This is a genomic window from Alistipes provencensis, from assembly GCF_900083545.1.
GTDB classification, from domain to species: Bacteria; Bacteroidota; Bacteroidia; order Bacteroidales; family Rikenellaceae; genus Alistipes; species Alistipes provencensis.
The window spans coordinates 1-115,343 of the sequence record NZ_LT559262.1; the positions used below are offsets into that span (position 1 = coordinate 1).

The window sequence follows — 115,343 nt, forward strand, 5'->3', positions numbered from 1 at the left end:
CTCCAGAAAGGAGGTGTTCCAGCCGCACCTTCCGGTACGGCTACCTTGTTACGACTTAGCCCCAGTCACCGGTTTTGCCCTAGGTCGCTCCTTGCGGTCACGAACTTCAGGCACCCCCAGCTTCCATGGCTTGACGGGCGGTGTGTACAAGGCCCGGGAACGTATTCACCGCGCCATGGCTGATGCGCGATTACTAGCGAATCCAACTTCACGGAGGCGGGTTTCAGCCTCCGATCCGAACTGAGATAGGCTTTCGAGATTCGCATCCCTTCGCAGGGTAGCTGCCCTCTGTACCTACCATTGTAACACGTGTGTAGCCCCGGACGTAAGGGCCGTGCTGATTTGACGTCATCCCCACCTTCCTCTCGGCTTACACCGGCAGTCCCGTCAGAGTGCCCAGCTTGACCTGATGGCAACTAACGGTAGGGGTTGCGCTCGTTATGGGACTTAACCCGACACCTCACGGCACGAGCTGACGACAACCATGCAGCACCTAGTTTCCTGCCCCGAAGGGAAATCCTGTTTCCAGAATCGTCAGTAACTTTCAAGCCCGGGTAAGGTTCCTCGCGTATCATCGAATTAAACCACATGTTCCTCCGCTTGTGCGGGCCCCCGTCAATTCCTTTGAGTTTCATTCTTGCGAACGTACTCCCCAGGTGGATAACTTATCGCTTTCGCTTAGCCGCCGACTGTGTATCGCCGACAGCGAGTTATCATCGTTTACTGCGTGGACTACCAGGGTATCTAATCCTGTTTGCTCCCCACGCTTTCGTGCCTCAACGTCAGAAATAGCTTGGTAAGCTGCCTTCGCAATCGGTGTTCTGTATGATCTCTAAGCATTTCACCGCTACACCATACATTCCGCCTACCGCAACTATTCTCTAGCTAAACAGTATTAGAGGCAGTTCCGGTGTTAAGCACCGGTATTTCACCTCTAACTTATCTAACCGCCTACGCACCCTTTAAACCCAATAAATCCGGATAACGCTTGGACCCTCCGTATTACCGCGGCTGCTGGCACGGAGTTAGCCGGTCCTTATTCGTACTATACTTTCAGTCAGATACGCGTATCTGAGTTTACCCTAGTACAAAAGCAGTTTACAACTCATAGAGCCGTCTTCCTGCACGCGGCATGGCTGGTTCAGACTTGCGTCCATTGACCAATATTCCTCACTGCTGCCTCCCGTAGGAGTTTGGTCCGTGTCTCAGTACCAATGTGGGGGGTTAACCTCTCAGTCCCCCTATGTATCGTTGCCTTGGTGAGCCGTTACCTCACCAACCAGCTAATACAACGCATGCCCATCCAGAACCACCGGAGTTTTCAACCAAAAGGGATGCCCCTTATGATGTTATGGGATATTAGTACCAATTTCTCAGTGTTATCCCCCTGTTCTGGGTAGGTTGCATACGCGTTACGCACCCGTGCGCCGGTCGCCGGCGATTGAAGCAAGCTTCAATCCCGCTGCCCCTCGACTTGCATGTGTTAGGCCTGCCGCTAGCGTTCATCCTGAGCCAGGATCAAACTCTCCATTGTATAAAATGTTTTTGTTTTAAATCTTTAGCTCTAATCTCAAAGGTATTGTTTGAAATCACTCTCTTGCGAGAGTGGAAAAAACTTTTAGCTGCTCAAATACTTCAAAGAACGCTGTTCAATATATTACTATAAGAACAATTTCTCTTATTTCTCAGGGAGTCGGATCTTGCGATCTTTTCCCTTGTTCCGACCGCTTAATTTTTCAGCGGAAAGTGGTGCAAAGATAAGTGTTATTTTTTGAACCACCAAAACTTTTCGAAAGAATTTTTCAGAAAATTTTCAGAACCTTTTTGCTTATCGCTCCTCATCGAAGCGGGTGCAAAGGTAAGTCATTTTTCTGAATCTCCAAAAGATTTAGGAACTTTTTTCAAAATTTTTCAGAACGTGTTTTTTGCCGCTTTCGAGGTGTGTTTCTCTCTCGAAGCGGGTGCAAAGATAAGGGCATTTCCCGGCAATTTCCAAATAATTCGGGGACTTTTTTTCGACAATTTCGACAATTAATCCTCACCCGATTATGGATCAGCGAGTTAGTTCCAAAAGTTTTTTAATAACTTCCGGACAGTGATCCCAAAACGGAAGACAAGATGTCCTTATTATATATAGGTATGTATTTTCAGCCGGTTTTCAGCGCCCGGAACGATCCGGGAAACGGCCGAACGGATCATCACTCCCAACGATAGGGTTCTCCGGGATTCCATGTCGCACTGACCCCGCCATAGGTGATCTCCGCGGCTCCGCCTTTGAGATAACGGGCCGTCGCAACTTCATGCACGCCGCTCCCTTCGGCTCCATTGAAAGCCGAAATATCGAGTTTGCCACCCGGCTGAGGGAAGGGCTCGGACCAAAGGAAGACCACCGGTTCGACGATCGAATAGTCAATATCCAACCGGGGCTTATCCTTTCCCCGCAAAGTTCCGCACCCGGAAAAGAACTCCAGCGAGAGTCCTCCCTCCGCATCCTGCCGCATCCGGAACTTCATTTCTGCCGTCGTTGCGAATTGCATCGTTTCGGATTCCGACGCCATCGAAAGCGTCTGATCGGCCCCGGACCGGATCACGGCCTTCTCTTCGGGTTCGTAGCCATATAAAGTTTCACAGGTAACATGCAGTTCGGTTCCCGTCTCGCCGAGATATTGCCCGATCCTGAATTCGAACCGCCATGTGTATCCCGTCGAGAGCACCCGCCAGACATTTCCATCGTTCACGATGCGCTCCCGGAGGAAATAACGGTCCTGCACCTCCCGCCGGCCTTCGTCCGTCGTCTGACGGCGGTATTCATCCAGTTGGGCAGCCCGCATGGCAGCCTCGCAGTGATTGCCGAACGCCGTATTGACATAACCGAAAAGCACCCACCCCGCCTGCGTGGGTGCGGGAGCATTATCAATCGACGTGCAGGCGCACCCGCAGCCGATCAGCAACAGCAAGAGAAACCGTTTCATCGTTTTGAGTTTTTAGCATCGAACCTCCACCCCATTCCCACGACAAGTATGCCTCGGCAGCCGACCCCGAACTCGCAGCAGAAAAAGAAATCCCGCCCCACGGTGATACCCGCCAAGGTCAACTGCCCCGTAGCGCGCACCTCCGTCCGGTAATCGTCCTCGAAAAAACCGCGACGCATGGCCAACTGGGCCCCCGCTTCTCCGGCCGAATAGAGCCGGAACCGCCGGTGGCAAATCCACGAATAGCGCACCCCGGGCATCACGCTCAGGTAATATTCCCGGAGTTTCCATGTCCTCAGGCCATCCGGAGCGGGATTGAGCCGGTCGGAATAGCGCGCATAGGAGAGCGCCGCCCCGATCTCCCACTTCTCCCCTACCCGGTAGGCATAGGAGGCGGAAAGCGCCCCGAGGCAATGCCGTCCGAAGAAGGAGTTGGAATATTTGCTGTGAAGTACGTCGTAGGCAGGGTTGCCCATGTTTTGATCGTCCCAATCGTCGACGCCCCAGCCGTCGAACATGGGGGCCAAGCCGAACATCAGGCGCAGGTCGTGCCGGGGATTGCGGGACACCGAGCCGTGGAGCAGCATTTCGACCCGCTCATGGACGGGAATTCGTATCTCCGCAGAAGCGGGAACAACCGCCCTTCCGCTGCCTGCCGCCGACCCCCCTGTAAACGACGAATCCGCCTGCTGGGCCGCGGCCGGAAGGCCGGAAAACAACAGTGCGGACAGAATCAATTCGCTGAACTTTCGCATTTCCTCCGAATTTTTGTTCAATATAGCGAATTTCCAGCGAACTCCAAGCGATTTAATGGATTAATTCATAGAGAAGTCGCAGCGTCAGACGATCCGCTCGACGGTAATGTCGGGATTTTCGCGCAGCAGATCGATATATCCCTCCTCGCTGGCCTGCCCCTTGGCCCGGATGACGATCGTGGCGCGGTGTACCACCCCATCGGAGGTGCGCTGCGACTCGACTTCGTAGGAGATGACCGAATAGTCCTTGCTCTCGAGGCGGTCGAACATCGCGTCGATAAGTTCCTTCTTCTGCGCCGAGAAGACGATCATCGTACGACGGCGTCCCAGCCCGCCGAAGAAGAGCGTCAGCACTTCGAGCCCGAACAGCGTCAGCACGGTGGCCGCCCCGGCCACAATATACATGTGCCCTCCGGCCGCAAGCCCGATGCCGGCCGTGGCCCAGAGACTCGCCGCCGTGGTCAGCCCGCGCACCAACTGACGGTGAATGATGATCGTACCGGCACCGATGAATCCGATGCCGCTGACCACCTGCGCCGCAATGCGGCTGGGGTCGAGGCGCAGCCCGTCGTGGGTCGCCAGAAAGTCCTCGAACCCGTATTGCGAGACAATCATCATCAGCGCACTGCCCAACGCCACCAAGAAATGGGTGCGGAAACCCGCATCCTTCACCCGGTATTCGCGGTCGAGCCCGATGACCGTTCCGCAAAGTCCCGCCACGCACAGGCGCACGATAAGATTCCACTCCATCTCCATACGTCGCTCCTTTCCAAATTATTGTTCGGTTTTCTCCTCTTCGACCTTATCCAGCTCCGACCGGATAAATTCGTTCAGCAGCCGGTCGAACTCATCGTCGTCTTCGGAACCGGTATCCGAAACCGCTTCGGCCTGCGGTTCTTCCGCCGCCGTCGGGGTAAGTTCCAGTTCGATACCCAATTCCGCCAACTGCTTCCGGTACCCGGTCCACCACTCCTCCGCCGCTTTCGGATTCAGAACTCCGCCCGGATACGTCCTGTTGTACCAGAGGAACACCCCATCGACTTCGATCCGGGATTCTACATACTCGATCAGCAACAATTGCACCGCGTCGTCCGTACACTGTTCCGCCACGTTCAGGATATCTTCATCGGAGACCGGCTGCCGGCATTTCAGAATGTCCTCCTGCCCCGTCGCATACAGCGAAACCATACACCGGGCCACGTCGCGGCCGAACTGCCGGGCGGTGCGGCTCGTGATGAACGGCGGCGACAGCAGCTCCCGCTCGATGCGCGTAAACGGCTGCGGTATTATCGAATAACGCTTGCACAACTCCACATAGCTATCGAAGAACTGGTTGGGATTGTCCCAGAAAGCATACTCCCCAGAGACTTCCCCGGCCTTCCGCATCCGCGTCGCGGCATACGCCTCGCTGTCCCGCAGAACCTCCCAGAATTCCGGGTCCGGCGCGTCCGCACGGCGCATATCCATGTCGAAGACCCAATAGTAGTCGTGGTATTTCTCGAACAACGGCCCTTCGGTAATACACCCGTCCTCTACCGCGCGGGGGTCGAACTCCGGATCGAGCCTGCCGGCGATGCGGCGCAAAGGCTGTGCATCGTTGCCGCCGTGCGCCAGTTGCCTGCGCGCCTGAACGGCATATTTCTCGAACTCCGCGGCCGGCAGTTCCGCCGTACCGTCGAAATGCTCATCGAGAACGATCCTCAGGGCCGCCGAAAGCCGGTCGCCGGAAAGCAGTTCCTCATCCAATCCGTAGCGACACCACTCCCTGCGCTTCTCCTTATCCGCATAGCGGCCCTTCTCGTAAATTTTTATCAGAAACTCGACCGCCGGGAGATATTTCTTGTGCGCGGCGCGCTCGATCAGGTCCAGCCCCTTGTAGGGATTGAACGAAGTCTCGTCGCCACCCATCATCTTCACTCCGCAGTCGTACATCTGGTCGGCCATCTCCACGCTCACGCCGAGCTGTCGGTACTCCTCGACCTTCGCAGGGTCCTTGCAGCCGAACTCGTCGCCCGAATAGATCTCGATCAGCCGGTTGACGGCCTCCTCGTTGCGGCCCCGCGCCGCAATGTCGAGCATCCGGATGATCTCCCCGACGGGCATCTTCTCCGGACGGAACTTGTTCTCGACATAGAGGCGCGCCAAGTCTTCGGAGCCCGTTCCGGCCCATTCGTAACGGCAGAAATAACAGTCCCACGCCTTTTCGTACTCCTCGTCCTGCTCGTAAAAGAACCCCAGCAGGTAGGCGGCGAACTGATCCTTGCGCAGATACCCGCCTTTGGCCCAGCGATAGGCGTCCTCCTTCTCTCCCTCGTTCCAGCAGATTCCCGCCATGCTCGAAAAAGCATCTGCAACGTCGTGAAGGGCCGCCTTCTTGTAATATTTCACGGCCGTCTCCATATCGCCGTCGAGGTGGTGGAACAATCCCATCTGCGAATAGCCCCGGCAGTCGCCCAAGTCGATCATCTTCTGAAAGTATTCGAACGCCTTTTCCCGGTCCTTCTCCACGATGTCGCCCGACGCATAGAGGTTGCCGAGTTTCATCAGGGCCCGCGTATCGTTCGCCTGCGCCCCCTTGCGGTAACATTCGAGCGTTTTCTCCGGGTCGGCAGGATACTTGTCGGACCCGAATTCATACTGCTGTCCGAGGTAGGAATAGGCCTCGACGCAACCCAGTTTGATCGCCCGTTCGTAGTAGTGCACGGCCAGCGTGTAGTTCAGCTTCACGCCCATTCCCCATGCGTAATGGATGCCCAGCCGCAGGAAAGCGTGCCCGAGGTTCTGCTCCCGGACCGCTTTTTTGAGGTAGTCGAACGAAATATAGTAATTGCGGTAGTCGCGGTAATATTTGGTGTGCATGGCGAAGCAGGCATAACAATGCCCGGCCTTGGACTGCCGTTCGAGCATGTCCCAGATCTCGGGCGACACCTCGTCGCTGCGTTTGTCCAGATCGTAGAAGAGCTTGCAGATCAACTTCTGGGCCTTGGAGTTGCTCCGCTCGGCCGAGGCGGCCAGCGCGACGATGGCCTCGTTGTACTCCTTGGCCCGGTAGAGCGCCTCGCCCTCCTCGTAATCGAAATCGAAGTCATTGTCCGCCCCGGCGGGTGCGACCGTGTAGAGCGGGCGGCTCCCCTCCTGCCCCGGCTCCTCTTTCAGGGTCTCGTTCAACAGGATTTTGACGTTGTTGACCAGCAGCGAGAACTTGCGCTCGGGATTGGGATAGGCATCTATCCAGTGCTTCTGCTGGAGACGCATCAGCAGCCCGTTCTCGCATGTGATCTTGCCCACGACATAGGGAATGATCAGTTTGCGCTTGTTCTGGGCCTGCGCGATCTCGGTCTTGACCCACTCCGACTCCAGAGCCTCGTCGGTCAGCACCACGACCACGACCCGGCAGGCGGATATCGCCCGGTAGATCGCATCGTCGTAATCGACCCCGGCGCTGCGGCTGTCCAAGTCGCGGGGTGCGTACCAACAGCGGATATTCTCCTCTTCGAGCACATGCGAGATGGCTTTTACGATATCTACATACTGGCTTTTGTAGCTGATAAAAACGTCATGGCAAATCATCGGGCGGTAGTTTGCAGGGTGGAAAGAACTTTTGTCATCCAAATATACGATTTTTTCAGCGATTCGATTGCAGTGTGGGAAATATTTCGTACTTTTGCAGGCTAAGTTTAACTAATTAACTATTTACGACAATGCCGAAAATGAAAACCAATGCCGCTGCGAAGAAGCGTTTTACCTTCACCGGCACAGGAAAGATCAAGCGCAAACACGCTTATCACAGTCACATCCTGACCAAAAAGACGACGAAACAGAAGCGTAACCTCTGCTATTCGGGTATCGTTTCTGCGGCCGACGAGGCCAAAATCAAGAACCTGCTCGTTAAATAATTAACCCGCAGCATTTTATTAATCGGAGCAGAACAGCCCCAAAGAATACGGGAGAACCGTATCGCTGTGAGCTCTCAAAAAACTTTACAGTATGCCACGTTCAGTAAACGCAGTTGCGTCACGCGCACGTCGAAAGAAAGTTTTGAAACTTGCCAAAGGCAACTTTGGTTCAAGGGGAAACGTTTGGACCGTTGCGAAAAATACGGTCGAAAAGGGTCTGTGCTATGCTTATGCACACCGCGCCCTCAAGAAGCGGACATTCCGTTCGCTGTGGATCACGCGTATCAACGCCGCCGTCCGCGCTCAGGGAATGACCTATTCACAATTTATCGGCAAACTCAACGCCAAGGGCATCGTCCTCAACCGCAAGGTGATGGCCGATCTGGCAATGAACGAGCCGAAAGCATTCGAGGCAATAGTTAAAGCAGTTAAATAGCCCTTCCCCGGAGGGGTTTTAGCGGCGGACACCACCTCGGTGTCCGCCTTTTTTGGCATAAAACCGATTTACGATGGAGACATGGAAAAAGACATTCGCCGTCATCTGGAGCGGACAGTTGGCATCGATCCTCAGCAGCGAGGTCGTGGCCTACTCGATCATCTTCTGGATGAGCCTCGAAACCGGCTCGGCCGAGGTGCTGGCGCTGGCGGCCATCGCCGGCATGCTGCCCCAGTCGCTGCTGGGCCTCTTCGTCGGGGTCTATGTCGACCGCTGGGACCGCAAGCGCACGATGATCTGCGCCGACAGCTTCATCGCCCTCTGCACGCTGGCGCTGGCCATGCTGTTCTGGGCCGGGGTGGCGGAGATGTGGCACATCTACATCCTGCTGGCCTGCCGCTCGGCAGGCTCGGCGTTCCACATGCCCGCCATGCAGGCTTCGGTGCCGCTGCTGGCCCCCGAATCGCAGCTCACGCGCATCGCCGGAATCAACCAGATCATCTCCTCGCTGTCGAGCATCGCGGGCCCGGCCCTCGGAGCGCTGCTGATCAACCTCACCTCGATCGGCAACATCCTGCTGCTGGACGTTGCGGGAGCCATCATCGCCTGCACCTCGCTGCTCTTCGTCCGCATCCCCAACCCGGAACGCGACACGACGCGCAAACCCAACCTGTGGCGCGAGTTCCGCGAAGGTTTCTCGGCTATGCACGCCATTCCGGGCATGGGTTGGTTCTTCACGCTCTCCATCGTCGTCTGGTTCTTCATCATGCCCGTCGGGGTGATGTTCCCGCTGATGACGCTCCAGCACTTCGGGGGCGGCACCTATGAAATGAGCCTGATCGAAATCGTCTGGGGCGGAGGGGCTCTTCTGGGCGGCGCCATCATGGGCGCCCGCACCTATCGGGTCAACCGCATCGTGCTGGTCAACCTGATGTACCTGATCGTCGGCCTCTCGTTCGCCCTGTCCGGGCTCCTGCCACCTTCGGGATTCCTCTGGTTCGCGCTCTTCACGATGACATCAGGGATATCCAGCAGCGTCTTCAACGCCTCGTTCGTCTCCGTGATTCAGACCCGCATCGAAGCGGGCGTACTGGGGCGCGTCATGTCGCTCTACCGCAGTTTCGGCCTGCTCCCCGCAGCCCTCGGACTGCTCGGCACGGGATTTCTCGCCGAGCACATCGGACTCACCACGACCTTCGTCATCGCCGGAACGGTCATCGTTCTGGTCGGCATGACGGGTTTCTTCATCCCTTCGGTCATGCGCCTCGACCGCAAGGCATAAAAAAACGGCGGCCCTTCTTTTGCAGGGCCGCCGCTGTTTTTACGTCGGGATATCAATCCTTCGGATAGACGTAACCGTTGTAATAAATTTTCTGATACAAGCCCAAAGGATTGGCACCGTTGTTCGACCAAACGTATTTCACATCGGGCGAAGGATAAGCCGACAAATCGTAATTATAGGATTCGAAACTGCACTCCTGCGTTCCCTCGATGATCTGTCCGCTCCGGAAAAGACTGCCGGAACTGAGGTAATAACTCAGTCTGAGGTTCGAATTATCGGAGCCGACATAAATCGACGCCCCCGATGCATCTCCGCTGACCTCGAAATCCTTCCCCTTGCACGCCGAATAAGCAAGTCCCGCATCTTCTCCGCTCAACGAGAAATCGCCTCTCCAACTCGAGGAGACAGAAGAGTTCTCGAAACTGGCGCTGATTCCGCTCAGAGAGATGGCATATGAAGAACCGTCATAATAAAGCCTCGTCGAACCGCCCTCCATATTCACTACGGTCGGGGAACCGATGTCCGATCTGGCGGACAGCGTCAGGCCCTCCTGTATCTCCACCTCCCACATTTTGCCGCCCTGAGCATCTTTCAACTGCTCGGCGCCGTTGGTCTTGACCAGCATCGAACCTTTCAGGAAGAAACCGTCGTACTGCTGGTAATCTCCGTTATAAGTGATTTTATAATCGCCGTCCGGCAGTCGCTCGATCTTCGTTCCGGCCGTGAACAGCAGGCTAAGGACAGAATTGGAATTACCTTCGATCTTCAGTTCGGTCAGGTCCACATCCTCGAGCTTTTCATCGGGATACTGCTTCGCGGCCTCGGCCAGCAGCATGGCCAGCCGGATGCCCGCATTGGCCGGCTGCATGGCGACAGCACTCTGTGTCATCGTCATACTGTAGATATTCATACCCGGTCGCAAGGGCAGTAACTCCTTGTAGCTGTCATCCTCCTTGATACAGCTCGACAGCGCGAAGGCCGCCAATACAATCGTTGCAAAAATTTTATTCATGCTTATGTGCTTGGTTAATTTCTCTTAATAAACGGTCCGTCCGGCAATATACTGCGTCGGGACCGAAAAAAATTGCATTAATTTATGCAAAGATAACAAATCGTGCCGGTCCGGCAGAACTTTCCGACAAATAAAAGTGTCGTTACGACGCCAAAGGTAAAAAAAATTCACATGCGGAGCCTCCGATTTGGCTGTTTCGCCGCAAATTTGTATCTTTATCCTTGAGGCGACACCCAAACGGCCTCGCTGCCCGACCGCCGAAATACAGGCCGAACGCCGGCATTAACCCTGAGAAACCATGAAAAACAGCCATTTAACAGCAATTACGCTTATGTCAATCCTGTCACTCTTCGGATGCGGCCGCGCGAAGGCCCCCGAATATCCGTCCGACCAGCTTACGGCCCGCGACGGTACTGAATTTACGATCACCTTTTTCAAACACGCCTCGCTGTCGATCGCCGTGGGCGGCAAATACATCTATGTCGATCCCGTAAGCGCCAACGCCGACTACGCCGCACTGCCGAAGGCCGACATCGTGCTCATCACCCACTCCCACTACGACCACCTCGACGTGGCGGCGGTCGAAAAACTGCTCACGCCCGACACGGAAATCCTCTGCGACCGCACCTCGGCCGAAGCCTTCGAGATGAACTGCTACACGATGCGTCCGGGCAGTGTCGCCACACCGCGCGACTATGTGAAGGTCGAGGCCGTGGCGGCCTACAACACCACCCCGGGACACCTGCAATTCCACCCCAAGGAGCGCGAGGACTGCGGCTATATCCTCACCGTCGGCGGCACGCGCATCTACATCGCGGGCGACACGGAACCGACGCCCGAACTGCGTGCCCTGCGCGACATCGACATCGCCTTCCTGCCGGTCAACCAGCCCTACACCATGACCGTGGATCAGGCCGTCGAAGCCGTGAAAGCCATCCGCCCGGCGATCTTCTACCCCTACCACTACGGCGAGGTGGACGAAAAGACCGACATCGGCCGGCTGATGCGCGAGACCGAAGGGCTGACCGACACCCGGGTCCGTCCGATGGAATAGCGGGCGCAAAACGCTCATTATAAAACAAAGAGTGCCCCGGAAAGGGCACTCTTCATTTATGCGGGGCCACCGGCCCTACTTCCTGCGGGAGAGGATCCGCTCCACGATGAACGACACGATCAGCCCCAGTCCGCCGAAGACCAGCACCGAACCGCCGTAGATAATGCTTTGCGTTTCATAGGAGCGGACTTCGGCCAGACGGATCAGCATGAAACCGAACAGCAGTCCAAGCCCCAGCCCCAGCAGCAGGCTGCCGATCTTCAGCGCTCCCGCCGGAATACCCGGCGCGGTTTCGGGCACAATCCGTACCGGCCCCCCTGTCCGCAACCCCATCGGCACCAGCTTCAGATAGTCGATCAACTGCTCGCCTTCGAGTCTGGAGATGAGTTCACGCCGTTCGCGGCGGCAGATAAGCAGTTCGAAGAACTTGTAAATTCCCAACGTGACGATTCCTGTCACCAGCGGGATCATTATAAAATCCATAGCTTATAAAAATTTAAAGGTTAATAAATTCAATTTTAAAACCGGCCGGCTTTTGCTACCTTTGTCCTGTTAGACGCCGAAACCGCAAAAAGGTTACAACCGACGAAAAATGATGGCCCGCGTGTAACCTTTTCCGCCGCCGAGCGTCTAACGGAATAGCGATGCAAACCGAAGAACAGGAACTGATACGACGAATCGCGGGCGGCGAAACCGAACTCTGCTCCCGACTGGCCGACCGCTACGGAAAAGCGGTTTACACGCTGGCCGCACGCATCGTCGGATGCACGGAGGACGCCGAGGAGCTGACTCAGGATATTTTCCTCCGGGCGTTCGCCCGGCTGGACCGCTTCGGCGGACGGAGCAGTTTTTCGACATGGCTCTACCGCATCGCCTACAACATGGCCGTGTCGCATGCGCGGCGCATGCGCCCGAAGTTCTGCGACATGGACGAACGGCGGTTGGCGGCCCTGCCCGACAGCGAGGCCGACCGGTTGGAGGAGTGGACCGAAAAACAGGAACGCCTCGACGCACTGAACCGCGCCGTCGAACGGCTCGCCCCCGAGGAGCGGGCGCTGGTGACGCTTTTCTATTACGAGGAGCGCTCCGTCGGCGAATGTGCCGCGATCACGGAACTCTCGGAGGGCAACGTCAAGGTGCGGTTGCACCGGATCCGGAAAAAACTGTATGTACTGGTAAACGACGAGATAGATGGAAAAGAGTGATGCAATACGCCGCGCAGTCCGGCAGGCCCCGGCCCCGGAACTGCCCGCAGGGTTCACCCCGCGGCTGATGGAGCGGATGCGGAACGACGCCATACGGCGCGAACGGCGCGAGATGTGGCTGCTGACCGCCGGGGGCATCGGCTGCTTCGCGGCGCTGATCGTCGTCTGCGCGAGGGCTCTGTGGCCGGAACTCGAATGGCAAATCCCCGGCATCGCGCTCTCCCGCCCCGAACTGCCGCACTTTGCACTGCCGGAGACGGACAAACCGCTGGTCACGATGTGCGTCTGCATCGCCGTGGCCTTCCTCGTACTGCTCCTCGCCGACCTGCTGATCCGCCGCCGCATCGCGGCCTCCCGGAACTGAAAAACGGGGAAACCGTCCTAAAGAGGTCTCCCCGTTCCGATAACAAATCCCGCCGCGGCTATTTCTTGGCTGCGGCTTTTTTCGGCTCGGCCTTCACCTTGAGCGAGGCCAGCCCCTTCACAATATTCGCATCGTTGTTCTTCGAGCTGTCGTAAACCACCGTGACCTCCTTTTTGGGCAGGTCCACCTTCACGTCCTTGATGCCCTTGCCGAGCGACGGAACGTTGTTCATGATCTTCTTCACACAGTGATCGCAGTCGATGTCCGTAACAAACACCGTGGTCACGGTTTTCTTTGCAGCAGGCTTCTCGGCAGCCGCGCACATGCCGGCGCCCATCAGCAGGGCCAGACATACCATCAGCAGTTTTTTCATCTTTTCTTTCTATTTTAAGGTTTTACATGGCGTTTGTCACGCGGATCAATAGAGGTTGAACCGCAATCCGACATAGAATTTGCGGCCCATCAGCGGCCCCCAGACATTCATCGAGTTGAACCGATAGTCGTAAGGGTTCTGCGCATGGAGTATGGGGTCCTCCTGCCGGTAGTCGGCGATGTTCTCGCAGCCCGCATAGATGTCGAACTTACCCACCTTGCGGCTCACCTGCGCATAGAACATCGGGTAACGCGGCGAATAATAGCTGTCGTCGAGATTCCCCGTCTGCGTCGGGATGCGCGCGGGACCGTTCAACTGCGCCGTGGCGTCGAACACCCAGCGGCGGAATTTCGTGGCATACTGAATGTTCAGCAGCGTCTTGTATTGGCTCACCAGCGGACGCTCCACGCGGGCCGACCCTCCGTCGGGACGCTCGATCGTCATTTCGCTGTTCGTATAACGGAACGTGGCGAAGATGTCCAGCCGCTCGACGGGCGTCCACGAGAGATCGACCTGATAGGTGTCGGTGAACGAACGTCCGTCCGTAGCGTAGAAAACGATCGCCTCCGGGTCGTACTCCTGATCGGCCACGACCGAGTTGTAGAACTGCGTGCGGAAATAGTCGAAGCTCAGCGTGGCGTTGTCGCTCCCGGCCAGCGAGAATACCTGCGTCAGGCTTCCGCCCACCGTGAGGGCCTTCTCCATGCGGTCGAAACGCTTGAAATCGACCGCTCCGGATTCGCTCCCGAGGAACTCGATCGTGCGCCCCGTGGCCAGAATGCCGATATTGTCCGTGATGACGTTCGTCGAACGGTAACCCAGACCCGCCGAGGCGCGCAGCGTCGTCGAGGGGGTGATGTTCCATTTCAGGTGCCCGCGGGGCGTTGCGAAGAAACGGTCGTAATAGGCATTGTAGTCGCCGCGGATTCCCGCCACCACCGAAAGTTTGTCCTTGATGGCGTAAGTGTACTCGGCATAGACGCCCGCCTCCTGCTCGTCACGGTCGAAATCGTACTCGTTTCGGACGCCGAGCCACGGCGTGTCGTTGCCGAGCGACTCACGGTAGTAGTCCAGATGCGCCTGCACCCCGACGTTCAGCGACGAACGGCTGGTGAAATAGTGGTTGTACATCAGGTTCAGCGCCAGCGAATTCTGATTGCCCTCGTAGGTGTTGAGCCCGAAATAGGCATCCTCGTTGAAATGGTCGAAATCGGCCACGAACGCCAGATTCGAACGCAGCTCGTCCTGCTCGTCGGGATCGTAGACCGACGGGCCGACGGGCATACCTATTTTAAAATAGCCGTTGGCGTTGCGGTTGCGGATGTGCGACCCGTAAAGCGGCATCGGCTTGCCGGTCGTCTCCCAGTCCCAGTTCTCCGCCATGTCCTTGCGCATGGCGTCGGTGTTCTTAAAATCGAGCATGCCGCCCAGACGGTTCTCCTGCACGAACTTCCAGCCCCAGCGAACCTGCGTGCCGTTGTCCGCCGAGTAGAGCCACTTGTTGGCCACGTTGATCTGGTCGGACTTCGGCAGGTCGCGGAAATGGTCGTGGTTGTGGTCCATCTTCCGCACATCGGTGTCCATCGAACCGTGGAGCAGGATGACGCTCGACAGCTTCTTGTCTTTGGTCACGGGAAACGCCGTCGAGATATTGGCTTCGGGACGCAGTTCGTCGTCGAGGTAGAGGTTCACGAACAGGCGTTCTTCGTCCGTGGGCTTGCGGTGTTCGAGGTTGATCTGCCCCGTGATGGCCTCGTGGCCCGCCGTGACGGAGGCCACGCCCTTCGACACCTGAATCGAGTTAAGCCACATGCCGGGCGTATAGCTCAGCCCGTAGGGGGCGCTCAGGCCGCGCATGATCGGACGGTTTTCGTCGAGTATCTGGGTGTAGGTCCCGGCCAGCCCCAGCATCTTGATCTGCCGGGCGCCCGAAATGGCGTCGCTGTACCCGACGGTCACCGACGCCGAGTTCTCGAACGACTCGGCCAGATTGCAGCAGGCCATCTTGCAGAGACCCGCAAACGAGATCATCTCGCCCTTGACGATGCCGTCGCGCTTGACGAAATTGCCGCTGAGGTTGCCCTCGACCACGACATCCTCGAGTGCCACGCCCTCCGAGCGGAGCGTGAACTCCACCCGCCCGACGCCGCTTTCGACGCGGATCGTATCGTTGATATAGCCCAGATAGGAGGCCACGAGCTTGTCGTAACCTTTTACCCGGTGTAACTGGAAGGCCCCCTGAGCATCGGTACCGGCGCCGATCGTCGTCCCGGCCCAGTAGACCGAGGCCCCGACGAGAGGCTGTTTGTCGGCATCGCGGACCACGCCCCGCAAATCTTGGGCGTTCAGCGTACTGCATGCGGCGAATGCCGAAAGTGTAAAAAATGAGATTTTGTATAAATTCATGGAATTTCCGTTATCGGTTAAAACTGATTGCGGACCGGTGCGCGCAGCACGGGTCCCGAAGGAGTTTTAAGCCGATACGGGAGGGGCCCGGAAGCCCACGGGAAGGATCGAAGCCTCCTGCACGAAAGGCGAACGCCTTTCGGCGCTCTTTTCCCGCAGGGCGGGGGCGTGCTCTGGGCACGGGCACTCCGCGGCAATGGCGGGAGGCAGGTCGGTGACCATGCACCGGATATGGCGTTCGTTGTTATCGGAGGCCGGATAAAGGTAGAGCTCGACCTCGGTCGAATGGAGTTCGCAGCCGCAGCAGGAACGCACGAGCCCGTCGGCCGGCATGTCGTGCTGGCATCCCGAAAGGCATACATGCTCCGCATGCACCCGCTGCTCCACACACCCGCAGGTCAGGGAGACCACGGCCGCGCCGACCGTCGCCAGCAGGTAGACGGTCATCAGCAACAGCGATATGCCTTTCTTCGTTTTCATTTTACTCCACGATTCCGCACTCCGCGAGCCGGGCTATCCACTGCCCGGCATCCTGCAGGGCGGTTTCGGCGTCGACCTCATAACGTTCGGTGAGCAGGCCGGCGGCATCTTCGGCCGTGAAATCCCGGCCGCGCAGCGACTCCCAGAGGTACATCGACGAAGGGTTCAGCGACACGATGCGTGTCATATCCGCCGCTCCGCCGCCGCCCGGCATGACGATTACATGCTCGCCAGCCATCTCGCGTATCTTGTATTCTTCGCGTATCTTCATTTATCGAACGTTCTGATCTTCGCAAAAGTATAAAAAATTCCCCAAACGGCCTAATTTTTTGTACCTTTGGTGTCACAACGGCACATTATTCAGATGGAACCCACACCGGACAAAATATACGACACGCTGCGCCGCTACTGGGGCTTCACCGAGTTCCGTCCCGTGCAGGAGGAGATTATCCGCTCGGCGATGGAGGGACGCGACACGCTGGCGCTGATGCCCACGGGCGGCGGCAAGTCGCTCACCTATCAGGTTCCGACCCTCGCCCGCGAGGGGCTTTGCATCGTCGTCACACCGCTCATCGCCCTGATGAAAGATCAGGTCGACCGCCTCCGGGCGCGGCGCATCGCGGCCGTGGCCATCCATTCGGGGCTCTCTCCCCGGCAAATCGACATCGCGCTGGACAACTGTGTCTACGGCGACGTGAAATTCCTCTACGTCGCCCCCGAGCGGCTGGCCACCGAGTCCTTCCGCCTGCGCGTCGTGCGGATGAACGTCTCGCTCGTGGCCGTCGACGAAGCCCACTGCATCTCGCAGTGGGGCTACGACTTCCGCCCCTCGTACCTGCGCATCGCCGAACTGCGCGAACGACTCCCCGGCGTCCCCGTGCTGGCGCTCACGGCCTCGGCCACCCGCCTGGTGGCCGACGACATCATGCGCCACCTCAAATTCGCCGAACCGCATATCCTGCGCAGCAGTTTCGCACGTCCCAACCTTTCGTACAGCGTCCGCCGCACCGACGACAAGAACGGCCAACTGCTGCGGCTGGTGCACAACGTCCCCGGCTCGGGCATCGTCTACACACGCACCCGCGAGGGCACCGAACAGACCGCCGACTTTCTGCGGCAGGAGGGCGTCCCGGCCGCGGCCTACCACGGCGGGCTGGGCCATACCGAGCGTGCGCTGCGGCAGGAGGAGTGGCTCTCGGGCAAGGTCCGCGTGATGGTCGCCACCAACGCCTTCGGCATGGGCATCGACAAACCCGACGTGCGGTTCGTGGTCCACTACGCCATGTGCGACTCGCTCGAAAGCTATTACCAGGAGGCCGGACGCGCAGGCCGCGACGGCGCGCGGGCCTATGCCCTGCTGCTCGTGGCTTCGGACGACAGCGACCGCATCGCACGGCGCTTCGAACAGGAGTTCCCCCCGCTGGAAAAGGTCAAGGACATCTATGAATCGGTCTGCTCCTACCTGCAGGTGGGCGTCGGCGACGGAGGCGAAGCGTCGTTCCTGTTCAACATCCACGACTTCTGCGCCCGCGAACACCTCTACTCGGGGACGGTCCTGAGCGCCCTGAAACTGCTTCAGCAGAACGGCTACATGACCCTCACCGACGCGCAGGACAACCCTGCGCGGGTGATGTTCTGCGTCAGCCGCGACGAACTGTACAAACTCCGCGTGCAGCGCGACGAACTCGACCACTTCATCCGCACCCTGCTGCGGCTCTACAACGGGGTCTTCACCGAATTCCGGCCCATCGACGAGGGCGAACTGGCCACATGGAGCGGTTACACCGTCCAGCGGGTCAAAGAACTGCTGAAACGGCTCTGGCAACTGCGCGTCATCCGCTACATCCCGTCGAACCGCTCGCCGATCCTCTTCCTGAACGAAGAGCGCCTTCCGCGCGCCGACCTCTACATCGCCCCCGAAACCTACCAGCGGCGACAGCAACTGATGCGCGAACGCTTCGAACAGATGGTCGCCTACGCCGCCAACGACGACGAGTGCCGCGGCGCCGTGCTGGAAAAATACTTCGGCGAGGGCGATCCCGCCCCGTGCGGGGTGTGCGACGTGTGTCTCGCCCGCAAACGGGCCGCCAAGGCCGCCGGAACGCCCGATGCCGCCGCGCTGCGCAAAAGCATCCTGCAACGCCTGGCCGAATCCCCCGCCGACCCGCGTCAACTGGCCGCCGACATCTCCTGCACCCCCGAACGGCTGGCCGGGGCCGTGCGCGAACTGCTCGAAAAAGGCGAGGTCCGGACCGCCCCGGACGGCCGCATCGCGCTTTTCAATGCGCCCGACAGCCCGGACCCGGTAAAATAGCGCCCCGACGAGCCGCTTTTCTGAAAATAATTCTGTAAATTTGTGGGAATTTTCACCGCATGACCACAGTAAACAATTTCATCGATAAAATCAGCAACGAGCAGACCGCCCTGCTCCCGGCCGTCGAGTTCCGGGGGAAGATTCTCCTCGTCGAGCAGGAGCGCGACATCGCCGAGGCCTGCAAACAGCTCGCCCGGCAGCCGCTGATCGGCTTCGACACCGAGACGCGCCCCTCGTTCCGCCCGGGCGTGACGTTCCGCGTGTCGCTGCTGCAACTCTCCACGCCGACGGTCTGCTACCTTTTCCGGCTCAACAAGATTCCGCTGGCCAAGCCCATCCTGCAACTGCTCGAGAACAGGGAGGTGCTCAAGATCGGCGCCGACGTGGCGGGCGACCTGCGCTCGCTGCGCCAGATCCGCCACTTCCGCGACGGGGGTTTCGTCGACCTGCAAACCATCGCGCCCCAGTGGGGCATCGAAGAGAAGAGCCTGCGCAAACTCTCGGCCATCGTGCTGGGACAGCGCGTCTCGAAGGCCCAGCGGCTGAGCAACTGGGAGGCCGCGACCCTCACCGACAAACAGCAGCTTTACGCCGCCACCGATGCGTGGGTCTGCACCCGCATCTACGAACAACTGCTGCGCACACCGAAAAAACCGATCCGCAAATGATACCGCAAATCTACCTGCGCCGCGGCAAGGAGGAGTCGCTCCTGCGCCGCCACCCGTGGATTTTCTCGGGGGCCATCGACCACATCGAAGCCGAAGAGGAGTCCGATTTCGCCGAAGGGGCCCTCGTCGAGGTCTACACCCGCCCGGGCGAGTTCATCGCCCAAGGGCACTATCAGGTGGGCTCGATCGCCGTGCGCGTGCTCTCGTTCGAGCGCGAACCGATCGATCAGGCGTGGTGGAACCGGCGCATCGCCGTGGCCCACGACGTGCGCCGCACGCTCTCGCTCACGGACAACCCCGCGACGACCTGCTACCGCCTCGTCCACGGCGAGGGAGACTCCCTGCCGGGGCTGGTGGTGGACATCTACGGCACGACGGCCGTCATCCAGTGCCACTCGGCGGGCATGTACCACGCCCGGCAGCAGATCGCCGAGGCGCTGCGCACGGTCTACGGCGACCGTCTGACGGCCATCTACGACAAATCGTCGCAGACGCTCCCCTTCAAGGCCGACCTCGGGGCCGTCGACGGCTACCTGTGGGGCCGCGCGGAACACACTCCGCAGATCGTCATGGAGAACGGCGAACGGTTCCTCGTCAACTGGGAGAAGGGGCAGAAAACAGGCTTTTTCCTCGACCAGCGCGAGAACCGCGAACTGGTGAAACGCTATGCGAAGGGCCGCACGGTGCTCAACACGTTCTGCTATACGGGCGGCTTTTCGGTCTACGCCCTCTCGGGCGGCGCGAAGGAGGTCTGCTCGGTCGACTCCTCGGAACGCGCCGTGGCACTTGCCACCGAGAACATGCGGCTCAACTTCGGCGACAGCGCGGCCCACTCGGAGGTCGCCGCCGACGCCGTGGAGTATCTGAAGGACATCGGTGACCGGTACGACCTCATCATCCTCGACCCGCCGGCCTTCGCCAAGCACCACAAGGTGCTGGGCAACGCCATGCAGGGCTACAAGCGGCTCAACGCCCGGGCGCTGTCGCAAATCCGCCCCGGCGGCATCCTCTTTACGTTCTCCTGCTCGCAGGCGGTTTCCAAGGAGCTGTTCCGCACGACGGTCTTTTCGGCCGCGGCCATCGCGGGCCGCAAGGTGCGCATCCTGCACCAACTGACCCAGCCCGCCGACCATCCGATCAACATCTACCACCCCGAGGGCGAATACCTCAAAGGGCTGGTACTTTATGTGGAATAAACCATGAAAAAACTGCTCACCACCACCCTGCTTGCGCTCACCGCGGCCCTGACGGCCGGGGCCCAGAGCCGCACCGAAGTCTACACCGTCCCGAGCAAGATCCTCGGCGTCGAAAAGAGTTGCACGGTCTACCTGCCCGACGGTTACGACCGTTCCGGGGAGAGTTATCCGGTGCTCTACCTGCTGCACGGCGCCAGCGGCTGCCACACCGACTGGACCCGGAAAGGCTACATGCGCCGCATCACCGACGAAACCGTCGCCTCGGGCATGGCCCGTCCGATGATCGTCGTCATGCCCGACGCCGCGGGCGAGGGCGAGAACTACACCGGCCGACACATGGGCTACTTCGACGTCCCGGGCTGGAACTACGAACAGTTCTTTTTCGAGGAGTTCATCCCCGCCGTCGAGAAACACTACCGCATCGCCGGCGACAAGGCCCACCGCGCCATTTCGGGGCTCTCGATGGGCGGCGGCGGCACGGCGGTCTACGCCCTGCGCCACCCCGAGGTCTTCGGCTCGGCCTGCCCGATGAGCGGCCTGCTGGACGTCCTGCCCGGCCCGCGCAACTACGACGACGCATTCCAGCAATCCGTCGCCGACAACTCGCCCGTGGCGATGCTGCGCCAGATGCCCGACGACCGGCTCGACGGCGTGCGCTCGGTCCGCTGGTGGGTGGACTGCGGCGACGACGACTTCCTCTGGAAATCCAATGTCGACTTCTATTCGCTCATGCGCGAGCGGAACATCCCCCTGCAATACCGCATGCGCGACGGCGGCCACACATGGCGCTACTGGGAAACCGTACTGCCCGACGTGCTGGTCTTCGTCTCGGCGGGATTCGGCAAATAGCCCGCAACGAAAAAAAGGTCCCTTTCCGGGACCTTTTTCTATTTCACTTTTTCGTAGACGTAAACCTCGTGGATTTCCCGGTCGTAACCCGGATAGAATCCCCGCGGCATCCCGAGCACGATCCGCGCGCCCCGGTTGGCCAATACCAACAGGTCGTCCGTCGCGGGATCGACGGCCAGCCCCTCGATCTCACCGGCCCGCCGGAAATCGTCCATCGAACGGAACGGCAGCACCGTGGCACAGGACTTTCCGTCGCGCAGGTCGGCGATGTAGAGATTATCCGGCTCGCCGAGATCGGCATCCCCGTCGTCGGCCGAGATCAGCATCCGCCCGCCGGACATGAAGATGCCCTGCTGCCACTGCGGCACGGGACGCAAATGGACCTTGCGGACGTATTTCCCCGACGCGAGGTCATAGCCGTAGACATAGCGTCCGTCGACCCAGTCGGCCATCCAGACCATGCCGCCGTCGCGGTCCACGGCCAACCCGCACACCTCGACCTGCCCCGACTCGGGCTCCCAGTCGATCGAACGTTTCCATTGCAGCGTGTTGGCGTCGTACACCGCCACCTGAATATTCTCTCCGCGGCCGTCGTCGAAGGTCTCGATCCCGGCATAAATCTCCCCGTTCCAGACGTCGATGTCGCCGATGTGGTTCGCCGCGAGCGGCAGCCCCTCGAAAGGCCGCTCGTTCTCGGCCACCAGCCGCCCCTGCTTGTCGTACTTGTAGAGCGCCGTGCTGCCCGAGACATAATAATACGTCGAATCGGCGGCGATTCCCTGCCGTCCTTCGACCGGAATCACCCGCGCCAGACGGTATTCCGCCCCCAACTCCTGCGCCGCAAGCGGCATCGCAGCCGCCAGCAGCAGCCCGAAAATCAATAATCGTTTCATCTTCATTTCCATTTTACGTCCTCTCCGGCAAAAACAGGGCCGGAGCCGCATTCCCCGTCGAGGAATCCGCTCCGGCCCGGATCGAAAGCGGATTCCCGCCTATTTTTTCTTCGCGCGCTGCTGGGCCTCCTGCTGACGCATCAGCTCCTCGTAACGCTGCTGGAATTTCGATTTCTTACCCTTCGACTTCTTCGCGGCATTGGCCTGCATGATGGCGTGTATCTTCTGGTCGTCGACCATGCGGCGGATGACGAGCGTCTGCCCGATGGTGAAGAGGTTCGAAAGCAGGTAGTAGTAGCACAGACCGCTCGAATAGCTGTTGAACCAGAAGAGCATCATGATCGGCATCATGTAGACCATCATGAACTTCATGCCGGCCATCTGGGGCTGCGACGAAGCGGTCTGCTGGTAGCTGAAATAGGAGTATCCGAACAGCGACACGGCCATCAGCAGGGCGAACAGCGACACATGATCGCCATAGAACGGAATCGAGAACGGCAGGTTCAGCACGCTGTCGAACGACGAAAGGTCGTCGGCCCACAGGAACGGCTGCTCGCGCAGCTCGATCGAGGCGGGGAAGAAGCGGAACATGGCGATCAGGATCGGCATCTGGATCAGCATCGGAATACAGCCGCCCATGGGATTGATGCCCGCCTTTTTATAGAGTTCCATCATCGCCTGCTGCTTCTTGGCGGCGTCCTCGCGCTTGGGGAATTTCTTGTTCAGCTCGTCGACCTGCGGCTTTATCAGGCGCATCTTGGCCATCGAGACGTAGCTCTTGTAGGTGAGCGGCGAAATCACCAGCTTCACGAGCAGCACCAAGATCAGGATGATGATACCGAAGCTGGCGATGTAGTTGCGCAGGAAATCGAAGACCGGGATCACGCACCAGCGGTTGACCCACCCGAAGATGCCCCAGCCCAGCGGCACCAGACGCTCGAGGTGAATCTCGGCGCCCTTCGGATCGTCGACTTTCTTGAGAATCGAATACTTGTTGGGACCGAAATAGAAGGCGAAATCATACCCTTCGGTCTGCGCCGTATAGGGCACGCCCATCTGCGCCGTGAAGGTCTTGAGCAGCGACGACTCGGGAGCCGCCGTGTCGAACGACAGGTTGGCATAGGAGACGTTCTCCGGAGCGATGAACACCGACGAGAAGAACTGCTGCTTGAAGGCCACCCACGACACCTGCGTCGTGATGTTCTTCGACTTGGCGCCGTCGCTCATGCCCAGCTCCTCGATCGACGATTCGCCCGGGAAGCGGTAAGCCAGCGTGGTGTACATGTTCTCGTTCTGAAATCCCTTCTCGTTCTGGTAGGTGGTGTTTGCCCAGTCGATCTGAATCTGGGTCTGGTTGGCCATCTCGCGGGCCATGTTCACCAGCCGCACATCGAAATTCACGAGGTAGTCGCGCTCGGGCGACTCCGTGTTATAGATGGTGTAGCGATATTCCAGATACGACTCCTCGGCGACCGGCAGCCGCATCACGATGCACTTCGCACCGTCGGCCGTCGTCGTCTCCGGCTCGGCCGTGAAGACATAGTCCAGCGTGTTTACGGGGATGTTCCTCAGCCCGTTCTTCACATAGAACGACAAACCGAAACGGGACGTCGCCGGGTCCATCAGCTCGATCGGCTGGTTGCGCTCGCCGCGCGGGGCGTACTTGGTGTAGTCTTTCAGCGTGACGCCCTTGATCTGGCCGCCTTGGGTCGAGAAACGCACCGACATCACGTCGTTCTCGACGGTGAACTCCTCGGCTTCCGCCTCGCGGGCCGTCGTCAGCGACTCGCCCAGCGTCTCCACCTGACGTTCGCGCACCGCTGCCGCAAGCTCCTCGGCCGTCGCCCCGGAGGGCGCTTCGCCTACCGCCGTCGAATCGGCTGCGGGAACTGCCGCGGGCCGCGTCGCGCGGGCCACCGAGTCCATATAGGCTTCGTACGCCTCTTTCTTTTCGAGATATTCCTTTTGCTGCTTGCTGTTGAAATAGGCGAATCCCAGAAAGAGGACCGCCACGACGGCAATGCCGATAATTGATTTCTTATCCATTCAAACTTTAATTATTTGCACCGACAGTTCAAAACTCCGATTTTGCCGTGAAACGGCATTAAGCCCCCGCCTAAGGCGGGGGTTTGGGGGTGGGTCAAATTTGTAAACGACGCCGCAGGCGGCGAAAAAACGAGAGTCGATTGCAAGAAATGGTACATCCTATTATCTTTCTTCCTTACTTCTTTGCCGCATATTCCAGCGCGGCCTTCACGAAGGCCACGAACAGCGGCGAGGGGCTCAGCACGGTGCTCTTGTATTCGGGATGGTACTGCACGCCGACGAACCACGGATGGTTCTCGATCTCGACGGCCTCCACCAGATTGGTATCGGGATTGACGCCCACGGCCTTCATGCCGGCGGCCTCGAACTGCTCCAGATAGTCGTTGTTGAACTCGTAGCGGTGGCGGTGGCGCTCCGAAATATTGAGCTTGCCGTAAGCCGCAGCCGCCTTCGAACCCTTCTTCAACGTGCAGGGATAGGCGCCCAGACGCATCGTGCCGCCCTTGGCCGTCACGCCCTTCTGCTCCTCCATCAGGTCGATCACCGGATGGGCCGTCGCCTGCTCCATTTCGCTCGAATTGGCGTCGGACAGCCCCAGTACGTTGCGGGCGAACTCGATCACGGCGCACTGCATACCCAAACAGATGCCAAGGAACGGAATGCCGTTCTCACGGGCGAAGCGCACAGCCTCGATCTTGCCTTCGATGCCGCGGTTGCCGAATCCCGGAGCCACCAGAATACCCGACATCTTGCCCAGCAGCGAAGCGGCCGTATCGCGGGTGACCTTCTCCGAATTGATATAGCGGAGCTTCACCTTGCAGTCGTTGACGGCTCCGGCGTGGATGAACGACTCGCAGATCGACTTGTAGGCGTCGGGCAGCTCGGTGTACTTGCCCACCAGCGCGATCTCGATCTTCTTCGACGGATGCTTGATCTTGCCGACGAAAGCGCTCCATGCGGCCATGTCGGGCTCCTTGTCGGCCGGGAGGTTGAGCTTGTCCAGCACCACCTCGTCCAGATGCTGCTCGTGCATCTTGATCGGCACCTCGTAGATCGTCGGCACGTCGATCGACTCCATCACGGCGTTGGCGTCGACGTTGCAGAACAACGCCACCTTGCGTTTGAGCGCCGTGGTCAGCGTATGCTCGGCGCGCAGCACGAGGATATCGGGCTGGAGACCGTTCTCCAGCAGCGCCTTCACCGAGTGCTGCGTGGGTTTGGTCTTCATCTCGCCCGAAGCGGCCATGTAGGGGATCAGCGTCAGGTGTACCAGCGCCGTGTTCTTGTACCCCAGCGAGTAGCGCAACTGGCGCACCGACTCGATGAACGGCTGCGACTCGATGTCGCCGACCGTACCGCCGATCTCGGTGATGATGACGTCGTATTTCTTGGTCTGCGCCAGCAACTGGATGCGGCGCTTGATCTCGTCGGTGATGTGGGGGATGACCTGCACGGTCTTGCCCAGGTACTCGCCCTTGCGCTCCTTCTCGATGACGCTCTTGTAGATGCGGCCCGTCGTGACGTTGTTGGCCTTCGACGTGGGCTGGTTCGTGAAGCGTTCGTAGTGTCCCAGATCGAGGTCGGTCTCGGCGCCGTCCTCGGTGACATAACACTCGCCGTGCTCATAGGGGTTGAGCGTTCCGGGATCGACGTTGATGTAGGGGTCGAGCTTCTGAATGGTCACCGAATAACCGCGGGCTTGGAGCAGCCGTGCGATCGAGGCCGAAATAATACCCTTTCCGAGCGACGACGCAACACCGCCCGTTACGAATATGTACTTGGGTTTGGAAAGTTTCATTACTGTATTGACTATTTATTTTCGTTGTTCTGTTCTTCCTGCTCCTGTCTGTCGATCAGCTTCACCTTCTCGACGGCCGCGGCCATCTCCTCGCGGGCCCGGTCGATCTTCGCACGCACGTCGGCCACCAGCGCTTCGGCGTTCTTCGACTTGGCGAAGAACCCGATGTTGTTCTCCAGCAGCGCGATCTCCTGCTCCAACTGGCGCACCTTGTTGTAGAGACGCTCGCGCTCCGTGCGCAAGCGACGGTCGCCCGACGCCTTGAGCGACGACACCTTCTCGCGGAAGCGTCCCATCGAACGGTCGCGCTCCGAACCGCGCAGCGTGTTGAACAGCTCGTCGACGGCGGCCTTGTATTTCTTCTGGATGGAGTCCTTCTGCTTGATGGGCACGAATCCGATCTCGCCCCAGCGGCGCTGGAACTCGCGGATTACCTCGTAACCGCCGGCCTTCACGTCGGCCTCGGCCATTTCGGCCAGCAGGGCGAGTTTCTTCTGCAAATTCTCCTCGTGCTCGCCGTCGACGCTTGCGAAGTGCGACGCCTTGCGCTCGAAGAACTTGTCGCAGGCGGCGCGGAAACGCTTCCAGATGGCATCCGAATGACGCCGCGACACGGCCCCGATCTGCTTCCAGCGGGCCTGCAGGGCGATCAGTTCGTCGGTGGTCTTCTTCCACTCCTCGCTGTTCATCAGCGACTCGGCGGCCTCGCATATCTCGGTCTTCTGCTGGAGGTTGTGCTCCATCTCGGTTTTCATCCCGGCGTAGAACTGCCGCTTGGCCTCGAAGAAGCGGTCGCACGCCGTGCGGAAACGCTCGTAGATGCGGTTGTTATCCTTCTTGGGCGCGAAGCCGATGGTCTTCCAAGTCTTCTGAATCTCCAGCAGACGGTCGCTCGCCTTGTTCCACTCCTTGCGGGTGGTCAGCGGCTGCGCCGAAAGCTCCTCGGTCGCGGCGCAAAGCTCGGTCTTGAGTTCGAGGTTTCGGACCTGCTCGCCCTTCAACGTCTCGAAATGCTCCTGATGCTGTTTGTTGATGCGGCTCGATGCGGCCTTGAAACGCTCCCAAAGCATCTCCTTATATTCGTTGGCCACGGGGCCCGTCTCGCGCCACTCGTCGTGGAGCTTCTGCAGCTTGTGGAACGCCTCGACCACCGACGGCTCGAGGATCAGCGCCTCGGCCTGCTCGCAGAGGGCGATCTTCTGCTCGTAATTCTTCTTCAGGTCGAGGTCGCGCAGCTCCTTGTTGATCTTGATGAAGCTGTAGAAATTCTCGACATGGAGGTTATAGGTCTCCCACAGGTCCTTGATGTACTGCTGGGGGACGACGCCCGTATCCCGCCAGCGCTGCTGGAGTTCGCGGAACTTGTTGAACGTATGGTTGAGCGTCTCGTCCGAGTTGACCAGTTCCTTCAGCTCCTCGATGATCGTCTGCTTGACCTTGAGATTGGCCTCTTTCTCGGCCTCGAGGTTGGCGATGAAGGCGTCGCGGCGCTGGCGGTATATCTTGAACTGCTCCTTGAGCTGGACCTCGGCACCGTCCACCGACGGGGCGAAATCCTCTTCGGCGCCGCCCTCCTCGACGAAGCGGCGGCGTGCGGCCTCGACCTCGGCGCGGCGGATGCGGTAGAAGGCGATCTTCAGCGCCTCGACATCCCGGCGGATCGACTGCACGGGCTGCTCTTCGAGCATCCGGGCGAACAGCGCCACCAACTCCTCCTTACCTTTGCCGGCGAACTTGTCCGCGGCGTCGGGCGTCTCCTCCGCAAGCTGGTCGGCCGCGGCCTCCTCGGGCGTCTCGCCCTCGATATCCAGCCCGGCGTTCTGCGCGGCGAGCGCAGCCTCCTCATCGGCGAAATCCACTTGTGCGTCACCCGGAGCAGCCTCTTCCTCGACCGCTTCGGCCACAGGTTCGGCCGCCGGCTGGATGCGGGCGCGCTTGGCCCGCGGAGCGGTCTCTTCGGCAGGGACCTCCTCGACGGGAGCGGCCTTTTCCGCAGGAGCTTCCTCCTCGACAGGGGCCTCCTCAACGGGAACAGCCTCTTCCGCAGGAGCCTCCTCGGCAGGGGCCTCCTCGACGGGAACAGCCTCTTCCGCAGGAGCTTTCTCCTCGGCAGGGGCAGTCTCGGCGGGCGTCCCGACGACTTCCGCGGCGGGAACAGCCTCCGCTTCGGCAGACGCCTCGGCGACGGGATTTTGGGTTTCGGGGACTTCGGCAGTCACGGCAGGATTCGCTTGCACATCTTCAGCCGCAGGGCTGACATACTCCTCGGGAGCAGGAAGTGTCGGTTTTTCAGTAGCCATCTCAGTACGCATTTTTGATTCCCGTATATATACGGGGGTATATAAATCTTGCAAATGTAACCATTTTATGCGGAATCCGGAAATGATTTCGCCAAAAGATGCAACAACGCCGCCATCCGGACGAGAGAAACCCCTGCATCCCGGCACGGCAGCGTGATTTTCCGGACGTTTCCGGCCCGTCGTCAGCGCTTGCGCCCCTTGGCGGCAAGACGCTTGGGCGCGGCCTGACGGCCCGTCGTGACGGGACGCGCCCCGCGGCGCACGCTCTTGGTTCCGGCTCCGCCGCGCTTGGGTTTCTCCCATGCCGCAGCGTCGTCGTAACGCTGAAAAGCCTCCCAGTCGAACGCTTCGTTACCGCCCGTCGGGGGCGCGCTCCAGTCGTTCGCGGCCTTTTTCCGGCTCCGCGTCTCCGGGCGGGGCTCCTCCGCCGGAGCCTCGGCCTTCCGGCCCCGTTTCACGGGACGCTCCGCGGCCTCGGCCTGCGGCGCGGCGTCGGCATCCCGGCGGCGGCTCCGCCTTTCGGGACCGGGCCCTGCTCTTCCTCCGTCGGAGTAGTCCCAGACCGCCTTGTTGACGGGCCACAGGTCCTTCTCGTCCATCATTTCGCGCAGGCACTCGACCGTCGGCAGACACGGGGCGCCTCAACAGCATCGCCCTGCCCCTGCTTGGCTCCTCCGGCCGCATCCTCGCGGTCGATCCGGGCGATGCGGCGGCGTCCTCCCGAGGCGTTGAGCCGGCTCACGACACTCTCGGCGTCGCTGAACGGCACGCTCACCAGCGAATAGTTCTCGAAGACGCGCACGTCGTCGATATTCTTGTCCCTCAGCCCGCATTTGCGTTTGAGCATGTCGACCAGCTTGCGGCCCGTATAGCCGTCGCGCGACCCGAGGGTCAGGAACAGCCGGGTCTTGCCCTTGCGGTCGACCGAGAACGAACGGATTTCGGGGTAGTTGCTCTGGTCGAGTTCGCTGCGGAACGCCAGCCGGAGCAAGGCTCCCAGCGCCACGTCGGGTGCATAGGCTTCGAGCAGTTCGGCGGCGATGTCGGCATAGTCGCCGTAAGCCTCGCACTCGACGATCTCCTGCAGATCGTCCTTGATCTTGGCGCGCTTCATCGCCACGATATCCTGCGGCGAGGGCAGCGTTTCGCGCTTGATGTCGGCCTTGATATCGCGCATCATCCAGTTGAAACGCCGCAGTTCGGCGTTCGAAATAAAGGTGATGGCCGTACCCTGACGCCCGGCACGCCCCGTGCGGCCGATGCGGTGAACGTAGCTCTCCGAATCCTGCGGCAGCGAATAGTTGATGACATGCGAGAGGTTCGACACGTCGATGCCGCGCGCGGCGACGTCGGTGGCTACCAGTATGTTGACCGCCTTGTCGCGGAACTTGCGCAGAATCTTTTCGCGCTGGGCCTGCGACACGTCGCCGTGCAACCCTTCGGCCGAATAGCCCTGCGCCACCAGTCGCGTCGCCACCTCGTCCACGCCGATTTTCGTGCGGCAGAAGACGATGCCGTAAAAGTCCGGTTCGATGTCGATGATGCGCGTCATGGCGTCGAACTTGTCGGCCTCGCGCACTTCGAAATAGATCTGGTTCGTGAGGTCGGTCATCAGGTGCTGCGACTCCACGCGCAGGACCTCCGTATTACGCATGTAAGCCTCCGAAAGACGGATGATCCGCTCGGGCATCGTGGCCGAAAAGAGCAGCACGCGGCGCTCTTCGCCCGTATGGCTCATGATCTCCTCGACATCCTCGACGAAACCCATGTTGAGCATCTCGTCGGCCTCGTCCAGAACGAGGAAACGGACCTTGTCCAATTTGAGCGTGCCGCGGCGGATGTGGTCCAGCACACGGCCGGGGGTTCCGACGACGATGTCGACGCCCCGCGACAGGCGGCGCAACTGTTCGCTCATCGCGGCGCCTCCGTAGATGGCCGTGATCGAGAGCCGCCGTTCACGGTTGTAGCTCAGCAGCTCTTCGGCTGCCTGCACGGCCAGTTCGCGCGTCGGGACGAGGATGATGGACTGCACTCCCTCCGTCGAATGTTCGATCTGCTGGAGTATCGGCAGCCCGAAAGCCGCCGTCTTGCCCGTACCGGTCTGGGATTGTGCGATGATGTCGTTTTCTCCGGAGAGCAGACGGGGAATCGTAAGTCGTTGAATGGAAGTAGGGCTTTCGAACCCTTTTGCTTGGACGGCCGCGAGCATTTCGTCGCTAAGGCCTAAGGTGCTGAAATCAGCTTCGTTGATCATATATGAATAGTTGAAGGGCCAAAGGTACGATAATTTATTGGATTATTCGCCGGAAAATCACTATCTTCGCAAAGTTATCCGCATGACGGCCCCGCGCGACGGGCGCCGCCGCCTAAAACCGCAACCATGAGTCATCGCATCCTGCTGGTCGACGACGAGGTCGACATCCTCGAATTCGTCCGTTACAACCTCGTCCGCGAGGGTTACGAAGTTTTCACGGCCCAGAACGGCGCCGAGGCGCTCAAGGTGGCCGCCGAATGCCGCCCGCACCTGATCCTGCTCGACATGATGATGCCGGTGATGGACGGGGCGCAGACCTGCCGGGCCATCCGCGAGAACCCCGTGCTGAAGGATACGATGGTGGTTTTCCTCTCGGCGCTGGGCGAGGAACAGCAGCAGTTGGCGGGGTTCGGCGTGGGTGCCGACGACTATTTGACCAAGCCGATCAAGATGAAGCTGCTGGTGAGCCGCGTGCAGGCGATCCTCAAGCGCATCGACGCCGACGCGGCCCCCGCTGCGCCCCCGGCCCCGGGCATCACGGTCGACCGCGACCGTTACACGGTGATCCGCGACGGGCAGGAGATCGCCCTTCCGCGCAAGGAGTTCGCGCTGTTGGACCTGCTCTGCTCGTCGCCGGGACGACTGATTCCCCGCGAGGAGATCTACGCCAAGATCTGGGGCACGGAGGTGGTCGTGGGCGACCGCACGATCGACGTCCACATCCGCAAACTGCGCCAGAAGATCGGCGACGAACGCATCGTCACGGTCAAAGGCGTCGGCTATAAATACATACCCGTTTAAAAAGCGGGTTTTAGGGGCGGAGAACGGGCACGCCGTTTTCGTCCGGTTCCGCGCCGCCATCCTCCGGTATGGAATACATGACAGGTTAGTTAGGAAAATATATGGACAAATTGCGAAAATACCGCCGCATCGTCATCAAGATCGGCAGCAACGTGCTGACCCGCGAAGACGGACGGCCCGACACCACGCGCATCTCGGCGCTCGTGGACCAGATCGCGGGGCTCTACCGCGCGGGGGTCGAGGTGATCCTCGTCTCGTCGGGGGCCGTGGCCTCGGGCCGCAGCATCCTCGAACCCAAGGTCGGGCGCATCGACACCGTTTCGGCCCGCCAGCTCTTTTCGGCCGTCGGACAGGTGAAACTCCTGAACCGCTATTACGACCTTTTCCACGAATACGGCATCGCCTGCGGGCAGGTGCTGACCACCAAGGAGAGCCTCTCCACGCGGCGCCAGTACCTCAACCAGCGCAACTGCATGGAGGCGATGCTCGCCGCCGGCGTGGTGCCTATCGTCAACGAGAACGACACCATCTCGGTCACCGAGCTGATGTTCACCGACAACGACGAACTCTCGGGCCTCGTGGCCGCGATGATGGACGCCGAGGCGCTCATCATCCTGAGCAACATCGACGGCATCTACGACGGTCCGCCCGCCGACCCCGCGTCGCAGGTCATCCGCAGCGTGGCTCCGGGCCGCGACCTCTCGCAGTACATCGACACGGCTCGCTCCTCGCGCGGCCGCGGGGGCATGACGACCAAAAGCCGCATCTCGTCGCGCGTCGCGGGCGAGGGCATCGAGGTCGTGATCGCCAACGGCCGCCGCGACGGTATTCTGACCGATCTGGCCCTCACAGACCGCGACGTCGTATGCACCCGCTTCGAAGCGGCGCCCCGCCCCGCCTCGGGGGTCAAGAAATGGATCGCCAGCAGCGAGGGCTTCGCCAAGGGAGCCCTGCACCTCGACGCCGGAGCCGCCGCGGCCATTTCGCAGAGCAAGGCCGCGAGCATCCTCGCCGTGGGGGTCACCGCCGTCGAGGGAGAGTTCGAACGCGACGACATCGTGCGCATCCTCTCGCCCGAAGGCACGCCGCTGGGCGTGGGCCGCATCTCGTGCGACAGCGACACGGCACGCCGCAATCTGGGCCGCAAAGGTCTCAAACCCCTGATCCACTGCGATTACTTATATTTGGAATAAGATGGACACGCAATACGAAACCCGGTTCGCCGCCGCCCGCCGCGCCGGGACCGAACTGGCCCGGACCGACGACGCCACCCTGAGCCGCGCCGTGGTGAGAGCCGCCGCCCTGCTGCGGGAAAACACCGAAAAACTCCTCGCGGCCAACGCCCTCGACCTCGCGGCCATGGCCGCCGACTCGCCCATGCGCGACCGACTGCGGCTAACGCCCGAGCGCATCGCAGGCATCGCCTCCGACATGGAATCCGTCGCCGGGCTCCCCGCGCCGCAGGGCGCGACGATCGACGAATGGAGCCGTCCCAACGGCATGACCGTCCGCAAGATCCGCGTGCCGTTCGGCGTCGTGGGCATGGTCTGCGAGGCGCGCCCCAACGTCACGGCCGACATCTTCTCGTTATGCCTGAAAACCGGCAATGCCTGCGTGCTGAAAGGCGGCAGCGATGCCCGCCACTCCAACGAAGCCATCGCCGCCCTGCTCCACGAAGCGCTCCGCAGCGAAGACATCGACCCGGCAGCCTTCACCCTGCTGCCCTCCGGCCACGAAGCCGTGGCGGCCCTGCTCGGGGCCGTGGGCTATGTCGATGTGGTGATTCCCCGCGGCGGTGCGGGGCTGATCCGCTTCGTGCGCGAGAACGCCCGCATCCCCGTCATCGAGACCGGCGCCGGCATCGTCCACACCTATTTCGACGCAGAGGGCGACCTCGCCAAAGGCCGCGCCATCGTCTGCAACGCCAAGACGCGCCGCGTGAGCGTCTGCAACGCCCTCGACTGCCTCATCGTCCACCGCGACCGCCTCGGCGACCTCGCCAAACTGTGCGACCCGATGGCTGCCCGACGGGTCACGATCTATGCCGATGCGGAGGCTTACGCCGCCCTCGCGGGCCGCTACCCCGCCTGCCAGCTCCGTCCCGCCGAAGAGGAGCATTTCGGCACCGAGTTCCTCGACTACAAACTGGCCGTCAAGACCGTCGGTTCGTTGGACGAGACCCTCGCCCACATCGAACGCTTCTCCTCGCGCCACAGCGAGGCGATCATCACCGAGAATGCGGAGACGGCGCGGCAGTTCTCGCAGCGGGTCGACGCCGCATGCGTCTACGTCAACGTCTCGACGGCCTTCACCGACGGGGGACAGTTCGGCTTCGGCGCCGAAGTCGGCATCTCAACCCAGAAGCTCCACGCCCGGGGCCCGATGGGACTTCCCGAACTCACGACCTACAAATATGTCGTTTCGGGAGACGGGCAGACCCGGGAACCGTAACGACGACAGCTCCGAATGCGGATTTAACAATTTTTCCACCTATTCGGGCAAAAAATAAAACAGATCGTTATCATTTTTTGCTTAAATTTGCACATCCGTAAAATAATGCCTATATTTAACTTATGATTCGTGAACTTTTAGCCGTGGGCCTCGGAGGCGCCGCCGGTAGCGTCGTCCGCTATATGCTCTCGGCCTGGCTGCTGGCAGGGCACACGCTGCTGGGATTTCCGGCCGGAACGTTCGCGGTCAACGCCCTCGGATCGCTGCTGATCGGCATTCTGCTGGAAGCGACGTCATCGGCTGCGGCAGGATGGTTGCTTATCGTAGGATTTTGCGGCGGCTTCACCACGTTCTCGACCTTTTCGGCCGATGCCGTGCGGTTGCTGCGTGCCGGGGATTACGGACCCGCGGCGGCCTACATTGCGCTGAGCGCCGGGGTCTGCATCGCTTTCGCAGCGCTGGGCATGTGGGCAGGAGCACAATTGAAGAATTAAAAACGGGAAATTGAAAGTTTTAAGACATATCAACCCGCATTTAGGCTGTAATTCCGGTTGACAACCCGGACGAAATCCCGGTCGCGCCGCGACTAAGCCCCCGCCAAGGCGGGGGTTGGGGGTGGGTCCAACTTGCAAACGCGGCTGAAAGCCGCGACAACGCCGGTCGAAAGCGGCCAAACGTACAAAATAAAGTAAAACTTAAAATAGAAGTAAATGGTAATTCTGGTTTTAAACTGCGGTTCGTCGTCGATCAAATATCAGGTGATCGACATGGAGCCGTCGTCGAGCAAGCTGCTCGCAAAAGGCATCGTAGAGCGCATCGGCCTCCCGGAGGGCGATCTGGTACATAAACCCGTAGGCAAGGAGAATTTCGAGCTGCACCAACCGATCCCCGACCACACGACGGGTATCAAACTCGTGCTCGATGCCCTGACGGACCCCGCACACGGCGTGATCGCGTCGCTCGACGAAGTGAAGGCCGTCGGTCACCGCGTGGCCCACGGCGGCGAATTTTTCCCTGAAAGCTGCATCGTCACCGAAGATGCCAAAGAGAAGATCCGCTCGCTGTTCGAGATCGCCCCGCTGCACAACCCCGCCAACCTCGAAGGCGTGCTTTCGATCGAAAAGGTCCTGCCGGGCGTTCCCCAGGTCACGGTTTTCGACACCTCGTTCCACCAGACGATCCCCGCGGTGAACTACCTCTACGCCCTGCCCCACGCCTACTATGACAAGTACCGCGTGCGCAAATACGGCTTCCACGGCACCAGCCACAAATATGTGGCCCAAGTGGGCGCCGAACTCGCCGGACTGGATTTCCACAACTCGAAGATCATCACCTGTCACATCGGCAACGGCGCTTCGGTGACGGCCATCCTCAACGGCAAGTCGTTCGACACGTCGATGGGCTTCTCGCCGCTCGACGGACTGGTGATGGGTACGCGCTGCGGCTCGGTGGACGCCAGCGCCATCACGTTCATCGGCGAGAAGGAGGGCATGACCTACGCCCAGCTCAACGAGATGATGAACAAGAAATCGGGCGTACTGGGCATCTCAGACATTTCGAGCGACATGCGCGACATCGACCGGGCCTACGACGAGGGCAATCCCCGTGCGATACTGGCCCGCGACATGCACTACGGACGCATCCGGAAGTTCATCGGCGAATACGCAGCCGAAATGGGCGGCGTGGACATGATTATCTTCACGGGCGGCGTGGGCGAGAATTCGTGCGAGATGCGCGAGGAGGTCTGCCGCGGACTGGAGTTCATGGGCGTCAGGTTCGATCCCGCCGCCAACAAGGGCGCCCGCGGGGTGAACAAGATCCTCTCGGCCGCCGATTCGAGGGTCAAGGTCGCCACCATCGCCACCAACGAGGAGCTGGTGATCGCCACGGACACCTACAATCTGGTCAAATAAACATTCTTCATTAACACATTAATACCGTCAATACCATGATTCAGCATCTTACCGAAATCGTCGAGGAGGCGAGAAAACGGGGTAAAAAACGTCTTGTCGTTGCCTACGGACAGGATTCACATACGCTGGAAGCCGTTTACGAGGCTTACAAGGAGGGGCTCGTCGAGCCCACGCTCTTCGGCGACAAGGAAGTTATCAAACAGGTCTGCGAGGAGAACGACATCGACATCAAGGCATTCAACATCGTCGACGAGTCCAACGACGTGAAGTGCGTCCAGCAGGCCGTCGCCTCGGTCGTCTCGGGCAATGCCGACGTCCTGATGAAGGGCCTCGTCTCGACCGACAAATACATGCGCGGCATTCTCAACAAGGAGGCCGGGCTGTTCCCCCCGAAAGGTGTCCTGAGCCACGTCTCGATCGTCGAGATGCCCTGCTACCACAAACTGCTCATCATCTCCGACGTGGCCGTGATTCCGCTGCCGGACTTCAAGCAGAAGATGGTGCAGATCGGCTATCTGGCCCGCACGGCCAACCTGCTGGGCATCGAGACCCCGAAGATCGCCTGCATCGCCCCCTCGGAGCAACTGCTCCCCAACGTGATCTCCTCGACCGAAGGCGCGTTGCTTGCCAAGATGGCCGACCGCGGTCAGTTGGGCAAGGTCGTCGTCGACGGCCCGCTGTCGCTCGACGTGGCGCTCTACAAGGACGTCGCCGAGCACAAGAAGGTCAAGGGCTCGGCTGTCGCCGGCGACCCGGACTGCCTGCTGTTCCCCAACCTCGAGTCGGCCAACGTCTTCTTCAAGTCGGTGACCCACCTCTGCGGCGGCGAACTGGCGGCGATGGTCATGGGTACGAAAGTCCCCTGCGTACTCACCTCGCGCGGCGACACGAGCAAGACCAAGCTCTATTCGATCGCTTTGGCCTGTCTGGCGGTGAAAAACTAAAAACCCGGATACGGGGCTAACCTAACCTTAAACCAGTTCGACAAAAAGAGCAACGCGTCCCGACTGAAAGTCTCCCTTTGACAAAGGGAGATTTAGAGGGAATGTCAACATGAAATCCGGCATCTTGCGGATGCCGCAACGAAAATTCGACGGATTTCAGATTGACGGGGATTTTCGATTCATCAACCGTTACGAATCCGTCGAACTCACGTTAAAAACGAACCGAGAACTTATGGGCTACAAAGTTTTAGCAATAAATCCCGGCTCAACATCCACAAAGGTCGCCCTCTACGACGAGGAGCGGCCTTTGTTGGATTTGACCCTGCGTCACTCCACCGAAGAGATTTCCCGATTTACGGACGTCATCGACCAGCTCGACTGGCGCCGGGGGCTGATCCTCTCGGCCCTGCGCGAACAGTCGTTCAACATCAAGGACTTGTCGGTCGTAATCGGCCGCGGAGGCCTGATACGGCCCATCCCGGCGGGAGTTTACGAGGTCAACTCGCGGATGCGCTACGATTTGCGCAACGCCCAGATGAAACACGCCTGCAACCTCGGGGGACTCCTTGCGGCGCAGATAGCCCACATGGCGGGCGTGAAAGCCTACATCGCCGACCCGCCCGTGGTCGACGAGATGGACGACGTGGCGCGCATTTCGGGTATGCCGATGTGCCCGCGCAAGCCGATCTTCCATGCCCTGAACCAGAAAGCCATCGCGCGCCTGCACTGCGACCGCGCGGGCTGGACCTACGAGAAGTCGAACCTGATCGTGGCCCACATGGGCGGCGGCATCTCGGTGGCGGCTCACAGACAGGGGCGCATCGTCGACGTCAACAACGCGCTCGACGGCGACGGGCCTTTCGCCCCGGACCGTGCGGGCAGCATCCCATCGAGCGAACTCATCAAAGTCTGCTTCTCGGGACAGTATACGAAGGAGGAGCTGCTGAAATTCATCTCGAGCAAAGGCGGACTGGTGGCCTATCTGGGCACCAACTCCGTGATTCAGGTCATGGAACGCATCGCCGAGGGCGACCAGCGGGCCAAAAAGGTGTTGGAATCCATGTGCTACAACATCTCGAAGCAGATCGGCGCCATGGCCGCGGCCCTTTCGGGCAAGGTGCAGGCAATCCTGCTCACGGGCGGCATCGCCTACAACGAGCCCATCGTGGAGTATATCCGCGAACACTGCGGGTTCATCGCCCCCGTCGAGGTCTACCCCGGCGAGAACGAACTCGAAGCGCTGGTGATGAACGCATTGGTCGTACTGCGGGGAACCGTCACCCCGAAGGTCTACAAATAGCTTCGTCCCTTGAAAAACAAGCGGACCGCCTCAGACAGGGCGGTCCTTCTTTTTCAGTTGCCGGCGCACGATGGAGACCACCTCGCGGAAAGCCTCCAGCCGGAACAGCGCCGAGAGTAGCAGGTAGCAGGCGGCACCCGCCGCGATTTCGGCGACCAGCCGCAGCAGGTCGTTGCCGGGAATCGCCGCCGCCGTGAGCCGCACCGCGGCATACATCGCCGCCGTGAGCAGCGCCGGGGGCAGCAGCGTGCGGATGAAACGTCCGTACGACAGCGGCGTGAAACGGGTCGTGGCTGCGAAATTGACCGTCATCTCACAGAACGCAATGGCCACCAGTCCCCATACCACAGCCATCACGCTGTGGGGAATGGTCACGGCGAAGATCGCCGTCATCAGGATTTTCTTCACCACTTCCAGCCGCACGATCAGCGGCCCCGAACACTGGACTTTCAGGATATTGTAGGCGATCACGGCGATCGGCGAGAACAGCCCCGCCAGACACACCACCTCGAAATAGGGCGCCGTGGACATCCACTCCTCGCCCAGCAACACGGCGAACATGTCGTGCGCCACGGCCGACATCCCCGCCATGATCGGGAACATCACATAGGCGACGACCATCACCACCTGCCGGAAACTTTCGGCCAGTTTCGGAGCGTCGTCCCGTATCTTCGAGAAGGCCGGATAGGTGACGTTCTGCACCGCCTGCATTCCGGTCGTCGCGGGCATGTCCTTGAGTTTGACCGCCTGATCATACGATCCGAGCGTCGCCGCGGGATAGAGTTTTCCGAGGAAGAACTGGGGTATCTTGTTGTAGAAGTTCGAAATCAGGTCGGTCGCCATCAGACTGCACCCGAAAGGCGCCATCTCCCGCAGGGGCTTCACGCTGCACTTGCCGCAGGGCCGCCAGTCGCTCAGCCACCACAGAACCGCTGTCCTCACGCCGACGGTTATCACCCGCTCGGCCACCAGACTCCAGATACCCCACCCGGCCAGCGCACAGCCGATGGCCGCGAATCCGCCCACGAGCGACGAGGCGAAAGTCACCTTCGAGAGCAGCGCGAAGCGGAACTGGCGGATGAAAATGGTATTCTGCACGGCGCAGAGGGCGTTCAGCGGCAGCAGCAGGAAGAATACCGGGGCGATCCGTGCGATCTGGGGCATGCCGTACCAGCGCGCCGCAAAGGGCATCAGCGCCATCAGCGCACCGTAGAGCACCACCGACACGGCGATGTTGAATAGGAAGACCGACTTGTAGTCGCTCTGCGAAGGGTCGCGGTGGCGGATCAGGCTCTGCGAGAAGCCGCTGTCCACCACCACCAGCAGGATGGTCGCCACGGCCGAGGGGATGGACATGAACCCGAGGATGTCGGGCGTCAGCAGGCGCAGGACCACCAGCCGCACGGCCATGGCCAACAGCATCGAGCCGATCTTCTCGGCCATGCTCCACGCCACGCCCTGCGCGACCTTCTCTTTGAGCTGTCCCCCCAAACCGTCGGTGTTTACTTACATTGTGCCGCGAGAATCTCCTCGTTGCGCTTGCGAATGTTGTGCACGTTGGCGATCTCGACGTAGGAGGCCCCGCCGTCGGGACCGAAACTGCCGCCCACGATGGCCAGCAGGTCTTCGTCGTGCAGTTTCTTATACTGGTCGATGAACTCCAGCGCGTCGACCAGAAAGTGGTAACGGTCCGTGAGCTCCTGATTCCGGAGAATCGGCACCACGCCGTACGACAGGGCCAGAATACGCTGGGCATGCAACTGGTAGCAGACAGCCATTACGGTCTTACGGCCGCGGAACGCCGCCAGATAACGCCCCGTGCGGCCCGTCTTGGTGTCGAGCACCACATATTTGATCGGCAGGTTCGTGGAGGCGCGCACGGCCGAGCGGGCCAACTGCGCCGTGATCTCGTGGTTCACCGAAACCATGTCCATGTCGATCATGGGCTTGAAATGCGTCTCGTCGCGTTCGATCTCCCGGGCGATGCGGGCCATCGTTTCGACCGACTCCACGGGGAAATCGCCCATGGCGGTCTCGTCGCTCAGCATCACAGCGTCCACACGCTCGTAGATGGCGCTGGCCACGTCGCTCACCTCGGCGCGCGTCGGACGCGGGGACTTGACCATCGAATAGAGCATCTGCGTGGCGATGATTACGGGACGCTTGGCGCAGATGCACTTCTCGACGATGCGCCGCTGCGTGTTGGGAATCGCCTCGGCCGGAAGCTCCACACCCAAGTCGCCGCGGGCGACCATGATGCCGTAGGAAGCCTCGATGATCTCGTCGATATTGTCCAGACCCTCCTGATTCTCGATCTTCGAAATGATCTTGATGTTGCTGCCGCGGGCGTCGAGGATGTCCTGCACGGCCTTGATGTCGCGGGCCGAGCGCACGAACGAGTGTGCGATGAAATCGACGTCGTTCTTCACGGCCCATTCGATAAAGCGGCGGTCCTTCTCGGTCACCGACGGAAGGTCTATCGACACGCCCGGGACATTGACGCTCTTACGCGAACGCATGGCCCCGCCCACGATAAACTCACAGTCGAGCTCCTCGTCCGATTTGCCCACGACGCGGATTTCCAGTTCACCGTCGGCGATCAGCATCCGCGCCCCGACCGGAATGTCGCGCACGATCGAGGGGACGTTCATGTAGACCACCTTGCGGGTGGTGAAATCCGAACCGTCCGAACCGCGCACCGCCACCCGGTCGCCCGTGCGGAAGTTGATGCTGTTCCCGTATTCGTCGGCGATCGTCGTCACGCGGATTTCGGGGCCCTTGGTGTCGATCATGATCGGAATGGCCGGGTTGACCCGGTGTACCGTCTCGACGATACGCGTGGCGCCCTCCTCCGTGACGTGGGCCGAATTGATCCGGATCACGTCCATCCCGGCGTCGAAAAGTTTCGCAACGAACTCCTCGGTGCAGCGGAAATCCGACATCGTGGCGACAATCTTGGTTTTTTTCATGCGATACATATGGAAATGCTTTTTAATTTTTAATCAATCAAAAGGGCCTCGATGCCCAACCGATAGGAATTCAGGCCGAATCCCATGATCGACCCTGCGGCCACGGGAGCCAGCAGCGAGACATGGCGGAACTCCTCGCGGGCGAGGATCGACGAGATATGCACCTCGACCACCGGCACCGACACGGCCGACACGGCGTCGCGCAGCGCCACGGAGGTGTGCGTATAACCTCCTGCATTGAGCACCACGCCGTCGTAACGACCGTCGGCCTGCTGCACGGCGTCGATCAGCTCGCCCTCGATGTTCGACTGGAAATAGGCGAATTCCACCGCCGGGTAGCGGTTTTTCAGCCCCTCGAAATACGACTCGAAAGTCTGCGATCCGTAAACCCCCGTGTCGCGCCGCCCCTGCAAATTGAGGTTCGGGCCGTTGAGAATCAATATTTTCATGTTTTTCTGCTGTTTTCTGTCCGTATCCGCGGTTTCGCACCGCCTTCAATTCCTTCGCAAAGATAGCTATTTTCAGCAAATTTCGGTACCTTTGTTTCTGGCAACACGAAATATATCATGACCGAATTCGGATTTATCGAACAGATACGCACGCTCTTCGCCTCGCTCCCCGACAACGGGTTCGAGGGCATCGGCGACGACTGCGCCATACTGCCCCTCGGCGACGGCGAGTCGCTGGTCTTCACCGCCGACCTGCTGACCGAGGGTGTTCATTTCCTGCGCGCCGCCACCACGGCCCGGGAGCTGGGGCGCAAATCCCTTGCCGTAAACCTCAGCGACGTGGCTTCGATGGGCGCCCGCCCCGTCGCCACGCTCCTCTCCATAGCTCTCCCGGCGGATGCCGCCGATGCGTGGGCCGCGGAGTTCATCGAGGGCTACCGGGAGCTCTCCGCCGCGTCCGGCACGGCCCTCGTCGGAGGCGACACCACGCGCTCCATGTCGGGCATCACGATCAACGTCACGGCCATCGGCCGCGCCCCCTCTGCGAACCTCAAGCGGCGCAGCGACGCACGCCCCGGCGACGTGATCTTCGCCGCGGGCCAACTGGGTGCCTCGGGCGCAGGGCTCCGGGATATCCTCGCAGGCCGCCCCGACACCCCGCTGGCCGCCGTGCACCGCAACCCGCAGCCGCAGATCGCCGAGGGTCTCTGGTTCGGAACCCGCCCGGAAGTGCACGCCATGATGGACCTCTCGGACGGGCTGGCTTCGGACCTGCGGCACATCCTCGACCGGTCGGGAGTCGGCGCCGAGGTGGAGGTCGAACGCATCCCCGTCGCCCCGGGCGCCGATGTCCGCACGGCCGCCTGCGCGGGCGAAGACTACAAACTGCTGCTCACCGCCGCCCCCGATGCCGCCGAACGCCTTGCCGCGGAGTTCGCGGCCCGCTTCGGCAACCCCCTCCACCCCATCGGCCGCATCACCGCCGCCCCGGGCCTCGTGTGGCTCCGCAACGGAAAACCCGAACCGCTGGACTGGCACGGGTTCGAGCACTATTAATATATATTCGGGGGGGGGTATATTACGCCATCTTTCAGATGCCGGATTCATACAGACAATCCCTCTAAATCTCCCTTTGAAAAGGGAGACTTTCAGTCCGACCGACATTTCCCCGTATTTTATTTTAGAGGTACAGATTTGTGCTTAAACGAAGTGCGGCACGGATGGGTAGTATCGGAATACGTCCCATTCGTGCCGCACAAGAGCAAGTGCAAAGATGCCCTATAAAATCGGAAACGGTTTCACTCTTTGATAATATACACATGTTCATCGCGCCGCTGCATGTGGTAATTCTCGCGGGCGTACTCTTCGAGAAAATCGTCGTACCGCAGGCGCTCCAGCAGGGTGCTGTCCTGCTCGATCTTCTCCGAGTAGTAAGCCCTCTCGCGGGTCAGGACGTTGATCTGGCGCTTGATCTTCACGGCATGCAGGGCGTTGCGTCCCACCATGAAAACGGTGAAGACGACGATAGCCGCCGTGGCGACGATCCAGAATTTGCGGCCGAACTGAATTTTCATCTACGCTATACTATTACAACCGGGCGAAACATACGCCATCTCCCTCCCTGAGGGAGGGCCGGGGTGGGGTCGGATTTGCAAACACGGCGGAACGCCGTGAAAACCGACATTCCGGGATATACGGCATTTCTTCGGCAAACCGGCATTATGGTATGTGCATATATTTATGCGTCTGTATCGAAATATTCCACCGGGGATGCGCCTTGGCGTACTCGACCATCGCGGGCATCACCCGCTCGGCAACGCTCCACTCGGGCTGCAGGTAGAGCAGGCACTTTTCACTGACCCGCGCGGCATTCCGCTCGGCCCACTCGAAATCGGCCTCCGATTCGACGATCACTTTCAGTTCGTCGGCCCGCCCGTAAGCCTCCTCCAGCGGGGGCTGCTGACGCTTGGGCGAAAGACATACCCAGTCGAAAACGCCGCTGAACGGATGCGACCCCGAGGTCTCCAGAAAAATCTCCAGCCCCTCGGCGCGAAGCGTCTCCGTCAATATGCCCAGCGGGTAAAGCAGCGGCTCGCCGCCCGTGATGACGATGGCCTGCGCCGGACACGCCGTCGCCCGGTCGATCACCGTCCGCACATCGGTCGGGGGATAGAGTTTCGGATTCCATGTGTACTTGGCGTCGCACCAGCGGCAGCCCACGTCGCACCCGCCGAGGCGGATGAAATAGGCCGGTTTCCCGGCGTGGAAACCCTCGCCCTGAATGGTGTAGAAATCCTCGACCAACGGCAGCAGGCGCCCGCCGTCGAGCAGTGCGGGATCGGTCGTCGGTGCCATTACTCCGTTACGACGTAAATATCCTTCAGACTGCGGCCCAACTGGTCGTAGTCCAACCCGTAGCCCACGATGAATTCGTTGCCGATCTCCATCGCCCGGTATTTGATCGGCAGCGTCTTGCGGTACGACCCCGGCTTGAAAAACAGCGTGCAGACCTCGATCGAAGCGGGTTTGCGGCTCTCCAGCTCGCGGATCATATGCTCGATCGACTCGCCCGTGTCGACGATGTCCTCGACGATGATGACGTGACGGCCCTCGATCGAGTTGTTCAGGCCGATCAGGCTCTTGACGCAGCCCGTCGAGCAGGTTCCGTCATACGACGCCAACTTGACGAACGAGAGTTCGTTCTGGAATTCGATCTTCTTGATCAGGTCGCTCATGAACATGAACGAACCGTTCAGGATGCCCAGAAACAGCGGCGTCTCCTTGCCGGCATAATCCGCATTGATACGCTGCGCCACGGCCTCGACGGCCCGGTCGATCTTCTCGGCGGGGATCATGATTTTGAACTTCCTGTCGTGAAGCTGTATGATATCCTCCATGAAAGTACGGGATTTTTGTTTAAATAAGTGCAAATTTAACTATTTGCCCGGAACAAACGAAGAATCCGCAGTTCTTTTTTCAACTGCGGTCTTCGTCCGCAGAGATTTAGCCGCTTTTTGGTCGGCAAAAAGACCAGACCGCGGCTTTCATCCGCGAAGTATAGCTACCTTTTGGTGGCAAAAGGCAGCTCCAAAACCATCCGCATGTCGCTTTCGCGGGAACGTCGTTCGGCGGCGCTAAAACGGGCGCCTTCGCGGGTTTGCGAGCAAACCGGCCCCGTTTTTTAACGCTCTGCCTTCACGCCGTTCTTTTTCCGCTGCAAGCGATAATGCGGACCTCCCTGCACCCAAATATTTTCGATTTTAAGCCGGTGAGTTCCGTGCATCGTGAAGAACGGGGCGGATGGATAGTACTTGAGTACATTCCATTCGCCCCGTTCAAAGGATGTGCGGAAATCGCCGCTTACAAATCGAAAATCAGACCAGTCCGGAGAATCCCATAAACGCCATGGCCAGAATCCCGGCCGTAATCAGCGCGATGGGAATACCCTTGAACGACTTGGGCACGTCTTCGAAATCGAGGCGCTCGCGGATACCGGCGAAGAGCACCAGCGCCAGCGCGAAGCCCAGAGCCGTAGCCACCGAGTAGGTAACGCTCTGCAAGAGGTTGAACTCCTTCTGGATCATCAGGATCGCAACACCCAGCACGGCGCAGTTGGTCGTGATGAGGGGCAGGAAGATACCCAGCGCCTGATAGAGCGACGGCGACATCTTCTTGAGCATGATCTCGACCATCTGCACGAGGGCCGCGATCACCAGAATGAAGACGATCGTCTGCATGTATACGATGTCCAGCGGCACCAGCACATAGGTCTGGATGAGCCACGCCACGACGGCCGCAATGGCCATCACGAAAGTTACGGCGGCTCCCATACCCATCGAGGTCTCGACCTTGGACGACACGCCAAGGAAGGGGCAGATGCCGAGGAACTGCGCCAGCACGACGTTGTTGACGAAGATGGCGCCGATGATGATTGCAAAATAGGAAATCTCCATAACTATTTCTTGGCTAATTTATTAAACAACACCATGAGGTATCCGAGCACGAGGAAGGCGCCGGGAGCCAGCACGAAGATCAGCGGCGTGTAGTCCGCGATCCCGAGGCTGACGCCGAAGACGGCCCCGCTGCCGAGTATCTCGCGCACGGCGCCGACGACGGTCAGCGCCAGCGTGAATCCCAGACCGATACCGATGCCGTCCAGCACGGAGTCGAACGGCGAATTCTTCGAAGCGAACGCCTCGGCACGGCCCAAAATGATGCAGTTCACCACAATCAGCGGGATGAACACGCCCAGCGCATCGTACAGCGCCGGCACGAAAGCCTGCATCAACATCTGAATAATGGTCACGAACGAAGCGATCACGACGATGAAAGCCGGAATGCGGACCTTGTCGGGAATGATGTTCTTGATGAGCGAGATCACCAGATTCGACATGATCAGCACGGCCATCGTGGCCAGTCCCATGCCCATGCCGTTCTCGGCCGAGGTCGTCGTTCCCAGCGTGGGGCACATGCCCAATACCAGCACGAACGTCGGGTTGTTCTTGACGATGCCGCTTAAAATAATCTGCAACTTATTCATTTTGCCCTCCTTCCTGAGCCGCAGGCTCGTTGGTTTGTTCCGTGGCGGCAGCCGTCGCACCGGATGCCACGTCCGTCGGGGTCTCGCCCGTCGCTACGCTCTTGTAGGCCATCCATGCGCGGTTGATCGCGTCGACATAGGCGCGCGACGAGATGGTCGCGGCGGTCAGCGCATCGACGTCGCCGCCGTCCTTGGTCACGGCCAGTTTGCCGTCCACGAGTTTCTTGTCCTCGAGTTTCTGTCCCTTGACGCTCCGCAGCAGGACGTTGCCCTCGTCGGCCATCTTGGTTCCGAGGCCCGGAGTCTCGGTCTGCTCCAGCACGTTGACGTTCACCACCTCGCCTGCGGGGGTGAAACCCACCATCAGGCGCACCGCGCCGCCGAATCCCTGCTTGGTCATCGACTGCACGGCATATCCGCTCACGGCGCCGTCTTTCGTGGCCGTGTAGACCGTGATGGGCATCTCGTCGATGGTCAGCACCTCGTCCGTCGTCGCGTCGAACGCCGGCAGCACCTCGGTGAGCGCCGCTTTCGTCGCCGCAGCCTTGGCCGCGGCGATCGGCTCTTCGGTAATCATATTGACGACGCCCACTCCCGCCGAAGCCACGAGGGTGATGCCGAAGAGGACGGCCGTCATGTTCAAAAGTGTACTTTTCATAGTGCCTCCTCCGTTATTTCACGCCGAAGCGCTTAGGTTTGACATATTTGTTGATCAGGGGCACGCAGGCGTTCATGATGAGGATCGCAAACGACATACCCTCGGGATAGGCGCCCCACAGACGAATCAGCATCGTGATGACACCGATCCCCACGGCGAAGATCACCCCGCCCCTCACGGTCATCGGCGAGGTGGAATAGTCCGTCGCCATGAACACGGCGCCGAGTATCGCACCGCCGGCCAGTACATGGAACACCGGCAACTGCCACAGCGCAGCGCCCGTCTGCCCGGAGCAGAGCGCCACGACGAAAGCAAAGAGAGCTATCGTTCCGAGCACCGTCACGGGAATCTGCCATGTAATGACACGCCGCCACAGCAGGTAGACGAAGCCGCACAGCAGGGCCGCAGCAGCCACCTCGCCCAGCGAACCGGGCATGTTGCCCAGCAGCAGTTCCTGCACGCCCAGCACATCGGCCGCCGCACCGTGTTTCACGGCAGCCAGCGGCGTGGCGCCCGACAGAGCGTCGAACGCACCGTTCACCGGCATCGGGAACGTGGTCATCTGCACCGGATAGGCGATCAGCAGGAACACACGCCCCACCAGCGCGGGGTTGAAGGGGTTCTTGCCCAGCCCTCCGAAGGTCATCTTGGCGACGGCGATCGCCACGAAAGCGCCTATCACGACGATCCACCAAGGAATCGTCGCCGGGAGGTTGAAAGCCAGCAGTACGCCGGTCACCACGGCCGACCAGTTGGTGACGGTCACCGCACCGCGGACCATGAATTTCTGAATCAGGTACTCGAACGCCACGCACGCCGCCACCGAAAGGGCCGTAACGCGCAGCACGTCGGCTCCGAACACCAAGGCCGACACGACCAGCGCAGGCATCAGCGCGATCACGACGTCGCGCATGATCCGGGCCGTCGACTGGGAGGTCTGAACGTGCGGCGCAGGAGCTACAATGAGTTTGTTTGCCATATCTTTACTGTTTTTTCATTTACTTTTTGGGCGCAGCCGCGGCACCGCGAGCGCGGATGATTCCCATCACGGTCTGTTTTCCGAGGCGGATCCAGTCCAGCAGCGGCAGGTACGAGGGGCAGGTCGACTGACAGCATCCGCACTCGATGCACGAGGTGATCATCTGCGCCTCGAGGACCTCCCAGCCCTTCTTCTGCGACATTTTCGAGAGGTAGTAGGGCTCCAGACCCATCGGGCAGGCCGACACGCACTTGGCGCACTTGATGCACTGTGCGGCTTCGCGGCGCACGGCCTCGCGGCCCGAGAGGACCGTGATTCCCGAGCATCCCTTCGTGACGGGCGACGCGAGGTTGACCATCGCACGGCCCATCATCGGACCGCCGTTTATCACCTTCGCGGGCTCGTCGGGAACTCCTCCGGCGGCTTCCAGCAGGGCCGAAACCGGCGTACCCATGCGGGTCAGCAGGTTCTTGGGCTCCTTCATACGCTTGCCCGTGACGGTCACCACGCGCTGGATCAGCGGCATCGACTTCTGCACGGCCTGATAAACGGCCACGGTCGTCGAGGCGTTGCACACCACGGCGCCCACGTCGATCGGCAGTGCGGGCGGCGGCGGCACCTGACGGCCCGTGACGGCCGCAATCAACTGTTTTTCACCACCCTGCGGATACATCACTTTCAGGGGCACCACCTCGATGCCCTTGTATCCCGCCGCGATCTGCGTCAGGTGCGCGATGGCGTCGGGCTTGTTGTTCTCGATGCCGATGTAGGCTTTCTCCACGCCCACGGCCTTCATCAGGATGGTCACGCCGACGACCAGCTCCTCACCGTGCTCCAGCATCGTGCGGTGGTCCGACGTAAGGTAGGGCTCGCACTCCACGCCGTTGATGATGACGCACTCGGCCTTCTTTCCGGGAGGTACCGAGAGCTTCACATGCGTGGGGAACGTCGCGCCGCCCATGCCGACGATGCCGGCATCCTTGATCTTCGAGATGATCTCCTGCGCCGAGAAGGGACATGCCTTCACCAGCGTCTCCGAGCGGTCGATGCCCTCGGCCCACTCGTCGCCCTCGCGCTTGATGGTAATCATCATCTGGCGCAGACCCTGACCGTTGGGAACCATATCCACGGCCGTGACCGTGCCCGACACCGGGGAGTGAATGTTCGCCGACATGAAGCTGCCGGCTTCGGCGATGAGCTGTCCCGTCAGCACCTTGTCGCCCTTGGCGACCTTGGCCACCGCAGGAGCCCCGATGTGCTGTGCGAGGGGAATCGTCACCACCTCGGGCAGCGGAAGCACCTCGATCGGTTTGGCGCAGCTCAGCTTATTTTCCGACGGATGGACTCCGCCCATTGGAAATGTCTTCATATACTATTGGTTCGTTTTTACGTTTCTAAACCATATCTTTTTTCATTCTGCTCTTTCGGGCCGGACGGTATTGCCATTCGCCGCTGAAGCGGCGTCTTTGTTCTGACCCTCCCCTAAATCCCCTCCTCGGAGGGGACTTAGACCCATCTGCGGCAGAAAATCACGACTCCGACGGGACTCCCGCTGCGGGAGCCGCAGGCTTCCCGGCCGCAGGAGCAACGGGTGCTGCCGGAGCAGCTTTCGGAGCCTTGGGCAGCGGGTCCATGCCGACCAGCCGGATGGCGCCCGTGGGACACTCGTTCACGCACTTGCGGCACAGCTTGCACTTCAGCGGGTCGATGTAGGCGAGGTTGTTCTCCACGGTGATGGCATCGAAAGCGCAGACCTTCACGCACTTGTCGCATCCGATACACCCGGCCTTGCAGGCCTTCATCACCACGGCACCCTTGTCCTTCGAGACGCACGACACATAGACCGCACGGTTCTTGGGCCACTTCTTGCGCAGCTCGATAATCATTTTCGGACACGCCTTCACGCAGGCGCCGCAGGCCGTACACTTGTCCGCGTCGACCTCCGGAAGTCCCGTTGCGGGATTGATGTGAATGGCGTCGAAAGCGCAGGCCACGACGCAGTCGCCGAACCCGAGACACCCGAACGCACAGCCCGTCTCACCCACATAGAGCGACGAAGCCACGGCGCACGACTTGGCACCGTCGAAGTCGTTGGTGCGGGGACGCTTTTCGCACGTTCCGCCACAGCGGACGGTCGCCACCTCGGGCTGCTTCTCGGCAGCGGCCTTTCCGAGGTATGCGGCCACTGCCTTCATGCAGTCGCCGCCGCCCACGGGGCAGAACAGCTCCGAAATGTCGTCCTGCTTGACCAGCGCATCGGCCATGCCCCGGCAGCCTGCGAATCCGCAGCCGCCGCAGTTGGCGCCGGGGAGCATCTTCTCCACCTCGTCGATGCGCGGGTCCTCGTCGACCCGGAACTTCTGGGCCACGAAATAGAGGATCACCGCCGAGAGCACGCCCAGCGCACACAGCGTCAGGATCGTGTAAAGTAATACTTCCATCAGATTTTAGTTATTGTAAATTGAATTGTGTGTTCGATTTTCGTGCGGCAGAGCCACAGCACGAAATAATAAACGCCCACGCCGGCTATCGCCGCGAGGGCGCTGACGCCTTCACTCCATCCCATGCCGGCAATGGCCGCCACGAGCACCGCCATGAGCACCGCCAGCGCGCCGACGTAAGCCAGCACGACGGCCCGCATGCCCGCACTGCGGCGCACGCCGACCATCACGGCATCGCCCGCCGCGTACTCCGCAGCCCCGGGAGTCATCACCGTGACGACCTTGTCCTGGGCTTCGGCCAATCCGCACGCCTGACGGGCCGAACAGCTTCCGCAGGCACTCCGGGAGGTGATCCGCACATAAACCGCGTTGCGCTCCGTGCGTTCCACCACACCGCTGTGTTCGATCAGTTCCGCCACGCCTCTAATCTCCGTATTTATTGGTGAGGGGCATCAGCCGCTCGTGCCCGAAAGTGCACGACGACAACCGCAGCACGGGCGGGAACTGATAGCGTTTCTTCTCGTTGTGCATGATCATCGCGTGAATCTTCTCCACGACCTCCGAATCGAATCCCGCATTGACGATCTCCTCGCGGTGCTGTCCCTCCTCGATCATGCGCAGCAGGATGGCGTCCACCACCTCGTAAGGGGGCAGAATATCGCTGTCCTTCTGACCCGGATGGAGCTCCGAAGAGGGCTCCTTGGTCAGGATATTCTCGGGAATGGGATTGCCCTGCGTGCGGTTGATGTAGCGGGCCACGTCGTACATTTCGCTCTTGTAGAGGTCGCCCGTGGGGCTGAACGCGCCCGCCGTGTCGCCGTAAAGCGTACAGAGGCCCAGCGCATTCTCGCTCTTGTTCGAGGAGTTGAGCAGGATGTAATCCGTCTTGTTCTGCAAGGCCATCAGCAGCACCGTGCGGATGCGGGTCTGGATGTTCTCCTCCGTAGCGTCGAACTCCGTGCCGCCGATGACGGGCTTCAGGGTGTTCACCACGCTGGTATAGATTTCGGAAATGGGAATGACGTTGTATTCGATGCCGAGGTTGCGGGCCAGCTCCTTGGCGTCCTCCACCGACTCGTCGGACGAGAACGGCGAGGGCATCAGCAGCGCCCTGACATTCTCCGCTCCCAGCGCATCGGCGGCCAGACAGGCCACCACGGCCGAGTCGATACCGCCCGAGAGACCGATCGAGGCTTTTCCGTAACCGTTCTTGCGGAAGAAATCCCGCAGTCCGCAGCGGGCCGCTTCGTAAACCAGCCGCGTGCGGTCGTTGTAGGTCGAGGGGATCGCAATCGGCTCCGCTTCGGCTTTCGTGTCGAAGATCTGGAAATCCTCCTCGAAATTCTTCATCATCAGCACCACTTCGCCGCGGCCGTTCATCGCCCCCGACGTGCCGTCGTAAACGATGTCGGTCGATCCGCCCACTTGGTTGACCAGCACGAGATTCTTGCCCTCGACGAATGCCAGATTGCGCATCATTTCATAGCGGTAGGTCATGGTTCCCTTGCCGTACTTGCGGGCGTTGATCGAAATGATAGTCTCGACCGACTGGTCGAAATCGTGCTCGCGGCTCAGGTCGTCACCCACGATGATGGCACACTTGTGGCCCTTGATCGTGGCGTACTCGAATCCCTTCGAAGGGGTCAGAAAACCCATCTCGCGGCGTGCGGTGATGTATTTCTTGCCGACATAGCGCAGCACCTTGCGGTCCTGAATCAGCGCCGCGGCGCTGATCGTGCCCTCGGCGGTGAGGATCGGCAGTCCGACGATGGCGGCAATGCCGTCGCAGCACGAGGCGATCTCGACCAATGCGTCCTCGCACAACTCGAGGAAGGTCGTTTTGCGCAGCAGGTCGAAGGCAGGGGTCCCGCTCACGGCCTGCTCGGCGAAGATCACTAAGTCGGCGCGCTGTGCTTTCGCTTTGTTGATCGAATCGATGATCTTGGATGTGTTGCCGTCCACATCTCCGATCGTGTAATTCAACTGGGCAATAGCTATTTTCATGGCAGTAATTTAAGTCGGGGAATTACATCTCCGCAAAGTTAAGGATTATTTGCAAAAGTCGGAAGAAATTTCGGTGTTAATAAATTAACATCCTTTCGTTTACAAAATATTTTAAAAACAAACGAAAGGCTCCCGGAGAACCGGAAGCCTTTCGCCATTCCTATCGCTTCTATTCCTGCGGTTCCTCGGGATCGGCCACCAGAATGCGGCCGCAGTACTCGCAGACAATGATCTTCTTACCCTGACGGATGTCCACCTGACGCTGGGGCGGAATGCGGTTGAAACAGCCTCCGCAGGCGTCGCGCTTGACGGTCACCACGGCCAGTCCGTTGCGGACGTTGCGGCGGATGCGCTCGTAAGCCGACAGCAGACGCTCGTCGATCTTCTCCTTGACGCTGTCGCTCTGCACCGAATATTCCGCTACCAGCGGCGCCGTTTCGGCCTCGATGCCCTCCAGCTCGGTCTTCTTGGCCGCGAGGTCCGCCAGACGCTCCTTGCTCTGCGCCTCGGCCTCCTCCAACTGCGCCTTCTTGACCTTCACGCCGGCGGCATACTCCTTCAGACGCTTCTCGGCCAGCTCGATCTCGAGCTCCTGATACTCGATCTCCTTGGTGATGGCGTCGAACTCGCGGTTGTTGCGCACGTTGTTCTGCTGCTCCTTGTAGTTGCCGATCATGATCTTGGCCTGATCCACCTCGCGCTTGCGCTGCTTGGAGAGCGTGTTGAGCTCCTCGATCTCGGCGTTGATGTGCTCGATGCGGGTCTTCATCCCGGTCATCTCGTCCTCAAGATCCTGAACCTCAAGAGGCAGTTCACCTTTCACCTTGTTGATTTCGTCGATCTTGCTGTCGATCTTCTGCAGCTCGTAAAGCGCCAGTATCTTCTCCTGCATCGAGTAATCAACCTCGGCCGTCTTTTTTTGTGTTGCCATATAATGTACTGTATAGTTTAGACTTACACCAGATAATTCACGGGATTGCGAGAGCGTTCACTCTTGCGAACCGCAAAGGTACATAAATTTTTCGATAAAATATCAAATAATAGCTCAATTGCGCAATATTCACTCTCAAAATGGCCTATATCTGCTACCGTGAGGGCTTTATCGGGTGTCATGAAGTCGTTGTACTTCAGGTCCGCGGTGATATAAATATCGGCTCCCGCACGGCGTGCGTCGCCGATCAGCGAGGCCCCGGCGCCGGTGCAGACAGCCACGCGGCGCACCGCGGAAGTCGCTATGTCACTGTGCCGTATAGCCTTTACCTCGAGCCGCCGTTGGATAAGCCGCATAAACTCCAAGGTGTCAGCGGATTCAGACAGCTCTCCCACCACGCCGAATCCCACGCCTTCGCCGGCTTCCGAGGGTTGCAGCACCTCCAGTTTCCCCACGCCCAGCATCTCGGCCAGCCGCCAGCTCATCCCCCCGGGGGCGCTGTCGAGGTTGGTGTGGCAGGCGTAGAGGGCGATCCGGCTGCGGATGGCCCGCTCGACGCACCGCTGCACGGGGTCCGCCGAATTGAAACGCTTGAGTGCGTGGAAGACGATCGGGTGGTGTGTCAGCACGATATCGCACCCCTCGGCTTCGGCCTCGTCCAACACCTCTTCGGTCACGTCCACGGCCAGCAGGGCCTTGTGGACCTCGTCGTCGGGGCGTCCGACGATAAGTCCCGCATTGTCATACGATTCCTGCCATCCAAGTGGAGCAAAGCGTTCGATGACTTCGGTTATCTGCGTGATCTTCATAAGCATCCTTGTTTTTATACGTCTTATCTATTAAGCCCCCGCCGAGGCGGGGGTTTGGGGGTGGGTCAGATTTGCAAACACGGCGGCACGCCGTGAATACGCCCGGCGAAGCTGCAATCCCATGAACGGACACCCCACGGACGGACAGCACCCTACGAACAACTCCTTAAAATAAGGATTGTTCGTAGAAAGCGAACAACTCCTTGTTCTCGGCCTCCTCCTTCTTGCGGCGGGGCTTACGGACCGTGCGTTTGGCGACTGCCGGCCCTGCATCGGAAAGCTCTTCGCCCGTCGACTCGTCGATCTTCACCACGGCCTTGGCCCGGCGGCGCACGGGAGCGGCTTCGGAATCCCCGGCGGTATCAGCGGCGGCGTCCGCATCGGTGGCCACGATCTCCCCCGCCCCGGCTTTCAGGTCTTCGCGGACCTCGACCAGCAGGGCGCGGATGCGTTGCAGGCGTTCCATCAGCTCGGCATCGCGGTCTACGCCGCTCTCGGCGGCCCCCTTGCGGAGCGCCTTCTTGGCCCCTTCGAGCGTCATGCCGCGCTCCTTGACCAAATGATAGATCAGCTTCAGGCTCTCGACGTCCTGCGGCGAGAAAAGGCGGTTGCCCTTCTTATTGCGCTTGGGGCGGAGGATGGAGAACTGCGACTCCCAGTGGCGGATGAGCGACGTGTTGACGTCGAACATCTCGGCCAGCTCGCCCATCGAATAATAAAGTTTATCGGCCATATCTATTGTTTTATAATTCGCAACGAATTGGGGTACATGTTGTTGACCCGCGCACCGATCCGCTTGGCGAATCCGAGCGCACGGCCCCGCGAGCAGACGAGGTTCATCCCCTCGGCCAGCCCTGCAGCGGCGATGTCCTGTTTGCGCAGGAAGCGCAGCGCCTCCTCGCCGTCCAGCTCCGCGACGGGCACCGCCCTGCGGTTCAAGCCGTCGAAGAACGCCAGCGCAGGATCGGGCTTCAGCGTCCCCTTGAACACCTGCCCCATCGCCACGCCCGAGTAAATGACGGGCAGCGCCTCGGACAAGGCCCGGATGGCATCGGACTGCGCGGCATACCACGCATAGAGCGTATCGGCGACCTGCGCGAAACACATCCGGTCCGGCTCCCGGACCCAGCGGGCCAGTTCACCGACGCCCTTGCGGTCGACAGCCGCAAATACCGTGCGCCGCGCCCTCGGTGTGCGCACGCGGCCTCCGGCGTCGAACGACTTGCGGGCCACGGCGGCGAAGAACCCCTCGCCGCAGGCTCTGTGGGGATAGAACCGGAACGTCCGGAACGCCCCGACACGGCCGCAGACGATGCCCCACGCATCCTCCACGGGTATTTCATCCGATTCGGCGACTTCGTCGCCGGCCCACGCGAGCATCCTTTCGAGCGAACCTTCGTCCTCGTCGCGGTTGAACGTACAGGTGCTGTAAACGAGCGTTCCGCCCGGTTTCAGGGCCCGCCACGCCTCGCGCAGGATATCGTCCTGACGCGCCGCGCACAGTTTCACATTCCCCTCGCTCCACGCGCCGCGGGCCTCGTCGTCCTTGCGGAACATCCCCTCGCCGGAGCAGGGGGCGTCCACGGCCACGATGTCGAACCACGCCTCGAAATCGCCCAGCAAACGCGCTTCGCACGTCGTGACGGCCACATTGCCCGTGCCCCACTTGCGCACGTTGTCCGCAAGCACCGCGGCACGGCGGCGGTCGATCTCGTTGGCGACGACCAGTCCGCCGGGTCCCGCCAGCGAAGCATAGAGCGTCGTCTTGCCGCCCGGAGCCGCACACAGGTCGAGGATGCGGGCCCCTTCGGCCCCGGCATCCGCCAGCAGGTGTCCCACGAACTGCGACGAAGCCTCCTGCACATAGTAGGCCCCGGCGTGGAAGTCGGGGTCGAACGTAAAGGCCGGACGCGCGGCGAGATAACGCCCGTCGCGGCACCACGGCACCTGTCCGGCGATCTCCAGCGCGGGCAGCGCATCGGCGGCCGCCTTCGCGGGGTTGATCCGCACCGATACCGGCGGCACCCCGTCCAACGCGGCGCAGAGGGCGCGGCCCTCGGCTTCCCCCAAGTCACGCAGGACCCGTTCGACGAATTTCGCGGGCAGCGTCATCCTCAGCGTTTCTTGGCTTTGATCGCATCCAGCCGCGCGCAGATTTTCTCCAGCACGGTCGGGTCAGACACGAAATCCTCGTGATCCTTGTCGACGACGAGCACTTCGCCTCCGTAAAGGTTCTCGATCCAGTTATTGTATTTGTCGTTCAGGCGCTTGAGGTACAGTTCGTCGATATTCATCTCGTACTCGCGGCCGCGCTTGCGGATTTGCGAGATGAGCGTCGGAACGCTCGCCTTGAGGTAGATCAGCAGGTCGGGCTTGGGGATGAGCGTGGTCACCAACCGGAAAATCTTCATGTAGGTCTCGATGTCGCGCGTAGCCATCAGCCCCATTTCGTGGAGGTTGTCGGCGAAGATGTGCGCATCCTCGTAGATCGTACGGTCCTGAAAAATCACACCCGAACGGCAGTCGGCCAGCATGTCCATCGTCTGCTGGATGCGGCTCCCGAGAAACGAAATCTGGAGGTTGAACGCCCAGCGGTTCATGTCCTCGTAGAAATCGCCGATGTAGGGATTGTCACACTCCTCGAGGTAGCACTTGGCGTCGTAGCGCTTCGTAAGGATCTGGGTCAGCGTGGTTTTCCCGCTCCCGATGTTTCCGGCTATGGCTATGTACATAGTAGTATAGGTATTTGTTTATTTCTCCACTCCGGCCGGCTCCGCACGAAAAGCCGGCAGTTCGTCAGCCACACGGCGGTCGTTCACCAGCCGCGGAACCTTGTTCTTACCCCGCGCGCGCATCCACGCGAGGAACGTCCCGCGCTCCACGACCGTCAAACGCTGCCGCTCGAGCGTGGTGCGGCGTTTGGCGTCGTAGTCCGAATTGACGGCCCGCAGCTCCTCGTCCAGCACCCCGGCGAAATGCTCGCGGCTGTCGGGTTCCCGTTCAAACTCCACGATCCATTCGTGGGCTCCGCGTTCGCGCAGCGACATGTAGCACGGCGCAACGCTGTATTCGCTCACCACGGCCCCCGTCTTGCGGCAGGCCGCGAGCAGGGCGTGTTCGGCGTTGTCGACGATCAGCTCCTCGCCGAAGACGTTGATATACTGCCGCGTGCGGCCCGCAAAGCGGATGCGGTAGGGATTCGTCGAGGTGAACTCCACCGTATCGCCGATCTCGTAGCGCCACAGGCCGTTGTTCGACGTGATGAGCACGGCGTAGACCTTTCCGCACTCCACGCCCTCCAGCGGCACGACCTGCGTCCCGTTGCGGAACTCGAAGAAAGTGCCGTAGTCGAGCATCAGCAGCATGTCGCTGCGCGCGGGGTCGTCGGCCATGGCGAAAAAGCCCTCCGAAGCGTTGTAGGTCTCCATGTATTTCATCCGCTCCGAGGGGATCAGCTCCTCGAACGTCGTCCGGTAGGGCGCGAACTCCACGCCTCCGTGGGCGAACATCTCCAAATCGGGCCACACCTCCAGCAGGTTCTGTTTGCCCGTATATTCCAGAACGCGGCGCATCATCGCCAGATTCCACGACGGAACGCCCGCAAAGGCCGTGATCCGTTCGCCGACACATTCGCGGCAGATCGCCTCGACCTTCTCATCGAAATCCGGAATGATCGCCGTCTCGGTCCGCGGGGCCCGGAACCAGCCGCTCCAGAAGGTCGTCTCGTGGATCAGCAGCGCCGAGAGGTCGCCCACCAGATTGCGCCCCTCGCGGCGGCACGAGCCGCCCAGCGTCAGGGTCTTGCCCTCGAAAACCCGCGACTTGGGGTAGTTGGACGAAAAAACCGTCGCCACGTCGCGCATGCCCAGCGTATGGTTCCACCACAGCGACTCCATCGTCACGGGGATATATTTGCTCCGGTCCGAGGTAGTGCCCGACGAGCGCGCGAACAACGACACCCGGCCCGGGTAGGTGACGCTCCGCACCCCCTCCATCATCCGTTCGATGTAGGGTTTGAAAGTCTCGTAGTCGAACGTCTCGACCTGCGACTGGAACTGCTCGACCGAGCGGATGTGCCGCAGGTCGTAGCGGTCGCCGAACTCCGTGAGCCGCCCCCGGCGCAGCAGCCGGCGGAACATCCGTTCCTGTGTTTCGACGGGACGGCGGCGGAAGCGGTCGATCGACCGTTCGCGCTGCGAGAACCACGCCCTGAGGATTATACTGCGGAAAGACACGTTGCTTAATTAAAGTAATAACCGACCTTCCCCACAGCCCCGGGCATGGCGAAGACCACCACCCGGTCGTAGGGATTTATCTCCATGTTGTCCACCGCGATGAAGACCTTGTCGCCGCGGACGATGCCCCCGATGATCGTGTCCTCGGGCAGCCCGAGGTCCTTGATCCGGGCCTTCGTGGCCGGAGAGTTGGGTTTGACGATGAACTCCAGCACCTCGGCGTCGCTCCCCGTAAGGCATTTGATCGCCTGCACGTCGGTCGACATCGTGAAGCGGAAGATGTTCGACGCCGTCACCAGCTTCTTGTTGATGATCGTGTCGATGCCGATCGACTCGGCGAGGTTGATGTAGTTCATGTTCTCGACCTCCGCGATGACCTTCTTGACCCCCATGCGCTTGGCGAGCATCGCCGCAAGGATGTTGGTCTCGCTGCGGCCCGTGACCGCCACGAAAGCGTCCATGTTCGCAAGGCCCTCCTCCATCATGGTATCCGTATTGCGGCCGTCCTCGTTGATTATAAGCGTCTTGTCCAGCATCTCGGCCAGCCGGTAGGCCTTGTCGGCATTGTAGTCGACCAGTTTGATGTTCACCTCGTCCTGCAGCTCCGTGGCGATGCGGATGCCGATGCGCGAACCGCCGAGAATCATCATGTTCTTGATCTCGATGTTCGACTGTCCCGAGAACTCCATCACCTCCCTGACGGCATCCTGCCGGGCGATGACGTAGACCATGTCGCCCTCCATGAACTGCTCGCCCTCGCGGGGGATGATCGTCTGCCCGCCGCGCGTGATGGCCACCGTGCGGTAGCTCAGCGGCGTTTCGTCGGCGAAACCCGTAAGCACCTGCCCCACCAGCGGCGAGGCCGGTTCGAGGCGGAAGACCACCAGCGAGAGCTTGCCGCTCGAGAAATCGACGTATTCCGTGGTCGAGGTGTGTCCCAGCAGGTTGATGACCTCGCGGGCCGCGACCTTCTCGGGATAGAACAGGTAGTCGATGCCCATGTCGATGAACATCTCCTTGTTGTTGGGTTCGAGGTATTCGTTGTTGTCGATGCGGGCGATGGATTTCTTGGCCCCGAGCTTCTTGGCCAGCATCGCCGCCACGACGTTGGCGTTCTCCTCGTGGTTGACGGCGATGAACAGGTCACATTTGCGCACCGCGGCCTTGCGCAGCACGGCGAAGATCGTCGAATCGCCCTCGACGGTGATCACGTCGGCCAGACTGCTCACTTCCGAAAGCAGTTTCTGGTCGCCGTCGATGACGGTGATGTCGTGGCCGTTGCCGCTGAGCATCCGCGCCAGATGGCTGCCCATCTCGCCCGCGCCCGCTATCACGATTTTCATAGGTACAACATTATTGGTTTGCGCGCCGTACACCCGGTTCGGAATGTTCGGGCAACATTTTTGCAATTTATCTTACAAATGTATACATTTGTCCCCGAAACCCCAAATTTCGGACACTAAAAAACAGAATCCCATGCCAACCTGGTTAATCGTCATACTGTGTGCCGTCGCGGCCGTCGGGCTGTTCGTCGTCGGCATGTCGCTGACCCTGATGATCAAGGGCCACCACATCGACTCCGAGATATCGACCAACAAGAACATGCAGCGGCTGGGCATCAAATGCGCCGTGCACGAGACCCGCGAGGCGGACGGCAGCGCCGACTGCTCCGACGGCCAGCCCGCAGGCTGCTCGGGCAACTGTGGAGCGTGCGACATCGAAGCCCATGGGGCGGAGAAATAACGCCCGGTCAAAAACAGGAGAGGAGCCACGACGGGCTCCTCTTTTTTTACAGCTTGCAGAATTTCGAGCGGCAGACGAACCACGGATTGCGGAGGTCCGACTCGTTGTAGAGCAGCTCCCCGCCGCCGGGCAGCGTGCGCGTGCTTCCGCCGGCCTCGGAGAGGATCAGCTCCCCCGCCGCGGTGTCCCACTCGTAGGTGTGCGTCGTGCGGACGTAGTAATCGACCCGGCCCTCGGCCAGCAGGCAGAATTTGTAGGAACTACCCTGCTCCACGACCTCCAGATCGGGATGCGTTTCGCGCAGGCGGGCGATGTGCTCGTGGGTCTCGGGGGTCTGGTGCGAACGCGACACGGCCACGACGGGGTGTTCGCGGTTCGCCTCCGAAGCGAGCGGCAGGGCCGTCCAGCCCTGCACGATATCGTCGTAGGTGTAGGATGCGGCAGCGTCGGGGGCGATGTGTTCCTTGAGGAAAGCGCCTCCGCCGCGCCCCGCGACGTACATCTTTTCGAAATAGGGTACATAAATAACCGCCCCCATGCAGACGTTGTTCTCCATCAGGGCGATGTTCACCGTAAATTCGTTGTTGCCTTTGATAAATTCGACCGTGCCGTCCAGCGGATCGACCAGCCAGTAAAGCTCCCAGTTGCGGCGCTCCTCGTAGCGCATCTCCCGACCCTCCTCCGAAAGGATCGGGATGCGTGTGATGCCGAGGTATTCGCGGATGGTCCTGTGGGCCACACGGTCGGCCGCCGTGATGGGGGATTTGTCTTCCTTGAGGCTTATATCGTAATCGTCGAGGTTCTTGTATACGTTCATTATCGAAGCTCCGGCACGGACCGCTGCGTTGAATAAAGGCGGCAGCAGATACATTCTCACCTTGTCGTTAATCATTGTAACTCTTATTTTGGGGTCGGATACTTTTATTGCCATGGTAAAGGTAACAAGAATTTATGATATGGTGAAATATTTCGGTTTCTAATAGTAACGGAAATTGCGCCGCCTTGGTATGAAACGTCGAAGCGCCGGCCACAGGGTTCCGGACCCGGCCCGGGAGGCGCATGCGGCGGCCGCCCAGACCAGCGCAACGGTCACGGAGGCGGCCGCGGCGGTCCACCACCGGGCGCGGTCCAGCAGCCAGCGGTCGAGGCCGTACTCCGAGACGATGCGCCGCAGGGGTTCGGTATCGAGCCCGTAGGTCACGCCCGTCAGTCCGGCGACGGTCTCGGCGAGCAGGCGACGCGCCCCGGCCCGGCGGATCATCGGGAAACGCGGCACGGAGTCCTCGCCCGAAAGCAAATACAACATCAGGATGCGCAGGTATCTGCTCCCCAGCACGGCATCGCGGCCGCTGCGGCGGCGGGCCCGGAGCTCCGAGGCGCACAGCCCTGCGAGCAGTGCGGCCGTGGCGAGTGCCGCAAGCACCGTATAGGCGATCAGAAGTCGTTCGGTCATAACTGTCGGTTCAATTCGTTGTCGACCTTCGCCCGCAGCCGCTGCAGGTTCACGGGAAAGGTCAGGTACTGGTCGACGCCGCACTCCAGCAGGCTCAGCACCGGTTGTTCGGCCTGCTGCCATGCCACGACATAGACCAGCGGCCGCCGCAGCCCCGGAGGGCGCAGGATGCGGACCACGTCGCGGCCCGAAAAGAAGAGCGACGTGCCCACGACGATCACCAGATCGAAAAGCATGCGCCGCGACAGACGCTCCATAGCGGCCACCCCCGACGCACAGCGCACGTCGGCCCGCATGCCGGTAAGCGACAGGCGGATCACGTCGCACAGGAACTCCTCTTCGGATACGATCAATATTCGGTGCATGGACATCACGGCGGCTTTGCCGGCCGGGGATGCCGCGCCCAAAACCGTGCCAGAGCCCCGCACGGACAAAAAAAGTTGCCGGACGGCTTGTTTATAAGATAAATATGCGTATATTTGCACTCCGAATTTATGTTCACATACATAATCGAATTAAATGTACGTTATAGTAGAGATTGCAGGTCAGCAATTTAAAGCTGAGAAAGGTCGGAAACTTTATGTCCACCGTCTTCAGGGCGAAGAAAATTCGTCCGTAAGTTTCGACAAGGTCCTGCTCACAGACAACGACGGTCAGGTTAAAGTCGGTGCACCTGTAGTGAAAGGCGCCGCAGTGAAGTGCAAGATCCTCAAGCATCTGAAAGATGACAAGGTTCTGGTGTTCAAAAAGAAACGTCGCACGGGCTACCAGAAGTGCAACGGGCATCGCCAGTACCTCACGCAGATTCTCGTCGAGGAGATCGTTGCATAACCCTTTAAAAACTGAATCAACATGGCACACAAGAAAGGTGTAGGTAGTTCGAAGAACGGCCGCGAGTCGGAAAGCAAGCGACTCGGCATCAAACTGTTCGGCGGTCAGTTCGCAAAGGCGGGCAACATCATCGTTCGTCAGCGCGGAACCGTGCACAACGCCGGTGAAAACGTAGGCATCGGCAAGGATCACACACTCTTCGCCCTCGTGGACGGAACCGTGGAGTTCTGCAAGAAAGGCGGAGGCAAATCGTATGTGAGCGTATCTCCGCTCAGCGAGTAAGCTCCGGCGTCAAGAAGATAAGAAAACGGCTTCCCCGATGGGGAGGCCGTTTTCTTTTCGGGTAACAGGCCCCCGGCGGGTCCTGCTCCGGATAAAAAAGGGGCGGCGGACGATATTCCGCCGGAATGATCCCTGCATTGCCTCGCGCAGTCGCCGCAACGACGAAGCGGAATCCGCTGGAAGAGAATTCATCAGTGACGCCTAAATCACAGCCGCCGCCCCGGAACATAAACCGAAGCGGCGATCGGCGAAACCCGCACGGGGAGTCCCTCGATCGATGGCCGTAAGCGGCGCCGCTCCGAAATCCTGCTGCGCCGTTCCCCATTCCGTCAGAAACGAAAAAAGGCGCAGATGCAAACTTCCTTGATGCCGGCCTTAGGGAGCCGTGAACCGGAAAGTCGTCCCGCGCCCGTGTTTACCTTGCCACAAGGACAAGGCATAACACAGGACTGACAACGATCATACCCGGTTCAAACAACCTCCGAAGAGGCTCCCTAAGTTTGCATAAAGGTATGAAGAGTTGTTACCCTTCTCTTACTGTCTGTATTTGCCGGCAAAGATAGTGAAAAAATCCGATCCGCCAATTCCGCGACCGAACGGCGCATGATCCGGACTTTTTCGAGAAAATCCCGCGGGCTCCGCTGCCCCGCCATCGGGAAATCCCGCGGGCTCAGCAACGCAAAAACCCGCCTCCGAGGTTATCGGAAGCGGGCTTGCACGCCGGACGAATCCGGAGCGTTTACTTCTTGGCCGGGACGGGCACGGCGCGGAATTCGGCGATGACCTTCTTGTCGTCGTAGAATTTCAGCTCCGAGCCTTTGATCTCGTAGCTGTCCACCTCGTCGAGCATCTTCACGAAAGCATCCTCGTACTGCATGTCGGGGCAGGCCATCCGGGTCATGCCCAGATTCTCGAACGACAGCTCCTTGCCCTTCAGCTCGTATTTGCCGAAGAAACGGTTGCAGTTGGTGCGTCCGGCCACCATCGTGTCGGCGGCATTGAACTCCAGCGTGAAGAAATCCTCCTCGGCGGCAATGGCCTTCGCGGGAATGGCCTCCATCTTGGCGAGTTTCCACTGGGTGCCCTCCAGCGGCAGGGCTTTCTGCTGCGAACCGCCGCAGGCGGTCATCGCTCCGAGCAGCACGGCGGCTGCGAAAATCTTTTTCATCATCTCAAAAATCGTTTGTTAACCGAATTATCCTCTCAAAATACGCGCCAGACGGCAGGCATTCTCGCTGCGGCCGTCCGGAGGGCGAATCCTGCCAAACGAGGCTTTCACCTCAGCGGCAGGCGGTTCCACACGACAAAGATAGGCAATAATATCGGAACGGTCAAAAAAAAGCCGTCCGGGAATCCGGACGGCGCAAAGCAATGATGGGACAGGCCCCTATTTCGCCTGTTTGGTGAGTTTGATGCCGAGTTCGAACTTGGTGCTGTTGTCGAAGATATCGGTGACGAATTTCAGGATATCCTCTTTGGTGATAGCCATCTCTTCACCCATCGAAACACCCTCATCGGGTACCAGTTGGCCGATCAAATCAACCAAGAGCCCCTTGAAAGGCAGGATCATTTCCCGGTCGACATAAAGCGTCGACACATCCCCTTCGACTTTATACTTAAGCGGCAGGGCAAAAACCTCTTCGTTGCTGACCACCCCCAGTTTATATTTGGCAATCATTCCGTCGATCATGGCAGCGATCGGCGTTCCGAGCGTTCCGGGATCGACCTTCGAAATAAACTGCTTGTCAACAGCCAAATAGATTTTACCATCCTGCGTGTAATAACTAATGGCATCGACGGGAACAATCGGCAATGTCTCGATGTCAGGGAAAGAAAGCACCTCCTCACCGAAGGTGGGATTGAAAATATCAGTCAGTCCGTTTTCCAGCGTCACCGAACGGTATTTTGCACCGACACGCCCATCGTCCAGCAGTTCAAGACCGACAAGACCCTGAGCGTAATACGCTCCAACCATCATGGGCAGCATGTATTCAACCAACCCCCATTCAATCGCATTATCCTTATCGCCGTTCAAAGGCAGCGAGGGAGCACCGTTGTCATTCCACTCGGTCGAAAGGACCAAGCCGAAATCGTAAACGGCCGTATTCACCTTGGGAACATAGTTACCGATAAGTTCCGATGCGAATTTGGCTTTCTGGGTGATGGCTACCGTTACGTCCTGAACTCCCGGTGCGCTCAGCACCAGTTTGGCGCTGCGCTTGGTCGAAGCGGTGTTGGGCTGGACGGTGATCTTCACACCGCCCTCCTGCACGACGGGCGTCACCCAGCCCGTCTCGGAACCGTCGTAAACCACATCGGCGCTGTACGAAGAGAGGTGCTCGGTCTCCACGGCCAGCACTTTGGAATAGGTGCCGCTCGTGAAGCGGAAATCGGTGGTTTCGGGAGTCAGCTTGGCCTGATCCTGCTTGTCGTCGTCGTTACAGGCCGTAAAGGCGAATCCCATCGCACCGACGGCCAGCAGCATCGCTGCACGCATAAAAATGTTTTTCATCGTAAAAGGAGTATTTAGAATTCAATTTGCCCGGCAAAAATACCTCCAAGAGATATTACGGACAAATAAATTCAATCGGGGGGGGGAAAGACATCACGAACCGGGATGTTTTCATCACGAACCTTTTTGCCGGAAGCCGGAAAACCGACTGCATCCCACAAAAAAGCCGCGGCATTGCTGCCGCGGCTTTCACCTATTTATTTATGAAGATATCAGAACTCCATCTTCGAAAGACGTACATAGCCGTTGTAGCGCCACTTGGCGTTCTCCTCGGCGGCGGTGAACAATTCGTCGGCCTCGGCGGGGAACGACTTCTGGAGCGAGGTGTAACGAACCTCCTTCATCAGGAAGTCGCGGAACTTCGACCAGTCGGGCTCCTTCGAGTCCAGCACGAACGGGTTCTTGCCCTGCTCCTCGAGCATCGGGTTGTAGTGCCACAGGTGCCAGTAACCGCAGGCTACGGCCTCCTTGCCGACGGTCTGCGTGCGGGTCATGCCGCCCTTGATGCCGTGGTTGATACACGGTGCGTAGGCGATCACGAGCGAAGGACCGGGATAGGCCTCGGCCTCCTTCAGCACGTTGAACAACTGCTGCTGCGAAGCGCCGATCGAAACCTGAGCCACATAGACATAACCGTAGGTCATGGCCATGGCGCCGAGGTCCTTCTTGCGGATGCGCTTGCCGCTCGATGCGAACTTGGCAACGGCGCCCACGGGAGTCGATTTCGACGACTGCCCGCCGGTGTTGGAGTAAACCTCGGTGTCGACGACGAGGATGTTCACGTCGTGGCCCGAAGCCAGTACATGGTCCACACCGCCGTAACCGATGTCGTAGCCCCAGCCGTCGCCGCCGATGATCCACTGCGACTTCTTCACGAGCCACTCCTTGTGCTCGAGGATCTTCTTGCAGGCGTCGCAGCCGCAAGCCTCCATCATGGGGATCAGGCGCGCCGTAACCTCGGCCGATTTGGCCGACGAACCGCGGTTCTCGATCCACTCCTTCATCGTGGCTTTCAGTTCGTCCGAACACTTGGCGCAGTTGGCGACAGCGTCTTCCATAGCATCCTGAATGCGGTCGCGGAGTTTCTCCACGCCGATGTGCATACCCAGACCGAACTCGGCATTGTCCTCGAAGAGCGAGTTGGCCCATGCGGGACCGTGGCCGGCGGCGTTGGTGCAGTAGGGCGTCGAGGGCGCCGAACCCGAGTAGATCGAGGTACAGCCCGTGGCGTTGGCGACCATCATCTTGTCGCCGAAGAGCTGCGAGATGGCCTTGATGTAAGGGGTCTCGCCGCAGCCTGCGCAGGCGCCCGAGAACTCGAACAGCGGCTGTGCGAACTGCAGGTTCTTGACCGACTTGGTCTTGTCCACGACCTGCTTGTAACCGATATTTTTCGTAATGTAATCCCAGTTCTTCTGCTGGGGCATCTGCTCCTCCAGCGGACACATGACGAGCGCCTTCTCCTTGGCGGGGCAGACGTCGACACAGTTCGAGCAGCCCGTACAGTCGAGCGGCGAAATCTGGATGCGGAACTTGTACTCCTTGGTCTCGCCGAGGCCCTGTTTCCACTCCACGCCCGAAGCGGCGGCCTCCTCCTCGGTGGCGAGGAACGGACGGATCACGGCGTGGGGGCAGACATAGGCGCACTGGTTGCACTGGATACAGTTCTCGATCTTCCACTCGGGAACATTGACGGCGATGCCGCGCTTCTCATAAGCGGCCGTACCGTTGTCCCATGTACCGTCCTCACGGCCGGTGAAGGCCGAAACGGGCAGCATGTCACCCTTCAGTCCGTTGATCGGCTCGACGACCTTGCGCACGAACTCGGGGTACGAAGCGTTCGAAACGTGCTCGAAGCCCTTGTCCTCGATCGACGCCCACTCAGCGGGCACGTCGACCTTCACGACGGCGTTGCCGCCGGCGTCGACAGCCGCGTAGTTCATGTTGACGATATCCTCACCCTTCTTTCCGTAGGATTTGAGGATAGCCTTCTTCATCTCCTCGACGGCCTTGTCGAACGGGATGACGTTGGCGATCTTGAAGAACGCCGACTGCATGATGGTGTTCGTGCGCGAACCCAGCCCCAGCTCGGCGGCGATCTTCGTGGCGTTGATGATATAGAAGTTGATCTTGTTCTTGGCGAGGTAGACCTTCATGTGGTCGGGCAGCGTCGCGCAGGTGGTCTCGGCGTCATGCACCGAGTTCAGCAGGAACGAGCCGCCGGCCTTCAGGCCCTTGAGCACGTCGTACTTGTCGACGTACGAGGGAACGTGGCAGGCCACGAAATCGGGAGTGGTCACCAGATAGGGCGACGTGATGGGCAGGTCGCCGAAACGCAGGTGCGACGAGGTATAGCCGCCCGACTTTTTCGAGTCATAGGAGAAATAGGCCTGACAGTACTTGTTCGTCGTGCCGCCGATGATCTTGATCGAGTTCTTGTTGGCACCCACCGTACCGTCGGCGCCCAGACCGAAGAAGAGACCCTCGAACGTGCCGGGCTTCGCCAGCGAAATCTCCTCGCCGACGGGCAGCGAACGGAACGTCACGTCGTCCACGATACCCACCGTGAACTGGTTTTTGGGCTCGTTCATCTTCAGGTTCTCGAACACGGCCAGCATCTGCGCCGGGGTGGTGTCCTTCGACGAGAGGCCGTAGCGGCCGCCGATGATGAGCGGCTTCTTGTCGCACGGGCAGGTGGCAAATGCCTCGACGATGTCCAGATAGAGGGGGTCGCCGTTGGCTCCCGGCTCCTTCGTGCGGTCGAGCACACAGATGCGCTTCACGCTCTCGGGAAGCACTGCCATCAGGTATTTCACCGAGAACGGACGGTAGAGATGTACGGTGACGACACCCACCTTCTCGCCTTTGGCCGTCAGGTAGTCGACCGTCTCCTTGATGGTCTCGGTCACCGAACCCATCGCAACGACGATGTTCTCGGCATCCTTCGCACCATAGTATACGAACGGCTTGTATTCGCGGCCGGTGATCTTCGAAATCTCCTTCATGGTATCGGCCACCATGTCGGGCACGGCGTCGTAGAACTTGTTCGAAGCCTCGCGCGTCTGGAAATAGATATCGGGGTTCTGGGCCGTACCGCGGGTCACGGGGTGCTCGGGGTTCAGCGCCCGGTTGCGGAACTCCTTCAGGGCGTCCCGGTCGAGCATGGCCGTCAGCGCGGCTTCGTCGATCAATTCGATCTTCTGGATCTCGTGCGAGGTGCGGAAACCGTCGAAGAAGTGCAGGAACGGCACGCGCGACTTGAGCGACACGAGGTGTGCGACGCCCGCGAGGTCCATGACCTCCTGCACCGACGAGGTGGCGAGCATGGCGAACCCGGTCTGGCGCGTAGCCATCACGTCCTGATGGTCACCGAAGATCGACAGCGACTGTGCGGCCAGCGCACGCGCCGAAACGTGGAACACGCCCGGAAGCAGCTCGCCGGAGATCTTATACATGTTGGGGACCATCAGCAGCAGGCCCTGCGATGCGGTGAAGGTCGAGGTCAGCGCACCGCTCTGGAGCGATCCGTGCACGGCGCCGGCAGCGCCGGCCTCCGACTGCATTTCAACGACTTTGACGGTCTCGCCGAAGATATTTTTGCGTCCCTGCGCAGCCCACTCGTCCACGAGCTCGGCCATCGTCGACGACGGTGTGATGGGATAGATGGCTGCGACTTCCGAGAACATATAGGCCACATGGGCCGCAGCGTAGTTACCATCACAGGTGATAAATTTCTTTTCTGCCATTTTAGTTGAAATTTTAGATGATATTTGTGTGTATTTCCTAATGATTCAGGCATAGCCCGGAAACACGGGCGATGCAAAGATAGCAATTTCGACCGAGAAACGATGTCTATTTTTGTTCAAAAAAGTGTAAATATTTGCCTTTTCAAATGTTAATAAAATAACAATCGAATTGTTATTCAATTAACAGTAAACTCACGGAGAATCACTGAGTTGAAGAACTTGCTATCCGATAGCGCGTTACCCCGGGACGCACACCGCCGCGGCAAAAAAACGCCGGAACCACCTTCCCGTGATCCCGGCGATATGTCCGAAGTTAAAAATTCGCGATGCCTAAGGTTGCGGTTGCGGAAAACGCCAGTCGGCACCCCGTTTTTCGAAATAACCGTGCGAAAGAATGTGGTCACGGTCAGTGAAAATGTAGAAATCTTCCGGACCATGAAAGACATTGTTGATGTCGATGAGCCGCCGCTCGTCGAGAGCCGTATAGACTGCCATCCCCAGTTCAGGATTTTCGGGATTGGGCATGCAGGCGATAAGGCGCACCTCCGGATCATCGTACCTCCGATCGGCGATAATTGCTCCCGGCTCGACCCGGAAAGGCAATTTCGAACGGTATTTGGCCAGCAGCAGATTGCTCTCCACCGTACCGTAACAAACGATATTACAGTTGTCCAACGGCATTTTCAGGGCTATGCTGTCGGCAATGACCCGCAGCGGATTATTCTCTCGGGAACGGGAATTGATCCAATCCGCGATACGGCGTACATATTCAGCTACCTCCGAAGCAGCATCGCCCACAGTCGGATAGACATATACGAGCTCAGCCGCCCTAAAAACAGCATTGGCAGGTCCTTGAAAACGAGGTTTGTAAAGTTCCGCCTCATTGAACACCTGCAATAGTTCCGGCACATAGTCCGCGAACGTAATACCCGTTGAATCGCGCAGCTCCTCATATTCGCGGAGTTTAGCGACCAAAGGCCGGATATAACCAAAATGAATTTGCTCCTGACCTCTAAGCCGGGACTCGGCCGCTTCGGGACCATACAGCACCTCAGCCAAACGAATTTCAACGGCCCGAACGAGATGTTCGATGACACAAACCCGCCAAGTATGGTAAGCCCATTTTTTCATCTGCTCGCGGATCGGTTCAAAACAGCGGCTACTCTGTGCCACCAGATCAGGATGCAATTCGACTGAAGGGTTGACGAACGAATGGCCGAATTCGTGGAGCAGCAGGTCCGGCAGATTAAGCCGGTCATTCGCCAATGTTCCATCCCCATTTTGGGGTACAGCAACAAGTGCATATACATGCACTCCACCCGTAGAATCGGACAACCGAGGCCCATAATGACCATAGGCATTGAGTGGACACAAAATAATGTCGTAACTCTTCCGCTTCATATTATAATACGATTCGAGCAATTCTACAATATCAAGATCGCCCACTTTCATTTTGCCCCAGTTGAGAAGCCGACAATAGAAATCCTCGTTCTCCGCCCAAAAATCGCCGAAACGGGATTCTTCAGCAAAACTTTTCAAAGCGATTCGGTATCGTCGGAGTCTTTTTTCTATGTTTGCGTCTTTTATCATATAGCCGGGATAAGGACTCTGCTGTTCCAATTCAGGCGGGAACGAATAAACAAGCATTTGTGATGCAATCCCATCACAGCCAATCCTGAATCGATACGGTTTCCTCATACGTTTCACAGCCTTGGAATCGGAGAATGCACCGAAACGGGCTTGTACGCGGTCACTGTAAGGAGTATCATGGGTGCTGAGCGGATATCCGGCCACCACTTGCACGGCCCCGAGCAGCTCCATGCGGGGATCGACGGAAATGGTGAGTTTGCCGATGCTGTCCTTCACCGGGAGCAGCGTCTGGGCATTGGCCGCGAACAGAAAGGCCGAGGCAAGCAGGGCGAGAAGAAGTCGTTTCATTGCAGGATCAGGTTAGTTTATCGGTAAAGTTACTATAAAAATGGAGAAAAAGAGCGGCACTCTGAAAAAATTTAAGTCCCCAACACTCGATCCGACTCGCCCAACACACAAAATCCGGTCGTAAAAATAAGACTTTCGGACAGGCGGTCGTCATGTCCGGAAAAATTATTAACTTTGTCCGTGCGATGTCAAATATTCGCGACCGTTCTTTAAATAATCGAATATAAAAGACGATTGTATTGGGGCTCCTGAAATCTGGTAAATTTTTTGCAAACCCACAATGGATCGTACCCAAGGGTGCGTGCTGATGTGAAGGGTTTGAGGGCTTACCAGAGCCACAGGAGCCGGATGTCGGCAGCACTCTTCTCGTTTCTGCCGGTCATGTCATCATGCAGCGGCGGGAGCGATGGATTCTCCAAATCCCAAACTTCTTCATAGTCACCGAATCCATTTTTTCTGAAACAATGAGGCGTCACTTGTGTTCCCCGCCGCTGCTTTTTCATACCTTTGGTGTCGCAACGACACTTTTACCGGCCGGAAGGGCCCGCTGAACCGAATGCAATCCGGTTTTGCAGCCATTCCGCTTTTTATTACCTTTGTCAACCATGATTCCATACACCAAGAAAATACTGCCGAACGGCCTCACCGTCGTCGTCAACCGCGACCGGGCATCGAAGCTCGCCGCCGTGAACATCCTCTACAAGGTCGGCGCGCGCAATGAGAATCCCGCACGCACGGGATTCGCCCATCTGTTCGAACACCTGATGTTCCGCGGCACGCGCGAGGTCCCCAATTTCGACCTCCCGGTGCAGATGGCCTCGGGCGACAACAACGCCTTCACGAACAACGACTATACGGATTTCTACATCACGCTCCCGAAGGACAACATCGAGACGGCCCTCTGGCTCGAAAGCGACCGCATGGAGGGGCTGGAGATCACCCCCGCGAAATTCGAAGCCGAGAAAAAGGTGGTGATCGAGGAGTTCCGCCAGCGTTACCTCAACCAGCCCTACGGCGACCAGACGATGCTGCTGCGGGCGCTGGCCTACAAGGTTCACCCCTATCGCTGGGCGACCATCGGCCTCACCATCGACCACATCGCCGGGGCGACATTGGCGGATGTGGAGGCTTTCTACCGCGCCCACTACCGCCCGTCGAACGCCGTGCTGTCGATCTCAGCGGACATCGAGGAGGAGCGCATGCTGGAACTGGCCGAAAAGTGGTTCGCACCGCTCGCCGACCACCCCGCCGCCGACGTGGCGATCCCGCAGGAACCCGTGCAGACCGAGGCGCGCCGCGAGGAGGTGGAACGCGATGTGCCGGCTTCGACCCTCACCGTGGCCTACCACATGGGCGGACGCACCGACGCCGATTTCTACACCGCAGATCTGGTTTCGGACCTGCTGTCGGGCGGCGACTCAGGACGGCTGTACACGCATCTGGTCAAAGAGCGCCAACTGCTGTCGAGCGTCAACGCCTATGTCACGGGCGATATCGATCCGGGATTGTTCGTCTTCACGGGCCAGTTGCTGCCGGGTGTCACGCCCGAAACGGCCGAGGCGGCGTTCCGCGAGGAGATCGCCCTGCTGCAAACGACGCCCGCAACCGTCTACGAGATCGAAAAGGTCAAGAACAAGTTCGAAGCCAACACGCTGTTCGGCGAACTGAACGTGATGAACAAGGCGATGAACCTCGGATTTTACGAAATGCTGGGCGACCTCGAACTGATCAACCGCGAAGTCGACCTCTACCGCGCCGTCACCGACGAGCAGATACGCTCGTTCAGCAGCCGCACGTTCCGGCCCGAAAACAGCTCCACGCTCATTTACAACACGAAAAAATGACACAACCCCGCATAACCCCCTCGGAGGTCGAGGTCGCCGAGGCCGCAAAGACCCTGCTGCCCAACGGCGTGGCTCTCTACACGCTCGCTTCGGAGGATTTCGAGGTGCTGCGCATCTCGTTCGTCTTCCGCGCCGGATCGGCCCTTCAGCAGGCCCCCTTCTCGGCATCGGCCGCCGCCAACCTACTTGCCGAAGGCACGCACAGCATGTCGGCCCATGAGGTCGCCGAACAGCTCGACTACTACGGTTCGTGGTACGACGTCAACATCGACCGCGACTACGCCTATATCAATTTCGCCACCCTCTCGAAGTTCTTCGACCGGACGCTCGCCGTGGCGGAGGAGATCCTGCTCCGCCCCACGTTCCCCGAGGAGGAGCTGCGCACCTACGCCGCCAAGCGCAAACAGCGGCTGGCGATCGACCGCACGAAAGTCGATGTCGAAGCCCGCGAAGCCTTCGCCCGGGCGCTGTTCGGGGCACAGCACCCCTACGGCATCTCGTCGGACGAGGCGGAATACGACCGGCTCACACGCGACGACGTGGCTGGTTTCTACCGGCGGTTCTACACCGCCGAGAACTGCTTCGTCGTATGCAGCGGCCGCATCGGGGAGCACGAATTGCAGGCCGTCGGAGCCCTCGCTGCGCAGCTTCCCCACGGGGAGGCCGAGACGGCGATCCGATTCCCGGCGCCCGAGACCACCCACGCGGCGTTCGTCGACCACCCCGGGGCCGTGCAGTCGTCGCTGCGGCTGGGACGCCTGCTGTTCCCGCGTCCCCATCCCGATTTCGTAGGCATGCAGGTCGTAGCGACGGCGTTGGGCGGCTATTTCGGATCGCGGCTGATGCAGAACCTGCGCGAAAAGCACGGGTACACCTACGGCGTGGTGGCCGCGATGGTCAACTTCGAACGCGAGGGTTATTTCGCCGTGGCGGCGCAGGTCGGGACCGATGTCACGCAGGAGGCCCTGCAGGAGATTTACAAGGAGATCGAGCGTCTGCGCACGGAGCCGATGCCCGAAGAGGAACTGGCACTGGTGAAGAACATGATGACGGGCGAGATGATGCGCATTCTCGACGGGCCGTTCGGCATCGCCGACGTGACGATCGAGAACATCCTCTGCGGCACGGACAACACGGCAATCGGCGAGAACATCCGCCGTATCCGGCAGATGATGCCCGCCGACGTGCAGGAACTGGCCCGGAAATATCTGGCGAAGGAAGATTTGGTGACGGTTATTGCCGGTGCGCGGCAACCCAATTCGTAAGTTCGACGAAATCGGCCACCGAAAGCTGCTCGGCACGCCGGGTGAAGAACGGATGTTCGGCGCCGCCGAAGTCGCCGAACACGGATTTTAGCGAGTTGCGGATCATCTTGCGGCGCTGGCCGAAGGAGGCTTTCACCACCCTGACGAACAGTTCTTCGTCGCATCCGAGGCGCTCCGTGGCGTTGCGGCGCAGGCGGATGACCGCGCTCTTGACCTTCGGGGGCGGGTTGAAGACCGTTTCGTTGACCGTAAAGAGGTATTCGATGTCGTACCACGCCTGCAGGAGCACCGAAAGAATGCCGTACTCCTTCGATCCGGGAGGTTCGGCCAGCCGCACGGCGACCTCCCGCTGGATCATGCCGACGCACTCGGGCACGAGGTCGCGGTTTTCCAACACCTTGAAGAAAATCTGGGACGAAATGTTGTAAGGGAAATTGCCGATGATGCGCAGTCCGTCGGGGAAGCGTTCGCGGAGGTTCATCCGCAGGAAATCGCCCTCGATAAGCCGCGGCGCAAACTCCGGATAGTGGGCGTGGAGGTACACGACGCTCTCCGAGTCGATCTCGGCGCCCCACGTCACGATGTCGTCCCGCCGCAGCAGAAACTGCGTCAGCACGCCCATGCCGCACCCCACCTCGAGCACCGGACACGGCGCGGCGGAGGTTCCGCCCGAGAGCGAGTCGCAAATCTTGCGTGCAATGTTCAGGTCGGTGAGAAAATGCTGCCCCAGCGCCTTTTTGGCCCTTACTTCCGTCATAATTCCGTTTAATAGGCTACAAAGGTAGTAAAAAAACGGATTACGCGCGGCTTCGCAAAACCCGCCGTTCAATAAAAGTGTCGTTACGGCACCAACGGTAATAATATTTCGTACCTTTACCGCCAATGAAACTGTTACCCTGCCTTCTGGCAGGCGTCTGCTGCGTTGCAGGCGCCTCCGCCCAACTCAGAACCGAATCCGTCCTGCCCCGCAAAGCCGCTCCGGAAAAGTCGGCGGCCATTTACGACTCGACGGCCAACATCCGCGTAGGCGGCGACGCGGCCTATTACGAGAGCCTCAAAGGGCAGCGCATCCTCTTCTATCCCCGGGACATCCACGCCAGCCTGAAGCCGGTCGCCTATTTCAACTTCCTCGCGGAAGAGCCTGCCGCCGTCGCCGTCGACACGGTGTGGCTGCGCAAACCCCGCAGGAAGGTCCGCCCGGAGGATTTCCGGATCGACACCGTCTACAGCGACGTGTACAGCCCCCGGTATTACAAGTACTTCAGATTCGGCGACATAACGTCCCTCGGCTGCTCGCTGCACGAGGCCAAAGGGATCGGCACGCTGGACTATTCGGGACAAAACCGGTCCGGATGGTTCACTCCGGCGGAGGCGGTCGAAGGTCAGAGCTTCGAAATCCTCGGGATCGAAAAAAGCAAACTCGAAGATTCCGAACTGCTGATGTTCCGGCTCCGCGACGACGCAGGCAAAGTGCTCTGCTGGTTCGCACACAGCGGAAAGGATGCGGAAAACCTGCGGGACGAATGTTATCCGGCAGCCGTCGAGGGGCTGATCGAAAAATACCGCACGGCGTATCTCGGCAAGGATTTTTTCCTGACGGGGCGAAAGCCCGGGGCGAAAGGCTACACCTCCTCGTTCGGGCTGACGGCCAAAACGACGGAGGGCGAAGAGGACATCCTGCGGTTCGACACCGAGATGCACTGCTCGGACGTGCGGCTGATCGGTGACGGAACGGGTTACGCCGTGCCGTCGTTCGTCTTCGAGAAGAAGGAGGACGGCGTGCAGATCTACATTCCGCTCACCCGCTACCCCGCGCCTTTCGGCGTCGACGGATACATGCTGTCAAGTCAGCAGGCCATCGTGGAAGAATTGGAACTCACGCCCTCCGAGGCGGTGTATGCCCAACGCGCCGAAGCGGAACGGCAGCGCGAAGAGGCCCGCATCCGGCAAGAGAAAGAACAGCAGGAGCGCAAAGCGATGCTTTACAGGAAATACGGCAAGCGTGACGCCGAGCTGATCCTCGGGCGTCAGGTGCGGCTCGGGATGACCCGCGAGATGTGCCGCGAGGCGTGGGGGTCGCCCGAGGACATCAACCGCTCGTCGGGAAGCTGGGGCGTGCACGAGCAATGGGTCTACGGGCTGGGCAGTTACCTCTACTTCGAAAACGGGATACTCTCCTCCATCCAGAATTAACGCACGAATCCGCCGGACGACATGAGATCGTCCGGCGGATTCGTTCTGTTTCCGGCAGCAGTCCGTCCCTCAGCGCTTCGAACGGCGGCTGCGTTTCTTTTCAAGGCGCTGCTGTTCGCGCCGGGCACGGGCCGCACGACGCTGCGTCAGGCGGAACGTGTAGAGCAGACCCACGAACCCCACGCCCAAAAGCGTGACCCAGAACCACACGGCGATGCCGCGATCCATGAACTCCAAGGCATAGATGATGCCCGCGATAGCCAGCACCATTGCCACCAGCCGCACAAGCTGCATAAGGTTGGTCTTCATATCAATCCTCGTTTTGAACATGTTGCTTTTTCCGGTGCCGGAGCGCCCCGAGGGTCATCATGGCCGAAGCGACGGCCAGCACCAGCGGGACATACCAGATGTCCCCGCCGTCGGCAACGGCCACACGCCACGCTGCGGCGACTGCCCCGACGAAGAAAACTGCGGCCATGATCGCCTGAAACCGGTCTATCACACACATAGGCTACGGAATCTTGTGCCGGTTGATCTCGTCGAGATGCCGGCATTTTTTCTTTTTGCACTCATTGTAAACCATTCCGATACCGGCCGCGACGAACAACAGCGCCACAACCATATCGAACACATTGTTCTGACGGTTCAGGGCCCAGTAGATATTGACACCGAGCCACGCAATCGTCACCACCAGAAACATCAGGGCAAGCGTAAAAGTCTTCTTGTTCATAGGCGTCATAATTAGGTTATATCGGTTAGTTACATCTCTTGCTATCCCGGCACCAAAAGTACCAACCCCGTTCCATTTATTTTTGATTTTGGAGGAGCGGTTTCGGGCTTCGGGATGTGGACCGAAGCAGGAGCATACATAAGTATGTGACTGTTTCGGGCCGCAAACGAAGTGCGGAAAATGCCCTGTAAAATCAAAAATCAGTTGCCCTGTTCGCACATGAACTTAATGCGCACGAGGCGTATCTCCTCCTCGGTATAGTCGGCCCCCAGCTCCTCGATGGCCATGTCGAGCGAATCGCTCTCGGCATCCTCCTTGAAGTAGAGGTAGATATCCTCGATCTTGTCCTCGTCCATAAACCCTTTCAGGTAATAGGAGATATCGAGTTTCGTTCCCGAGTTGACAATGCCTTCGATCTCGGTGAGCAGTTCGTCGAAATCGAGGTCCTTGGCCCGGGCGATATCCTCGAAATCCATCTTGCGGTCGATCGACTGGATGATGAAGATTTTGTTGCCCGACTTGCTGGCCACGCCCTTGACGATCATGTCCTGCGGACGGATGATCTCCTTCTCCTCGACGTAGGCTTTGATGAGCTTGATGAACTCCTCGCCGAACTTGCGGGCCTTGCCCACACCCACGCCCGTGATGTTCTGCATCTCCTCGAAGGTGATCGGATACTGTACGGCCATGTCCTCCAGCGACGGGTCCTGAAAGATGACGAACGGCGGCAGCCCGTGCTGCTTGGCCACCTTCTTGCGCAGGTCTTTGAGCATCGAGAACAACTCTTCGTCGGCGGCGCCGCCCTTGCCCATCGGAGCCACGGACTCCGATTCCTTCTCCTCCTCGTCGTAGTCGTGGTCGAGGGTCACGGTCACCGGGAACGGCAGGGCGATATAGCCCTCGCCCTTCTTGTTGATCGAAATAAGACCGTAGTTCTCGATATTCTTGTCCACGAGTCCCAGAATCAGCGCCTGACGCAGCACCGCACCCCAGAACCGGGCGTCGTGCTCGGCACCGGCGCCGAACCATTTCGACTTGTTGTGGCCGTAACTCTTGATAAGCGCCGTGGTCTTGCCCACCAGCACGTTGACGAGGTAGTCGGCCTTGAACTTGTCGCCGATGTCGCGCAGGGCCTCGAGGGCCATCTTCAACGCCGCCTTGGCGTCGACCTTCGGCTTCGGATTGCGGCAGTTGTCGCAGTTGCCGCAGTTGTCCTCGGTGTAGTCCTCGCCGAAATAGTGCAGCAGCGTCTTGCGGCGGCACATCGAACTCTCGGCATAGGAGACTGTCTCGAGCAGCAGCAGTTTGCCGATCTCCTGCTCGGCGATGGGCTTGCCCTGCATGAACTTCTCGAGTTTCTGGATATCCTTGTAGCTGTAAAAGGTCAGGCAGTAGCCCTCGCCGCCGTCACGGCCGGCGCGGCCCGTCTCCTGATAATACCCCTCCAGTGATTTGGGAATGTCGTAGTGAATGACATAACGCACGTCGGGTTTGTCGATGCCCATGCCGAAGGCGATCGTGGCGACGATCACCTCGACGCGCTCCATCAGGAAATCGTCCTGATTGGCGGCGCGGGTCGAAGCGTCCATACCGGCATGATAAGCCAGCGCACGGATACCGTTGGCGACGAGCAGTTCGGTGAGCTCCTCGACCTTCTTGCGGCTCAGGCAGTAGATGATGCCGCTCTTGCCCTCGTTCTGCTTGATGAAGCGGATGATGTCGCGGTCGACGTTGCGTTTGGGGCGGATCTCGTAGTAGAGGTTCGCCCGGTTGAACGACGATTTGAAGACCGAAGCGTCGGACATGCCCAGATTCTTCTGGATGTCCAACTGCACCTTGGGCGTGGCCGTAGCCGTGAGGGCGATCAGCGGCGCGGTGCCGATCTCGTTGATGATCGGGCGGATGCGGCGGTACTCGGGACGGAAATCGTGGCCCCACTCCGAGATGCAGTGCGCCTCGTCGATGGCGTAGAACGATACCTTGATTTTATGCAGGAACGCCACGTTGTCCTCCTTGGTGAGCGACTCGGGAGCGAAATAGAGCAGTTTGGTCTTCCCGGCGAGCACGTCGGCGCGGACCTGCGCCACGGCGGTCTTGTTGAGCGACGAATTGAGGAAGTGCGCGATCCCCGACTCGGCCGAGAACGTGCGCATCGCGTCGACCTGATTCTTCATCAGGGCGATCAGCGGCGAGATAACGATGGCGACCCCGTCCATCAGAAGCGCCGGCAACTGATAGCACAACGACTTGCCGCCGCCCGTAGGCATCAGCACGAAGGTATCATTGCCCTCCAGCACGTTGCGGATCACCGCTTCCTGATTCCCTTTGAACGACGAGAAGCCGAAATACTCCTTCAGCTTGTCGTGCAACAGGGATGAATCGAATTGTTTCATTTCGCCGTTTATGTGATTTAATGCTTTAAAATCGGAAAATTCAATGTAAAGATAAAAAACATTTCGGAAAAAAGCATAACTTTGTAGAAAATTTTATCGCCGATACGCAATGCGTCTTTACACCAGTGAACTCGTAAAAAAATACAAGGCCCGCACGGTCGTGGACCATGTGTCGATCGACGTCAACCAAGGCGAGATCGTCGGACTGCTCGGCCCCAACGGAGCCGGCAAGACCACCACGTTCTACATGATCGTGGGGCTCATCAAGCCCAACGAGGGACGCATCTTCCTCGAGAGCGACGAAGGGCAGACCACCGAGCTGACCGACTACCCGGTCTACCGCCGCGCCCAGTTGGGCGTGGGCTATCTGGCTCAGGAGGCGTCGGTGTTCCGCCGCCTCTCGGTCGAGGACAACATCCGCGCGGTGCTCGAGATGACCACTTTCTCGAAGGAGTATCAGGCCGAACGGGTCGAGGCGCTGATCGAGGAGTTCCGCCTGCAAAAGGTGCGCAAGAGCCTCGGCATCCAGCTCTCGGGCGGTGAGCGCCGACGCACGGAGATCGCCCGCGCGGTGGCCATCAACCCGGCCTTCATCCTTTTGGACGAACCGTTCGCCGGCGTGGACCCGATCGCCGTGGAGGACATCCAGTCGATCGTGGCGACGCTCAAGCACAAGAATATCGGCGTCATCATCACCGACCACAACGTCGACGAGACGCTGGCCATCACCGACCGCACCTACCTGCTTTACGAGGGCAAGATCCTCAAAACCGGTACGGCCGAGGAGCTGGCCGCCGACCCGATGGTCCGCAAGGTCTACTTGGGACAGCATTTCGAGCTCAAGAAGAGCCACCAACTGACACAGGAGATGAAAAACCGCATAGGACAGGAGACAAAGGAGTAATTATGGACAAAACGGCTGGCCCGGGCCGCGTCAAAGGCACACTGACGCCGCCCTGTTCGAAAAGTTATGCCCAGCGCGCCCTCGCGGCGGCGCTGCTCTCGGAGGAGGTCTCGGTACTGCGCAACCTCGAATTCTGCGACGACACCCGCTCGGCCCTGCGCTGCATCGAGGCGCTGGGCGCCCGGGTCCGTCAGGCGGACCCCACGACGCTCTCCATCGAGGGCGGACTCGCCCCCAAGGTCAAAGTGCTCAATGTCGGCGAGTCGGGGCTCGCGACACGTCTTTTCACCCCTCTGGCATCGCTCTGCTCCACGCCCATCGTCATCGAGGGGCGCGATTCGTTATTGCGCCGCCCGATGGGGATGATGCTCGAACCCCTGCGCCGGCTGGGCGTGCGGGTCCGCGACAACGACGGCTTCCTGCCGATCGAGGTCTGCGGCCCGATCCGCGGCGGGGAGGTCGAGGTCGACGGATCGGTCTCGTCGCAGTTCATCACGGGGCTGCTGCTGGCCCTGCCCAAAGCCAGACAAGACACGACGCTGCGCGTACAGGGCGCGGTGTCGACACCTTATTTAGATATGACGCTCGACACGGCGGCCCGTTTCGGCGTGGAGATCAGCCAGCGCGACTACGAGGAGTTCTACATCCCGGGGCGCCAGCACTACCGCTCGACCTATTTCAGCATCGAGGGCGACTGGAGCGCCGCGGCGATGCTGCTGGTGGCGGGCGCCACGGCCGGAGAGGTCACCGTGCGCAACGTCTCGATGCTCTCCAAGCAGGCCGACACAGCCATCTGCACGGCGCTGGTGCGCGCCGGGGCGGCGGTCATCAACGAACCGGATTCGGTGACGGTCCAGCACCGTCCGCTCCGCGCCTTCGAGTTCGACGCCACCAACTGCCCCGACCTCTTTCCGGCACTCGCCGCGCTCGCCGCGGCGGCCGACGGCGTGAGCGAAATCCGCGGCACGTCGCGCCTCGAATACAAGGAGTGCAACCGCGCCCAAGCCATCCGCGACGAATACGCCAAGCTGGGCATCGAGGTCGACACCTCGGAGGAGGACCTGATGCGCATTCGCGGCGGACAGGCCCACGGAGCGCGCACGCGGAGCCACGGCGACCACCGCATGGCCATGTCGCTGGCCGTCGCTGCGCTGCGCGCGGACGGCGAGATCACCATCGAGGGTGCCGAGAGCGTCGCCAAAAGCTATCCCGGATTTTTCGAGGACCTCGAACACATCCGGTATTAAAACCCGTTGCCCATGAACCAATTCGGACAAAATTTCCGGCTCACCATCTGGGGTGAGTCGCATGGGGCGCAGATCGGCGTCTCGATGGACGGCGTCCCGGCCGGAATCCCCCTCTCGGAGGCGGATTTCGCCGAGGACCTCGCACGCCGCCGCAGCGGAGCCCCCGGGACCACGCCGCGCCGCGAACCCGACCTGCCGCAGATTGTCTCGGGCATCTACAACGGCCGCACGACGGGCGCCCCGCTGACCGTCGAATTCGCCAACACCAACACCCAGTCGCAGGACTACTCCAACGTCGTGCGCCACTACCGGCCCTCGCACGCCGACTTGGTGGCGCACCATAAATTCGGCGGGTTCAACGACCCGCGCGGCGGAGGCCACTTTTCGGCCCGCCTCACGCTGGGGCTGGTGGCCGCGGGCGTCGTGGCCAAGAAACTGCTGCCCGCGGGCGTACGTTTCGCCACACGGCTCACCGAGATCGGCGGATGCACCGACCCGGCCCGCTTCGACGAAGTGCTGCGTGCGGCGACAGCCGACCGCGATTCGGTAGGCGGCGTGGTCGAATGCCGCGTGCAGGGTGTTCCCGCGGGGCTGGGAGAGCCGTTCTTCGACTCGGCCGAGAGCATGATCGCCCACCTGCTGTTCGCCGTTCCGGCGGTCAAGGGGGTGGAGTTCGGCAGCGGGTTCGCAAGTGCGCGTCTGCGCGGCTCCGAGAACAACGACTGCTTCACCGACGCCGGGGGAACCACCGCGACGAATCATGCCGGCGGCATCAACGGCGGCATCACCAACAGCAACGAGATCGTGGTTCGCGCAGCGCTGAAACCCACGCCGAGCATCAGCCGCGAACAGATGACCTACAACGAGGCGACCGACCGGGTGGAGCCGCTGGAAATCCGCGGCCGCCACGACGTCTGCGTCGCCCTGCGCGGCGCGGTGGTCATAGAAGCCGCCGTGGCGATCGCTTTGGCCAACTTCATCCGCTGATGACCCGCCGCGAGACCGTCGACCGCCTGACCGAACGCCTCGTGCCCCTCTACGGGGAGCGCGAAGCCCGCGCCATCGCCCGCAACGCCGTTGCGGAACTCGCCGGACTCCCGCTGTCGGCCCTGCTGACCGACCCCGGGGCGGAACTCGCCGTCGAAGGGCTGGCGGAAGCAGAGGCACAACTCATTACGGGAAAACCGCTGCAATATGTCGTCGGACACACCGAATTCTGCGGCCGCCGTTTCGCCGTGCGCGAAGGGGTGCTGATTCCGCGTCCCGAGACCGAGGAGCTGGTCGATCATATCCTGCGGAGCGAGCGCGGGGGTGGAAAACTGCTGGACGTGGGGACCGGGAGCGGCTGCATCGCGGCGTCGCTGGCGCTGGGGCTTCCCGAAGCGGAGGTTTTCGCCGCCGATATTTCGGACGACGCGCTGGCCGTCGCCGCGGAGAATTTCCGGACGCTGGGCGCCCGGGTCACGCTCCGCAAGGCCGATGCGCTGAGGGGACTGGCGGAGGTCTTTCCGGAGCGTTTCGACGTGATCGTCTCGAATCCGCCCTACGTTCCCGAAAGCGACCGCGCGGCCATGCACCCCAATGTCCGCGACCACGAACCCGCTGTGGCGCTGTTCGTCCCGGACGACGACCGCATCCGCTTCTACCGCGCCATCGCGCAGGCCGGACGGCAAATGCTGGCGCCCGGCGGACGGCTCTGGTTCGAGATTTACGAACATGCCGCGGACGAGGTGGTCCGCATGCTCGGCGACGAACGATACACCGACATCACGGTCCTCAGGGACCTTTTCGATAAACCCCGCATGGTATGCAGCCGGCTGAACTGAAAAAGAGACGCGACAAGACCCCGGAACAGGCGCTCGCCGCGCTGATGCGGCTCTGCGCCCGGGCCGAGAAGTCGGAGAGCGACGCCCGGCGGCTGATGCGCGGCTGGGGGCTGGCCGACCGGGATGCCGAACAGGTGCTCGGAAAACTGGTCCGCGACCGCTTCATCGACGACAGCCGTTATGCCGAGGCCTTCGTGCGCGAGAAACTGCGGCTGAGCGGCTGGGGCGCGTACAAGATCCGCACGGCGCTGCAACGCAAGGGCATCCGCAAAGAGCTGGTCGACGCGGCATTGGCGCAGGCCGGGGGCACGGACATGGGCCAGCGCCTCGCGCAGATGCTCGCCCGCAAGGCGCGGACGGTGAAGGCCGCCACGCCCTATGATTTGAAAACCAAATTGATACGCTACGGGCTATCGCTCGGATATGAATACGAGGCGGTGATCGAGACCGCTTCGGCAATGGTGAGGGAGACAGATACATGCGACGACTTTTAGCTTTTCTGCTGTTTGCCGCGATCGACACGGGGGCACAGGCCCAGCGGCTCGATCCCGGCGATTACATTTATCCCATACGCGATGTGGCGCGGCTCTACGCGGCCAACTTCGGCGAGATGCGTCCGGCGCATTTCCACGCCGGCATCGACATCAAGACCGACGGCGCGGAGGGCAAGCCCCTCGTGGCCGTGGCCGACGGCTATGTCTCGCGCGTGAGCCTTGCGGCGGGCGGTTACGGCCGGGCCGTCTACCTCACGCTGCGCAACGGTACGACGGCCGTTTACGGCCACTTGCAGCGTTTCCGCGACGACATCGAAGAGCATGTCTGGCAGGAGCGCACGGCACGCCGGGCAAACGGCGTCAATCTCTGGTTCGGCCCCGAAGCGTGGCCCGTGAAGCAGGGCGACGTGATCGGATTCTCGGGCAACAGCGGCTCGTCGATGGGCCCGCACCTCCATTTCGAAATCCGCGACACCCCGACCCAACGGCTCTACAACGTCGTCCGCGAGGGCGTCATCCGCCCCGAGGACAACCTCCCGCCCCGCATCATGCGCCTGCATTACGTCGAGGTGGACACCCTGCAAGGTGTTCCGGTCCGCAGCCGCATGGAGAGCTACGCCGTGGTCCGCGAGGCCGAAGGCCGTTACCGTCTGACGCGCGAGGAGCCCGTAGGCGTGGGGCGCAAGGGTTATTTCGTGGCCGAGGTCACCGACCGCCGCAACGGCGTGAACAACACGTTCGGCATCTGGCGCGTCACGGCTTCGGCCGACGGCATCCCCTACTTCGAATACCGCATGGACGGCTTCACCCACGACCTGTCGCGCTGCTGCGACGCCGTGAGCTGCTATCCGCTCCAACTCGGTTCACGCAACGAGGTGATCCGCCTCGCCCGGCTGGCCGGTGCGCCCGATTGTTTCTTCCCCACGATGGAGGAGCGCGGCTTGGTGCGCACGGCCGAAGGGCAGCAGCGGCGCATCCGCATCGAGGCCGAAGACGACTGCGGCAACCGCTCGGCGCTGGAATTTACGATCCGCGGACGTTCGGAGAGTTTCCGGGCCGAGCCCGACACGGCGGCCGTCGCCGTGTACCCCGACCGGACGTCGCTCCTGCAGGTCGGCCGCGAGGCCCGAATCAGCATCCCCGAGGGGACGCTCTATGAACCCGTCTTCGCAAAACCCGAACGCCGGGAGGCCCCGCAGGCCGATTCGGGCGTCGTGGTGCTCTCGCCCGCCTACCGGTTCCTCAGTCCCGAGACACCCCTGCGGCATGCCGCGGCGGTCACTATCCGCACCCATGTGCCGCGGCCGTTGCAGTTGCAGACCGTGCTGGCCGTGCGAAACCGCCAAGGCCGGCTGGCCCATGTCGGAGGCACCTATGCGAACGGTGCCGTGACGGCCACGACTTACGCCACGGGCGACCTGACCGTAGTGGCCGACACGCTCCCGCCCTCGATCCGGCCCCTTTTCACCGAGGGCGCCGACCTCTCGAAAGCCGAGGGTCTGCGATTCCGCGTCGCCGACAATTTCTCGGGCATCGCCGCGTGGACGCTCCGCATCGACGGAGAATGGGTCCCCTGCGACCGGTTCCCCGTAAAGGGTACGCTCGTCCATTTCTTCGGCAATCCGGCGACACGCCGCAAACACGAGGTACAGCTCTCGGTAAGAGACGGATGCGGCAATACAGCACATTTCAGGGGCATATTTTACCGGTAATGAGCGGGGATTGCAAAATATTTCCTATATTTGCAGTAATAGCAATATCAACAGAAATGACAGACAACAATACATCGGAGCGTAAGCCGCTGATCCTGATTGCGGAAGATGTCGAAAGCAACTACAAACTGCTGGAAATAATACTCAAGAAGGAGTACAACCTGCTGTGGGCCAAGAACGGCAAGGAGGCGGTGGAGTACGCTCTCGCAGAGCATCCCGACGCCGTGCTGATGGATATCAAGATGCCCGTGATGGACGGCATCGAGGCCCTGAAGGAGATTCGCCTCCACACGACCGAACTGCCCGTCATCATGCAGACGGCCTATGCATTCGACACCGACCGGCGCATCGCCGAGGAGGCAGGCTGCAACGGATTCATCACCAAGCCCGTCATGCCGCGCGAACTGAAAATGTATCTCGACAAATACCTCAAATAGCTTTTTCGAAAAGTTATTTTTTCCTGAAAAACAGACCGGAAATTTGTCCGGTCTGTTTTTTTTAGTACTTTAGCATCCGCAAAAGCGTCGTCCCAGCAAATGTATTTTTTCCGGCACATATTCTTCGTGATATGCGTCCTGATGTGCTCCGTCCCGGGTGCTCGGGCGCAGCGTCAATTATCCGACAGCCTCCAGCAGGCGCTGGCCGCCACGGCCGATCCCGAAGCCCGCGTGCAGTTGCTTCTCAATCTGAAAGATGTCAACGAGGATTCGAACCTCAATCTGGCTTATTCGATCCAGCTTTTCCGCGAGGCGGCCGCCGTCGGCGACACCTACGCCATGGCCGTGTCCGTGGTGCCCGTCATCGCCCAATACGCCCCCTACCCCGAAAAGGAGGACTCGCTCCGTTATTGCATTTCGAAATTGCGGGAGCTGACCCCCGGAACCCCCGAGGAGGGCATGGACGCCTATGCCCAGATGAGCGTGGGATTCTACCGCCTGCGCAATGAATACGACCGCGAGAAGGCACTGCGGCTGGCCCACGCCATCCGCAAATGGTGCGACGACGACGCGGCACATCCGGACAACGGTTTCCACCGGGTCAAGCGGCTCGTGCTGAAAGGCCACGCCGGGGTGACGATCGAATTCTACGAAAAGAAAAACGGACGCGCCTACATTCCCCAGACCGGGATCTGGGAAGAGGCCTTCGAACTCACCCGCCGGATGCCCGACCTGCTCGTCCGGCACAATTTCGCCAGTCTCGTCTACTACGTCCTCAGCGGCGCTTACAATCAAGCCAGACGCTACGACAAACAGGTGAAGCTGACCTCGGACTACATCGGCATGCTCGACGCCTACTATGCCGGGGAAGACCGGCTGGGCCGCCGCCCCTACCTCTACCGGGACAACAGTTATGTGAACCCCTTCCGGCAGTTGATCCGCTGTACGCTCAACATCGGACGCAACGACCTGACAGAGATGCATTTCGAACAGTTCCGCCAGCGCATGCTGAATGCCGACGGGGAGAACCTGCTGCGCAACAAGACCTATCTCTATGAATTGGGGTATCTCTGGAAAGGCATCCGGGGCGACTATGCGCAGGGCATCCTCTACTGCGACTCGCTGATCACGATGATCGGTCAGGGCAAGGGCTACTTCCGCATGAATTCCTCGAAGATTTACCAAGTTCACCGCGACCGGAGCCTGATGCTGGCCCGTGCGGGGCGTCACGAGGAGTCATACGCCGCTTACGAGCGTACCCGGGAGGTACAGGACTCGATCTTCAATGCCGAACAGCTCGAACGGAGCGAGACCATCCGCCTGCGCCATGACATGGACCGCCTGAAACTCGCCGAGACCCACGCCGTGATCCGCAACCGCATGGCGGCGCTCATCTCGTTCATAGCCCTCGGCGTTCTGCTGCTCGGCACGGGCGTCTATTTCGCCGTCGCACTGCGCCGCAACCGCCGCCTGCAGGCCGACATCGCCCGCCACGCCCTCAAGGCGCAGGAGAGCGAGCACATGAAGTCGATCTTCGTCAACACGATCTGCCGCCGCATCGGGCCGCCGCTGGGAGCCATCGACCAGACGGCACATGCGGTAATGACCACCGAAGCCCCCGTCACCGACCGGATGCCGCTGCTCAAGGCGATCCGGGAAAACACCGACCTGCTGCTCTCGACGCTCGACAACATGCTCGAAGCCGCCAGTCTCGACAGCCTGACCGAACGACTCCGGGTCGAACCGGTGGACATCGACCGGCTGTGCCGTGCGGAACTGATCTCCGCCCACCGTCTCCGACAGGGGCAGGATATCGAATACACGATCGAAACCCCGGGAGAAGCGTGCATCGTCCCGACGCATCCCAAATATTTCGCACTGGTGGTCCGCGCGCTGCTCGACAACGCCCGCAAATTCACCAGCAAAGGGCGCATCACGCTCAGTTACGAAACCGACGCCGCGGCCAATGAGCTCCGCGTACAGGTCACCGACACCGGCTGCGGAATCCCGCCCGAGCGACGGGAGGAGCTGTTCAGTCCGCTGACCGACACCTCGTCCGAATCGCGCGGCCTGAGTCTCGCGCTCTGCCGCATGATCGCCGAACATCTCGCGGGTTCGATACGCCTCGACACAAGCTATACGAAAGGAGCCCGATTCATCTTCACAATTCCGCTGAAACCATGACCGGGCGCATCCGACATACGTTCGCCGCAGCCGCGTTGCTGCTGCTGGCCCTGACGGCCGGACCGCATCCGGCCGCCTCACAGCCGTGGGCGCCCCGGGACGGTGACAGCGCATTCGGAGGAACTCCCGGGATACACCTCTTCCTGCCCAGCCAGTTCATCGAATCGATCCGCCGGGACCGACTGACCATGGCCCGCATCCGCAGCTATCGTGAAACCTACGCCAAGGCCGTCGAGCAGGGCGAATACGAGCGGGCGCTGGCCTATACCGATTCGCTGATCCACATGGCCGAACACCACCCCATCCCGGGCGTGACTTTCACGGGAGGCTATCAGAAGCGCGCCCGGATGCTCCACCTTCTGCACCGCGACGCCGAGGCTTGCGCGGCTTTCGACCGGGCCGTGAAAGTCCGGGATTCGGTCATGCACCTCGAGCAGAGCCAGACGCTGCGCGAAATGCAGGCTTCGTACGAACTGGACCGGCTGGAACTCGACAAGGCACTGCTCACGGCCCACCACCACAAGACGGCCCTCATCTCGCTGGCTCTGCTGCTCGCAGCGATCGGGGCGGGAATCGGGTTCATCTACGCCGGAAACCGCCGCACCCAGCGGCTTCAGCGCGAATTGCTGCAACAAATGCAGCATGTACACGAAAGCGAGGCGAAGAAGGCGGATTTCATCAATTCGATCTGCCACGAGGTGCGCACGCCGCTCAACAGCATCACGGGGTTCTCGGAGCTGCTCTCCACGGAGGAGGTGCTGCCCGAAGCCCACGCACAATACTGCGAGATCATTCAGGAGAGCCGCCGCCAGTTGCGCTATCTGTTCGACGACCTGCTCGAGGTCTCCTACCTCGAGAATCTCACCGAACCGCTGCCGTGCGACTATCTGGACATCTGCGCCCTGTGCCGCACGCAACTGCGGGTGATGAAGGTCCGCTTCCCCAAAGCCGGCGTGACCTATGTCGACGGGATTCCCGTAGAGCCGGTCGCGGCAATCTCGAGCGAGAAATACCTCACTATCCTCATCGCGGCACTGCTCGGCAACGCGCACAAATTCACCCGGCAGGGACAGATTAGCCTCGAATGCAGCAGGGATGAGGAGCATTTCCGCATCACCGTCACGGACACCGGATGCGGCATCCCGCCCGAGCAGTACGACTACGTCTTCGAACGTTTCACCAAACTCGACACCTTCAGTCAGGGCAACGGACTGGGGTTGTACCTCTGCCGCCTGATCGTCGGCCATCTGGGCGGCGAAATCCAGATCGACCCCGACTACACCGGCGGTACGCGCGTGGTGGCAACCCTGCCGCGCAAATAACTGACCAAATAAAAAGGGAGGGACCGAATTTCGATGCCGGTCTGTTTGAGCTTCGACCCGTTGAAGGTATAGCTCAACTCAGCCGACTGCAGCCGCCACAGGGTTCCGCACTGTGTTGTATATAGTCCATGCGAATTTTCAAAGTCTTGTGATTAATCACAAACAAATAAAAAACAGCCATGAGCGCCCTTCTACCCCATATTTATGTGTTGTCAGAAAAATAAGAGCGATCTTCATATAGCATGAAAATCGCCCATCGAGAAGTGATCTCGGCGCGGTTCGAACGCGCGACCGACGGCTTAGAAGGCCGTTGCTCTATCCAACTGAGCTACGAGACCATCGTTAAAATGACGCTGCAAAAGTAAGAAATTTCGGAGCAACTACAAAAATATGCTTGTGATTAATCACAAAAAATAGATGCCGGTACATTTCTTATATTGACCTTTTCCCTTCACATTTCAACATCAGACCTCCGGGACTTTTGCACTGCGGGCTTTTTTATCCACTGTGCTTTCCTTGTGATTCATCACAAAGAAAGCAATGCCAGCTATCAGCAGGAGGTATCGTTTCAGGGATATGGGCTTTCGCGGTTTCATGGGACGTCTACTGCGCCTTGAGGACAAATACGGCGCTGTCGTATATCTTCGACAGGTGGGGGTTTATGCCGGCATTCATGAGCAGTTCACCGCTGAGGGTCTTGCCGTCGAACCAGAAGCGGGGTTTGTCGACGTTCAGCTCCCGCACGGCGTACCCGGCCTTGGGGTCGAGCCCGTCGAGGCGGAATTTCGGGATCAGCGAACGGCCCTGATAGTGCAGGCTGTAGGCGAAGAGCACGGCCTGCCGCTTGTCTTTCGAGACATACAATACCCCGTAGCTGCCGCTCTCGTCGTAGGGCGTGCCGATGCGGTAGAGGTCGCCCTGCATCACGATGTCGCGGTACTCCTTGTAGCTGGCGATGGCCCGGCGTGCGAATTCCTTCTCGGCGTCGGTCATCTGTTTGGGCTGGAGCTCCATGCCGAGACGTCCGGCGCAGGCCATGTCGAAGCGGAACTTGATCGGCGTGACGTTGCCCGTCTGGTGGTTGGGCACGGCCGAGACGTGCGAACCCATCGCCACGGCCGGATAGAAGAGGCTCGTGCCGTACTGGATGCGGGCCCTCGACAGCGCTTCGGTGTTGTCGCTGGTCCAGAATTCGTCGAAATACCGGAGCGCCCCGTACTCCACGCGGCCGCCGCCCGAAGCGCAGGCTTGGATCAGCACGTCGGGATATTTGGCCCGGATGCGCTCCATCACGCGGTAGAATCCCTGCGCATAGTCGATCCAGAAGTGCGACTGCTCGTCGGCGGGCAGATAGGCCGAACCCACGTTGTTGGCGTTGCGGTTGGCGTCCCACTTGATGTAGTCGATCTTGTCCGAGAGCTTCATCGTGTTGTCGAATGTCTCGAAGACGAAGTCCTGCACGGCGGGGTTCGAGAGGTCCAGCAGCCATTGCCTGCGGGTCTCGGGCGCGTCGCGCTTCGGCGGCCGCACGATCCAGTCGGGATGCTTCTCGGCCAGTTCGCTCTTGGGGTTGACCATCTCGGGCTCGATCCAGATGCCGAATTTCAGCCCCTTGCGGTGGGCGTAGGAGGCGATGTCGTCGATCCCGGCGGGGAGTTTCTTCTGGTTGACCTGCCAGTCGCCCAGTCCGGCGTTGGCGGCGTTGCGCGGGTACTTGTTGCCGAACCAGCCGTCGTCCAAGACGAACATCTCGAGCCCCATCGAAGCGGCATCGTCGATCATCTGTTTCAGGACCTTGGCGTCGAAATCGAAATAGGCCCCCTCCCAACTGTTGAGCAGCGTCGGGACGACCCGTTCGGCGTGGTAGACGCCATAGTTGCGGCCCCAGTCGTGGAGGTTGCGCGAGGCACCTCCGGCGCCGCGCAGCGAGTGGGTGTAGATCATCTCCGGGGTGGTGAACGACTCGCCCGGCCGGAGCCGGTATTCCGAAGCGTTGGGGTTGGCCCCGGCCAGTATGGTCAGCGCGTCGTATTCGTCGACCTCGAAGTTGAGGCGGAAATTGCCGCTCCACGCCAGCGCTCCGGCGATCACTTCGCCGCAGTTCTCGCTGAAGGCGTCACTCCCCAGCGTGAGCATGAAGGAGGGGTTCTCGGTGTGCGTGGTGCGCACCTCGCGCATCGACTCGATGCTTTTCGACCCGTGGGTCAGCAGCGTGTGGTCGACCTGCGCTTCGCGCGCCCAAGCGCCGTAGAGGTGTGTCAGCAGGTATTTGTCGGCTTTCAGCGTCAGGGCCGAGGAGTAGAAACTGTGTAGTGTGACGGGACCCTGCTCGCGGTTGCGGATCACCGTGTGCGTGGTGATGACGTTCTCCCGGGCATAGGCCGTGAAGACCAGTTCGACGTCCAGCGCCTGACTGCTGTCGCTCATCTTCACGACGGTCTCGGTGACGTTGGGGTCGGCCAGTTGCCGCGACGTGTGAGACACATAACGCAGGTCGGTGTTCATGTCCCCGTCGGCGTGGGTGACGCGCAGGGCCGGTTCGCGGAAATTCCGCCCGCCCATCGCGGGATAGGCCAAATCGTCGGTCCCGTGGTCGGCGCGGCGGGAACTCTTGTAGTCGGACAATGGGGCCGGGTCGTCGATACGGCCCCCGAAGTGGCGGAAATAAACCTCTCCGCCCGAGCGGGCGGCAAGCACCATCGACACATCGTCGGTGCGGATGTCGATGAGTTGTTGAGGGGCAGCGGCGGAAACCGCGCCTGCGGATAAGGCGGCGGAGAGCAAGGTCAGCAATCGGTGTATCATAGTGCGGTTATGGGAATTCTGAAGATGGTGTCACATGGAAATCCATGTGACACCATTCTATTGAAGTCTATTGTAGATTGGCTAATAATTTGCTACGCACCGGACGTTGTTTGAGGACCCCGTCTCGGCATAGGTTGAGAAATTACAACTGTTGTTACCGATCGTAATGCGGTAATTCTTGTTATCGCTGGTCACGGTAGCTGTCCAGTGGAACGAATAGGTTCCGAAACTGCCAAATTTATCCCCCGTATATTTGCCGCAGGGCAGGATATTGAAGCCGATCCGTTCAATTACATCGGGGAAATACATCGGGTATTTTCCGACCGGGAAGATGCCGCTGGGTTTCGTCAGGTTGAACATCGTTCCACCATCCACGGCGTTGGCATTCGCCGCCCACAATCCGCCTTCGGCCGCCGGACGGCTGCCGCGCAGATAGGAGGCCACAAATCCGTGATCGACCATATTCATCGTAGCCATCGGATTTGTCTCCCGGCTGTCAGGCATGTAAATTCCCTCTTTAGCGGCGAGCACTTCTTCGAGCGAGCTCTTGCGCAGTCCGTAATCATCGGCGATACCTGATGCCAGATCGTAAAAATCATAGGCGTTGGGAACATGCCACCCCTCGGGACAGATGCCGCGAATCTGGACATTGTACGATGTGACTCCGTTATTGAGCGTATAGGAATTACCCATATCGTCGGTTCCCGAAGCCCCGTACACATAGGGATTAGCCCCGGCGGAGAGCCCCGTCATGGCTTCGGCCCATGTATAGTAACGGCCGTATTTCGAACCGTCGGGATCATCGGGCGCCGTGCGGCCCACCGAACCGTCCTCTCCGGCATTATTGAGATTCACGGTCATCCATGTTTTGGTACCGTAGCGCTTGGCCGGATATCCGTCGGTCGGCAGCACACAGATCATCTTTTCGAAGTGATGGGTCTCCGAAAGCCCCGTCTTGCTGACCGTGGTCACCGTAATGCTGTTTGCAGGAATGTTCACCGACTTGCGGTTGGCCTTGAGCACAACCCGTTCCGTATCGCCTCCGCCGACGATAGTCAATGCCTCCGGAACCGTCCATGAATAGGTCGCCACTTGTTCATCGCCGGGAACATAGACCGAGAACTCTTCGTCCAGATCCACCGTCAGCGAACCGACGATCGAACTCTGCACATAAGCCGGACGCGGGGGAAGCCCCGTGATGACGATCTCTTTCCACAGGGTACGGGGAGTGCTGGCCCCCGCAGCGTTCCGGGCGGTAACGGTGATGACACCGGCCGGAATGACGCCCTCGGCCAACCCGGCCACCAAAAGACGCGAGGTATTTTCGCCCTCGACGATATTGAGCATTTCGGGCAGGCTCCAGAAGTAATCCTCCGCTCCGGACTCTTCCGGAACCGAAAGTTCGAACGAATCGCCCATCCGGACGGTATAAGGAGCCTCAAGCCCCACGACGATAAAATCGGGCTGCGACGGGACCGCAGGTTCATCATCGCTGCATGCGGTCGTAAGCAGAGCTCCGGAGAGCAGCCATGCCGCATATCGAATAAGTCGTTTCATAGTTGCTGATTTTTATTTCCTGTTTTCAATCTCTTCAAGACGCTGCTCCATAGCCCGCCAAGTACCGGCCACCTGCCCGAAACTGTCGTAACCGCCGACTTCGAACATGAATACGCCGTCATATCCCGTCGAGGCGATTGCCCCGATCAGTACGGGCCAGTCGATCACGCCCCTGCCCATCGTCCAATGCTTCTCATCCACGGCATCGTAATCCGAAATGTGAAGACTGGCGATACGGCCACCTACGGCCCGGGCAAACGCTTCGGGGGTTTCTTGCAGCAAATGGTTGGTATCGAAGCAAATACCGACCGAAGGATCTATCCGCCCGAACAACGCCAGCATCTCGTCCGAGGTGTTGCATAGGCAAGTTCGCGGCAGGTCCTCGACAAGCAGTTGGGCATCGGTGCCGCGGGCAGCCTCGGCCAGCGTGTTGATCGAGTTCACGCTGTTTTCGAAATGGACGGCTCGCAGCGAGTCGGTGATCGGCTCCGCGCTGGGATGCAGAACCATCTTCCGGGGATTGAGCGTCTGTACGGCATCGATGAACCATGCTATTTGCCCTACGACGGCCGTACGGAGCGAGTCGTTCGGAGAACTGATGTCCCAAGCGCGGCCGAAAGGAAGATGCACGGACCAGACGACGAGTCCGGCCTGTTCGGCATCGGCGCGGAATCGTTCGATAGCCGCAAGCCGCTCTTCGGAGGATTTTCCGCGCAGCGAATTGAGCGTCACCTCGACATAACCGAACCCGGCCTCTTTGACCTGCTGTAATTTTTCAGCCGGCATGGTCAGCGATACCGACAACCCCATCGGCCAACTGCGATATGCCTCGAGCGTACTGCGTCCGGCAGTCCCGCAACCGGATACCGACGCGGTCAGGAGCAGGAATAGGATAAATTTTACGGTATGTTTCATGGGTTTGTCAGCTTTGAGGTTGATGGTCGGCCGGATAGCTGAACGTATTGTTGAGCATCCAGCGTCCCTTGTAAATCTGTGCGCCGTCCCGTTGGTAAACACTGCGGCCGCCGGTATCGATCAGTTTGTCCGACCAATAGCTCTGTGTCGGATAGAGCAGGATCGTTTCGTAATCGGCCGGGCCCGACGACACACACTTGATATTGGCCGTCGTGCTGGCGTTAAAGCGCACGAACTCCTTGGTCGAGACATTGAATTTCCAGATCGCATTGGGCGTGGTGAGCCAAAGCTGGTTGAGCCCGTACACCGGAAACAGCTCATGCGCATTGTTCTGTCCTTCGGGCAGCGGATAGGTGTCCTGCAGCACCAGCGCCGGCCTGCCGTCGGACCGGGTATACCGGTAAGTATGGATCACATCGCCGGCTGTGGCCCACAGGAGCTCGTTGGTGCGGTCCCAGACGGCATTGTGCCCGAAGGTCAGCGGGTAGGTCGCCACTGGTTCGGACGCGAACCGCCGCCCGAAGTCGACCTCGTAAAGACGCAGTTTATCACCGTCGGCCGTGCCGTCGGTCGATGAGGCTACGACGACATTGCCGTCGGGCAGCAATTCGGCCGAGTGAGGCTGACCTTTCGGGCAGGCATAGAACATCACCCGCTTGTCTTCGATCCGGATGATCGCCACTCCGCCGCGGGTCGCCGTGATGAGCAGGTATTTGCAATCATAAATCGGTTTGACTTCGTCGGGCAGTTCGAACCAAGCCTGCTCGGCAGCCGTCAGGTCCGAATCGGCGGGTGTCCAATGCCAGAGCATCTCGCCGGTCGTGCGGTCGACGAGTGCGACACGGCTCGGATTCTGTTCGACGAGCGCGATCACCTTTTCGCCGGTAGACGCAGGCGGATCGAGCGGCGGCAGCGGGATGATCGGCTTGTCGTCCTCGCTGCAAGCCGCACACAGAGCGATGGCTGCACATAGGCCGATGACAAATCTGAAAAAAAGGTGTTTGTATGTCATGGTTATAGAATTTTATAGGTTACTTGACTACCAGCCGGGATTGTTGGGGCGAAGCGTCGGGGCGATTTCGATCTGGCTCGACGGCACGGGCCACCAGTAATCCCGCTCCTTGTTGAAATTACGCGTACCGATCAGCGTGCCGTCGTATTTGTAGATACTGAGATCGTTCATCACGTTTTCGGCTTCGCGCCAACGACGCAGGTCGTTGTAATAGGTGCCTTCTCCCGCCAGCTCGACACGGCGTTCATAGCGGATATGACGGCGCACGGCGTCGGCATCGTTCCCCGGATAAGCCAATGCGGAGGAAGAGGTGAACCCCGCACGCTGGCGAATCGCCTTCACGGTCCGGTTCCAAATCTCCTCGGTCATCTCGCCCAGCTCGTTCTTGGCCTCGGCATACATCAGCAGCACGTCGGCATAACGCAACAGCATGATGTTCGTCGGCGAACTGTTCTCACCTAAGTTCAGTTCCTGATCACCCGGCACCTTTTCGGTGTAAACCGTGTATTTCTTATAGATAAACCCGGTCTGTTTGTTGGTAAATCGGACGTTGGTATTGTCGGTCTTCACGGTTTCGCCCATCCAAGTCGCTCCGGGATAGACGATCGTCTGCCCGAAGCGCGGATCGAGATCGTCATAATTTTTCGAATCGGCATAGGCGGACTCTTCACGAGGTTTCCCGTCCTTCATCCAATAGCTGTCGACGAAGTTCCCGAGCGGGGCCGCACCGTTATACTGACGCATCACGATATCCATGCTGTGTCCCAGCCCGAGCGGGTTGGAAACAGCCTCGACATTGAAGATCGACTCCGAAGAGTGCTCGGCCGCCTCGGTGAAAAGTTTTGCATAACCGTCCTGATACAGCGAATAAACCCCCAGCTCCAGAACGTCCCATGCGGCATCGGCGGCATCCTCCCAAGGCTTCGCCTCGTGTCCGGGATTGCACAGGGCGCTTGCCTCGAAGCAGAGTACCCGGGCGCGGAGCGCCAGTGCGGCGCCTGCGGTAGGGCGTCCAAGGTCGGTCTTGGCTGTGTATGTCCGGGGCAGGATCTTCGAAACGGCTCCCAGTTCATCGACGATAAAGCGGATCATCTCCGCCCGATCGGTACGCGTACGGCCTACCTGCGAAATATCGGGAGAATCGACGATCAACGGGGCCTTGTAGTAATAAGTAGTAAGCACCGAATAATAAAGAGCCCGCAGAAAACGCGCTTGCGCCTTCATCTGGGTAATCGCTTCGGTCGAAAGCTCCTTGTTGAGATCGATATGCTGAAGCAGCATGTTGCAGCGGCCTATACCGGTGTAGGCATCCTTCCAGCGGCCGGCAAAGATAGTGCCGTCGGCCGTGTGGCTGCCCTTGGCAAGATCGTTCCAGTTGAGCGTATTGGAGTAGTTGTAAGCATTGGGCGTGGCGCACTCCTCCATGGCGATAGCCATGCCCCCGAACATGCTGCCATTGCGCAGCGGAAGATAACAGCCGGTCAGCCCGCTCTCCGCATTTTTGGCACTATACCAGAAAGTCTTGTCGCTGTATGCACCCGTCGGCTCGAAATCCATCGAACACGAAACGGCAGCCGCGGAGAACAGCAGGCTCAGTCCGAGATATGTGATCTTTTTCATTTTCAAACTTTTTGTCGTTAGAAACTCAGGTTCAGACCGATCGAAACGGTCTTCAGGTTGGGATACTCATAGAGATCCGTGCGGGTCGTGGTAATCTCCGGATCCCAGAGGTCGAAGTCGGAAATCGTCCAAAGGTTCTGACCGCTGACATAGACCTGCAGCGCTTCGATACGCAGCGGCTTCAGCAACCGTTTGGGAAAATTATAGGTCAGTTGAATATTCTTCATGCGCAGGTACGAGGCGTTGCGGAGCCACTTGGTCGAGGGGATGAAATTCTCCGGAGCATCGGTGTAGGTGGTCAGCAGCGGCAGTTTCGCGTTGCGGTTGTTCTCGGTCCACGAATCGGTGGCCCAGTCCCGGGTCACGCCGGCGCCGTTGTTGAACGGCACCGCAAGATTCGCCGTGGGATAGGTGTACACCTCGCCCACGCCCTGAAACTGGGCTTCGAGCGAAAGGCCCTTCCAGCCCAGATGCACGCCGAACGAGTAGGTCAGTTCGGGAATGGAGTTGCCCACGACGATTTTGTCCTTGTCGTCGATCACATCGTCATCGCAATTATTCTTGTATTTGAGATAGCCCGGGCGGAGCTTCGTGCGGTCGCCGTAAACGACCGCCGCATTGTCGATCTCCTCCTGCGACTGGTAATAACCGTCGGCCTCATAGACATAGAACGAGCGGATGGGATACCCCTCCCGGGTGATGAGCGTATTGCTGTTGGCCAGAATCTGCCCGCCGTCGAGCGATTTCACGCGGTTGCGGACGAAACTTACCGAACCGTTCACACCGTAAGAAAAGTTCTTGATCTGATCGCGCCATGCACCCGAAAGTTCGAAACCCTTATTGAGTACCGTCCCGACATTGCTTTTGGGACCGTTGAGACCGCCGACGTGCGAAGGGATCGTGCGGGTCATGATAATATCGAAGGTCTCCTTGTGGAAATAGTCCGCATCGAAGGTCAGACGGCTGTTGAAGGCCGCAAAGTCCACACCGACATTGTACGAACGGGTCTTTTCCCAGCCCAGCATACGGTCGGTAAGCTGCGTCACCGCAAATCCGGCTGCGGGCGTACCTCCAAACGAATAGTTCTGGTCAATGGCATCGTAAGTCATCTGGTAACTGTACGGGCTCACGGACTCACTGCCCATTACGCCGTAGGACGCACGGATCTTGAGCAGATCGATCTGTTTCACATCGAAGAATTTTTCCCGGCTGAGGTTCCACGCCACCATGACCGAAGGAAACATGTGCCAGCGGTTGTCGCGCGAAAGGTTGCTCGAACCGTCATAGCGCAGCGTACCCTCGATCATGTAACGGTCGTCATAGGTATAGGCCAAACGTCCGTAAACCGAGATCATGCGCTTTTTCCAAGAACTGCCGGTAGCTTGGGCATTGGTCTGGTTCGTGAGCGCCTCGAATTCGGTCAGCGTATTGTCGTTGAACCCATAGTTATAGGCTTGGAAATTCCGGCTGTCATTGTGCTGCCAATCCTGTCCCACCATGACATGGATGTTGTGGCGGTCGTAGTCGTTCTCCCAGACAAGGCGGTGAGAAACGGAGTACTGCGCCGCGACGGCATCCCAGTCTTTCACACGCGGGGCACTCGTATTGAACTTCTTCGTATCGCCGGTCTTGGGATTGACCGTATACATCTGCGGAACAAAGTTCTTGCTGTAATGGTCGATCTTGCGGAATCCGACCGTGGCATAATATTTCAGGTGCGGGGCCAGCCGCAAATCGGCATTGATCGTGGAGAGCAGCTCTTGGTAATTCCGATAGACAAAGCCCTGCTCGACCTGCATGCGCGGATTCTCGATGTTGTTACGCCCCGGAGTGAAGAGCCACGTCGAACCGTAAACCCCGTTACGGTGGTAGTCCGAAAAGATCGGCAGCCCCCGCATGATAGTCTTCAGTACGGTTCCCGTCGAATAGCCCACTTCGTTGAAAGTCCGCAGGTTCCCCTGAAACGTTCCGCTGATGTTGAGTGCGTCGCTCACACGCGCGTTGAGCTTCAAATCGAAGGCATAACGCTGGGCGTCGTCGTTATCGATGAAAACACCCTTCTGGTCGGTATAACCGAAGCCCATCGAATAGGTTACGGCATCGGTGCCGCCCGACAGACGCACGCTGTGCTGCTGTACATAACCGTCCTCGAGACAGATATCGAACCAGTCCGATGCGGGATAGACCGACCGGTCGGTCTTCATGCCCTCCATATACTCGAGTATCTGGTCATTGTTGTACGACACGGCGCCGGGACTGATGCCGGAATTGGTTTCGGCCAGATTGCGCAGCCGCATATAGAGTATCGGATCGGTAACCACATCCGGAAGATAGGTGGCCCGCTGCACACCGTATTTACCTTTGTACTCGATGCGGGGACGCCCTTTGGTCCCCTTCTTCGAGGTCACGAGAATCACGCCGTTGGCCGCTTTCAGTCCGTAAATGGCAGCCGATACATCTTTCAGCACCGAAATCGACTCGATCGTGGAAGGATCGATTTCCGAGAAGTCATATTCCACGCCATCCAGCAGCACCAGCGGTGCGCCTCCTGTCGAGTTCAGCGAGTTGACGCCGCGGATCGAGATCGTAGCATTGTCACGGCCGGGCTGCGAACCTCCTTGGTTGACCCAGATACCCGGCGTGTTATAGAGCATCTGCGTAGAATTGGTGATGGGCTGGTTCTCTTTGCGCTTGATATCCACGGAGGCCACCGACCCGGTAAGGGAGAGCTTTTTCACAGTCCGGTAACCCACGACAACCAGTTCTTCCAGTTCGGTGGACTGGTCTTGCAACACCACGTCGATCTGCGAACGGTTATTGACCGCTTCCGTGACACTCTCGTAACCGATATAACGGAACGTAAGCGTCGCATCGGGAGCGACCAGCAGCGAATAGGAGCCGTCGGAACCAGTAGCCGTACCGTCCGTACCGCTCACAATGACGGTAACGCCAACAAGCGGCTGTCCCTGTCCGTCACGGACGGTGCCCGTCACCCGGTATTTCTTGGGAGCCGAAGAAGATCCGGCTCCGGGATCGGACTTGCGGCTCAGAAAGATCCGGTTGGTACCCTGCATCCGGTACTCGATACCGGTACCGGATAGAATTCGGCCGAGAACGTCCTTGACGTCTCCTTCGAGTCGTCCGGCAGCATTCGAGCGCGTTTTGACCAGTTCGAGCGCATAGGAGAATTCAATACCGGTCTGTTTGGATATTTGCGGCAGAATATCGGCAAGCGTCTGTTTTTCAGCCGTGACATTCACGATAACCCGCTGGGCCGACGCCGGGAGGATTACAGCAAGGAGCAATGCCGCTGCCAGCAGTATCCGCAGTTTCCCGACACCGTTTCGAACAGGCAATAACATACCTGCCGCGCCCTTGCGGGCGACGTTCGGAATAGAGTTCATATAATGTGATTTTAAAGTTTAAGATTGGATTTCAGATGAGACGGTGCGGGATTTCCCCCGCAGTAGATGTCAGGCAGTCGTCATAGGCATTTCCTTTTTTGGATTCTTCAGAATTATAATAGTCGCGCGAATTATTCGGATTAGCGTTTGCGTTTGATCAGGACATGCCGGTCCTGAAGGGTGTATTCGATCGGTACGATCAGGTTCAGTATCTCGAGCATCTGTCCGAGCGCCTCGTTATTGCCCACGACCAGACGGTAGGCCGTATCGTCGAACGACGCGGGATCATAGATGACCGAAACGTCATAGCGTTCTTCAATCAGACTGACAATCTCGGCAAAAGAGATACATTCGTAGACCTTGTGGTTGTAGTGCCATGCCGTATATTTTCCCGTCTGCACCTCGTTTACCGAGAGCAGTTGCCGGCTCCGGGCATCCACGACGGCCTGTTGTCCCGGGCGGAGCGCGGCCAGTTCTTCACCCGAAGGGCTTTCGAGCGCGATACGCCCCTTTTCAAGCGTCGCTTCGACTTGTTCGCCGGCCTTGACATTGAACGAGGTACCCAGCACCCGGATATGCACCCCCGGGGTCTCGACCACAAAGGGGTGGACCGGATCGGATTTGACATCGAAAAAAGCCTCCCCGGAGAGTTTCACCCGGCGGCGGCGCGAGTCGAAATCCTCACGGAACGAGAGTTCTCCGCCTTGGTTCAGATAAACCCGGGTGCCGTCGTCCAACACAAAATCCAGCACCTCGCCCGGAACCGTATTCGCGATCGTGTGCCATTCGAAACGTTCCCGGTACTTGTCTACCCCGATCCCGGTCAGTATCGCCCCGAAAAGCAGCGCCGCAGCGACCGCCGTGCGGGCCAGATATTGCAGCCGCCTGATACGCCGGCGCTGGTCCAACTGCTGATTTATCTTGCGGACTGCCCCTTCGACCTCGGGAGCCGAGGCATGTTTATAGGTGTTTTTCAGGACCCATAGCTGTTTGACACGAAAGAACTCGGCCCGATTCTCTTCGTTCTGTGCGATCCACTCTTCGACCATGCTGCGCGTTTGCGCATCACAGCGACGGTCGAGATAATCGACGATTTTCTGCGGATTGATCGATTGCATCATTGTCGTTTTACTGAATAAACAATCCAGAACCGGAATTTACGCAGCCGATTCTGGATTTATTGAAATTTATTTGAGAAAACTCAGATCATGGAGATTGCAGCCAACATCAATGCGAACAACTCTTCGGTGGAAATCCGGTTCCGCAAGAACTTCAGCGCCAGATAAAGGTGTCCCTCGACCGTGCGACGCGGCATCCCGAGCAATTCGGCAATCTCTGCGTTCGACATGTCATGCAAGAACGAGAGCCGGAAGACCTCCCGCCGCTTGTCCGGCAGCTCCTCGATAATGCCGAGGACCCGTTCGAGCAACTCCTTATTGCAAAGCGTACGGACAATGTCATCGTTATTGGCCCGAAGCCATTCGGCCTCATTCTGCAACAGCGCATCAAGCGACCCTCCTCCCGAAAGATTTTTACTGCGTTTCAGGCTGTTCAGCATCCGGGAATGACAGGCTCGGAAAAGATAGGTTTGGATTCCGGAGACGAAAGTCAGTCGGGAGCGATGTTCCCAGACGTAGAGAAAGACATCCTGTACGACGTCGCGGGCTGTTTCGTCATCGAGCAGAATGCAGGCATACCCCATCAGCCGGGGATAATACTCCTGTATCAGGCTATCGAAAAGTTCCCGGTCTCCGGGCCCCAAAGTATATATCTCTTTTGCGTCCATCGTAACAATAAAGCGAGGTTAAAGATATGAAAAAATTAGAACTTTGATTATTGTCTGAAAATGGAATTCTTATTTTAGCATGTCATATTTCAAATGACATGCGCATAAGTTCATGATTTTACCATTCCAAAGTTGCTCAGACACAATTTCTATCCGGTAAATTAAGTTCCGTGATAAGTTTGTCTTTTTACAATAGAATCTGATTTTGCTCCTGAGCAGATGTCGGGCTCGCAATCGTCGCCCCGATCGACCTTTCGGAGACCGGTCCAGTCAGGCTTATGACTTGTCGTGGGGTTTTCGGCGGCACCCCGATGTACAATTCTTCGTCAAAACACGGCGGTCAGATATCGACGCTTAGGGGCCCCGGGCCGTTTTTTTATCGCCGTTTCCTTAGAGGGCGCGAATCCCTTGGTTTGCAATAAAATAATATCAATATCTTCAGATCCTTTTCCGGAGCTGTCCAAAAAGTTTCATCCTCCTGATTTGGTTATTTGGTTTTTAATCTTTAGTTTTAGCGAACCTTTTTAGACTACTGCTATGATCAGATTTGTGCTCGGTGTATGGCTCTCCCTGTACGCCTTTGCGGCTGCTGCCCAAACATCCCTTTCCGATTCGATTGCCTTTGCCAATGCCCGATGGGAGATTTCCGATCTCGGCGGCGGAGCCGAATGCCGCTATGCGCAAATCGACATGTTCGGATCACGGCAGAGCATCTCCGTCGTCAGCTATCCCCGCCGAAATTTCGAAACGCAGATCGTCCACCTCGACCGCCGGGCGGAGGCTACGAGCGAGCTGGGCAAGGCCGCCGGAGCCGATATCGCCGTCAACGGCAGTTACTTCAACGTCAAGACTTTCGAACCTGTGACCTTCGTACTGATCGACAAAAAAATCGTGGGCCGCACCACCCCGAACGAATTGATGCGGACCAACGGCATGCTGGCGTTCCGGGATAAAAAGGGACGCAGGATGGATATTTTTTTCTGCGACACGTCGGAATACGGCCAGGTGGCGCGCCGCTATCGTTCGGCGCTGGCCGCGGGTCCCGTGCTGATCGACGGCGGTAGGATCGTCGAATACGATTCGGACAAGAGTTTCTACACGGGGCGCCATCCCCGTACATTGATCGGGAAGCGGGCCGACGGCGAAGTGGTGATGGTCGTTATCGACGGCCGTTTCAAAGGCCGGGGAGAAGGTGCCACCATTGCCGAAACAGCCTATATAGCCCGTCAGTTGGGGCTTGTCGAGGCCCTGAATCTCGACGGCGGCGGCTCCTCGACGCTCTGGACCGCCCGGAAAGGCGTGCTCAACCATCCCTATGACAACCACCGTTTCGACCATGCCGGCGAACGGGCCGTGCCCAACTGCATCGTAGTACGCGGCAAAACCCGAAAATAGCGGCGCCGAGAAGAATGGATCTGCCGGACGATAAACAGTTGCTGAGACGTCTCAAAGAGGGAGACAAGGAGAGTTTCCGGATCATCTTCGAGCGGAACGCCCCGGTTTTCCTCGCCTTTGCGCGGCGTCTGCTGCGTGATCCCGACGTGGCCGAGGATATCGTGCAGAATGTCTTCATGCGGCTGTGGATAGCCCGTGAGCGCGTCGATGAGGAGCGTAATCTGCGCAACTACCTGATGGTCTCCGTCCGCAACGAAATATACGGCCACCTGCGCATGGCTTTCAACGCCCGCCGCGAACCGGATTCCGCCCGCGTCGCCGAGGTGGAAGACTCCGCCCCGGGGCTCGAGAACGAACTCTCGGCCCGGGAACTGGAACGAATCGTCGAAAAGATCGTGGAGAGGATGCCCTCCCGCCGCCGTGAAATCTTCACCCTGAGCCGCCGTCAGCACCTTTCCAACGCCGAGATCGCCCGGCAGTTGGGACTTTCGGTACGCACCGTCGAAAAACATATCGAATTGGCTCTCGCTGAAATACGGAGGTTGCTTCATGTATCCGTTTTACTGCTCGTTACAACGATCTGGTAATCTGAGCCAACCGCCACTCCTCATTTTTCCGGCCGAATTTTTCCGACCGGATTTTTTCTTTTTTTCGGCCGCCGTTGCGTAGTCCGGCTTTCTGATGCATACTATCTATAGACCCCCGATAAAAACCGAGTTATGAAAACCCAGAAACAGATAGAAGAACAATTGCTGCGCTATATGCAGGGAAAAGGCACCGCCGAGGAGCGTGGTGACACCGAAAGCTGGCTGCGGGAGCATGTCGCCGAACCGGAATACGACGCCATGTTCCGCCGGCTGCTCGACGCCACGCCTGCCGAACCCGACGCACCGGCTTTGCAGCGCATCCGCCGGCGTCTCGAAATGCTGCTTGCCGCAACACCCGACAAAACAGACCGTCGTCCGCGGCGTCTGCTGCGCATCGCGCGTTTCGCCGCCGCGGCCGCCCTGATTGTCGCGGCGCTGCTGCCCTATCTGCGTCCTGCGGTGCAGACCGAGTGGTTTGAAGCCTATGCCGCACTTGGGCAGACCCGGGAAATCACACTGCCCGACGGCACGCAACTGTGGCTCAATTCCGGCAGCCGGGTCTTCTATCCCGAACGTTTCGACGGCCGGGAACGCCGCATCCGTATCGACGGAGAGGTCTTCGCCGACGTCACCAAAGACCGCCGCCATCCGTTTGTCGTCTCGGCTTCGGATGTCGAGGTCCGCGTATTGGGTACGCAGTTCAGCCTGAAATCCTATGCCGAGAACCCCAATATCGAGGTGGCGCTTATCGAAGGCTCGGTGGCCATGCGTGCCGGAAGCCCCGGCAAAAGCGTGGATTACACCCTCGCGCCGGGCGACATGATCCGCTATAACCGCACGAACGGTTCGTTGGAGACCTACCGCATCGACACGGAAACCTATGGCTCGTGGCATTCGAACCGGAACCTCTGCTTCGTCAACCAGTCCTTGAGCGATATCGCCGCGGACCTCGAACGGCGTTTCAACGTGAAGATCATTATCGAGGACTCCGAACTTGCGGCGATGCAGTACTATGCCTCGTTCATCAACAACGAGAGCCTCGAGCGCATCTTGCGCGCGCTGAACAGCAACGACAACATGCGCATTTCGCGCATCAACGGCACCATCATCATCTCCCCGAACTAAACCTGTCCCGATATGAACGTATAACCCGATTGCGGCCGGCGGTCCGCAACCCGCCATCAACCCATTACAAACCTTATTTACAACCTGATGAAAAACTTCTACACCCTTTCCATGTTGAAAAGGTCCATACTGCGGTTCTGTATGCTGGGAGCGGCGCTCGTGTGGGTCGCAGGGGCTTCGGCGCAGCCGATCAGCCTCACGATGCGCGACGCGACGATCCGGCAGGTGATCGAAAAACTACAGAAAGAGTACGGCTACTCCTTTTCGATCCGCACGAGCGAAGTGGACGTAAACAAGAGAATCTCCGTCACGGTGAAGGACGCCGACATTCGCAAGGTTCTCGAAACCGTCTTCGCCGGAGAGAAGGTGGCTTTCACCATCGACGGCAAACTCATTTCCATAACCAAGGACGTCAGAGAGACCAAAGCGGCTCCGGGCAAACCTGTCACGGTCAGCGGTGTGGTCTTCGACGAACAGGGACTGCCGGTCGTCGGCGCCGCGGTGATCGTCAAAGGTACCACACAGGGCACCTCTTCAGGGGTCGACGGCGCATTCCGGCTCCAGACCTCGCAGTCCGATCCCGTATTGCAGATCTCGTTCATGGGCATGAAGACCAAGGAGGTCGCCGTTACCGACGCCGCAACGGAACTGCGCGTCGTGCTGGTTGCCGACAGCGGTGTGATCGACGATGTCGTCGTCGTGGGTTACGGTACCCAGCGCCGCTCGATGGTCACCAATGCCATCAGTCAGTTCAAACCCGACGAGAACAACATGCGCTCGGCGCTGAGTCCCTCGGAACTGCTTCAGGGGCGTGTGGCCGGTGTTGCGGTCTCGACTTCGTCGGGTAACCTCGGCACGGCGGAGCGCATCAGCATCCGCGGTTCGAGTTCGCTGAGCGCCAGCAACGAACCGCTCTATGTCATCGACGGCATCCCGCTCAACAACGAGGCCGGATCGCTGTACAGTTTCGGCGAGGATCTCAGTTCGCTCTCGGTGCTGAACCTCACGGATATCGAGTCGATCGAAATTCTCAAGGACGCTGCTTCGGCAGCCATCTACGGCTCGCGGGCCACCAACGGCGTGATCCTCATCACCACCAAACGGGGGCGTGAGGGACATTCGGAAGTGAAGGTCAATTACAGCTACGGCATTTCGCAGTTCCCCAACCAGAACCGCATCAAGTATGCCGATTCCCGGACGTGGGTGAATATCTACAACGAGGCCATCGACAACTACAACCGTCAGAACGGCTACTCATCCGCCGACGCGAACTGGGTGGCCCATATCCGCAATCCCTTCGACGGGCTTCCCGACACCGACTGGCTCGATGTCATCACCCGGCTGGGCATGGCCCACAACGCCGATGTGTCGTTCTCGGGAGGCACGCAGAAGACCAAACTCTATATCGGGGCCAGCTACGGTTATCAGGAGGGCCTCATCAAGACCAACGACATTACGAAGGTCAACCTCAAGGCCAACATTTCGCACGCGGTCACCAAATGGCTCGAGGTCGGTGCCAACATGAGCGGCAACTACTTGCAGAACAACCGTGTGCCGGGAGCTTCGCTGGGCTCGACGATCTTGGCCCGCGCCGTCGAACAGCGGCCCTTCGACCGTCCCTACAAACCCAACGGCGACTATTATCTGGGTGGTACCGACGAGCTTTCGCGCCACAATCCGGTGCAGATCCTCGCCGAAGAGACCTCCTATGTCAACAACTACCGTTTTCTGGGAGCCTTCTATGCGCAGGCGGCGATCACCGACAAACTGAAGATCAAGGCCTCGTTCAACACCGATGCGGGTTATACGCTCGACTACCTTTACTACAACTCCAACCACCCCTACAAGGAGGACAACGGCCGTATCATCGAGAAGAACCGTTTCATCATGACCAATCTCGTGGAGACCTTCGCCACCTATGACAATACATGGGGCGATTTCACGTTCGGGGCCATGGCCGGACATTCGTTCCAGAAGACTTCGATGCGTTCGAACAGTATCGACGCCCAGAATTTTCCCTCGCCGTCGTTCGACGTGGTGGGCGTGGCGGCCAACATTGCGGGTGTCTCGGGCGGACTGGCCGAGTATGCCATGGAGTCCTATTTCGGACGCGTGAGCCTTTCGTACAAAGACCGTTATGTGATCAACGCCACGCTGCGTACCGACGGGTCGAGCCGTTTCGCTCCCGACTGCCGCTGGGGATATTTCCCCTCGGTGTCGGTGGGGTGGAATGTCTCGAAGGAGGCTTTCTGGAACAGTCCCGAAACCGAACTGAAGCTGCGTGCCAGCTACGGCAAAACAGGTAATCAGGACGGTATCAGCAACTATGGCTGGCAGCCGCTCATCAGCGGCGGAGCCAACTACGGCGGGCAGAGCGGCATCGCCGTCAGTTCGAAAGGCAACGCCAACCTCACATGGGAGACGGCCGACCAGTACGACGTGGGCTTCGACCTCTCGCTGCTGGGCGGCAAGATCAACATGATGTTCGACACCTACCTCAAAAACACCAACAACCTGCTCTACCTCAAACCCGTACATTCGACCACGGGACAGACCTCGATGCTGAGCAATATCGGTTCGATGCGCAATTACGGTATCGAGTTCACGCTCAACACCCATGTGAACCTCGGCCCCGTGCACTGGACCTCGTCGCTGAATATTTCGCACAACAAGAACAAGCTCACCAAGCTGCTCGGCGACGACACGATCTCGATCGGGTCGAACCATGCTTTACAGGTCGGCAAGGAGATCGGTTCGTTCTACCTGCTGCGTTTCGACGGCATCTACCAGTACGACGGCGAGGTTTCCGCCCCGGAGTACGACATGGGTGTGCGTGCCGGCGACGCGAAGTATTACGACAGGGACGGCAACGGCACGATCAACGATACCGACCGTATCGTCGTCGGTTCGCCCAATCCCGATTTTTCGGGCGGGTGGAACAACTCGTTTACCTACAAGGGATTAAACCTGAGCGTCTTCTTCACTTACAGCTACGGCGCCGACGTCTATGCCCAGTGGATGACCGGTCCGACGCGTCTGGGCAACTATCAGGGCATCCTGCAGGAGTGGGCCGACAATCGCTGGACGGGACCCGGTTCGACCAACAAATATCCGCGGGCCGTCTACTCCTACCATGGTAACAACAACCGCAGTTCGACCTATTACCTGAAGGACGCCTCGTTCATCAAGCTCAAGTCGGTGATGCTCTCCTATACGCTGCCGACGCGCTGGGCTCAGGCGATGCGCATGAAGAGCGTCCGTGTCTACGTTCAGGGCGAAAACCTCGCTCTGATCAGCAAATATCCGGGCTGGGACCCCGAAATCTCGACGAGCCTCGATCCCTGCTTTATCGGCATCGACAATTACGGCGTTCCTGCGCCCCGCATCTTCAAGGCGGGCATAAACATCACTTTCTAAAACGCACGGACCATGAACAGAAATTTCAAACTATTTGCAATAGCGGTTGCTGCCGGCCTGCTGGCGGCAGGCACGGGCTGTCAGCATATGCTCGACCTCGAACCCCATTCGGCCGTATCGCCCGGATCGGTCAACTCGAAGGACATCGAAGCGCTCAGGGCGGGTATGTATTCCAAGGTTCAGGAACTTCCCCAGCGCGAATCCTATATCATGTTCGACCTCTTCGGCGGCAATCTCACCACCAAATCGAGCGTCAACTCGCTCGATCTGATCAACTCGCTGTCGAGTGCCTTGAATAGCGTCGTCGAAGCGCAGTGGCAGGGATATTACCAAGCGTTGATGCAGGTCAACAACGTCTATACGATCGCCCAGTCGCTGCCTGCGGGATCGCAGCGCGATCTGGTGATGGGCGAATGCCGTTATTTCCGCGCCTATCTCCACCTCTGTCTGGTGACACGCTTCGGCGATGTGCCGCTCATGCGCGAGAACACCGATGCGCTGGTGTCGCGCACTCCGGCTGCCGAGGTATGGGAGTTCATTGACGAGGAACTGCGGCTGGCCGTCGGGAATCTGGGCGCCCCGTCGGCGGGTTACTACTACCTTTCCGCCGACGCCGCGAAGGCGCTCAAGGCCCGCGTGGCACTCTATCGGGGCCACAAGACCGAGGCTTGCGAACTGGCCGAAAGCCTGATCGCCGATGCCCGTTACGATCTGGATGACTTCGACAAGATCTTCCGCGCCAAGAGCAACAAGGAGCTGATCTTCGCCTTCTCGTGCCTGACGAGCGACAATTCGAAGATATCCGTCAGCACCCTGTTCTACTCCTACAACCACCCCAATTCGGGCAGCTATGTCTACCGCCCGGCCGGGGAAGTGATGACGCTCTACGACGAGGGGGACCTGCGCAGGGATATCTCGATCACCACGCTCGACAACCTCGACTTCATCAACAAGTATCCCAGCGGTCAGACCGGGACCGACCCGATGGTCATTTCGCGTCTGGCCGAGATGTATCTCATCAGCGCCGAGGCACAGGGTGTCGAGAAGGGGCTTCCGCGTCTGAACGAACTGCGCAACCGCCGCGGGCTGGCGAATATTTATCCTTCGTCCGAGGCGAAGTTCATCGACGCGCTGCTCGAGGAACGCCGCCGCGAACTGCTGTGCGAGAACCACCGCTGGTATGACCTCGTGCGACTGGGTAAAGCCGTCGAGGTGTTGGGTATCCAGCCCTACCAGACGTTGATGCCCGTTCCAGCCAGCGAACGCGCCGCCAACAAGAACCTGACGCAGAACGACGGTTATTGATCCAATCCTAAAATTGCCGATTTATGAAAATCAACCAATATATCACCTGTTTCGTCCTGTCGGCGCTCCTGACGACCGCTTGCGGCGACGATACGTTCGAACGGCCCGGCTACTATGACCGCACGGCCTCGACACGCCTCGGACAGCAGCTTGTCGACGGCTCGGACGACTGCATCGGGCATGTCAAGAGCGATTCCGAGACGCGCCCCGTTCAGGGCGTGAGCCTGCTGCGCATGGGTTACCTCAACACCCGGGGACAGGCCATGCAGTTGTTTCTCTATAAAGTGAGTCTGGGCGACATTTCCATCCGTGTAACCCTTCCCGGCGACCGATATGAACCCGGCGCGCTCGGAACGCTGACCGAACAGGCGGCGGCGCTCGAGGACAAGAGCGTCTACACTGTCTGGGGCGCAGTCAGCGGCGGCGCTTTCGGATCGAACGGCCAGCCGGCGGGCATCCTCTGCCACGAGGGTGCGGTACTCAAGGAGACGGCGGATGCCGTGTCCGAAGGGTTCTTTGCCATCCTCGATGACGGGCAGGCCGTCTGTCTGGCCTCGGCAGACTTCGCTTCGGTGAAACACCGTATTCTGGAGGCCGTCGGCGGCGAGAGCCGGCTGCTCGAGAACGGGTACCGGCTGCCTCAAAGTTCCTCGACGGCCACGGCTCGCACGGCCGTGGGGGTTTCGGAAGACGGAGGCGAGGTCTACCTGCTCACGGTCGACGGCAGCGACTTCTACTATTCGAACGGCATCAACTGCGACGACATGGCCGCACTGATGAAGGGCTGCGGGGCTCACAATGCCCTGACGCTCAACAGCGGTCAGACAGTCACGGCTGTTTGGCGCAACGAGCGGCTGAGTACGCTGTTTGACTTATTGAACAAACCTGCGAACAAAGGCATCGAAGCCCCGATCGCCAACGGATTGGCTATCGTCGAACGCTAAAACCCGAAGCAACCATGAAAAACATACGCATCTTATTTCATACGGCGCTCCTTGCCGCAACTGCGGCCTTCACGGCGTGTCTCGACACGACGGACAATTCGGGATTCGATCCCGAAACGCCTGAAATCGAATTTGAGCAGCCGACGCTCACCGTTGAAAAAACCGGCGGAGACCAGCAGATCGACCTCATTTCAAATCTTCCGTGGCGGCTGAAGAGCGACGTCTCGTGGGTCGTGCTCACCACGGTCAACGGACAAGGCAGCGGGACGGTGAAATTCAACGTCCTGCGCAACCGCACGCGCGACGAACGCCACGGCACGATCACGGCTTACATTACCGACGACTGCACCTCGACGCTCACGCTGACCCAGCTTCCGGCCGAGGCTTCGGAGAATTTCACCTATTATGTCAAGACCGACGGCGACGCCCTCGCTTCGGGACTTTCGTGGGAGGAGGCGACGACGCTGCCCACGGCTTTGGAAAATGCCGGCGACGGCGATGTCATTTGTCTCGCAGCCGGGACCTACACCCCCGTGGCGCTGCTCACGGGCGGCGAGGCCGAAGAGGAGAAGACCTTCGAGATTCACAGCAACTTCACCCTCGAGGGCGGTTATCCGGCCGATGCCGCAACGGGGGCCGTGGCCGATCCTGCGGCTAACGAAACCGTGCTGAGCGGCAACCTCGGCGCAACGTCGGCTTACCATGTGGTGACTGTCACGGCGTCGAAATCGACACTTCACACCGCCGTGCTGAAAAACCTCACCATCTCGGACGGCGTGGGCTACAAGACCAACGAGGAACTGCGGCGCATCGTGGGCGGTGCGGTGATCGACGCTGCGCTGGGCGGCGGCTTGTTTGTCGGAGTTTCGAACCTCAGTGTCGTCAACTGCCGCATCGCCGACAACGAAGCCTGCCATTCGGGAGGCGTACACGTCTATGCGGGGGCCGAGGTCAGCTTCGAAGAGTGTACCATCGCCAACAACACGGCTTCGAACAACGGCGGTGGCATCTGGAATCAGGGAGCCGTGGTTTACATGAACAACTGTACGATCTCGGGCAATGTCAGCGGGCAGCAGGCGGCCGGATTCTACTCGATCGATTCGGGTGGTGCCCGAAGTATCAGCCGTATCAGCAACACGACCATTTCGGACAACGACAACACCCGTTCGAATACGAAACGTTCGGGCGGCGGCGCCTACATCCGCGCCGGCTCCGACGCCGTGTTTACCAACTGCACCTTCACGGGCAACAAGGCCGGTTACGGCGGCGCCATAGCGGGTCACGGCACCGGAGCGCTTCCGGCCACGGCACTCTGCATCAGTTGTACCTTCACGAACAACTCGGCCAACGACGGCGGAGGCGCCCTGTTCGCCTACAACAACTACGCGGATGTCGTGGCCCGCAACTCGATCGTCTCGGGCAACAGCGGCCCGGCTGACAGCGGCGACATGGGCGTGTTGGCGGGTGTCGATGCTTCGCATGTGCGGGCTTTCACGTCGGTTGCCGGCGGTCAGTTGTTGGACAATGCCGGCGGAGCGGTCGGCGGCTGGACTTTCAGCGCCTCGACGATGCTCGGCGAGTTCGGATTCCATGCCGGAGGCACGACGCGCACCTATCCGCTCGTGACGTCTGTAGACAACCCCGCCGTCGGACAAGGTCTGACCGTAGACGAACTGAAGGCACTTGCCGCCTCGTGTACCCCGGCCGTTGGCGAGACGATCGTTGCCGCAGACCAAAACGGCACTCCGCGCGGCGGCCGCTCGATCGGAGCCGTCACAGCACAGTAAAACCCGAAAATAAACCCAAAATATCCAGAACATGAAAACTTCGAAACGTTACCTGCTTCCGCTTACGGCCCTGCTCGCTCTGGCAGGCTGTTCGGACGACGATACGACGGCCGGCAGCGGCAGCAACGGATTCCGCATCTTGGCGTCCATCGACGGCACGTCGGGACTGACCGACTGGCAGCCCGGCGACCAGATCAAGGTGGTCAGCGGCGACGAACTCTATACGTTCGTCACCGAAACGGGAGGTGCGGCGGCCGAATTCACCGACCGCGACAACCTGCTGTCGGCGGACCTCGCGGCCAGCGGGCCCGTAAGCGCCTATCACGAGTGTACCTCGATGTACGGGACTTTCCGTATTCAGACCGAGCAGACGGTCAACGACGGTGTCAACACGGCCCGCGTCCCGATGTTCGCCTATACGATGAACACCCCCGAACAGAACCGGATGCAGCTTGCGTTCCAGCCGCTGGCGTCGGTGCTGGAACTGACCGTCGAACCTTACGACATCACCGTCAGCCAGCTCACGATCGCTCCGGCCGAGGAGGCTACGGTCAGCGGCGGCGCCATGGCCGGCGGATTCACCGTCAACGCCGCACAGAGCACCGTGGCGATCAACAACGGCATCAACTCGCTCGTGCTGCGCTTCAACGGAGGGCTAAACCTCTCCGAAGGGGCCACGCTGCGCATTCCGATCGGCTGGTTCGCCGTCGAGGGCGGATTGACGTTCACGTTCCGTTACGGCACGAAGGACTACACTTCGACCATCTGGGCCGACGACGGCGTTGTCCGCACTTTCACCGACAACAACGGCTTCAAGCAGGCACGCCTGATGCGCGAGACCTTCGAATTCGACGCCAACTCTTTCCCGCGGGCCTATTATGTGAAGACCGGCGGTACGGCCGCCGGCAAGGGACTTTCGTGGGATGCCCCGACGACGCTCGCCTCGGCTCTGCGCAACGCCATGTCGGGTTCGACGATCCACATTGCCGCCGGGACCTATTCGCCCGAAGACATCCTTACGGGAGCTGGGGAAACGGAGGGCGGCCGAACTTTCGAAATCGCCCGGAACGTCACCCTTATCGGCGGTTATCCGGCTGATGCCGCGGAGGGCGCGGCTGCGGACCCTGCTGCCAATGCCACGATCCTCGACGGCGGCGGCAAGAGCTTCCATACGGTGGTCGTATCGGCCCCGCAGGTCGCCGGCGAAAAAGTCGTGATGCGCGGCCTGACCATTCGCGGCGGCAGGAACACCGCAGCGGACGAGGGCACGGTAGAGATCAACGGCGTGAACCTCGCCGACAACTATGCAGCCGGCGTGGCCGTGGTGGGAGCTCGGGCCGAGCTGATCGGCTGTACGATCACGGAGAACGAGGGTAACAGTGCCGCAGGCCTCTTTGCCATCCGCTCCGAACTGACAGTCGCCGACAGCCGGATCGTCGGCAACACGGCCGCAGCCAACGGCAGCGGCGCATGGATCACCACGGGTACCGACCTCACGATGTCGGGAACCACGATCGGAAACAACCGGACCACGGGTTCGTCGGCCGTCGCTGCGGGACTCTACCTCTATGCTCCGGCAGGTGCGTCGCTCGACGCCGAACTCTCCGGGTGTGACATCACCGGGAACGCCACCGCGGGCGGAGCGGCCGGAGGCATGTACATCCGCGACGACAGCGGCGATCAGTCGCTCAAAGCCGCTTTCTCGGATTGCCGGATCACCGGTAACAAGGGTGCGATGGGAGCTGCTTTCCAAATGCTCAACGCCCGTGCTACTTTCTCGGGATGCCGGATCTCCGACAACGAGGCCAGCGGCAACGGTCTGGTCTACATCACCACTACCGGTTCGGCGAATGCCGACGCTCTGTTCGACAAATGCACCGTCAGCGACAACACGACGACGGGATCGGCCGTGGCTTCGGGACTTTACATCTACAACAACGGCGGCGCGATCGATGTCGTCGTCACCAACTCGACCTTCTCGGGCAATGCCACGGCAGGGCGCGGCGGAGCGATCTATGCCCGGAACAATCAGTCCGGCGATGTGAATGTGACGTGCGCGAATTCGACCTTTGCCGCCAACCGGAGCGGCAGCTACGGCGGTGCGATCGCCCTGTACGGCGCAGCGGCCAAGAAGGTCAACGTTTCGCTCGTCAGTTGCACGCTGACCGGCAACGACGACACGCACGCTACGGCGCTCGGCGGAGGCGTGGGCTTGGAGACCGCAGGGCTCTCGCTGACGACGGCGAACAGCATCATCTCGGGCAACACGGCGAACGCCGCCGTCAGCGACGTCTTTGTGAAGTCAGGGATTACGGCAGCCGTGAAACATCAGAATTCGATTGTTGGGGATAAATTTTACGACGCTTCGGGAGCCGAACAGTCCACCTCGCCTGTTTTCACGGCTTCGACGATGCTGGCAGAACTGGCCGACAACGGCGGTGCGACGAAGACCTGCAAGCTGATCGGAAATGCCTCGACCAACTTCGCTTTCGGCAACGGCATGACCGTCGCGGCACTCAAGGCGCTGGCTTCGGACGACATTTCGGCCGATGTGCTGGGTTCGGACCAGACCGGTGCTGTCCGCAGCGACACGGACCGCATGATCGGCGCCTGCGTAAAGAAGTAACTTAGACGATTCACGCTATGAAAAA

The 115,343-nt window shown here is 59.7% G+C and carries 98 protein-coding genes, 1 tRNA gene, 1 rRNA gene and 1 pseudogene (1 of these 101 running past the window's edge); 42 read left to right on the plus strand and 59 right to left on the minus strand.

The window, feature by feature from the left end; genetic code table 11:
• Positions 1 to 6: 6 nt before the first annotated feature.
• The 5 genes from BN5935_RS00090 to BN5935_RS00115 all read right to left on the minus strand — a co-directional run bounded on the left by BN5935_RS00090 (position 7) and on the right by BN5935_RS00115 (position 7,297).
• A 16S ribosomal RNA gene (locus BN5935_RS00090) occupies positions 7 to 1,534 on the minus strand.
• A gap of 664 nt (positions 1,535 to 2,198) precedes the next feature.
• The gene (locus BN5935_RS00100; protein WP_064974288.1) at positions 2,199 to 2,972 is read right to left on the minus strand and encodes a hypothetical protein; all 774 of its coding nucleotides are present in this window, start codon (positions 2,970 to 2,972) and stop codon (positions 2,199 to 2,201) included.
• Positions 2,969 to 3,727, minus strand: coding sequence for a hypothetical protein (locus BN5935_RS00105; RefSeq protein ID WP_147625746.1), 759 nt, complete (start codon positions 3,725 to 3,727; stop codon positions 2,969 to 2,971). Before BN5935_RS00105 ends, BN5935_RS00100 begins: the two co-directional genes overlap by 4 nt.
• Positions 3,728 to 3,811: 84 nt before the next feature.
• Positions 3,812 to 4,483, minus strand: coding sequence for an MgtC/SapB family protein (locus BN5935_RS00110; RefSeq protein ID WP_064974290.1), 672 nt, complete (start codon positions 4,481 to 4,483; stop codon positions 3,812 to 3,814).
• Between the two features lie 18 nt (positions 4,484 to 4,501).
• Positions 4,502 to 7,297 carry a toll/interleukin-1 receptor domain-containing protein gene (locus tag BN5935_RS00115; protein ID WP_064974291.1) on the minus strand — a complete coding sequence of 932 codons (2,796 nt, stop codon included), beginning with the start codon at positions 7,295 to 7,297 and terminating at the stop codon, positions 4,502 to 4,504.
• A 131-nt stretch (positions 7,298 to 7,428) separates the two neighbouring features.
• On the opposite strand from BN5935_RS00115, the gene rpmI reads away from it, so the two are divergent.
• From rpmI to BN5935_RS00130, 3 genes are all read left to right on the plus strand, one after another.
• A complete protein-coding gene (gene rpmI, locus BN5935_RS00120) occupies positions 7,429 to 7,623 on the plus strand; it encodes a 50S ribosomal protein L35 (protein WP_019150987.1) in 195 nt (64 codons plus the stop codon).
• A gap of 91 nt (positions 7,624 to 7,714) precedes the next feature.
• Positions 7,715 to 8,059: a 50S ribosomal protein L20 gene (gene rplT / locus BN5935_RS00125; RefSeq protein WP_010265672.1), complete on the plus strand. Its 345-nt coding sequence runs from the start codon at positions 7,715 to 7,717 to the stop codon at positions 8,057 to 8,059.
• Between the two features lie 73 nt (positions 8,060 to 8,132).
• Positions 8,133 to 9,341 carry an MFS transporter gene (locus BN5935_RS00130; RefSeq protein ID WP_064974292.1) on the plus strand — a complete coding sequence of 403 codons (1,209 nt, stop codon included), beginning with the start codon at positions 8,133 to 8,135 and terminating at the stop codon, positions 9,339 to 9,341.
• A gap of 52 nt (positions 9,342 to 9,393) precedes the next feature.
• Here the strand turns inward: BN5935_RS00130 and BN5935_RS00135 are convergent, their stop codons facing one another.
• Complete coding sequence (locus tag BN5935_RS00135) at positions 9,394 to 10,353, minus strand: hypothetical protein (protein ID WP_235820956.1); 960 nt, start codon at positions 10,351 to 10,353, stop codon at positions 9,394 to 9,396.
• A 331-nt stretch (positions 10,354 to 10,684) separates the two neighbouring features.
• Here BN5935_RS00135 and BN5935_RS00140 point away from each other — a divergent pair, with 331 nt between their 5' ends.
• On the plus strand, positions 10,685 to 11,407 hold the full coding sequence (locus BN5935_RS00140; protein ID WP_064974294.1) for an MBL fold metallo-hydrolase: 723 nt from the start codon (positions 10,685 to 10,687) through the stop codon (positions 11,405 to 11,407).
• A gap of 75 nt (positions 11,408 to 11,482) precedes the next feature.
• Here the strand turns inward: BN5935_RS00140 and BN5935_RS00145 are convergent, their stop codons facing one another.
• Complete coding sequence (locus BN5935_RS00145) at positions 11,483 to 11,890, minus strand: DUF6249 domain-containing protein (RefSeq protein WP_064974295.1); 408 nt, start codon at positions 11,888 to 11,890, stop codon at positions 11,483 to 11,485.
• 161 nt (positions 11,891 to 12,051) lie between these two features.
• Here BN5935_RS00145 and BN5935_RS00150 point away from each other — a divergent pair, with 161 nt between their 5' ends.
• Both BN5935_RS00150 and BN5935_RS00155 read left to right on the plus strand, forming a co-directional pair.
• Complete coding sequence (locus BN5935_RS00150) at positions 12,052 to 12,612, plus strand: RNA polymerase sigma factor (RefSeq protein WP_064974296.1); 561 nt, start codon at positions 12,052 to 12,054, stop codon at positions 12,610 to 12,612.
• Positions 12,599 to 12,976, plus strand: coding sequence for a hypothetical protein (locus tag BN5935_RS00155; RefSeq protein WP_064974297.1), 378 nt, complete (start codon positions 12,599 to 12,601; stop codon positions 12,974 to 12,976). The genes BN5935_RS00150 and BN5935_RS00155 overlap by 14 nt, the downstream gene beginning before the upstream one ends.
• 58 nt (positions 12,977 to 13,034) lie before the next feature.
• On the opposite strand, the gene BN5935_RS00160 is transcribed toward BN5935_RS00155, so the two are convergent.
• The 4 genes from BN5935_RS00160 to BN5935_RS00175 form a co-directional block, all read right to left on the minus strand.
• On the minus strand, positions 13,035 to 13,349 hold the full coding sequence (locus BN5935_RS00160) for a heavy-metal-associated domain-containing protein (RefSeq protein WP_064974298.1): 315 nt from the start codon (positions 13,347 to 13,349) through the stop codon (positions 13,035 to 13,037).
• 45 nt (positions 13,350 to 13,394) lie between these two features.
• Positions 13,395 to 15,755, minus strand: coding sequence for a TonB-dependent receptor (locus tag BN5935_RS00165; RefSeq protein WP_064974299.1), 2,361 nt, complete (start codon positions 15,753 to 15,755; stop codon positions 13,395 to 13,397).
• A gap of 66 nt (positions 15,756 to 15,821) precedes the next feature.
• On the minus strand, positions 15,822 to 16,235 hold the full coding sequence (locus tag BN5935_RS00170) for a hypothetical protein (RefSeq protein WP_064974300.1): 414 nt from the start codon (positions 16,233 to 16,235) through the stop codon (positions 15,822 to 15,824).
• 1 nt (position 16,236) lies between these two features.
• Complete coding sequence (locus tag BN5935_RS00175; protein WP_064974301.1) at positions 16,237 to 16,506, minus strand: PqqD family protein; 270 nt, start codon at positions 16,504 to 16,506, stop codon at positions 16,237 to 16,239.
• Between the two features lie 93 nt (positions 16,507 to 16,599).
• Between BN5935_RS00175 and BN5935_RS00180 the strand changes: the two genes are divergently transcribed.
• Genes BN5935_RS00180 through BN5935_RS00195 form a run of 4 tightly spaced genes read left to right on the plus strand, consistent with a single transcriptional unit; the run spans position 16,600 to position 21,262 of the window.
• The gene (locus tag BN5935_RS00180) at positions 16,600 to 18,549 is read left to right on the plus strand and encodes a RecQ family ATP-dependent DNA helicase (RefSeq protein ID WP_064974302.1); all 1,950 of its coding nucleotides are present in this window, start codon (positions 16,600 to 16,602) and stop codon (positions 18,547 to 18,549) included.
• Positions 18,550 to 18,608: 59 nt separating this feature from the next.
• Positions 18,609 to 19,217, plus strand: coding sequence for a 3'-5' exonuclease (locus BN5935_RS00185; protein WP_064974303.1), 609 nt, complete (start codon positions 18,609 to 18,611; stop codon positions 19,215 to 19,217).
• Entirely contained in the window at positions 19,214 to 20,413 is a 1,200-nt protein-coding gene (locus BN5935_RS00190; protein WP_064974304.1) for a class I SAM-dependent rRNA methyltransferase, read from the plus strand. The genes BN5935_RS00185 and BN5935_RS00190 overlap by 4 nt, the downstream gene beginning before the upstream one ends.
• 3 nt (positions 20,414 to 20,416) lie before the next feature.
• Positions 20,417 to 21,262, plus strand: coding sequence for an alpha/beta hydrolase (locus tag BN5935_RS00195; protein WP_064974305.1), 846 nt, complete (start codon positions 20,417 to 20,419; stop codon positions 21,260 to 21,262).
• 38 nt (positions 21,263 to 21,300) lie between these two features.
• On the opposite strand, the gene BN5935_RS00200 is transcribed toward BN5935_RS00195, so the two are convergent.
• The 5 genes and pseudogenes from BN5935_RS00200 to BN5935_RS00225 all read right to left on the minus strand — a co-directional run bounded on the left by BN5935_RS00200 (position 21,301) and on the right by BN5935_RS00225 (position 30,553).
• Positions 21,301 to 22,155, minus strand: coding sequence for a YncE family protein (locus BN5935_RS00200; RefSeq protein ID WP_064976767.1), 855 nt, complete (start codon positions 22,153 to 22,155; stop codon positions 21,301 to 21,303).
• A gap of 99 nt (positions 22,156 to 22,254) precedes the next feature.
• Positions 22,255 to 24,201 (minus strand): membrane protein insertase YidC, encoded by a 1,947-nt coding sequence (gene yidC, locus BN5935_RS00205; RefSeq protein WP_064974306.1) that lies wholly within the window; start codon positions 24,199 to 24,201, stop codon positions 22,255 to 22,257.
• A 175-nt stretch (positions 24,202 to 24,376) separates the two neighbouring features.
• Positions 24,377 to 25,999 carry a CTP synthase gene (locus tag BN5935_RS00210; protein WP_064974307.1) on the minus strand — a complete coding sequence of 541 codons (1,623 nt, stop codon included), beginning with the start codon at positions 25,997 to 25,999 and terminating at the stop codon, positions 24,377 to 24,379.
• Positions 26,000 to 26,010: 11 nt separating this feature from the next.
• Entirely contained in the window at positions 26,011 to 28,299 is a 2,289-nt protein-coding gene (locus BN5935_RS00215; protein ID WP_064974308.1) for a DUF349 domain-containing protein, read from the minus strand.
• Positions 28,300 to 28,481: 182 nt separating this feature from the next.
• Positions 28,482 to 30,553, minus strand: a pseudogene (locus tag BN5935_RS00225) (DEAD/DEAH box helicase).
• A 126-nt stretch (positions 30,554 to 30,679) separates the two neighbouring features.
• On the opposite strand from BN5935_RS00225, the gene BN5935_RS00230 reads away from it, so the two are divergent.
• The 7 genes from BN5935_RS00230 (at position 30,680) to buk (ending at position 37,962) form a co-directional block, all read left to right on the plus strand.
• Positions 30,680 to 31,354 (plus strand): response regulator transcription factor, encoded by a 675-nt coding sequence (locus tag BN5935_RS00230; RefSeq protein ID WP_064974310.1) that lies wholly within the window; start codon positions 30,680 to 30,682, stop codon positions 31,352 to 31,354.
• Between the two features lie 101 nt (positions 31,355 to 31,455).
• Positions 31,456 to 32,547, plus strand: coding sequence for a glutamate 5-kinase (proB, locus tag BN5935_RS00235; RefSeq protein WP_064974311.1), 1,092 nt, complete (start codon positions 31,456 to 31,458; stop codon positions 32,545 to 32,547).
• A 1-nt stretch (position 32,548) separates the two neighbouring features.
• Complete coding sequence (locus BN5935_RS00240) at positions 32,549 to 33,805, plus strand: glutamate-5-semialdehyde dehydrogenase (RefSeq protein ID WP_064974312.1); 1,257 nt, start codon at positions 32,549 to 32,551, stop codon at positions 33,803 to 33,805.
• A 122-nt stretch (positions 33,806 to 33,927) separates the two neighbouring features.
• Entirely contained in the window at positions 33,928 to 34,299 is a 372-nt protein-coding gene (gene crcB, locus BN5935_RS00245; protein WP_064974313.1) for a fluoride efflux transporter CrcB, read from the plus strand.
• A gap of 216 nt (positions 34,300 to 34,515) precedes the next feature.
• Positions 34,516 to 35,718: an acetate/propionate family kinase gene (locus tag BN5935_RS00250; RefSeq protein ID WP_064974314.1), complete on the plus strand. Its 1,203-nt coding sequence runs from the start codon at positions 34,516 to 34,518 to the stop codon at positions 35,716 to 35,718.
• A gap of 35 nt (positions 35,719 to 35,753) precedes the next feature.
• Entirely contained in the window at positions 35,754 to 36,662 is a 909-nt protein-coding gene (locus BN5935_RS00255; protein WP_064974315.1) for a phosphate acyltransferase, read from the plus strand.
• 232 nt (positions 36,663 to 36,894) lie between these two features.
• On the plus strand, positions 36,895 to 37,962 hold the full coding sequence (gene buk, locus BN5935_RS00260; RefSeq protein WP_064976768.1) for a butyrate kinase: 1,068 nt from the start codon (positions 36,895 to 36,897) through the stop codon (positions 37,960 to 37,962).
• Between the two features lie 30 nt (positions 37,963 to 37,992).
• On the opposite strand, the gene BN5935_RS00265 is transcribed toward buk, so the two are convergent.
• Genes BN5935_RS00265 through aroQ form a run of 3 tightly spaced genes read right to left on the minus strand, consistent with a single transcriptional unit; the run spans position 37,993 to position 41,380 of the window.
• The gene (locus tag BN5935_RS00265; RefSeq protein WP_064974316.1) at positions 37,993 to 39,453 is read right to left on the minus strand and encodes a lipopolysaccharide biosynthesis protein; all 1,461 of its coding nucleotides are present in this window, start codon (positions 39,451 to 39,453) and stop codon (positions 37,993 to 37,995) included.
• Between the two features lie 11 nt (positions 39,454 to 39,464).
• Complete coding sequence (gene pyk, locus BN5935_RS00270) at positions 39,465 to 40,940, minus strand: pyruvate kinase (RefSeq protein ID WP_064974317.1); 1,476 nt, start codon at positions 40,938 to 40,940, stop codon at positions 39,465 to 39,467.
• Positions 40,941 to 40,960: 20 nt separating this feature from the next.
• Entirely contained in the window at positions 40,961 to 41,380 is a 420-nt protein-coding gene (aroQ, locus tag BN5935_RS00275) for a type II 3-dehydroquinate dehydratase (RefSeq protein ID WP_064974318.1), read from the minus strand.
• A gap of 117 nt (positions 41,381 to 41,497) precedes the next feature.
• On the opposite strand from aroQ, the gene thiL reads away from it, so the two are divergent.
• A complete protein-coding gene (gene thiL / locus BN5935_RS00280) occupies positions 41,498 to 42,436 on the plus strand; it encodes a thiamine-phosphate kinase (protein ID WP_064974319.1) in 939 nt (312 codons plus the stop codon).
• A 242-nt stretch (positions 42,437 to 42,678) separates the two neighbouring features.
• Here the strand turns inward: thiL and BN5935_RS00285 are convergent, their stop codons facing one another.
• The 18 genes from BN5935_RS00285 to trkA all read right to left on the minus strand — a co-directional run bounded on the left by BN5935_RS00285 (position 42,679) and on the right by trkA (position 59,320).
• Positions 42,679 to 42,954, minus strand: a complete 276-nt coding sequence (locus BN5935_RS00285) for an FtsB family cell division protein (RefSeq protein WP_064974320.1) — start codon at positions 42,952 to 42,954, stop codon at positions 42,679 to 42,681.
• Between the two features lie 145 nt (positions 42,955 to 43,099).
• Positions 43,100 to 43,735, minus strand: coding sequence for a 7-carboxy-7-deazaguanine synthase QueE (locus BN5935_RS00290; protein WP_064974321.1), 636 nt, complete (start codon positions 43,733 to 43,735; stop codon positions 43,100 to 43,102).
• A complete protein-coding gene (gene hpt / locus BN5935_RS00295) occupies positions 43,735 to 44,277 on the minus strand; it encodes a hypoxanthine phosphoribosyltransferase (RefSeq protein ID WP_064974322.1) in 543 nt (180 codons plus the stop codon). Before hpt ends, BN5935_RS00290 begins: the two co-directional genes overlap by 1 nt.
• A gap of 477 nt (positions 44,278 to 44,754) precedes the next feature.
• Positions 44,755 to 45,333: an electron transport complex subunit RsxA gene (rsxA, locus tag BN5935_RS00300; protein WP_010265773.1), complete on the minus strand. Its 579-nt coding sequence runs from the start codon at positions 45,331 to 45,333 to the stop codon at positions 44,755 to 44,757.
• A 2-nt stretch (positions 45,334 to 45,335) separates the two neighbouring features.
• Complete coding sequence (locus BN5935_RS00305) at positions 45,336 to 45,920, minus strand: RnfABCDGE type electron transport complex subunit E (RefSeq protein WP_064974323.1); 585 nt, start codon at positions 45,918 to 45,920, stop codon at positions 45,336 to 45,338.
• The gene (locus BN5935_RS00310; protein WP_235820958.1) at positions 45,913 to 46,578 is read right to left on the minus strand and encodes an RnfABCDGE type electron transport complex subunit G; all 666 of its coding nucleotides are present in this window, start codon (positions 46,576 to 46,578) and stop codon (positions 45,913 to 45,915) included. The genes BN5935_RS00305 and BN5935_RS00310 overlap by 8 nt, the downstream gene beginning before the upstream one ends.
• 13 nt (positions 46,579 to 46,591) lie before the next feature.
• The gene (locus BN5935_RS00315) at positions 46,592 to 47,557 is read right to left on the minus strand and encodes an RnfABCDGE type electron transport complex subunit D (protein WP_064974325.1); all 966 of its coding nucleotides are present in this window, start codon (positions 47,555 to 47,557) and stop codon (positions 46,592 to 46,594) included.
• A 19-nt stretch (positions 47,558 to 47,576) separates the two neighbouring features.
• On the minus strand, positions 47,577 to 48,926 hold the full coding sequence (rsxC, locus tag BN5935_RS00320) for an electron transport complex subunit RsxC (protein ID WP_064974326.1): 1,350 nt from the start codon (positions 48,924 to 48,926) through the stop codon (positions 47,577 to 47,579).
• A gap of 160 nt (positions 48,927 to 49,086) precedes the next feature.
• The gene (locus BN5935_RS00325) at positions 49,087 to 49,998 is read right to left on the minus strand and encodes an RnfABCDGE type electron transport complex subunit B (RefSeq protein ID WP_064974327.1); all 912 of its coding nucleotides are present in this window, start codon (positions 49,996 to 49,998) and stop codon (positions 49,087 to 49,089) included.
• The gene (locus BN5935_RS00330) at positions 49,998 to 50,417 is read right to left on the minus strand and encodes a SoxR reducing system RseC family protein (protein WP_064974328.1); all 420 of its coding nucleotides are present in this window, start codon (positions 50,415 to 50,417) and stop codon (positions 49,998 to 50,000) included. Before BN5935_RS00330 ends, BN5935_RS00325 begins: the two co-directional genes overlap by 1 nt.
• Before the next feature lie 4 nt (positions 50,418 to 50,421).
• On the minus strand, positions 50,422 to 52,002 hold the full coding sequence (locus BN5935_RS00335) for an NAD+ synthase (RefSeq protein WP_064974329.1): 1,581 nt from the start codon (positions 52,000 to 52,002) through the stop codon (positions 50,422 to 50,424).
• Between the two features lie 169 nt (positions 52,003 to 52,171).
• The gene (locus tag BN5935_RS00340; RefSeq protein WP_064974330.1) at positions 52,172 to 52,933 is read right to left on the minus strand and encodes a zinc ribbon domain-containing protein; all 762 of its coding nucleotides are present in this window, start codon (positions 52,931 to 52,933) and stop codon (positions 52,172 to 52,174) included.
• 23 nt (positions 52,934 to 52,956) lie between these two features.
• Entirely contained in the window at positions 52,957 to 53,742 is a 786-nt protein-coding gene (locus tag BN5935_RS00345) for a Nif3-like dinuclear metal center hexameric protein (protein WP_064976769.1), read from the minus strand.
• Between the two features lie 166 nt (positions 53,743 to 53,908).
• Complete coding sequence (locus BN5935_RS00350; RefSeq protein WP_064974331.1) at positions 53,909 to 54,475, minus strand: MerR family transcriptional regulator; 567 nt, start codon at positions 54,473 to 54,475, stop codon at positions 53,909 to 53,911.
• 2 nt (positions 54,476 to 54,477) lie between these two features.
• Positions 54,478 to 55,854, minus strand: a complete 1,377-nt coding sequence (locus BN5935_RS00355) for a methyltransferase RsmF C-terminal domain-like protein (RefSeq protein WP_064974332.1) — start codon at positions 55,852 to 55,854, stop codon at positions 54,478 to 54,480.
• A 2-nt stretch (positions 55,855 to 55,856) separates the two neighbouring features.
• On the minus strand, positions 55,857 to 56,474 hold the full coding sequence (locus BN5935_RS00360) for a deoxynucleoside kinase (RefSeq protein WP_064974333.1): 618 nt from the start codon (positions 56,472 to 56,474) through the stop codon (positions 55,857 to 55,859).
• Between the two features lie 18 nt (positions 56,475 to 56,492).
• On the minus strand, positions 56,493 to 57,977 hold the full coding sequence (locus BN5935_RS00365; protein ID WP_064974334.1) for a GH3 auxin-responsive promoter family protein: 1,485 nt from the start codon (positions 57,975 to 57,977) through the stop codon (positions 56,493 to 56,495).
• Positions 57,978 to 57,982: 5 nt separating this feature from the next.
• Positions 57,983 to 59,320 (minus strand): Trk system potassium transporter TrkA, encoded by a 1,338-nt coding sequence (trkA, locus tag BN5935_RS00370; protein ID WP_064974335.1) that lies wholly within the window; start codon positions 59,318 to 59,320, stop codon positions 57,983 to 57,985.
• Between the two features lie 133 nt (positions 59,321 to 59,453).
• Here trkA and BN5935_RS00375 point away from each other — a divergent pair, with 133 nt between their 5' ends.
• Complete coding sequence (locus BN5935_RS00375; RefSeq protein WP_064974336.1) at positions 59,454 to 59,720, plus strand: hypothetical protein; 267 nt, start codon at positions 59,454 to 59,456, stop codon at positions 59,718 to 59,720.
• A gap of 46 nt (positions 59,721 to 59,766) precedes the next feature.
• On the opposite strand, the gene BN5935_RS00380 is transcribed toward BN5935_RS00375, so the two are convergent.
• The 3 genes from BN5935_RS00380 to BN5935_RS00390 all read right to left on the minus strand — a co-directional run bounded on the left by BN5935_RS00380 (position 59,767) and on the right by BN5935_RS00390 (position 61,538).
• Positions 59,767 to 60,612 carry a 3'(2'),5'-bisphosphate nucleotidase CysQ family protein gene (locus tag BN5935_RS00380; RefSeq protein ID WP_064974337.1) on the minus strand — a complete coding sequence of 282 codons (846 nt, stop codon included), beginning with the start codon at positions 60,610 to 60,612 and terminating at the stop codon, positions 59,767 to 59,769.
• 84 nt (positions 60,613 to 60,696) lie between these two features.
• Positions 60,697 to 61,173 (minus strand): hypothetical protein, encoded by a 477-nt coding sequence (locus BN5935_RS00385; protein WP_082943967.1) that lies wholly within the window; start codon positions 61,171 to 61,173, stop codon positions 60,697 to 60,699.
• Positions 61,170 to 61,538, minus strand: a complete 369-nt coding sequence (locus tag BN5935_RS00390; protein ID WP_064976770.1) for a response regulator — start codon at positions 61,536 to 61,538, stop codon at positions 61,170 to 61,172. Before BN5935_RS00390 ends, BN5935_RS00385 begins: the two co-directional genes overlap by 4 nt.
• Positions 61,539 to 61,692: 154 nt before the next feature.
• On the opposite strand from BN5935_RS00390, the gene rplU reads away from it, so the two are divergent.
• Together rplU and rpmA are read left to right on the plus strand one after the other, a co-directional pair.
• Positions 61,693 to 62,004, plus strand: a complete 312-nt coding sequence (gene rplU / locus BN5935_RS00395; protein ID WP_015546709.1) for a 50S ribosomal protein L21 — start codon at positions 61,693 to 61,695, stop codon at positions 62,002 to 62,004.
• A 21-nt stretch (positions 62,005 to 62,025) separates the two neighbouring features.
• On the plus strand, positions 62,026 to 62,286 hold the full coding sequence (gene rpmA, locus BN5935_RS00400) for a 50S ribosomal protein L27 (protein WP_064974338.1): 261 nt from the start codon (positions 62,026 to 62,028) through the stop codon (positions 62,284 to 62,286).
• A 739-nt stretch (positions 62,287 to 63,025) separates the two neighbouring features.
• Here rpmA and BN5935_RS00405 read toward each other — a convergent pair.
• The 5 genes from BN5935_RS00405 to BN5935_RS15280 form a co-directional block, all read right to left on the minus strand.
• The gene (locus tag BN5935_RS00405; protein ID WP_064974339.1) at positions 63,026 to 63,457 is read right to left on the minus strand and encodes an META domain-containing protein; all 432 of its coding nucleotides are present in this window, start codon (positions 63,455 to 63,457) and stop codon (positions 63,026 to 63,028) included.
• A 216-nt stretch (positions 63,458 to 63,673) separates the two neighbouring features.
• A complete protein-coding gene (locus BN5935_RS00410; protein ID WP_147625747.1) occupies positions 63,674 to 64,798 on the minus strand; it encodes a BACON domain-containing protein in 1,125 nt (374 codons plus the stop codon).
• 212 nt (positions 64,799 to 65,010) lie between these two features.
• Positions 65,011 to 68,544, minus strand: a complete 3,534-nt coding sequence (gene nifJ, locus BN5935_RS00415; RefSeq protein ID WP_064974340.1) for a pyruvate:ferredoxin (flavodoxin) oxidoreductase — start codon at positions 68,542 to 68,544, stop codon at positions 65,011 to 65,013.
• Positions 68,545 to 68,874: 330 nt separating this feature from the next.
• Entirely contained in the window at positions 68,875 to 70,482 is a 1,608-nt protein-coding gene (locus BN5935_RS00420; RefSeq protein ID WP_064974341.1) for a DUF4932 domain-containing protein, read from the minus strand.
• Positions 70,483 to 70,808: 326 nt separating this feature from the next.
• A complete protein-coding gene (locus BN5935_RS15280; RefSeq protein ID WP_162272048.1) occupies positions 70,809 to 70,985 on the minus strand; it encodes a hypothetical protein in 177 nt (58 codons plus the stop codon).
• Positions 70,986 to 71,087: 102 nt separating this feature from the next.
• On the opposite strand from BN5935_RS15280, the gene BN5935_RS00425 reads away from it, so the two are divergent.
• Together BN5935_RS00425 and BN5935_RS00430 are read left to right on the plus strand one after the other, a co-directional pair.
• The gene (locus BN5935_RS00425; protein WP_064974342.1) at positions 71,088 to 72,326 is read left to right on the plus strand and encodes a M16 family metallopeptidase; all 1,239 of its coding nucleotides are present in this window, start codon (positions 71,088 to 71,090) and stop codon (positions 72,324 to 72,326) included.
• Positions 72,323 to 73,591 (plus strand): M16 family metallopeptidase, encoded by a 1,269-nt coding sequence (locus tag BN5935_RS00430; RefSeq protein ID WP_064974343.1) that lies wholly within the window; start codon positions 72,323 to 72,325, stop codon positions 73,589 to 73,591. The genes BN5935_RS00425 and BN5935_RS00430 overlap by 4 nt, the downstream gene beginning before the upstream one ends.
• On the opposite strand, the gene rsmA is transcribed toward BN5935_RS00430, so the two are convergent.
• Positions 73,560 to 74,348 carry a 16S rRNA (adenine(1518)-N(6)/adenine(1519)-N(6))-dimethyltransferase RsmA gene (rsmA, locus tag BN5935_RS00435; protein ID WP_064974344.1) on the minus strand — a complete coding sequence of 263 codons (789 nt, stop codon included), beginning with the start codon at positions 74,346 to 74,348 and terminating at the stop codon, positions 73,560 to 73,562. The two genes, BN5935_RS00430 and rsmA, sit on opposite strands and share 32 nt — an antisense overlap.
• A 125-nt stretch (positions 74,349 to 74,473) precedes the next feature.
• On the opposite strand from rsmA, the gene BN5935_RS00440 reads away from it, so the two are divergent.
• Complete coding sequence (locus tag BN5935_RS00440) at positions 74,474 to 75,784, plus strand: hypothetical protein (RefSeq protein ID WP_064974345.1); 1,311 nt, start codon at positions 74,474 to 74,476, stop codon at positions 75,782 to 75,784.
• Positions 75,785 to 75,853: 69 nt separating this feature from the next.
• Here the strand turns inward: BN5935_RS00440 and BN5935_RS00445 are convergent, their stop codons facing one another.
• The 4 genes from BN5935_RS00445 to recQ all read right to left on the minus strand — a co-directional run bounded on the left by BN5935_RS00445 (position 75,854) and on the right by recQ (position 78,907).
• Complete coding sequence (locus tag BN5935_RS00445) at positions 75,854 to 76,093, minus strand: hypothetical protein (protein WP_064974346.1); 240 nt, start codon at positions 76,091 to 76,093, stop codon at positions 75,854 to 75,856.
• A 1-nt stretch (position 76,094) separates the two neighbouring features.
• Positions 76,095 to 76,292 carry a hypothetical protein gene (locus tag BN5935_RS00450; protein WP_064974347.1) on the minus strand — a complete coding sequence of 66 codons (198 nt, stop codon included), beginning with the start codon at positions 76,290 to 76,292 and terminating at the stop codon, positions 76,095 to 76,097.
• A gap of 3 nt (positions 76,293 to 76,295) precedes the next feature.
• Positions 76,296 to 76,514 carry a hypothetical protein gene (locus tag BN5935_RS00455; protein WP_064974348.1) on the minus strand — a complete coding sequence of 73 codons (219 nt, stop codon included), beginning with the start codon at positions 76,512 to 76,514 and terminating at the stop codon, positions 76,296 to 76,298.
• A 200-nt stretch (positions 76,515 to 76,714) separates the two neighbouring features.
• Positions 76,715 to 78,907 (minus strand): DNA helicase RecQ, encoded by a 2,193-nt coding sequence (recQ, locus tag BN5935_RS00460; protein ID WP_064974349.1) that lies wholly within the window; start codon positions 78,905 to 78,907, stop codon positions 76,715 to 76,717.
• 109 nt (positions 78,908 to 79,016) lie between these two features.
• On the opposite strand from recQ, the gene lptB reads away from it, so the two are divergent.
• The 9 genes from lptB (at position 79,017) to BN5935_RS00505 (ending at position 89,033) form a co-directional block, all read left to right on the plus strand.
• Positions 79,017 to 79,811: an LPS export ABC transporter ATP-binding protein gene (gene lptB, locus BN5935_RS00465; RefSeq protein WP_064974350.1), complete on the plus strand. Its 795-nt coding sequence runs from the start codon at positions 79,017 to 79,019 to the stop codon at positions 79,809 to 79,811.
• Between the two features lie 2 nt (positions 79,812 to 79,813).
• Entirely contained in the window at positions 79,814 to 81,058 is a 1,245-nt protein-coding gene (gene aroA, locus BN5935_RS00470) for a 3-phosphoshikimate 1-carboxyvinyltransferase (RefSeq protein ID WP_064974351.1), read from the plus strand.
• Positions 81,059 to 81,070: 12 nt separating this feature from the next.
• Positions 81,071 to 82,045, plus strand: a complete 975-nt coding sequence (locus tag BN5935_RS00475) for a chorismate synthase (RefSeq protein ID WP_064974352.1) — start codon at positions 81,071 to 81,073, stop codon at positions 82,043 to 82,045.
• Complete coding sequence (gene prmC, locus BN5935_RS00480) at positions 82,045 to 82,884, plus strand: peptide chain release factor N(5)-glutamine methyltransferase (RefSeq protein WP_064974353.1); 840 nt, start codon at positions 82,045 to 82,047, stop codon at positions 82,882 to 82,884. The genes BN5935_RS00475 and prmC overlap by 1 nt, the downstream gene beginning before the upstream one ends.
• The gene (locus tag BN5935_RS00485) at positions 82,866 to 83,378 is read left to right on the plus strand and encodes a regulatory protein RecX (RefSeq protein WP_064976772.1); all 513 of its coding nucleotides are present in this window, start codon (positions 82,866 to 82,868) and stop codon (positions 83,376 to 83,378) included. Before prmC ends, BN5935_RS00485 begins: the two co-directional genes overlap by 19 nt.
• Entirely contained in the window at positions 83,363 to 85,090 is a 1,728-nt protein-coding gene (locus BN5935_RS00490; protein WP_064974354.1) for a M23 family metallopeptidase, read from the plus strand. Before BN5935_RS00485 ends, BN5935_RS00490 begins: the two co-directional genes overlap by 16 nt.
• Before the next feature lie 56 nt (positions 85,091 to 85,146).
• A complete protein-coding gene (locus BN5935_RS00495) occupies positions 85,147 to 85,527 on the plus strand; it encodes a response regulator (RefSeq protein ID WP_064974355.1) in 381 nt (126 codons plus the stop codon).
• A gap of 141 nt (positions 85,528 to 85,668) precedes the next feature.
• Entirely contained in the window at positions 85,669 to 87,711 is a 2,043-nt protein-coding gene (locus BN5935_RS00500) for a sensor histidine kinase (RefSeq protein ID WP_235820959.1), read from the plus strand.
• The gene (locus BN5935_RS00505) at positions 87,708 to 89,033 is read left to right on the plus strand and encodes a sensor histidine kinase (protein ID WP_064974356.1); all 1,326 of its coding nucleotides are present in this window, start codon (positions 87,708 to 87,710) and stop codon (positions 89,031 to 89,033) included. The genes BN5935_RS00500 and BN5935_RS00505 overlap by 4 nt, the downstream gene beginning before the upstream one ends.
• A 264-nt stretch (positions 89,034 to 89,297) precedes the next feature.
• Here BN5935_RS00505 and BN5935_RS00510 read toward each other — a convergent pair.
• The 9 genes from BN5935_RS00510 to BN5935_RS00550 all read right to left on the minus strand — a co-directional run bounded on the left by BN5935_RS00510 (position 89,298) and on the right by BN5935_RS00550 (position 102,132).
• Positions 89,298 to 89,371, minus strand: a tRNA-Arg gene (locus tag BN5935_RS00510).
• Positions 89,372 to 89,636: 265 nt separating this feature from the next.
• Complete coding sequence (locus BN5935_RS00515) at positions 89,637 to 91,838, minus strand: alpha-galactosidase (protein WP_064974357.1); 2,202 nt, start codon at positions 91,836 to 91,838, stop codon at positions 89,637 to 89,639.
• A gap of 81 nt (positions 91,839 to 91,919) precedes the next feature.
• Positions 91,920 to 93,395 carry an FISUMP domain-containing protein gene (locus tag BN5935_RS00520; RefSeq protein ID WP_064974358.1) on the minus strand — a complete coding sequence of 492 codons (1,476 nt, stop codon included), beginning with the start codon at positions 93,393 to 93,395 and terminating at the stop codon, positions 91,920 to 91,922.
• Between the two features lie 12 nt (positions 93,396 to 93,407).
• The gene (locus BN5935_RS15440) at positions 93,408 to 94,310 is read right to left on the minus strand and encodes a sugar phosphate isomerase/epimerase family protein (RefSeq protein WP_064974359.1); all 903 of its coding nucleotides are present in this window, start codon (positions 94,308 to 94,310) and stop codon (positions 93,408 to 93,410) included.
• Between the two features lie 7 nt (positions 94,311 to 94,317).
• The gene (locus tag BN5935_RS15365) at positions 94,318 to 95,322 is read right to left on the minus strand and encodes a DUF6528 family protein (protein WP_064974360.1); all 1,005 of its coding nucleotides are present in this window, start codon (positions 95,320 to 95,322) and stop codon (positions 94,318 to 94,320) included.
• A gap of 27 nt (positions 95,323 to 95,349) precedes the next feature.
• Entirely contained in the window at positions 95,350 to 96,942 is a 1,593-nt protein-coding gene (locus BN5935_RS00535; RefSeq protein WP_064974361.1) for a RagB/SusD family nutrient uptake outer membrane protein, read from the minus strand.
• Between the two features lie 17 nt (positions 96,943 to 96,959).
• On the minus strand, positions 96,960 to 100,346 hold the full coding sequence (locus tag BN5935_RS00540; protein ID WP_064974362.1) for a SusC/RagA family TonB-linked outer membrane protein: 3,387 nt from the start codon (positions 100,344 to 100,346) through the stop codon (positions 96,960 to 96,962).
• Between the two features lie 140 nt (positions 100,347 to 100,486).
• Positions 100,487 to 101,467 carry a FecR family protein gene (locus BN5935_RS00545; RefSeq protein WP_064974363.1) on the minus strand — a complete coding sequence of 327 codons (981 nt, stop codon included), beginning with the start codon at positions 101,465 to 101,467 and terminating at the stop codon, positions 100,487 to 100,489.
• Between the two features lie 80 nt (positions 101,468 to 101,547).
• Positions 101,548 to 102,132 (minus strand): RNA polymerase sigma-70 factor, encoded by a 585-nt coding sequence (locus tag BN5935_RS00550; protein WP_064974364.1) that lies wholly within the window; start codon positions 102,130 to 102,132, stop codon positions 101,548 to 101,550.
• Between the two features lie 537 nt (positions 102,133 to 102,669).
• On the opposite strand from BN5935_RS00550, the gene BN5935_RS00555 reads away from it, so the two are divergent.
• The 9 genes from BN5935_RS00555 to BN5935_RS00595 all read left to right on the plus strand — a co-directional run.
• Positions 102,670 to 103,527: a phosphodiester glycosidase family protein gene (locus BN5935_RS00555; protein ID WP_064974365.1), complete on the plus strand. Its 858-nt coding sequence runs from the start codon at positions 102,670 to 102,672 to the stop codon at positions 103,525 to 103,527.
• A gap of 14 nt (positions 103,528 to 103,541) precedes the next feature.
• On the plus strand, positions 103,542 to 104,114 hold the full coding sequence (locus tag BN5935_RS00560) for an RNA polymerase sigma-70 factor (protein WP_064974366.1): 573 nt from the start codon (positions 103,542 to 103,544) through the stop codon (positions 104,112 to 104,114).
• Between the two features lie 132 nt (positions 104,115 to 104,246).
• A complete protein-coding gene (locus tag BN5935_RS00565; protein WP_064974367.1) occupies positions 104,247 to 105,239 on the plus strand; it encodes a FecR family protein in 993 nt (330 codons plus the stop codon).
• An 87-nt stretch (positions 105,240 to 105,326) separates the two neighbouring features.
• Positions 105,327 to 108,656 carry a SusC/RagA family TonB-linked outer membrane protein gene (locus BN5935_RS00570; RefSeq protein WP_235820960.1) on the plus strand — a complete coding sequence of 1,110 codons (3,330 nt, stop codon included), beginning with the start codon at positions 105,327 to 105,329 and terminating at the stop codon, positions 108,654 to 108,656.
• A 12-nt stretch (positions 108,657 to 108,668) separates the two neighbouring features.
• The gene (locus tag BN5935_RS00575) at positions 108,669 to 109,961 is read left to right on the plus strand and encodes a RagB/SusD family nutrient uptake outer membrane protein (protein WP_082943969.1); all 1,293 of its coding nucleotides are present in this window, start codon (positions 108,669 to 108,671) and stop codon (positions 109,959 to 109,961) included.
• A gap of 23 nt (positions 109,962 to 109,984) precedes the next feature.
• A complete protein-coding gene (locus tag BN5935_RS00580; RefSeq protein ID WP_064974368.1) occupies positions 109,985 to 110,905 on the plus strand; it encodes a phosphodiester glycosidase family protein in 921 nt (306 codons plus the stop codon).
• A 14-nt stretch (positions 110,906 to 110,919) separates the two neighbouring features.
• Entirely contained in the window at positions 110,920 to 112,692 is a 1,773-nt protein-coding gene (locus tag BN5935_RS00585; protein ID WP_082943970.1) for a right-handed parallel beta-helix repeat-containing protein, read from the plus strand.
• Between the two features lie 31 nt (positions 112,693 to 112,723).
• The gene (locus BN5935_RS00590; RefSeq protein WP_064974369.1) at positions 112,724 to 115,318 is read left to right on the plus strand and encodes a right-handed parallel beta-helix repeat-containing protein; all 2,595 of its coding nucleotides are present in this window, start codon (positions 112,724 to 112,726) and stop codon (positions 115,316 to 115,318) included.
• A gap of 17 nt (positions 115,319 to 115,335) precedes the next feature.
• Positions 115,336 to 115,343 carry the start of a phosphodiester glycosidase family protein gene (locus tag BN5935_RS00595; RefSeq protein ID WP_064974370.1) on the plus strand. 1,510 nt of this gene lie beyond the right edge of the window, so 8 of the gene's 1,518 nt are visible here — the first part of the coding sequence; its start codon is at positions 115,336 to 115,338; its stop codon lies beyond the right edge, outside the window.

Coding starts and splice junctions, on each gene's coding strand:
- BN5935_RS00485 (WP_064976772.1), top strand. CDS start 82,866: ATGCAGCCGGCTGAACTGAAAAAGAGACGCGACAAGACCCCGGAACAG.
- prmC (WP_064974353.1), top strand. CDS start 82,045: ATGACCCGCCGCGAGACCGTCGACCGCCTGACCGAACGCCTCGTGCCC.
- BN5935_RS00515 (WP_064974357.1), bottom strand. CDS start 91,838: ATGATACACCGATTGCTGACCTTGCTCTCCGCCGCCTTATCCGCAGGC.
- BN5935_RS00420 (WP_064974341.1), bottom strand. CDS start 70,482: ATGAAACGACTTCTTCTCGCCCTGCTTGCCTCGGCCTTTCTGTTCGCG.
- BN5935_RS00375 (WP_064974336.1), top strand. CDS start 59,454: ATGCCAACCTGGTTAATCGTCATACTGTGTGCCGTCGCGGCCGTCGGG.
- BN5935_RS00540 (WP_064974362.1), bottom strand. CDS start 100,346: ATGAACTCTATTCCGAACGTCGCCCGCAAGGGCGCGGCAGGTATGTTA.
- BN5935_RS00405 (WP_064974339.1), bottom strand. CDS start 63,457: ATGATGAAAAAGATTTTCGCAGCCGCCGTGCTGCTCGGAGCGATGACC.
- BN5935_RS00505 (WP_064974356.1), top strand. CDS start 87,708: ATGACCGGGCGCATCCGACATACGTTCGCCGCAGCCGCGTTGCTGCTG.
- BN5935_RS00290 (WP_064974321.1), bottom strand. CDS start 43,735: ATGGCACCGACGACCGATCCCGCACTGCTCGACGGCGGGCGCCTGCTG.
- buk (WP_064976768.1), top strand. CDS start 36,895: ATGGGCTACAAAGTTTTAGCAATAAATCCCGGCTCAACATCCACAAAG.
- BN5935_RS00585 (WP_082943970.1), top strand. CDS start 110,920: ATGAAAAACATACGCATCTTATTTCATACGGCGCTCCTTGCCGCAACT.
- BN5935_RS00500 (WP_235820959.1), top strand. CDS start 85,669: ATGTGCTCCGTCCCGGGTGCTCGGGCGCAGCGTCAATTATCCGACAGC.
- BN5935_RS00115 (WP_064974291.1), bottom strand. CDS start 7,297: ATGATTTGCCATGACGTTTTTATCAGCTACAAAAGCCAGTATGTAGAT.
- BN5935_RS00575 (WP_082943969.1), top strand. CDS start 108,669: ATGAACAGAAATTTCAAACTATTTGCAATAGCGGTTGCTGCCGGCCTG.
- BN5935_RS00340 (WP_064974330.1), bottom strand. CDS start 52,933: ATGGCAACACAAAAAAAGACGGCCGAGGTTGATTACTCGATGCAGGAG.
- BN5935_RS00165 (WP_064974299.1), bottom strand. CDS start 15,755: ATGAATTTATACAAAATCTCATTTTTTACACTTTCGGCATTCGCCGCA.
- BN5935_RS00230 (WP_064974310.1), top strand. CDS start 30,680: ATGAGTCATCGCATCCTGCTGGTCGACGACGAGGTCGACATCCTCGAA.
- hpt (WP_064974322.1), bottom strand. CDS start 44,277: ATGGAGGATATCATACAGCTTCACGACAGGAAGTTCAAAATCATGATC.
- BN5935_RS00185 (WP_064974303.1), top strand. CDS start 18,609: ATGACCACAGTAAACAATTTCATCGATAAAATCAGCAACGAGCAGACC.
- BN5935_RS00425 (WP_064974342.1), top strand. CDS start 71,088: ATGATTCCATACACCAAGAAAATACTGCCGAACGGCCTCACCGTCGTC.
- rplT (WP_010265672.1), top strand. CDS start 7,715: ATGCCACGTTCAGTAAACGCAGTTGCGTCACGCGCACGTCGAAAGAAA.
- trkA (WP_064974335.1), bottom strand. CDS start 59,320: ATGAAAATCGTGATAGCGGGCGCGGGCGAGATGGGCAGCCATCTGGCG.
- BN5935_RS00105 (WP_147625746.1), bottom strand. CDS start 3,727: ATGCGAAAGTTCAGCGAATTGATTCTGTCCGCACTGTTGTTTTCCGGC.
- BN5935_RS00250 (WP_064974314.1), top strand. CDS start 34,516: ATGGTAATTCTGGTTTTAAACTGCGGTTCGTCGTCGATCAAATATCAG.
- rplU (WP_015546709.1), top strand. CDS start 61,693: ATGTACGTTATAGTAGAGATTGCAGGTCAGCAATTTAAAGCTGAGAAA.
- BN5935_RS00545 (WP_064974363.1), bottom strand. CDS start 101,467: ATGATGCAATCGATCAATCCGCAGAAAATCGTCGATTATCTCGACCGT.
- BN5935_RS00445 (WP_064974346.1), bottom strand. CDS start 76,093: ATGAAGACCAACCTTATGCAGCTTGTGCGGCTGGTGGCAATGGTGCTG.
- BN5935_RS00490 (WP_064974354.1), top strand. CDS start 83,363: ATGCGACGACTTTTAGCTTTTCTGCTGTTTGCCGCGATCGACACGGGG.
- BN5935_RS15365 (WP_064974360.1), bottom strand. CDS start 95,322: ATGACATACAAACACCTTTTTTTCAGATTTGTCATCGGCCTATGTGCA.
- BN5935_RS15440 (WP_064974359.1), bottom strand. CDS start 94,310: ATGAAACATACCGTAAAATTTATCCTATTCCTGCTCCTGACCGCGTCG.
- BN5935_RS00345 (WP_064976769.1), bottom strand. CDS start 53,742: ATGAAGATCACGCAGATAACCGAAGTCATCGAACGCTTTGCTCCACTT.
- rpmA (WP_064974338.1), top strand. CDS start 62,026: ATGGCACACAAGAAAGGTGTAGGTAGTTCGAAGAACGGCCGCGAGTCG.
- BN5935_RS00385 (WP_082943967.1), bottom strand. CDS start 61,173: ATGACCGAACGACTTCTGATCGCCTATACGGTGCTTGCGGCACTCGCC.
- BN5935_RS00325 (WP_064974327.1), bottom strand. CDS start 49,998: ATGGAAGTATTACTTTACACGATCCTGACGCTGTGTGCGCTGGGCGTG.
- BN5935_RS00255 (WP_064974315.1), top strand. CDS start 35,754: ATGATTCAGCATCTTACCGAAATCGTCGAGGAGGCGAGAAAACGGGGT.
- thiL (WP_064974319.1), top strand. CDS start 41,498: ATGACCGAATTCGGATTTATCGAACAGATACGCACGCTCTTCGCCTCG.
- BN5935_RS00150 (WP_064974296.1), top strand. CDS start 12,052: ATGCAAACCGAAGAACAGGAACTGATACGACGAATCGCGGGCGGCGAA.
- BN5935_RS00160 (WP_064974298.1), bottom strand. CDS start 13,349: ATGAAAAAACTGCTGATGGTATGTCTGGCCCTGCTGATGGGCGCCGGC.
- BN5935_RS00565 (WP_064974367.1), top strand. CDS start 104,247: ATGAAAACCCAGAAACAGATAGAAGAACAATTGCTGCGCTATATGCAG.
- pyk (WP_064974317.1), bottom strand. CDS start 40,940: ATGTATCGCATGAAAAAAACCAAGATTGTCGCCACGATGTCGGATTTC.
- rsmA (WP_064974344.1), bottom strand. CDS start 74,348: ATGACGGAAGTAAGGGCCAAAAAGGCGCTGGGGCAGCATTTTCTCACC.
- BN5935_RS00355 (WP_064974332.1), bottom strand. CDS start 55,854: ATGACGCTGCCCGCGAAATTCGTCGAACGGGTCCTGCGTGACTTGGGG.
- nifJ (WP_064974340.1), bottom strand. CDS start 68,544: ATGGCAGAAAAGAAATTTATCACCTGTGATGGTAACTACGCTGCGGCC.
- BN5935_RS00195 (WP_064974305.1), top strand. CDS start 20,417: ATGAAAAAACTGCTCACCACCACCCTGCTTGCGCTCACCGCGGCCCTG.
- BN5935_RS00580 (WP_064974368.1), top strand. CDS start 109,985: ATGAAAATCAACCAATATATCACCTGTTTCGTCCTGTCGGCGCTCCTG.
- BN5935_RS00520 (WP_064974358.1), bottom strand. CDS start 93,395: ATGAAACGACTTATTCGATATGCGGCATGGCTGCTCTCCGGAGCTCTG.
- BN5935_RS00130 (WP_064974292.1), top strand. CDS start 8,133: ATGGAGACATGGAAAAAGACATTCGCCGTCATCTGGAGCGGACAGTTG.
- BN5935_RS00140 (WP_064974294.1), top strand. CDS start 10,685: ATGTCAATCCTGTCACTCTTCGGATGCGGCCGCGCGAAGGCCCCCGAA.
- BN5935_RS00215 (WP_064974308.1), bottom strand. CDS start 28,299: ATGGCTACTGAAAAACCGACACTTCCTGCTCCCGAGGAGTATGTCAGC.
- aroA (WP_064974351.1), top strand. CDS start 79,814: ATGGACAAAACGGCTGGCCCGGGCCGCGTCAAAGGCACACTGACGCCG.
- BN5935_RS00155 (WP_064974297.1), top strand. CDS start 12,599: ATGGAAAAGAGTGATGCAATACGCCGCGCAGTCCGGCAGGCCCCGGCC.
- BN5935_RS00285 (WP_064974320.1), bottom strand. CDS start 42,954: ATGAAAATTCAGTTCGGCCGCAAATTCTGGATCGTCGCCACGGCGGCT.
- BN5935_RS00360 (WP_064974333.1), bottom strand. CDS start 56,474: ATGTACATAGCCATAGCCGGAAACATCGGGAGCGGGAAAACCACGCTG.
- BN5935_RS00175 (WP_064974301.1), bottom strand. CDS start 16,506: ATGAAGATACGCGAAGAATACAAGATACGCGAGATGGCTGGCGAGCAT.
- rsxA (WP_010265773.1), bottom strand. CDS start 45,333: ATGGAGATTTCCTATTTTGCAATCATCATCGGCGCCATCTTCGTCAAC.
- rpmI (WP_019150987.1), top strand. CDS start 7,429: ATGCCGAAAATGAAAACCAATGCCGCTGCGAAGAAGCGTTTTACCTTC.
- BN5935_RS00210 (WP_064974307.1), bottom strand. CDS start 25,999: ATGAAACTTTCCAAACCCAAGTACATATTCGTAACGGGCGGTGTTGCG.
- recQ (WP_064974349.1), bottom strand. CDS start 78,907: ATGAAACAATTCGATTCATCCCTGTTGCACGACAAGCTGAAGGAGTAT.
- BN5935_RS00310 (WP_235820958.1), bottom strand. CDS start 46,578: ATGAAAAGTACACTTTTGAACATGACGGCCGTCCTCTTCGGCATCACC.
- BN5935_RS00200 (WP_064976767.1), bottom strand. CDS start 22,155: ATGAAACGATTATTGATTTTCGGGCTGCTGCTGGCGGCTGCGATGCCG.
- BN5935_RS00560 (WP_064974366.1), top strand. CDS start 103,542: ATGGATCTGCCGGACGATAAACAGTTGCTGAGACGTCTCAAAGAGGGA.
- BN5935_RS00110 (WP_064974290.1), bottom strand. CDS start 4,483: ATGGAGATGGAGTGGAATCTTATCGTGCGCCTGTGCGTGGCGGGACTT.
- BN5935_RS00550 (WP_064974364.1), bottom strand. CDS start 102,132: ATGGACGCAAAAGAGATATATACTTTGGGGCCCGGAGACCGGGAACTT.
- BN5935_RS00190 (WP_064974304.1), top strand. CDS start 19,214: ATGATACCGCAAATCTACCTGCGCCGCGGCAAGGAGGAGTCGCTCCTG.
- BN5935_RS00590 (WP_064974369.1), top strand. CDS start 112,724: ATGAAAACTTCGAAACGTTACCTGCTTCCGCTTACGGCCCTGCTCGCT.
- BN5935_RS00455 (WP_064974348.1), bottom strand. CDS start 76,514: ATGAACAAGAAGACTTTTACGCTTGCCCTGATGTTTCTGGTGGTGACG.
- BN5935_RS00380 (WP_064974337.1), bottom strand. CDS start 60,612: ATGATTAACGACAAGGTGAGAATGTATCTGCTGCCGCCTTTATTCAAC.
- BN5935_RS00495 (WP_064974355.1), top strand. CDS start 85,147: ATGACAGACAACAATACATCGGAGCGTAAGCCGCTGATCCTGATTGCG.
- BN5935_RS00315 (WP_064974325.1), bottom strand. CDS start 47,557: ATGGCAAACAAACTCATTGTAGCTCCTGCGCCGCACGTTCAGACCTCC.
- BN5935_RS00305 (WP_064974323.1), bottom strand. CDS start 45,920: ATGAATAAGTTGCAGATTATTTTAAGCGGCATCGTCAAGAACAACCCG.
- BN5935_RS00180 (WP_064974302.1), top strand. CDS start 16,600: ATGGAACCCACACCGGACAAAATATACGACACGCTGCGCCGCTACTGG.
- BN5935_RS00135 (WP_235820956.1), bottom strand. CDS start 10,353: ATGAATAAAATTTTTGCAACGATTGTATTGGCGGCCTTCGCGCTGTCG.
- aroQ (WP_064974318.1), bottom strand. CDS start 41,380: ATGAAAATATTGATTCTCAACGGCCCGAACCTCAATTTGCAGGGGCGG.
- BN5935_RS00390 (WP_064976770.1), bottom strand. CDS start 61,538: ATGCACCGAATATTGATCGTATCCGAAGAGGAGTTCCTGTGCGACGTG.
- BN5935_RS00145 (WP_064974295.1), bottom strand. CDS start 11,890: ATGGATTTTATAATGATCCCGCTGGTGACAGGAATCGTCACGTTGGGA.
- BN5935_RS00335 (WP_064974329.1), bottom strand. CDS start 52,002: ATGAAAATAGCTATTGCCCAGTTGAATTACACGATCGGAGATGTGGAC.
- rsxC (WP_064974326.1), bottom strand. CDS start 48,926: ATGAAGACATTTCCAATGGGCGGAGTCCATCCGTCGGAAAATAAGCTG.
- BN5935_RS00350 (WP_064974331.1), bottom strand. CDS start 54,475: ATGGCCGATAAACTTTATTATTCGATGGGCGAGCTGGCCGAGATGTTC.
- crcB (WP_064974313.1), top strand. CDS start 33,928: ATGATTCGTGAACTTTTAGCCGTGGGCCTCGGAGGCGCCGCCGGTAGC.
- proB (WP_064974311.1), top strand. CDS start 31,456: ATGGACAAATTGCGAAAATACCGCCGCATCGTCATCAAGATCGGCAGC.
- BN5935_RS00475 (WP_064974352.1), top strand. CDS start 81,071: ATGAACCAATTCGGACAAAATTTCCGGCTCACCATCTGGGGTGAGTCG.
- BN5935_RS00535 (WP_064974361.1), bottom strand. CDS start 96,942: ATGAAAAAGATCACATATCTCGGACTGAGCCTGCTGTTCTCCGCGGCT.
- yidC (WP_064974306.1), bottom strand. CDS start 24,201: ATGGATAAGAAATCAATTATCGGCATTGCCGTCGTGGCGGTCCTCTTT.
- BN5935_RS00440 (WP_064974345.1), top strand. CDS start 74,474: ATGAAACTGTTACCCTGCCTTCTGGCAGGCGTCTGCTGCGTTGCAGGC.
- lptB (WP_064974350.1), top strand. CDS start 79,017: ATGCGTCTTTACACCAGTGAACTCGTAAAAAAATACAAGGCCCGCACG.
- BN5935_RS00410 (WP_147625747.1), bottom strand. CDS start 64,798: ATGAAAAACATTTTTATGCGTGCAGCGATGCTGCTGGCCGTCGGTGCG.
- BN5935_RS00170 (WP_064974300.1), bottom strand. CDS start 16,235: ATGAAAACGAAGAAAGGCATATCGCTGTTGCTGATGACCGTCTACCTG.
- BN5935_RS00570 (WP_235820960.1), top strand. CDS start 105,327: ATGAAAAACTTCTACACCCTTTCCATGTTGAAAAGGTCCATACTGCGG.
- BN5935_RS15280 (WP_162272048.1), bottom strand. CDS start 70,985: ATGAAAAAGCAGCGGCGGGGAACACAAGTGACGCCTCATTGTTTCAGA.
- BN5935_RS00555 (WP_064974365.1), top strand. CDS start 102,670: ATGATCAGATTTGTGCTCGGTGTATGGCTCTCCCTGTACGCCTTTGCG.
- BN5935_RS00240 (WP_064974312.1), top strand. CDS start 32,549: ATGGACACGCAATACGAAACCCGGTTCGCCGCCGCCCGCCGCGCCGGG.
- BN5935_RS00100 (WP_064974288.1), bottom strand. CDS start 2,972: ATGAAACGGTTTCTCTTGCTGTTGCTGATCGGCTGCGGGTGCGCCTGC.
- BN5935_RS00430 (WP_064974343.1), top strand. CDS start 72,323: ATGACACAACCCCGCATAACCCCCTCGGAGGTCGAGGTCGCCGAGGCC.
- BN5935_RS00450 (WP_064974347.1), bottom strand. CDS start 76,292: ATGTGTGTGATAGACCGGTTTCAGGCGATCATGGCCGCAGTTTTCTTC.